The sequence below is a fragment of the Sphingobacterium anhuiense genome, from assembly GCF_042686355.1.
Classification (GTDB): domain Bacteria; phylum Bacteroidota; class Bacteroidia; order Sphingobacteriales; family Sphingobacteriaceae; genus Sphingobacterium; species Sphingobacterium anhuiense.
The window spans coordinates 173015-288357 of sequence record NZ_JBHUPE010000006.1; the positions used below are offsets into that span (position 1 = coordinate 173015).

The following is a 115343-nucleotide window of genomic DNA, read 5'->3' on the forward strand; positions in this document are numbered from 1 at the left end:
ACTTGCTGAGTAGATAGTTCAGTCCAAGCCCAAATATCATTCCTGCTAAGAAAAAATAAATTCCTCTCTTACGATCCTCTAAAACAGCAACCGCTTTTTTTTCATCTTGTTCGATTGTTTGCATTACACGACTTTCAAAATCAGAAAAAGGCATTTTAAGTTTACTGCTCTGCATTAATGTCTTCATTAATGCATCATTATTTTCCATGCTACACATTTGCTTTATTCATTAATTCCTTCAATATGGCGTACATTCGTTTACGGCCCCGGTGCAAGATGACTCTTGTATTTGCATCAGTCCATCCCGTTATTATCGAAACCTCTTTGATACTTTCTTCCTCCAGATAAAATAACCGTAAAGCCAAACTTTCATTTGCCGGTAATAGACAAAGTGCTTCATTGATCATCTGACTCCGTTCTTCATCCTCCAATAAAGTCAGGTCACTTTCATCGATCACCTCTTTATCATAATCTGACTGAAAATCTAACACTTCAATCTTAATCTTTCGCAATTGCATAAAGGCTGTATTGACGACAATTCGATATAACCAACTGCTAAATTTGGACTGCTGATTAAACGTGTCGAGTTTATGGTAACATTTGACAAAAGCATCCTGCGCGACTTCTTCTGCAAGCGATTCGTTTTTCACAATACTCATTGCAACAGAAAAGACCATATCCTGATATTTTTGTAAAAAATATCGAAAGGAATCGCGATCTCCCGCTAAAACTTTATCAATATACTGTTGATCCATCAATCCCTATCCTGCTTAGGTTTATCTACATAATTAGCAACAATCATGGCAATACCACCACAAAGTACAATAATCGAAACTTTAAGTACACCGACAATATTTTCGGTCTGATATTGCGAAATTAAACCAACTATCAACAGCCCTATGCCAATTCCTACTATAAATACACCTAAACGTAACCAGTGTGAAATTCGAACTTGTTTTTTATAAAATTGAGATAAGTCCAGCCCTGCTTCGATCAAGGCCATACGCTCTTTATTTCTTGCTTGAAAATAGTAATAAAGCGTGAAGAAAATTGTACTAAAAAATGATACGAACATAATCGCACCCATTGTTTCCTTTTCCATAATTTATATTTTTCTCATTAGATGCAGACCGATCATCAAATGTTACAACTTAGCACTATAAATTTTAAAAAATGCTTTTTTAGTCTTTTAACTAAAAATATTTCTGGAAACGAATTTACATCGTTGCGCTTATATTCATACTGATATAACAGTTTTAAAGACTCTGACCATAAATATTGAAGAATAAAATTGGTTTTATATGACGGAATTAAAATTGTAAATAAAACAAATTTATCTAAGTTTGAATAGCATGTATACAAAAGACGTTTTGCCACAGGGTTCAGATGATTTTCACCAGTTTCGATTCTCAGATATTCATTTTAACAATGAAAATCGATACAGCTTTTATTCTTGGATGTCAAACTTATCCGATAGCAACGCTCCAATCCGCATATTGACACTAAAGAAAAATGAAGGCCATTTCTCTATCCTCTCCCTAGGTATTTCCTACGATATCATTGTCGTTTATGACACTCCCGTACTTTCATTACTGTGCAATTGCTCTGAAAGCGAAGAATTCTGTAGCCATCAAAAGCTAGTTCTGAATGAAATCTTTAAAAATGATCAGGTATATTTATTTTTCTCCGATCATGCTTATCAGAATTATCTAACTAAAATAGCAGTTAAATATGGTATAGAAGATGAACAGCAACTCGAGGATTATTTCGAAATTCAATGCATAGACGGTGTTGTAAAAACCATCAAAAAACAGGATAATTTACTAGATTTATCTCAAGATATTCTTAACACCGCAACAAATCCTGATTTAAAAAGCAACAATAAAGAATTAGAACAGCTAAGCAACATTCTAGTACTTAAAGAGCATAAATACTATAAACACCCTCAGGTGTTACTCTATCGTGCAACCCGCGCTAAAAATGGTTTGCTAAAAAACCCATTACAGCAACTTTCATGTGAGGAAATGATCTGGAAAAGTAAAGATATTACAGAAAGTCAATTTTTTACCGCACTTCATTTTTTAGGGCAGAACACAATAGAAGAAAGCAAACAACAGATCACCGCCTTTAAAAAGCTGATTAAAAATCCACTAGGACTGGAAATCTATCAACATGATAAATCCTTATCGCAAACTATCGGGGCAAATAGTCTGAAGCAGATCACATTAAGAGAACTACCCAAAACAATCCGAATTGACATCGATCAGGTCGGAAGATTTTTCACTGTTAGAAGCTCAATTCAAATCGCTGGACAAGATCATGCTTTACAGCAGCTTCCTGTAGTCTTTGATTATTTCATTCAGTTACAGCAACATTTCTATTTTATAGAGCATGCACAAATCCTTGCCCTGTTCAAACTTTTCAACACGACAGCAGATCACCTTATCGTACATCAGTCCAAATTCGAAGGTTTTAACAAGGATTTCTTAGTAGCAATGGAGGAGATTGTAGAAGTCAACTATCTACATATACCCAAAGCAAACAGTAAACAAATCAAAGAACAACAGTTTTATAGCGACACCGAATCGATTATCTATCTGGAAGAATCTGGTGATTATATCAATCTCATTCCGACCATGCGCTATGCGGATGTAGAAGTTCCTGTTCGAAGCAGGAGATCTATTTTTGGATTTGATAAAAATGGACAAAAATTTTTAGTAAAACGGGATCTCGAAGCTGAACTCAAAATCGTCAGCTTGATCATTAAGCAACATCCCTATTTCCAAGAGCAACTTGATGAAGATTTTCAGCACTTCTATCTGCATCGTAAACATTTCCTTGAACTGGACTGGTTCTTAAATGTGTTTGAAGATTGGCGCAATCATCATATTTCCATCATCGGATTTAACGAAATAAAAGCTAATAAATTAAACTCCTTTAAAGGTAAAATAGCAATTCATGTGCTCAGTGGACAGAATTGGTTCAATGTAAATGTAGATCTGCAGTTTGGTAAAAGTAAAGGTTCGCTTAAAAACCTTCAAAAAGCTATTCGTAATAAATCAAAATTCATTACACTAGATGATGGTACGCAAGGTATATTGCCCGAAGAATGGTTGAATAAATTTGAACAGTTCTTTTTAGCAGGCGAAATCATTGATGACAGCCACTTACAGATTGCAGAAACAAATTATACAGCCATTGATCAATATTTTGAGGAACAATGGTTATCCCAAATAGCAAAAGAACGTTTGGAAGAAATCAAAAGTAAAATCAGGAATATCGATCAAGTCAAACCGGTCGTACTATCCAAAGATTTTATCGGTAGCCTCCGTAGTTACCAACATGATGGATTGAATTGGCTTAATTTTTTAGATGAATTCAATTTTGGTGGTTGCTTAGCGGACGATATGGGACTTGGAAAAACCATTCAGGTCATTGCTTTTATTTTAGATCAACGTAAAAAAGTAAAAAACAATTGCAATTTACTGGTACTTCCAACTACGCTAATTTTCAATTGGAAAAACGAATTGGAGAAATTTGCGCCATCGATTAAGACACTTGTCTTACAGGGTGCTGATCGTCAAAAAAGTACCCTAGGATTTGAACAATATGAACTGATATTGATTTCTTATCACAATTTATTATCAGACATCAATCACTTAAAAAAACACACTTTTAATTATATTTTTTTAGATGAGTCACAGCAGATTAAAAACCCCGAATCACAACGTTACCAAGCTGTTACCAAACTCAGTTCTCGTAATCGTATTGTAATTACAGGTACACCGATCGAGAACAGCACCATGGATTTGTTTGCCCAACTGTCGTTCGCCAATCCCGGATTATTAGGTTCGAAAAAATATTTTAAAGATGTCTATACTACGCCTATTGATGGATTCAGCAATAAAAAAAGATTGGAAGAATTGCAACACAAAGTAAAACCTTTTATTTTGCGACGTACAAAAACGGAGGTTGCCAAAGAGTTACCTGCAAAAAATGAAATCGTACTTTACTGCGAAATGAAACCGGCGCAAAGGCATATCTACGATACTTATGAAAAGGAGTTTAGAGAATTTATCTCGGTCAAAGATGGGGATGAAATCCGTAAAAGCCCTATGCATGTCTTAAAAGGATTGACCAAACTACGCCAGATCTGCAATTCAACAAAATTGCTAAAAACAGATGATCTAAGTGTAGAACAAGATGCCTGCAAGATTGAAATGCTTATCGAACAAGTACTCGACAAAAGTCCATATCAGAAAATCATCATCTTTTCCCAATTTGTGAGTATGCTAAATCTAATCGAAACAGCTTTAGCCAAACACGATATCAAAGTACTAAAATTAACAGGACAGACAAGAGATAGACAACATATTGTAAAGCAATTTCAAGAAAATGAAGCACAGCGAGTCATACTGATAAGTTTAAAAGCAGGTGGAACGGGCTTAAATCTTACAGCGGCGAGCTTAGTCTATTTGGTTGATCCCTGGTGGAATCCTGCAGTTGAAGCGCAAGCTATCGACCGCGCCTTTCGAATAGGTCAAGCAAAAGATGTCACCGCGATACGCTTAATCTGCCCGGATACTGTGGAGGATAAAATCATGAAACTGCAAGCCAATAAAACAGCAATAGCAGATAACATCATTTCCAGTACTTATAATCCGATTGCAGACTTTATGAATAAAGAACGCCTACTGAGTTTATTTCAATAAATCGAATTGCTAATGTTAAGAGCTCATCTATGCCCTTAAAACATACATTTTTAAATAATTATCCTGATGAAAAAACTAAAGCAAAGCATTGAATATCTGAAATCTTTAGAACATATTTCTATAACGGCTAATTTAGATGATATTTGGTCTTATATCTGCTATTCTCCTAAAATGCCATTGCGACATCATCAAGAGCTACTAATACAATTAGCTTCAAAAAATGAATTAGCAGTAAAGGATGAATTTTTCGGTGGTCACCTATTATCTTTTCCTGTCTACCGTTGGGGATCGGGCAAAGATTTAGTTTTGTTGACACATGGTTGGGGATCAAAAGCCGCAGATTTTTCCATGCTTATTGATAAACTATTGGAAAATCCAGATTTAACGATAATCGCATTTGACGCACCTGGAAATGGAGGAGCGGAAGGAGAATTATCCAATTTAATTTTATACATTGAAGCTGTTCAAACTATCATTAATACCTATGGTTTACCTGCAATAGTCATCGGCCATTCTCTCGGTGCCATGGCTAATATCGCAGCATTAGCAAAACTTAGACATACTCCTAACTGGATCATTAGCCTTACTCCACTAATAGATTTAAAAGCAAATTTCGCAGCTAGTATGGATTTCGTAGCTGTACCAAAAGATGTTCAAGAGCACTTTTTTCTGAATTTTGAAGAAAAATTCAATATGAAAACCGCTTACTTTCATTTAAACAGTTTATACGATTTTGATAATAGCCAGCAGCATCTTGTACTCTATGATCAACAGGACAAAATTGCGCCTTTTATTTATCTGCAATCATTTTTAAAAGATCATCCCCAAACAGAGACTGTTGATTTGAAAGGTGTAGGTCATGAACGCATATTAAAATCACCGGAAGCACTAGCTTACATTCTTGAAAAAATAAGTTCTTTAAAATAAGAAGAATCTTTATTCAAATCCTTCAATTTTTGACAGATGAAATGTAGCATAATACTGACGCTACTTCTTCATTATGACATCATAAGGGCAAAAAGCAATCTTCTAATGATTACCTTTGTATCACAAACATTTATAAAGTAGCATGATTAAAGCAGTTTTTTTTGACATCGACGGTACTCTTCTTAGTTTCGATACCCACAAAGTACCCGCTTCAACCGAAAAAGCCATTCAAGAATTAAAATCAAAAGGTATAAAAGTAATTGTTTCTACGGGAAGGTCTATCAATAGTTTAGATCATATCAAATACCTTGACTTTGACGGATTTATCACATTCAACGGTGGCTATTGCATCACGAAAGAGGGTGATGTACTTTTCAGAAAAGGTATTCACGCCACTGATATTCAATCTTTGATTGACCATGCTGCAAAAAATGAAGTAAGCTTCTCGTTGATGTCTGAAGAAGAAATCAGCATTTTTCAAGTAACACCGGAGATCGCTTCCATGTATGCACTCTTGAATTTACCTGTCCCGCGTCAAAGATCGTACGCAGACTTTGATATGGGATCTGTACTTCAAACCAATATCTTCATTCAACCGGAGGAACAGGAAGAATTTATGAACAATGTAATGCCTAATTCTGTGGCCAGCCGTTGGACCCCGCTATTTGCAGATGTGAATCCTTTAGGTCAAAGCAAACAAATTGGTATCGATATTTTCATCAAACACTTTAATATCAACATCAAGGAAACCATGTCTTTTGGTGACGGTGGAAACGATATCACCATGTTGAAACATACGGCCTACGGAATTGCTATGGGTAATGCCAATCCTGAGGTAAAAGCTATTGCAGACTATATTACCGATGATGTAGACAATGACGGTATATACAATGCTCTAGCACATTTTGAGGTTATCTAAAACCTCAAAGTTAGATTTGCGCGAAATGTATGTGCATTGCTATTCATAATAAGTGTATGTCGATCACCAAATTCATACTGTAGACGAGCCTGATAATTCTCCACAGAATCATTAACTTTTTGATCTACAATATGGTGATTAACATGATTTGTAATATCCAATGAAATGATTTTTTCAAATACTGAAATCTTGATTTTCATTGGATATTTTTCTGCTGCATGATATCCTTGCCACAAAGCATTCTGAACCAATGGCAATAAGATAAACCTCGGTACAGACAAAGTGGGATATTCGATCTTTTTAGTCCACACAACGGAAAGGTCTACAGCAGAAATCTGACTGAATAAAGAAACATATCTTTCCATAAAATCAATTTCTGCTTCAGCACTATTCTGAGTTTCCAATTGCGAAGCAATATCCTGATAAGTTAGAAAAGCTTGTAAAAATAAGGTATTCTTTGGATCATCCTTAATTTTATCTAAGCAACCTCGTATAAGTTCTATATCAAACTGACTGTTTACAAAAGAAAGCTGTGCCTTATCTTTGCATTGTTCCTGTAAGTTTTCAGGAACTTTACTGCTCCATAAACGATTCCATAATCGATCCATCACCACCTTTAATTTAAAATCCTAATAACCTATTTAAACTTATCTAATGTCTCTGAAACCCTAAATTCAACAATTCTTGCGATGAGGTCATATGGGATCGGCTCCCGTAACGGAAACTGCACCGAACCTTTACCTTGCTTATAAGAAGCAAGTTCTGTTTCGAATTTTGAGTGACCGGTCGGCGTTGCATAAAACCCGATATATTTCTGATAACCACCGAAATAAACAAGCGGTTTCCCTTTTAATTTATAAGCTGGCATGCCATAAGCTATTCCTTCAGTAGCTTGAGGAGCATGCTGCAGAATTGTATTACGGACCTGCAACAAGATCTCCTGCACTTCTTTTGGAAAAGAAGCAATATACTCTTCTACTGTTTTAAATTCAACATTCATCACTAATTATGATTTAAAGTTCAAGATAAATGTAAACAAAAGGGAACCATTTTACCAATGATTCCCTTTTGTTTTATATAAACGTATGTATTTGTATCTTATTCTAAACCACTGACACCACCTGAAACAACGAGCTTCATCGCGTCTGTAGCAGACATATCTAATTTGGTTACCAAGGATGATTTGACAACGACCACCTGACCTGCAAATGAATATGAATAGGGAAAATAAACCACCACTTCATCTGTAAGCTTAATTTTTGATAGATCTGATTGTGTCAGAAAACCAATTTTACTAACCCCTATTTCATTCACTTTAACTAGGACAGGAACATTAAATTTTTTGGCATCACCTACAAAAGCTTCAGTAAAATCTTTAATGGATGAATATAGCGTATTCAACAAAGGAATACGATTAATCTGATTATTCAACCAGTGTTTAATTGGATCTGTTACAAAATTGGTAAAAACAATCCCTGCTACAACCAAAAATAAAATGACTGTTAAAATACCGATTCCGGGAATATATAAAGGATGTCCTGTCTCATCCTCTAGGAATAACCCTGTAAGATTAAGCGCCGAATCTACTGAAGCAACAATCCAAACAATTAAAAAAACCGCACCAGCTAAAGGAACAACGACCAAAGTTCCTTTTATAAGATAATTTAAAAAAGCTCTAATTAATTTTGATAACATATCACTTGTACCTAAAGACCCTACAAAGATGCGAAATAAGCCTCGAATTACTCGTAAAAATAAACTCTTTTCACCCGTTGTGAGATATTGACCAACAATTCATACGGAATGGTTCCTATAGCCAATGCTGCTTCCTTGATATCAGGATAAACAATGACTTCATCTTCTTCATTAACATCAATATCTGTCACATCCAACATACACATATCCATACAGATATTTCCAATGGTAGAAACCAGTTGTCCGTTGATCGACATTTTACCTACTCCATTACCGAACCTTCGATCATAACCGTCTGCATAACCGATCTTGATGGTTGCGGTTCTGCTCGCACGTTGCAACATACCAGCGCGATTATATCCTACTGTTTCATTAGCCGTAAGCTCTTTTATCTGGGTAACATTGGTTTTTAGAACACTAACTTCTCTCACCGGCAAATCATCACGATCCATATCAATTCCATAAAGACCAATCCCTAAGCGTACCATATCGAAATAAGCACTTGGCCACAGATCAATACCCGATGTCGCAGCAATATGTCTGATAAAAGAATACCCTAATTCCTGCTTAAGTTTTGTCGTGAAAACATCTAAAAGATGAATCTGATTCTCAGTAAAAGCATTATCAACAGCATTTCCTGCCGAAGCTAAATGTGAAAAAACAGACTGCACTTTCATCGCATCCTGATTTTTCAATATCGCTAACAGTTCATCAACTTCCTCTGGCATAAAACCAAGACGATGCATCCCGGTATCAACTTTAATATGGACTGGAAAATCTTTTAGCCCTTGCTGTAACAGATAGCGGAGAAATGAATTTAAAACTCTAAAACTATAGATCTCTGGTTCCAACTTGTGATGTACAATAGCATCAAAGGCATTTTCATCAGGACTCATTACAACTATTGGAAGTGTGATGCCTCCATTTCTCAGATCAACACCTTCATCAGCAAAAGCAACCGTCAAATAATCCACATGATTAAACTGTAGTAAATTAGCAATTTCAAAACTTCCACTTCCATAAGAAAAAGCTTTTACCATAGCCATCAATTTAACACCTACAGGCAACAGACCCCGGTATATATTGAGGTTATGTTCCAATGCATTTAAATTAATCTCTAATATCGTATCATGTGATTTGGCAACCAATCGTTTACTGATCTGTTCAAAATGATAATCACGTGCCCCCTTTATTAAGATGGTCGAATTACTATAATCAATATGCTTAAAACCATCTATAAATGATTTAGTATCCGAGTAGCTGGCTGTGGGTAATGAAAACTGTGCTTCTAACTGACTCAAAATAGGTCCGATAAAAATCAAATCAGTTAATCCACTAGCTGCGACCAAACGTTTTAGTTTACTGATACTCTTCTCATCATGCAACTGTACACCAGGAATATCGGATAAGATTAGGACCTTACGAGAATTTTGCTTTTGTTGCTTTAAAAAATCCAATGCAATCTGTAACGCTACCAGATCATTACTATATGAATCATCAATAATGGAAGTATTATGTTTTCCTTTTTTCAATTCAAGACGCATCTCCATCGGTTGCAACGTGGCAATACGATCGGCTATCGTTTTAAAATCATAACCAAAAGTAATCATCACTGCAATACATGAAATCGCGTTCTCAATTGATGCTTGATCAACAAAAGGAATTTTAACCGTAAAAAACTGACGGGAAAAACATAAACTTACCAATGTAGCTTGATCACCTTCCTTCTTAAGTGAATAAACTTCTAATTGACACGATTCATCCTCTCCCCAGGCGAATTTGTAAATCTGAGAAGGCATATAGATCTGTTCAAGATACTTTTTAGGATAGACCAATACCTCAGCATCTGTAAAAAGTTTCAGCTTCTGTGCAATTTTTTCCTCTTTAGATTGAAACCCTTCTTTATGGGCTACCCCAATATTAGTTAATACACCATGCGTGGGTTTAATCATTTTTTGGAGTTTTTCCATTTCACCGACCTCACTTATTCCAGCTTCAATGATGGCGAAATTATATTGTTCATTCAGTTCCCAGAGTGATAAAGCAACACCTAGCTGTGAATTATAGCTTTTAGGACTGCGGTAGATTTTATATTCTGGAGATAGCAGTTGAAACAACCATTCTTTGACAATAGTCTTACCGTTACTCCCTGTAATACCCAATACAGGAGATTTAAATTTCATGCGCTGTGTTTCTGCTACTGCCTGTAATGCTAAAAAAGTATCTGCGACCCATAAAACATTAGCATCTGGCAATATCAGTTCTTGCTGAAAGTCATTTTGTAACACAAAATTTCTAATCCCTTTACTATAGGCATCCATGATAAACTCATGTCCATCACGACGATTGATCAAGGCAAAAAATAATCCTGTTTCAGCATTTACGATCTTACGTGTATCATAAATCAGATTTTGAATGATAGATTTATGATAAACAATAATTGATCTTTTAGGAACAACAATCTCTGAAATATCCGATATGGTATACATTTTTTAAAATATTTATTCAATCAAAGCTCCACAATTTTTCAATAAGTTCAATATATTTTTGAAATTTGTAAAGATGTTTGACGAAGAGAAAACGAGAAAAAAAATATACACACCTAAGCAGGCATTGCTTAAGGCTGCTAGCTATTGTGCTTATCAAGAACGGGCACAACAAGAAGTCAGGGATAAATTATACGAATGGGGCTTACATCATGAAGATGTAGAAGAAATCATTTCACAATTGATATCGGACAATTTTCTAAATGAAGAGCGCTTTGCTATAGCCTATACCCTAGGCAAGCTTAGAATAAAAAGTTGGGGAAAGATTAAAATTAAGCAGTCCTTAAAACTCAAAAGGGTATCCGATCCTTTAATTAAAATTGCGTTTTCAAAAATTGATTTAGATGAATATGAAGATAAACTCCATGATCTCTTAGATAAAAAGCAACTATCATTGAAAGATAAAGATGCCTATATTCTAAAAAATAAATTATTTCAATATGCTTTATCAAGAGGTTTTGAAAGTGATCTCATTTCTTCTCTCCTGAAAGAAAAGGGCTTATAAAAAAAAGACAATAAAGCTTATATTAAAATTTGTTTTTTTAATTATTAGCTCTATATTTGCATCACCAAAACAGAAAACAACTTGTTAACTGTTAGCAATGCGAAAATAGCTCAGCTGGTAGAGCACAACCTTGCCAAGGTTGGGGTCGCGAGTTCGAATCTCGTTTTTCGCTCCACATTAATATCACCTGCCTAGGTGGTGGAACTGGTAGACACGCAGGACTTAAAATCCTGTTTCCGTTAAGGAAGTGCGGGTTCGATTCCCGCCCTAGGTACAAGAAAGCTCATCCAAAAGATGAGCTTTTCTTGTTTATGGACCTTTGATTTTTTTATTGATATCAATAAATTTACCATTGTATATTATTGTTTCCATCTTGTATATTTCTAGATAGGTAATAGTGATATTATAGAGGTTTACTAAAGGGTTCATAGAGGTATATCTCTATAAACCCTCTATAAATACATAATAAAATGTATTTAAGATCTCAAGTACTTTTTAACCTGTCCTCTACATGATCTTCATCATTTTATATCAGCTCATAAAGGCAATCGCTACTGAATAAAATTTCCTTTAACACGATCGATTTTTCCCATATAAACAATTTTAGGAGTTTATAAATTTATATACCTTTAGCCATAGACAACTTACTTTTAAAAGTCCACCGAATTTTAGGAAAAAAAGTATAAAAGAACTGAAAAATATGCATATGATAATCGTTAATAATGCGAATTTGAAATACCTCAATCATGATAGATAACATCAAAATCACAGAAACCAAGATCTTATCAGACAATTGGTACGTCTTGCGAAAGATCACTTACGAATATTTAAAAAAGGACGGCACCATTATGAGTCAAAGCAGGGAAGCATACGACAGAGGAAACGGCGCCACTATTTTACTGTACAACAAAGAGCAGAAAACAGTTATTCTTACCCGCCAATTTCGTCTACCTACATTTGTCAATGGAAATGAGAGCGGTATGATGATTGAAGCTTGTGCAGGTTTGTTGGATAAAGATAATGCCGAGGATTGCATCAGAAGAGAAACGGAAGAAGAAACGGGTTATAAAATTACAGATGTACGTAAAATATTTGAAGCTTATATGTCCCCTGGATCTGTCACAGAAATTCTGTATTTCTTTATAGCCGAATATGCTAAAGAAATGAAAGTCAGTGAAGGTGGTGGACTAGAACAGGAAGAAGAAAATATTGAAGTTTTAGAATTGCCTATAAAAGAAGCGATGCAAATGGTTGATAATGGCGAAATCAAAGATGCCAAAACCATTATGCTGCTTCAATATATTAAACTCCATCATATTTTATAGTATTTGCCATTGATTCACCCTGTCCATAACTCCACCTCTGGCAGGGAGAATCATTGTTCGCTATACCAGCAGTCCTCATCAGTAAAACACTTCACTTCTTAAAGTATATGGTTCTGTCACAAAAAGATGGACAGACTAAAATAAATCTACCTCTTTTCGTTTATTGAGATTTTTTACCTAGTTTAGTGGAAACTTTAGGGGTGTCTGCAAAATTTGCAGGCTGAGATTTTACCCTTAGAACCTGATCCGGATCATACTGGCGTAGGGAAAAGTAGATGTCTTCATTGTGCATATACCGGCACAACTGTGGCCATTCCTAAAGTTTTTTATTTAAAAATTTTAAAAGGAATGGAACTCACAATTAATCACCAATTACGTTTTTTTGAACAGCCCCCCTCCTCTTTGGAAGGTTTGATGCTTTTGGAATTTCCAGAAAAAAGCAAGGGCATTGCTGTCGCTATTAATAACCAGGTTATACCCAAAACGGCTTGGGCAACAACCAAACTACAGCATCAGGACTCAATTCTAATTATCGCTGCAACACAGGGCGGATAAATCTCTTATACCTATTACTATACCATTATGTTAGAACAAAACATTACCCAGACCCCATTTCCAAATTCAAAAAAAGTCTATATTTCAGGTCAGCTTTATCCTATTCAGGTTGCCATGCGTGAAATTACATTAAGCCCGACCAAACTTAGCAAGGGTGGAATAGAAATCAATCCTCCAGTCACTATTTATGACACTTCTGGTCCGTATACGGATGAACAAGCAGAGATTGATATCCGCAAAGGTCTTCCTAGAACTCGTGAAAATTGGATATTGGACAGAAAAGATGTTCAAGTTTTATCACAAATCAGTTCAGATTATGGAAAAGAAAGATTAGCAGACTCGGAGCTGGATGAACTCCGTTTCGAATACAGCCATAGACCTAAAAAAGCATTAGCGGGTAAAAATGTAAGTCAACTGCACTATGCAAGAAAAGGTATCATAACTCCAGAGATGGAGTATGTAGCTATTCGCGAAAATCAGCGTATTGAGCAAATCGAAGCGGCAACTAAAGGTATGGATCATCAGCACACCGGTCATAGTTTTGGTGCCCGTACTCCAAAGAAATTAATTACCCCTGAATTTGTAAGAGAAGAAATTGCCGCCGGAAGAGCAATTATTCCAAACAACATTAATCATCCAGAAAGCGAACCGATGATTATCGGTCGCAACTTTTTGGTAAAGATCAACGCTAATATTGGTAATAGTGCCGTTACCTCAAGCATTGAAGAAGAAGTTGATAAAGCTGTCTGGGCATGCCGATGGGGTGCTGATACAATTATGGATCTTTCAACAGGTAAAAATATTCATGAAACACGCGAATGGATCATCCGTAATTCTCCGGTGCCAATTGGTACAGTTCCTATATATCAAGCTTTGGAAAAAGTAAAAGGCGTTGCAGAAGATCTGACATGGGAAATATTCAGAGATACACTAATTGAACAAGCCGAACAAGGGGTTTCTTATTTCACTATCCATGCAGGAGTACTTTTACGCTATATCCATTTAACAGCACAACGTGTAACAGGTATTGTTTCCCGAGGTGGCTCGATTATGGCAAAATGGTGTCTGTTCCATCATAAAGAAAACTTCCTTTACACGCATTTTGAAGAAATCTGTCAGATCATGAAGGAATATGATGTTGCTTTTTCCCTAGGGGATGGACTTCGACCAGGTTCTATAGCTGATGCTAACGATGCTGCACAATTTGCTGAATTAGAAACCTTGGGAGAGTTGACCAAAATAGCATGGAAACATGATGTACAGGTTATGATCGAAGGCCCAGGTCATGTACCTATGCACATGATCAAAGAAAACATGGACAAACAGCTTGAGGTTTGTGACGAAGCACCATTTTACACTTTAGGCCCATTGACAACAGATATTGCTCCTGGTTATGATCATATCACCTCAGCAATTGGCGCGGCAATGATTGGCTGGTTCGGCTGTGCCATGCTTTGTTATGTTACCCCAAAAGAACACCTCGGTTTACCTAACCGAAAAGATGTAAAGGATGGCGTGATCACCTACAAACTGGCTGCACATGCGGCAGATTTGGCTAAAGGACATCCTGGTGCACAATACCGCGACAATGCGCTGAGTAAAGCGAGGTTTGAGTTCCGTTGGGAAGATCAGTTTAACCTTTCCTTAGATCCTGACACAGCCCGAGAATTTCATGATGAAACTTTACCTGCAGACGGTGCCAAAGTTGCTCACTTCTGTTCGATGTGCGGCCCTAAATTCTGCTCGATGAAGATCACACAGGAAATCCGGGATTCTGCAGAACAAGGCATGATCGATATGTCAAAAGAGTTTATCGAACAAGGTAAAGAATTGTACTTATGATCATCGTCTTGACAGCTGAGCATGATATTGATAACGAACTCCAGATCATCAACAGTATACTGGATGCAGGATTGGAACTGTTACATATCAGAAAATATAACTTTTCAGATGATGATATGTGTCAATTTATTTATGGAATAGCTCCGCAATATCGAAACCGTCTTGTCCTGCATAGCCATCATCATCTAGCCGAAAAGCTAAACATAAACCGGTTACATTTTAATGAATATGATCGAAAATCAAAAAAACAAAATCAGTATAGTCCTACCGTAATCCGATCAACATCTGTGCACAGCATTGCAGATTTTAATCAACTGGATAACCGATGGTCATACGCACTGTTTAGTCCGATGTTTTCAAGTATTTCAAAACCTGGTCATGGTAAGGAGCATACCGTAAAAAACGAGTTAAAGCTACGGAATAACCAGCAAGTTCAATTAATTGGGCTTGCTGGTATCCATTCCGAAAACCTAGGCCTTGCATATGATGCCGGCGTCGATGGTGTAGCGCTATTAGGAGAAATCTGGAAGAATGAACAACCTTTAATAAGTTTTAAAAATTGTCTTATGAAAGATCATGCATATTGCCTGTAACAATAGTTGTTAAAGGTACTTCATTCCTTTACAAATGATTAGAAGGAAATACCCAAACCGGATTATACTGAGCAGAAAAATGCGATAGCAAAAAAATTGAAACAGTAATGACAGCATACCCCAAAAATATCACGTTCAGTAAGATACAGTATATCTCGCAGGGAGATACGGCTATTGAACAGGAGACTAACATTAATAATGCACTACAAGCGGGTGCAGATTGGATTCAGCTACGCTGGAAACAAGGCACTGAAGATGAAGTGCTCGCATTAGCACGTCGTATTAAACAGCATTGCTTGCAACATAGTGCTACGCTTATTATCAATGATTATCTGCACATAGCCAAAACCATTGATGCTGCCGGAGTTCATCTGGGATTAACAGATACTGACATACAAGAGGCCCGACATGTATTAGGACCGCACAAAATAATTGGTGGTACAGCAAATAATATTTCTGACATACAGCAGCGCATCACAGAAAACTGCGATTACATCGGTCTTGGCCCTTTACGGTTCACCGCAACTAAAAACAATTTAAGTCCAATATTAGGCTTAACAGGATATCAAGACATCGTTTATCATTTAAAAAACAACGGTCAAAACTATCCGCCGATTTACGCTATTGGCGGTATAACACTTGATGATATCGTTCCCCTACAAGATATTGGCATTTATGGGATAGCACTGTCAAGTTTGATCACCGTACACCCTCACTACATTCAAGAACTTAAAAATAAACTGCAATGGATACATTAAAAATAGCAGATCAGATATTTCAATCGAGACTATTCTTAGGAACAGGAAAGTTCGGAAGTCTGCAACAAATGAAGGAATCTATCGTCGCATCGGGTTCTGAATTGGTCACGATGGCTTTAAAGCGTTTGGACCATCAGTCTTCCTCAGACACATTTCTCGAGTCTTTACAAATCACTGGCGTAAATTTACTCCCCAATACCTCTGGAGCACGTAATGCAAAAGAAGCAGTCTTGGCCGCACAACTTGCTCGTGAAGCCCTGGAAACGAACTGGGTAAAACTCGAAATTCATCCAGATTCACGTTACCTGATGCCCGATCCGATCGAAACATTGTTGGCTACGGAGCAACTTGCAAAACTCGGTTTTATTGTGCTCCCTTATATGCATGCAGATCCAGTGCTCTGTAAAAGACTAGAAGAAGCTGGAACGTCGGCAGTAATGCCGTTAGCTGCACCCATAGGTAGTAATAAAGGACTTCGTACATTGGACTTTTTAGAAATGATCATCGCTCAGAGCCAAGTTCCTGTTATTATCGATGCTGGAATTGGTGCTCCTTCCGATGCCGCAAAGGCAATGGAAATCGGTGCTGATGCTGTTTTAGTCAATACAGCTATTGCATCCGCAAAATATCCGATACAGATGGCGGAGGCATTTAAAGAAGCTGTAATAGCAGGTCGCAAAGCTTATCAGGCAGGATTAGGTATATCAGAAAATCGTGCTATCGCTTCTAGTCCGCTAACTTCATTTTTAATCGATTAAGAACGTTTTATGCAAACTTTTCAGGAACTATTTACACTATACAGCTGGCAGGAAATCAAGGAAAAAATATATAACACCACAGTTGAGGATGTTAGAAGAAGTCTCCGTAAAGAAAAAAGAAATTTAACTGATTTTCTAACCTTCCTTTCTCCTGCGGCGATTACTGAAATAGAAGAAATGGCCCAATTAACGCAACAGATCACACAACGTCGATTTGGTAAGACAATCCAGTTATATGCTCCTTTATATCTAAGCAATGAATGTCAGAATATCTGCACCTATTGCGGTTTTAGTATGGACAATAAGATCAAGCGCAAAACACTTTCGAATACAGAATTACTGTTAGAAGCCATGGCGCTAAAATCTATGGGTATCAGTCATGTATTATTGGTAAGCGGAGAAGCCAATAAAACAGTTGAGATCAATTACTTTAAAAATGCGATTGCATTGCTGAAGCCCCACTTCGCGCAGATATCCATTGAAGTACAACCTCTGCTTTTAGAAGAATACCGTATTCTGCAGGAAGAAGGTGTTAATACTGTGCTTGTCTATCAGGAAACCTATCATCAAGAGGTTTATAAAACATATCATCCAAAAGGCAAAAAGTCAAATTTTGAGTATCGGCTGGATACACCAGACCGTATTGGTCAAGCCGGAATTCATAAAATTGGTCTTGGTGTTCTTTTAGGTCTAGAAGACTGGCGTGTCGATAGCTTTTTCAATGCGTTACATATTGATTATCTAGAGAAGCATTATTGGCGTACAAAATATTCAGTTTCATTTCCTCGATTACGTCCTGCTGAAGGTGTATCCACACCGAATTTTATTATGGAAGATCGTGATTTACTGCAATTGATCTGCGCTTATCGTTTATGGAATGAAAATTTAGAAATATCCATATCAACCCGTGAACGCGAGAAATTTAGAGACCATATCATTCCTATCGGTGTTACGACCATGAGTGCCGCTTCGAAGACAAATCCAGGTGGCTATGTGGTCGATCCACAGTCGCTTGAACAATTTGAGATCAGTGATGAGCGCAGTATGGAAACTATCCAAGGTATCATCAGAAAGGCTGGATACGATCCCATTATGAAAGACTGGGACAAAAGCTACTCTGGTAGCCAATAATAATTCTAATTTAAATTACTGTATTTATGCAACAGCACAGTGCTTTTGATCGATACTCCCGCCAAGTTTTCATTAATGAAATTGGTGTTGAAGGGCAACAGAAAATTATGGCAGCAAAAGTCCTCGTAATTGGAGCAGGTGGACTAGGTTCGCCTGTTCTTCAATATCTCGCTGCTGCTGGAGTAGGTCATTTAGGGATTGTTGATTTTGATCATGTAGAAATTCATAATCTCAACAGACAAATTATACACAATGAAAAAAGTGTACATCTACAAAAAGTAAAAAGTGCGGCAGTATATATCCGCGAACTCAATTCATCCATCCAAGTCGATAGCATTGCGACAAAAATCACTTCTGAGAATGTTGATGTTACCCTGGCAGGATATGACATTGTTGTAGATGGTTCTGATAACTTTACTACACGTTACCTGATCAACGATGCTTGCGTACGTTCCAACAAAGTTTTGGTGTATGGAAGTATTCTTGCTTTCGAAGGTCAAATGGCTGTTTTCAATTACATGGGCAGTAAACAATTGCGTGATTTATTTCCAGAGCCTCCTCATCCGGAAGATGTTCCTAACTGTGATCAATATGGGGTATTAGGCCCTCTGCCTGGAATCATCGGAAGTATGATGGCCATGCAGGTATTGAAAATTATAACGGATCTACCTGTTGATTTGGACAAACTGACGCTAGTTGATACTTACCACTGGAGATTCACTACCCTCTCATTTTAAGTTTTGACTGCTATGAAAGATTGAATTAATTACGCTACATACGTAGCAAGGTGGTGAATTCAAATTTAAACACATCGTATTTTGAAGCGGGATGAAAATTATCTCGCTTCATTTGAGGGAATTACGCTTTAGCTGTAAAAAAACATTTTGTAGTATCTATAATCTCCCTATATTTGCAGTATCAAAAGCGAAAATAGCTCAGCTGGTAGAGCACAACCTTGCCAAGGTTGGGGTCGCGAGTTCGAATCTCGTTTTTCGCTCCACATTAAATCACCTGCCTAGGTGGTGGAACTGGTAGACACGCAGGACTTAAAATCCTGTTTCCGTTAAGGAAGTGCGGGTTCGATTCCCGCCCTAGGTACAAGAAAGCTCATCCAAAAGATGAGCTTTTCTTGTTTATTTTAAATATTTCGAGTTTCCTCCCTTTACATGTAATTGACCAAGATATCCCTTAAAATTAAATTTCAGATTTTAAATCCTGATCATCATGTATTTCAAAATACAATAACCCCAGCGATAATACATCCGCTCACTTCAAAAAAGTTCTTGCATAATCAGGTAGGCCTGATCATGCGGAAAAATCCAACTACACCACTGATCTCAAATAAATATCAGCAACTCTTGCCTACCAACTGGTAGGTTTGTATATTTACAAAAAAATAATTGATGTCAACAAAAGAACAAATCATACAAGTTGCTGATAGCCTGATTCGGGATAAGGGTTACAATGCCTTTAGCTTTTTTGATATATCTAATGCCGTTGGAATAAAAAAAGCTTCTATTCATTATCATTTTCCACAAAAAATAGATTTGGGAATTGCAGTTATAGATTATCATATTGAAAACTTTCACAAAATGAAAAAGGATTTTGAAGATAAATCTCCACTACAAAAACTAGACAAGTTCCTCTCTATATACAGGAATATTAAAAATGACAATAAAATATGTATCGTTGGCTCTCTATCCACTGATTACAATACTTTAGATATAGGTATTATTGAACATCTAAAGATTTTTTCCGAACAGGTTTTAAACTGGGTAATTGAATGGCTTAAATATGGTCAAGAACAGGGTACTTTTCATTTTAAAGGTGAGCCTAGAACAAAAGCCGTCTTACTAATTTCCACGATGATTGCAAGTGTACAGATTACTAGACTGACCGGTGATGAAGATTTCACTCTCATACAAAAAATTATTAAAGAAGATTTAATTAAAAACGATTAAATGATGAAAAGAGTTGTTATAACAGGTATTGGAGCGATTACGCCTTTAGGAAATACCGTAGATAAATTTTGGAATGCACTGATTTTGGGTCAAAGTGGCGCAAAAATGATTACTAAATTTGATGCGACAAACTTTAAAACAAAATTCGCATGTGAAGTAAGAGATTTTGATCCTTTACAATTCATGGAAAAATCAGAATTACGAAAATTAGATCTTTTTACGCAATATGCATTAGCTAGCGTTCATGAGGCTATTCACCACGCTGAGATTGATTTCAATCTACTGGACAAAGATCGGATAGGTGTTATCTGGGCTTCTGGAGATGGTGGGGTTTCAACATTTGAGCAACAAATAGCGGAGTTTAAGCAAGGAAATGGAATACCACGCTTCAGTCCGTTCTTTATTTCTAAGCGTATTTTGAACATTGCTTCAGGTGTTATCTCCATTAAATATGGACTTAGAGGAGTAAATTATACGACCGCCTCTGCCTGTTCTGCAAGTAATACTGCGATTGTTGATGCCTTTAATTATATCCGCTGGGGGAAAGCGGATATGATTATTACCGGAGGTTCTGAAGCGTCTATAACCGAAAGTTCCATCGGTGGATTTAATGCATCTAAAGCTTTATCAACAAGTAATGAGGATTATTTGGGTGCCTCCCGCCCTTTTGATATTCATCGCAACGGTTTTGTATTAGGAGAAGGAGCTGGGGCTATTGTATTGGAAAGCTATGAAAGTGCGATTAAAAGAAATGCCCCGATTATTGCGGAAATAATTGGAGGAAGTTTAGCGGCGGATGCTTATCATATTACGGGCACACATCCTGAAGGAGACGGGGCATTTCTGGGAATGAAACTTGCTTTGGAGGATGCGAATATCGCTGCAAAAGATATAGACTATGTCAATGCGCACGCAACTTCTACTCCTATGGGCGATCAAAGTGAACTGAAAGCTATGGGAAGAATGTTTGGTTTTAACAACGAGGTATCTATTAGCGCTACAAAATCAATGACAGGGCACTTACTGGGAGCTGCTGGAGCTATCGAAGCTATTGCTTGTATTAAGGCGGTTCAAGAAGATATTGTTCCGCCTACGATAAACTCTAAAGAAATAGAACCTGAATTTGCTGATAAATTGGATTTAACTCTCGGAAAAGCAAAGCATAAAAAAGTAGACATAGCCATGAGTAATACTTTTGGTTTTGGTGGTCATATCGCTTGTTCCATTTTCAAAAAAATAGAGCACTAGATCTCGGCTACTTGTAGAAGATTTATAAATGAACATTTTAAAATGACGGCTTTGGAAGGCTGTCATTTTACTTGAAACATGTACAAATAGTGCATCGTATAATAGGTGCGAAATTTTGAAAAAACATCTATACTCCAGTTTCAGATCAATGTATTTTTCTATTATTCATTTCAATCTAAAAAATAAGAGCCAATATTTGAGGTCATTACATTAAATATTAAAAAAATGATGGTTTCAAATTTTGATTTTATAAAAATCGCCGTATATTTGCATCACCAAAACAGAAAACAACTTGTTAACTGTTAGCAATGCGAAAATAGCTCAGCTGGTAGAGCACAACCTTGCCAAGGTTGGGGTCGCGAGTTCGAATCTCGTTTTTCGCTCCACATTAATATCACCTGCCTAGGTGGTGGAACTGGTAGACACGCAGGACTTAAAATCCTGTTTCCGTTAAGGAAGTGCGGGTTCGATTCCCGCCCTAGGTACAAGAAAGCTCATCCAAAAGATGAGCTTTTCTTGTTTTCTATGCAACTGAACATATCAAATTGTCTCCTCTTCATAAAACAAAAAAAGCCATGTCTGTACAGAAAATTGCTATATTCGAAGTAAAACAAAGTCAGTATGTCTACTTTTTATTATAGTTTATTATTTCTTGTGTTCTTTATTCTTGTTTTATTAGCGGTCTTCCTCTTTTGGAAGGTTCGTATTTTAAAACGTCAAAATAAACTATTAATTCGACAGAATCGAGATTTAAATAGCATTTCTCTTCCTGATGAAACGAATTATTATAAGTTGGACCCACACTTACTAAAAAATGCATTAAACGCTATTCAGTCTCATGCCTATCAAAGTTATCATGCACTTGATAAATTATCCAATGTACTGGACTATATTCTTTATGAAACAGATGGCACGTTCGTAAAGCTAAAAGATGAGATCGCTTTTGCGCAAAATCTAATTGAGATCAATAAACTTAAAATAAGTCCCTTATTTGATCTACATATACGAAAAAAAATTAGTGCCGAAGCTGGAGAAATGCTTATTGCTCCATTTATGACCATCAACCCAATTGAAAATGCTTTCAAACATGCTGATGTTCAAAATGAAAACAGTTTTATCTCTGTGGTGTTTGAGGTTATCGACGATTATTTTCACCTCACCGTTTCTAATCGGGTCATGCAAAAACAAAAAATAGACTCAAGCTTAGGTGGATTGGGCAATAAAACTTTTTCGAAACGGTTGAAAAATATTTACGGTACTGAGTACAGCTTGAATACTGAGCAAAAAGAAAATATATACACGGTAACCGTAAAAATAAAACTTTATCAAAATGATTAAATGTATTTTATTGGATGATGAACTTCCTTCACTAAGTTACATTCAAGCTTTATGTGAAAATTTTAAGGACGTAGAAATTGTGAAAAGTTTCAATAATCCCCAAAAGTTTTTAGCACAGATTGACAGTCTTGATTTTAACACCTGTATTCTAGATATTCATATGCCAGGTATGAACGGACTAGAGGTTGCCCGGATACTTTCTGACAAAGCGATTATCTTTTCAACAGCTCATAAGGAATATGCTGCTGATGCATTTGATCTCAATGCTGTGGATTATATACGAAAACCTTATCAGGCTGATCGATTACAGACTGCTTTCGATAAAGCCTTGAAGTGGCTTAGCTCAACAAAGGAAACAGGTTTAGAGGTTATAGAGTTAAACAGTAATCAAGGAAAAACAAGGATAATAATAGATCAAATTGCCTATATTGAGGTGGCCGATCATGATAGGCGGGATAAATACATTTATATGAAAGACGGTCAAAATATTCTTGCGAAAAACATCAGTTTAGATGAAATTTTGGCGATCCTACCTTCTGGAAAATTCTGTAGGATTAATAGACGAAATGTTGTTGCATTAGCTGTGGTCTCGTCTTACACAGCACAGTATGTCACGTGTAAAATAAAAGATATGCCTGACCTGATACAACTTACCTTATCGGCACCCTACAAAGATCATTTTGTAAACAGCTTAAATGTTTAGTACATTTTTTTTCTGGTTTGGTACAAAAAACACGAATTCGTTTTGTAGAAAAAACTTTAGCTATTATACTTGCTCTTTACAATCCGACGAAATATGTTTAAAAGTAAGTACCGCTCCACCTTTTTTTATCTAGCCATTTTAATTATTGGGATAGCTTTAGGCTATTTTATTATCCATCAGGGCTCCCAATTTGAAAATCAACCACATACAACTGCAGATGTCCCTCTCCACTCAGCGTGGTCACATTTCTTAGATCATTTGCATGAAAATCTTTCCTACCCGCTAGCAATACTCATGTTGCAGATCATAACAATCATATTTGTAGCGCGAATCTTTGGTATATTATTCAGAAAAATTGGTCAACCCTCTGTTATTGGAGAAATCGTAGCGGGTATAGCACTAGGCCCCTCCTTACTAGGAAATTACTTTCCAGAAATATCCACATTTTTATTTCCAGTCAGTTCTTTGGGAAATCTGGGAGTATTGAGTCAAATAGGTTTAGTGCTATTTATGTTTGTCGTCGGCATGGAGCTAGATTTGAAAATATTAAAAAACAAAGCTCAGGATGCCATAGTTATCAGCCATGTAAGCATTATCTTTCCTTTTCTTCTAGGAATGGGGCTCGCCTATGTGATCTTCCAGACAACAGCACCTGAAGGTATTTCATTTTTATCATATGCGCTCTTTATTGGAATATCCATGAGTATTACTGCATTTCCTGTTTTAGCAAGGATCGTACAGGAAAGGGGTATGAGCAAAACACGACTAGGTTCGATTGCCATCACCTGCGCAGCGGCAGATGATATCACTGCTTGGTGTCTTTTGGCGGCTGTTATTGCGGTTGTAAAAGCAGGATCTGTAGTCAGTGCAGTTTACACGATCGCTTTCGCGGCCGGCTATGTCTTATTGATGGTCCGGTTCGTAAAACCATTTCTCCAACGTATAGGTGACCTTCACTCAACTAAAGAACGGTTAGGTAAATCGATCGTAGGCATCTTTTTTCTGACATTGTTGATTTCTTCATGGACCACTGAAGTTATCGGAATCCACGCCCTATTTGGAGCTTTTATGGCTGGTGTAATCATGCCAACCAACACAAGTTTTCGAAGTATCTTTATTGAAAAAGTGGAAGATGTAGCACAAGTACTTCTTTTACCGCTATTTTTTGTCTTTACAGGCCTTAGAACACAGATTGGATTACTCAATGAAGCCGAACATTGGCAAACCTGTTTCTGGGTGGTTACAATTGCTGTAGTGGGTAAATTTATTGGAAGTGCTTTATCAGCAAGATTTGTGGGGCAAAACTGGCACAGTAGCCTTACCATAGGAGCTTTGATGAATACTAGAGGTTTGATGGAACTAGTCGCTCTAAACATAGGATATGATTTAGGAGTCCTTACTGATGAAATGTTCGCAATACTGGTTCTTATGGCTTTGATCACAACATTTATGACGGGGCCTGCATTAGATTTAATTAATAAATTTTTTAAGCCTGAAATCGAAAATAATGGCGATCTCATTTCAAAGAAAAATAAATACAATATTCTGATTTCATTTGGCAACCCAAATTCTGGAAAAATTTTGCTCCGTATTGCCAATATGCTGATTAAAAAATCAAAAGAAAATAGTACGGTAACGGCATTACATCTTTCGATCGGGAATGAACTCAATACTTATAATTCGATCGAATACGAAAGAGATAATTTTTCAGTATTAAATGATGAAAGTGAAAAAATAGAGCAACCGTACACTGGTATTTTTAGAGGTACCGACAATATCAACGACGATATTGCAAAAATGGCCAATGAAGAAGATTTCGACTTACTGTTGACAGGTATTGGTCAATCTGTCTATGAAGGATCTGTTTTAGGAAGTATCATCGGGTTTACAAGTAAAGTCGTTAATCCGGAAAGATTGTTAGGTTCATTAACAGGTAAAGAAAGTCTATTTAATCATAGCGGATTTGAAGATAAAACGACAGCGCTTTTAAAAGCTGTTCATATTCCTTGTGGAATTTTAGTCGATAGGGGTCTTCCTGAAGAGGTGAAAAACATATTGGTTCCTATCAAAACACTTAGTGATAGTTTCTTATTAATATATGTGCACAAACTTGTACAGAACAACGATGTAAAAATAAGTTTCTTAGACGAAGATGAGGTCATTAAAACCTCTGTAGAGCTTAAAGAGGCGATTCGTTCGTTAGATTATGCGGCACCTAATCAAATCAATATTATAGAGGAACCCAAGACTAAAGATATTGATTATTCTTCATTCGATATTATACTGATAAGTTTCATTGCTTGGAAACAGATTTCTTTTGAGAAAGAGCAATGGACGAAAAAATTACCGAGTACATTGATTTTAAAACCTTAATATTTATTGTTATGGAAAAATACATTTTTGAAACCATGCTAATTAATGAAGACAAAATTCATCAATTAGAGGAAACTTTAAAGAAGATTCCCAACATCATCACCATTAATATTAACAGATTCAGCAACGGATTAATATTAAAATTGGAAGCTCTAAATATTCAAGCGTTTGAAATAGCACTACGTCTGAAACAAAATGGTTTTGCCGTTGAGCGCTTATACGAAGAATAATAGATGATCCATTGTTACACCATTATGTAAACTCCGGCAGAAAGTTTACATAATGGTGTATGCATTTTTAACGATTCCCCATACATGATGCCCTTATAGCCTGCTTCTACTATCTTCCAATTCTCATTTTATTGTGCCCGAATCATCTTTTCTTGATTATTTTTCTATTTTTATCGCACAAATAGATTACATATGCACACAGCTCTATATATTTTTTCTTCCATCCTAATCATTATAAGTTTTATTCCATTAATAAGGAATGATTATTGGACATTCCGAATTTTTGAGTATCCAAGACTACAAAAGCTTGTATTAACAGCCCTGTCACTGGCGCTCCTTTTAATATTCTCTAACAAAACGCTAACCTTCTATATCTATGTAACCTTACTTTCAGGGACTATATTATACCTATTAAAACAGATTATTCCCTTTACTCCTCTTGGGAAAAAGCAGATTTTAAGAGTAAAACAGGAAATACCCGATCAAACCATCAGTATTATGATATCAAATGTGTTTGAAGATAATACCAATTACAAAGGCTGCATTGCGGAAATTAAAAAGACTGATGCTGACCTGGTACTGCTACTGGAAACCAGCCATGAATGGATGGAACAGCTTAAGGAGGCCACAGATACCTACCCCTATCGTGTAGAGAAACCGATAGATAACACTTATGGTATGTTGCTGTACTCTAAATTGGAATTGAAGGAAAGTGAAGTCAAATTTCTTGTGGAGGATGATATCCCTTCCATTCATACAAAAGTAATTTTACGAAATGGGCAGGTCATTCAGTTATATGCGGTACATCCGACTCCTCCTGTACCAGGTGAAAACCCAAGGTCAACAGAACGTGATAAGGAACTCCTTCTGATTGCAGATAAAGCTTTAGCATCAAAAATACCTGTGATAGTTTGCGGTGATCTGAATGACGTCGCCTGGAGCTACACCACTGAATTATTTTTAAAGACAAGTCAATTACTTGATCCGAGAAGAGGCCGTTTCTTTCTGAATACTTTTCACGCCCATCATTTTTTTATGCGCTTTCCTTTAGATCATATTTTCTGTAGTACAGACTTTAAATTAAAGAAAATGAAAAGACTGAATAATTTTGATTCAGATCACTTCCCAATTCTGACCGTATTACAATACGAAAAATCCGCGGATGCAGAACAAGAAGACAACACATTAGATTTAGATCAGGAAGATCGGGAATTAGCTGAGGAAAAAAAAGAAAAGTGCTGATATAACAGCACTTTTCTTTTTTTTGAGTAATTATTTTTGTTTAATATTCTATTGCTAAAATTGATCTCAGAGGAATCAATACACCGCTTTTTATTTGGAGATACTTATCCGTTAACGACCAAACTGTTGTTTCTATTCTTTTAGGACCTACTTCTGTTTGAAAGGCTATTGTAGTCTTCGACTTAAATTCATTCCCCAATCGCAAAGCTCCTTTTAAAGTTTCTAAAAATGTTTGACTTTTATCTTCATTCGCCGCCACTATTTTGAATGAAGAGATTTGTTCTTTTTCTATCAATTCTCCGATCATACTACTAATAATTTATAATTGACACTTTGATTAAGTAAGACATTTCATTTATAACGCTCCTAATTGTTATAACATATACTTAACCTTATTTAAATGTAAGGAATCCTCGATAAAATACCAATACTATTTCGATTTTAACATTTATTTTACAAAATGACTTATGCTACAGCATAATAATGCCTAAATTTGTTGAAATTTATCAAAAATGGACAATTCAACATTTGAAAAAAACTGGGAAATCAATTTTACACAATGCTATTCAAATGCCAGAATCCGTTATTCTGATCTTTCCAATTTACTGCAGCTCACAGCTGGTGAACATGCGACTATTGCAGGTTTTGGTTTTAGGGAAATGGCCAAAAATAATCAGACCTGGGTGGTTAAGCCGTATCCGGTTTGAAATAAACCGCTTGCCAAAATGGATGGATATAGTGACCATAAAAACCTGGATTCAGCACTTAGAAGGGGCTAAATCAACCCGTAATTTTGAGGTGTATGTCAATAACCAACTTTATGTGACTGCTACAAGTTATTGGGCAGTTATCAATACTGTAAAAAGAGGACCTGAGGAACTGGCAATAGCACTTGGCGATTTTAAAACATTTCCAGAGCGTCACAGTACGCAAAAGCCTTTTTCAAAACTAAATCTAGCACAGACCGTAAAACCAATCGAAAACTATACGGTTAAAATATCGGATCTGGATATTGTCAATCATGCTAATAATGTCAAATATTTAGATTGGTGTATGGACAGATTACCGATGGAATTAGTGCTTACAAATCAAATTGTATCCATAGAAATGAATTACCTACGAGAACTCCGCTATAATGACCGTGTAGAAATTAGTGGTAACTCAACAGATAAGGGCTATTTCATGACGGTCACAAAGCAAGAACGTGTTTCTTTCGCCTTAGAAATCGAAACTAAATAATAAGGGAGTACTTCGCTTGAAGTACCCCCTTTTCTTCTTTATCTTTTTGAATTAACCTGCAAAAGCTTTATCACCTTTTTTATAAGGGTAATTTCCATCGAATTTTCCTGGAATCTTCACATAGCGCAATGCTTTAGTTAATCCCAGTTCCGAATTAAAGTATCCTGTTAAGGTCAACTGCTTAAACATGGTAAACCAATGAGGTGGTTTGTTTTCCACTTCTCTATATAATTCATTTTGTTTTACAGCATTTTTCTCACGTTCTTCTTTTGTCGCCTCATCTTGTTTTTTATTAAACTCACCAGCTTCTTTGTCTAGTAAGTTTACAAAACTTGTACGTTCTTCAGCAGAAAGATCTAAGAAATTTTTCTTCATTAACTCTTGTGCTTTTTTATCTAGGTTGTTAATTCCATCCATGAAAACAGTTTGTTGTTCATCGGTATAACAATCTCTTACCATCACTGGGATAAAGCTTCCCACGCCTGCTTCTTTAGCTCCAGGAGTAGAGGTTTTCGGTAATATTGCTTCGGCTAAGTCTCCCAATAAATCGGTTGTCTTAGGTTCGAATAAAACTTCTACCTGTTTAGTAGCAGAGCGTGAACAACCTTCAAGAAAAAGGCTTGAACCAATGACCACGCCTCCCATCAACATTGCGACACGTTGAATTGCTTCTCTTCTATTCATAATCAATCTCTTTTAATACTTAAATTGTATAATTAACTTCCCAGCCTGGACGGTAGTTACGCTTCACGAACTGGTTTACTTCATCAAAATTCGTCACACGCATATTATTATTATCCCATAATAAGCGTAAGTTTCTTCCTGGATATTTATTATCAACTTTCAAATCTGATCCACGGATAGCCAAGTTTGCCATCAGTAAAGCTTCTGTCAATGGTCCAGCAATTTCAAAAGGAGAAGACATCTGCATATTACCATAACCAGCAATACAACCTTCTACCCATTGTGCCCAGTGACCATCGGCACCACCTTTAACACGTGCATACTTTTGTTTTGGGGTCGTATAAGAAGCAGTTGTAGGCAATAATCTCGGATTTGCAGCGTAAGTATCGGCCAATATTTTACCTTTCGTACCGATAAATAAAATACCATTTCCACCGTCGCCAAAAGCCTCATTAGGACCTAGTTCATCTGGTCTTGGTGGTTGAATTCCACCATCCATCCAATGTAGCTTAACATCTCCTGCTGTTTTATCCGTTTTCGGGAATGTCATTACGGCATAGCTTGACGGCGGACAGCTTTCTGGGAAATATCCTCTTTTAAATTCGTCAACATATACAGATCCAACAGTTGCCTGTACATCTTTCACATATTGAAGACCATAGATACTAAAAGGCGCTTCCATGTTATGGCATCCCATATCACCTAATGCACCTGTTCCATAATCCCACCATCCTCTCCAGTTGAAAGGAATCAATTTTTCAACATAATCTTTTTTTGGAGCAGTACCTAACCAAAGATCCCAATCCAATTCTTGTGGAACTGGAGCTTGTTGTGTAGGCCATTGGATACCTTGAGGCCATACGGGGCGATCGGTCCAACAGAAGATCTCTTTCAGATCTCCAATCATCCCTGCGTCAACCCATTCGCGCATCTGTCTCACACCATCACCTGATGCTCCTTGATTACCCATTTGCGTCACAACTTTATATTTCTTGGCTGCTTGTGTCAAAACACGTGCTTCCCAAACATCATGAGCTAATGGTTTTTGCACATAAACGTGCTTACCCAATTGCATTGCTGCCAAAGCTACAATAGCATGCTGATGATCCGGTGTTGATACTGAAACTGCATCAATATGTTTATGCTCTTTATCGAGCATATCACGGAAATCCTTATAAAATTTTGCCTTCGGAAACTTTTTCACAGAATCTGCCGCACGACGCGTATCTACATCACATAGGTAAGCAATATTTGCTTTTCCACTTGCTGCAAATCGCGATACGTCTGATCCCCCCATACCACCGACACCTACAGATGCAACATTCAACATATCACTCGGTGCTGTAAAACCTACTCCACCCAATACATGGCGGGGCAGTATAGTCACTCCAGCGCCAAATAAGGCAGCTTTTTTCAGAAAGTCTCTTCTTGATGAATTATTCTTTTCCATAATTTAGATTTATAACTGATTAAAGATTACCTTTTTTCAACTCACTCACAGCAAAATCAACCGCTCTAGCTGTTAATGCCATATACGTTAATGAAGGATTGACACAGCCTGCAGAAGTCATCGCTGCACCATCAGTTACAAAAACGTTAAGCGCATCCCAAACCTGGTTGTTACCATTTAAAACAGATGTTTTAGGATCTCTACCCATACGAGCAGTTCCCATTTCATGGATACCTTGACCAAAACCATACACGTTATCATAAGTATATGTGTCCTTAACACCAATTTTCTCCAACATCTCTTTCATCTCATTTTGCATATCACCACGCATCTTTAACTCATTATCCTTGATTTCAACGTCCATTGATAATACAGGAAGACCCCATTTATCTTTTTTAGTTTTGTCTAAGCTAATTTTGTTTTCATGGTATGGTAAAATCTCACCGAAAGCAGTAAAACCTACGTTCCAATCACCAGCTTCGGTAAGAGCATCTTTCCATGCGCCACCTACACTCATCTCTGCGACCTCTCCAGACCAGCGACCACGGCCTGCAGCTCCTTGATAACCAAAACCACGGACATAATCACGTTTCTTGTCATCTCCAGCGACGTTAACAAAACGTGGCACATATAATCCTGTTGGTCTACGACCAAATACATAGCTATCTAAATATCCTTCTACATTACCTCCTGCTCCACAACGGAAATGGTGATCCATTACGTTATGTCCCAATTCTCCACTGCTACTTCCAAGTCCACCTTCCCAAACATCTGTAGCTGAGTTCATCAGTACCCAAGTTGAGTTAAATGCAGATGCATTAACGAAGATCACTTTAGCAAAAAACTCATACGTTTGATTTGTTTCCGCATCTACAATTTCAACACCTTTTGCTTTCTTGGTATTTTTATCATAAATGATTTTCGTAACAATTGAGAATGGACGTAATGTCAAATTGCCAGTTGCTACTGCTGCTGGTAATGTTGCCGATTGTGTACTAAAATAAGCACCAAAATTACAACCTAACCAACATTGGTTTTGATATTGACAGTTGATACGGTTATGATGAGGAACAGTAATGTTTGCTGTTCTTCCCATAATAAAATGGCGGTTACCACCGTATTCTTTTTTCAAACGTGCTGCAAGATCCTTTTCCACGATATTCATCGCCATAGCAGGCATAAAATCACCATCAGGCAATACATCCAAACCATCACGGTTACCGCTGATACCAGCAAATTTCTCTGCATAGCTGTACCAAGGAGCAATATCTTTATAACGGATCGGCCAATCTACACCGTGTCCATCTTTTAAATTTGCTTCAAAATCTAAATCGCCAAGTCGGTAAGATTGTCTTCCCCACATCAATGAACGACCACCTACGTGATAACCTCTATACCAGTCAAAACGTTTAGTTTCGGTATAGGGACTTTCTTGTTCATTTACCCAATAATCTAAGTTTTTTTCATTTAACGGATAATCCCTGCTCAAAACTGGACGTTCTTTGATCATCTCTTGCGTACGTCCTCCGGCATGTGGGAAATCCCAAGGATTCTTATTCGGCGACGGATAATCTTTTACGTGCTCGATATTACGACCACGTTCTAACATAAGAGTTTTTAAACCCTTTTCTGTTAATTCTTTTGCTGCCCATCCACCACTGATTCCTGAACCAATGACAATAGCATCATAAGTGTTATTTTCAGCCATTTTATTTTATTGTTTAGTTTTAGTTCTTTTATTAATTTATTCAGCAACCGCTTTATTCTCGACCTTCTCATCTTTAAAAGCAACTAAAAAGATAATAAAGACTACGAATGCTATTCCCGCAGGAATGATCCATGTTTGTTTCCAAAAATCAGCAACATTAGCTTGTTGCAAGTATGCATATTTCTCTCCGATAAAACCTGCAACCCAGAATCCAATAAGCTGACCTACCCCATAAGTCGCTAATGTAATCAAGCCCTGTGCAGCACTTTTATATTTGATTCCAGCTTTACTATCGGTATAAATTTGTCCAGAAACGAAAAAGAAATCGTAACAGATACCGTGTAAAGCAATACCTAATATCAACATGAAAGAAAGATCGCCCGCATTACCATAAGCAAATAAGATATATCTTAAAGCCCAAGCAAGCATACCAACCAAAATCGTTTTCTTGAAACCGAATTTAGAAAAGAAAACAGGTAATGCCAATAAGAATAATACTTCTGAAATCTGACCAATTGTCATTTTTCCAGTAGGATTTTCCATTCCTATTTGATCTAAAAATGGATTGGCATTTTGATAGTAAAATGCTAAAGGAATACAGATTAAAATCGATGAAACGAAGAAAATCAAGAAATTACGGTCTTTCAATAATTTGATAGCATCCAATCCGATGATCGATGAGAACGATGGTTTCTGATCTGACTCAATTTTAACAGGTGGCGTTTTAGGCAATGTAAATGAGAATAAACCTAACACCAAAGAAGCAATAGCTCCCATTAAAAAGGTATTTTTCAAAGCCCCAGCAGATGAAGCTTCTGCTGCATCCCATTTAAACAGATAACTGATTGAAAGACCAGCAATGATCCAACCGATAGTTCCCCAAATACGGATATTAGAAAACTGTTTCTCAGGATTGGTCAACTGTCTGAATGATACCGAATTTACCAATGATAGCGTCGGCATATATAAAACCATATAAGCCAATACATAAGGGTAAAAAGAAGAAATTTCAGTTGCATTATACATTTGATACATCAATACCGCACCGATGATATGCAACACGCCTAATATACGTTCCGCGTTAAAATAACGATCGGCAATCATACCGATAATAAAAGGAGCAATAATAGCACCTAATGATTGGGTTGAAAAAACATTCGCAATTTCAAGCGGCTGTGCTTGTAAATTTTTACTCAGGTATGTACCCAATGTAACGAACCATGCGCCCCAGATAAAGAATTCCAGGAACATCATGAAGGATAATTTAAATCTAATAGATGTGGACATTATATGTTTTAGTTTATTTTAAAATAAGAGATTTCTATCAAGAATTTGGTTTTTAAAATGACAATCTAGCATAAAAAAAACAATTGTACAAGTTACACTAAGAAATTATCTACTTCTCTGTAAGCGTTGACCAAAGTTTCTTCGCCGATCTTGCCACTTTTGGACATACCATGCTCCATACCGACCACGCCTTTAAATCCCTTCTCGTGAAGCCATTTAAACACATTTTTGTAGTTAACTTCGCCTGTAGTAGGTTCCCTTCTTCCTGGATTATCTCCTACTTGAATATAAGCGATCTCATTCCAGCACTCATTCATTTTATGAATGAGATTACCTTCATTCTTTTGCATATGATACGCATCATATAATAATTTACATGAAGGACTTCCCACACCTTTGCATATTTCATAGGTCTGATCTGAATATCTAAGAAATAAATCAGGACTGTCACTTAAAGGCTCCAGTACCATCGTTATGCCATGTGGTTCAAAAATTTCTGCACCTCTCTTCAATGCCTCAATCACATTACCAGTTTGTACCCCGATAGATAGATTACGTTCGTAATCGCCAGGAACAACCGTTACCCATTTTGCATTGACACGTTTTGCTACTTCCACAGACTCTTTACAGCCTTTTAGAAAGATATCAATGTATTCTTGTTTACCTGCAGCTAAAGTATTGGCACCGTTCCCGCCCTTTGGAACAACAAAAACGCCCATACGCATCCCAAGAGATGCCAACGTTTCACCTATTTTCTTTTGTTCATCGATACTGCGTCCTGTCATACCGTTATCTTCGATACTTCTGAATCCCAGTTCATGCATATATTTTATCTCATCAACAAAATTTTTACCAGCAGTTGCACTGAACATGCCCTGATGCGGTGCATAATCTAAGTTAAATACTGCTCCTGCCTTATTTTTTTTCTGTTGTTGTTCACCCGCTAAAGTATTCAAGCTCACAGCGGAACCTGCAACCAATAAGGTGTTTTTTAAAAATTCAGATCTTTTCATAATTTCATTTATATTGTTTTTTTTAGAAAAAAGTTGGAAAACCCTTTCGAGTACTTTTCTTCTATTTCTCCCTTTTCATTGTTAAATATAATATAAACTTCTAAATTCTTTCTCTTCTTCACAAAATCAAGTATCTCATCTGGTGTAAGGGCCATAAAATAATTATCCAAGGCGTCTGCTTCCATTGCAGTTTTTGCATATACTGTAACACTGACTACTGGACTAGAAAACATATATCCCGTCAAAGGATTGACATGATGACTAATCTTCTGTTTTCCATTCATCATGTACTTTTCAAAATTTCCAGCAGTCGTCAATGCTCCAGATTTGATATGCACAACTTCGGTTTTCAGTAATTGATTGTGGCTGGAGGATGGTCTTTCAACACCAATTTTAAAAAATTCACCTGCCTGATTTCTTCCCTTAACACGCATTTCTCCACCTAACTCCACAATATAATTTTTGATATGCTTACTTTCAAGAAATTTAGCCAAGACATCTACTGAATACCCCTGCGCAATACCATTGACATCAATACTAACGTTAGGTTTGCTTTTTTTAAGATAAGGAGCTTTCCAAATTAACTTATCCATTCCCACAGACGCTAGGGTTGCATTGATTTCATTTGAGTCTGGAAAATGTTTAATCTGTTTAGGTCCAAACCCCCACAATTGGACAAGCGGTGCTACCGTAATATCAAAAATACCTTTCGTGATGCGATTATAGCGGAATGATGCATCAACCACCTTTTGAAAATGACGATCTAGCTTTACAGCAGTTCTCTCCTCTTTATTAAATAGACTTATTGTAGAGGATGGGTTATAAATCGACATCGACAAATCAATGACTTTCAAAACACTATCGATATCATTTTTTGAAACTAACTCCTGTGTATCAAAATACGTAATATGATAAGAAGTACCCTGAGCAGGGCCAGATAAAACAGTTTTTCGGAGAGATTTTAAAGAATAAGAAGCTTGTTCAGCTCGTGCAGCTGTTATGCTGCACAAGCCAAAAAAACTAATTGTGAGCAGTATCCATGATTTAAAATACATGAATGCATCCTCTTATTAAATGTATAAATTTGTATTCTGACCTGGTATAGCTACCGGGTACGAACCATCTTCTTTTGGTAATATCTTAGGTAAAGCATCCCATGCATAATTTGTAGGCATAATATCGATTTCCGACTTTAAGGCGGCATCCCATTTAATTACTTTTCCTGTATAACATGCAATACGACCAATAATACCTGTTAAAGTACTATATGCACCATATTCTGCATTATCAAATTTATATTCACCTTTTGAAATTGCTTCAAACAATTCTTTATGTTCTTGTTGATAAGGATTTGGATTTCCTTTTGGTTCATGACGATAGATTTCATTTCCTTTAGCATCCCAAAGTACTGCTTGTCCATTTGCTGACAGGTAAGCTCTACCTTTTGTTGCTTGAAACTGTTCGTCGACACGGTTTGTAACCCCCTCGAAGTGCGCACACTGACTGTATACAACTGAGTTATCAGGATAAGTTAACTCTAATGCAAAGTTGTCATAGATCTCACCATATTCTTTACCTGTTCTATGTGCGCGGCTACCAGTACCTTGAATACGTACCGGGTATGCACCTTTGACCCAATTGGCAATATCAATATTGTGAACGTGCTGCTCTACGATATGATCACCACATAACCAGTTAAAATAATACCAGTTGCGCATCTGATAATCCATTTCTGTCTGTCCCGGCTTACGTGGTCTTACCCAAACACCACCACTATTCCAGTATACCTGTCCAGAAACAACATCACCGATTGCACCCTCGTGAATTCTTTTAATCGCTTCTCTATAGTTTGTTTGATACCTACGTTGAAGACCCACCACTACATTCAGTTTTTTCTTCTTAGCAATTTCAGCAGCTGCCAAAACTTTACGGATCCCTGGGATATCTGTGGCAACAGGTTTTTCCATAAATACATGTTTACCTTGGCGCACAGCTTCTTCAAAATGAATCGGACGAAATCCAGGAGGAGTTGTTAAGATCACCACATCGGCTAATTTAATAGCTTCTTTATAGGCATCAAATCCAACGAATTTATTTTTTTCAGGAACATCAATTTTATCCTGCCATTTATCTTTTAATGTTTTATATGTGCTGTCCAAATTATCTTTGAAAGCATCAGCTAATGCAACGACTTTAATATTAAATCCTGAGCTTAGGGCGTCAAAAGTTGCACCTGTACCGCGTCCACCACAACCGATCAATGCAACTTTAATTACATCGCTTCCTGCGGCAAATGCTCCTACCAATGGCACTGAACTTAAAACTGTCCCGCCTGCGATAGCTGCTGTCGTTTTTAAAAAATCACGACGTTCAAAATTTTCCATATTTTAGGTTTTTTGGTTATAATTAATAATCTTTAATTGGAGCCTTATCATAATAGGCCATTATTTCTTCATGCGAAGGAGGTGTCACAGGTCTTACTAATCGCATTCCTACAAATGGAGCTTCAGGGAACCACCAGTTACTTTTAGGAATTTGTGGATCTAGTTGTTTCCAGAATGGATCAGAAGCTACCCGAGATGCACTTCTTAAATCTACAGCTTCACTATCAAAGGCACCGCCTCTTACACTATTGGGATATAATTTAGTAGGTATTGCAACGGGGTTATCAGCTACTTTACCGTCAAACTGCTGGTAATAATCTTCGATATATTGATCAAAAGTCCATTCTGAAACATTTCCATGCATATCAAATAAACCCCAAGCATTTGGCTTCTTAGTTCCAACAAGATGTGTTGAGCCGTCACTATTGCCTTTATGCCAAGCATATTGATCCAATAGAGCGGCATCATCTCCAAAACTATACGCTTTATCACTTCCGGCGCGACAAGCATACTCCCATTCCGCTTCTGTTGGCAATCTATAAAAAACTCCTGTACGTACGTACAGCCACTTGCAGAACTGAATTGCATTATAATGGGTCATAGCCAAAGCTGGGTGACCTTCTTTCCCCATACCAAAGGTCATATCTAAATATGGTTTTGTAGGACGTGTTACTGCATCCACTTCGGGAGTGATCTTGCCATCTATACTTTGAGTCAACTCATAATCTTTATACAAGAAAGGTTCAAACAAGTTCCAGGTTACCTCGTATTTCCCTATCCAGAAGGGAGCTATTTTTACCTCATGAATAGGCTTTTCATCTGCTTTAACATTCCCACCTTGTTTATATACGCCAGCTGGAATCGCAACCATGTCAAACTTCAATTTTGTCCCTTTTATTTCTTGTACGTAGCTTTCCACCTTTTGCTGTGCAAACAACGAGCTGGACATTCCTGACAAGATAAGAGCAAGTAAACTTTTACGCATTTCTATTTTTTTCTATAAATAATTGGTCATCACCCACCACTAATCCAGATATATTATTTGTCTAAGATATTAATTTCATTGTGTAATTTAAACAATAAGTATCATAACTTTTTTATTACACAGATAAAAAATGACAATTGAATAAAAAAAATAGGGTCTGTAAAACAATGTTTTACAGACCCTATTTGAAAATTACAAGTATCCTTTATAATAAAATATTACGGCTAACTTCACGATCAATCGTTATATATCCGGGATAAAAAATTGATTTACCGGCGACATTTATCGAAGGTTTAATCTTTATTGTAAACAAACCTTTTTTAGTGTTTGAATTAGATCCGATAAACCCAGCGAGATCACCATTATTGATCAACTCATAAATATTTGTATTTAATCTTACCGAGGCCACCGTAGATTGTCCAGGGTCTAAAGAAATCGACTGATTAACAATCCCCTCTGCTAATTGCTTTTTTTCAAACAGAATAATATATTGAAACTGATTAATTGCAGCTTTCTTTAAAGTCGGATTTTCAATTTTCAAGCGAATTACGGCATCCAATGGAATATTTTTACGCAACATTCCCAAAGCTACACTCGGTAGTGCCGATAGATCAATACCATCTGCTTTCACTATTTTTTGAATGGAAGTTCCCGCTACACGAATGCTATCAACAGACTGTATATCAAACTTACACTTACCAAGATTTTCAATCTGGGCTTTTTGCCTACTGATCCCGCAGCTACTCAAAAATGCCACACTCATAAACATCAATAGCCAATTCTTTTTCAATGCTTTTATCATAATTTAATTTTTCCCTCCAAATTTATAAAGAATTCCCAAACTATTTATCGGATGCCCTGCTTTCAAATAATCATTGCTCATCAAACCGAAATTCATGCCAGTCATATATTGTATCTGCCAACCACGCCCTACTTCCATACGGGTATAGAATACAGGTTCTATCAAAACATTCTGTTCTTTATTTGCATTAAGCTGATTTATTTTAAAATCGGTCATATTTACATGTGACAATCGTAAAATTGTACCATAGTTCAGGGCGCGATCTCCACCAAATAAACGAATTTTCTCCCGTTTTGTGGAAGAGTAATTGACTTGGACAAATATTTTATTAAAATCCATATCGCGGCTTTCTACCACTGCTGGCCCCGCCGTTGATGTCCTTGTATCTAGTTCATTTACAACCCCCATCCCATAACCTGCATATACTTCGAGAATACGATTGCGCCGTTGACCAAAAGTCGTAAAATAGCCAATACCCAACTCACCCATTTTTTGAGCAAAATCTGTAGGGCTATCTTTTCGGTCCACATAAGAACCATTTGCAATCACTCCGATATGATCTGAAACTGCGACTCCTCCGCTAGCAGAAACATTTCCCTTTAAATTAATATTTCCGGAAACATATACTTCACCAGCATCTTTAAACATTGGTGCGGCTGGCACATTGGGCATATACATCGAACTACAAGATGACAACAACAATAACACAACTGCTGGAATACTGTAAGGTAGACTTTTATAAATCATGAACGTTTAATATTATCTATAAACTGCAATTCCTCTATAAAATTGTACCAAACTTTGATTCTTGAAGAAATAAATGTATACAATTTTATTAAGAAGCTCTTACTTAAGCTTTAAAAACATAAAAAAGGCGTTAAGTAAACTTAACGCCTTTTACAAATATTGTGTAGCAAAAAAACTTATGCCTTCTCTACAGGAACTACAGAAACTTCTGCAGGAATAATAGAAACATAAGATTTGTTGTTAGCTTTTTTGCGGAAAAGTACTTTTCCATCAACTAAAGCAAACAATGTATGATCTTTACCAATACCAACATTTAAGTCAGGATTGTGTTTAGTACCACGTTGGCGAACGATGATGTTACCAGCGATAGCAGCTTGACCACCGAAGATTTTGATACCTAAACGTTTCGAATGTGACTCACGGCCGTTCTTAGAACTACCCGCACCTTTTTTATGTGCCATTTCTTTATCTCAATTTAAGACTAATGTCTGATTAAAAATTCAATTATAATGTAATACCAGTGATCTGGATTTTAGTGAATTGTTGACGGTGACCGTTTTTCTTTTTGTAGCCTTTACGACGTTTTTTCTTGAAAACGATAACTTTATCACCTTTTAAATGAGACAAAATTTTAGCCGAAATTTTAGCACCTGCCACGTTCGGAGTACCGATTGTGAATTTACCACCATCTTCTGCTAACAATACATTGTCAAATTCAATACTAGCGCCTTCTTCTCCTTGTAAGCGGTGCACAAAAAGAAATTGGTCTTTTGCAACCTTGAATTGCTGTCCTGCTATATTTACTATTGCGTACATTGTTAATAAATTAATTAAATGTGTTTATTGTTAATGAACGGCAAAATTAGCAATTATTATTCAATTCTAAAAATATATTACACTTTTTATTTACCACTACCAAACAGCAACACGTTTCTCGGGTGCTACATACATCTTCGCAGTTTTTGGAATCTGGAATGCTTGATAAAAAGCTTCCATATTATAGACTGGACCATTGACACGAAATTCTTCAGGGCTATGCGGATCGACTTTCAAACGCATGTTCATTCGCTCATCACTATTTTTAATACGCCACACTTGAGCAAAACTTAAAAAGAAACGTTGATCTGGTGTAAATCCATCTATTTTGGTTGCATCTTGTCCTTGCTTTGTTTTTTTGAAAGCATCGAATGCAATATTAAGACCTCCAATATCCGCTAAATTTTCTCCTAATGTCAATTTTCCATTCACATGTTGTTTATCCAGTAAAGTAAAACCATCGTATAAGGCGGCTACCTGATTAGCTTTTGTCGTAAACTTAGTCGCATCTTCTGGAGTCCACCAATCTTTTAGATTTCCTTCTTTATCATATTGACGGCCTTGGTCATCAAAACCATGCGTCATTTCATGTCCGATTACAGCTCCTATAGCACCATAGTTGATTGCATCGTCCGCATTTGCATCAAAAAATGGAAACTGTAGTATTCCTGCAGGAAATACAATTTCATTATAAGGTGGGTTGTAGTATGCATTGACAGTAGGTGTTGTCATCAACCACTCAGTCTTGTCAACTGGTTTGCCCATTTTGTCGATCATTTCCTTATAAGCATGACGTGATGCAGCTTGTAAATTGGCATAATAAGTATCCTTATTGATTTCTACATCAGAATAATCTTTCCATTTATCTGGATATCCGATCTTTTTAGTAAAAGCTTGCAGTTTTTCGATCGCTTTTTTCTTGGTTTCAGGAGTCATCCAATCTAACTTTTCAATACGGTCACGATATGAGATTTCTAAATTATTAACTAACTCCAACATTCTTTTCTTAGCCTCAGGTTTAAAGTATTCTTCGGTAAACAATTTTCCAAGTACTTCTCCTAAGTTATCATCAACCGTACTGACCATAAGTTTCCAGCGTTCCTTTTGCTCTTTCTGCCCCTGCAAAGTTTTACCATACAGTTCAAACTGTGCATTACGGAAGTCTTTTGTCAATGCTGTTGCTGATGAATTCAACAGATCCGCCTTCAATTTAAGTTTCCATACTGGTAGCGGTTCAGATTTCAACAAATTATTTAGAGCAACATAAAACTTCGGTTGCTGTACCAATAAAGTATCTGTTTTAATTGCTAATCTGCCCAAGATATCATTCCAGTTCAGATTAGGTGTCTCCTTTTGAAAAGCTGCTACCGCAACTTTATTATAATTTTTAATCGGATCACGTAATTCAACTGGATTAAGATGAGATTTCGCAATTGCAGTTTCAATCTTAAGTACAGATTCTGCATCCGCTTTAGCTGTAGCCTGTTGACCGGCAAGCGTAAACAGCTTACTGAGATAATTCGTATAAGCTTCACGTATTTTCTTTGCCTTTTCATCCTGATCCAAATAATAACTTGCTTCAGGAAGATTAAGTCCACCCTGTACAAAAGTAGCGGCATTTTTATTACTCATACGTTCATCGGCAGCGATATAAAATGAGAAAAGATCTCCCTCCCCCTCTTTAAAACCGTCGGCACTATAAGCAATCAGTTCTTCGATGGATTTTAAATCATCAATTTTCTTCAGCTGAGCCTGAATAGGTGAAATTCCAAGCTTTTCTATCGTCAGGGTATCCATTCCACTGGAATAGAAATCGCCAACCTTTTGTTGATCCGTACCTCTTTTACTATTGGACTGAGCGGCCTTATCTAAAATACCATGAAGCTTTTGTAAGTTCTCATCATTCAAGGTATAAAATGATCCCCAGCCAGACTCTGATGGAGGAATAACTGTTTTCTTTAACCATTGTCCATTGGCATACATAAAGAAGTTATCTCCTGGATGAACTGTCGTATCCATACCGGATACATCTAAAAATACAGTTCGATCTGCTTGTTTCTGATCCGAACTTTTATTGGATTGGCAACCAAATGCTAGAGCAGCAATCGGTAATATTGCCCATAATTTTTTATTGACCATAATTTTCTTATTTCAAACACCTTGAGTAAAGGTAGTTTTTTTATTAATGCGGAAATAACACATTTTAATAAAATTTGTTTTGGAAAATAGAATTATACTTCTATTTTTGCCAACAGACTACGGAGAGGTGTCAGAGTGGTCGATCGAGCACGCTTGGAAAGCGTGTGTACTTAACGGTACCGCGGGTTCGAATCCCGCCCTCTCCGCATCCTAACAAGGAAAACGTATCAAACCCCTACAAATTGTACAATTTGTAGGGGTTTTCTTTTACACGCCATATCGTTTTTTTAAATACTTCTCATTTCCAGCGAGACCCTAAAAGATGGTTAGCTAGGGTCTCGCTAAAATGAACCGCTAGATAAACACCGCACAAAGGCACTACATAACCAGTCTTTGAACATCTTGACAGTTTATATCCAATAAAATAAATTGAATATTGAAATAAAACATCACACACTTACATGACAAAGTGAATAAGCATAACGAATGGTTTTATTTTTAGATAAAGTCTTCCTATAGCATAGGTATCATTCCTACTTTTTTTGTAGATTGATTATGCTGAACAATCAGGTACGAACATAATCATGTAAGATTAAAATGGACAAACTGACAATCATACTAAACGGAGACAATTTTTCTGATTTAGAAAGTTTCTATCATGAAGTCGACCAAGTCTTGACGAAAGATCTTGATTGGCAAACAGGGCATAATCTAGACGCGTTTAATGACCTACTTTGTGGCGGTTTTGGTGTTTACGATTATGCGACATCTGTAAAAATTGTTTGGACAAAATTTTCTAAAAGCAGAAGCGAATTAGGGGAGAAACTTACAGATACTTTATGTGCGATAATCGCATACCACGATCATATTGAATTTGAGACAAAAGACTAAGAAATAATTGTAGTATAAAGAATAAATGATGGACGTGGTTATCTATAGCTTAAAGCGCCTACATAGGTGACTAACGATAACACTCCCTCCCTAAACTACTAAAAAGCTCAGCTACAAAACTGGGCTTTCTCATTTTTTACATGTAGAATTTTTGAAATTTAATGATGTAAAACGTATCGTTGAAAATTATTAATCAACCGAATATTTACCCAAAGTATTCGAAAATACATAAATACCAGCCGAATATTTATTGCCTAAAAAGACCTCTTTCTAATTGAGTATTTTTAAAGAATACATAGATGGTGCATTGCCTTTGTTAATTATAAAATTTAAAAAAATGAAAAAATTAAATGGAATGAAGAGTTTCTCTTCTTTAGAAAACAAAAAACTAGACTTAGAAAATGTGGAAGGTGTTACTGGAGGTCGTCTATCTCAGGAACGTTTCACCCAAGTTTCTTCTAACTTTTTAAATGCAGACGGTGCTCAAGATTATGATATGTACATCGGTAGTAGATTTGTTGGAAGAGGATGGGATATGTCAGATTGTGACGTTTCTTGGTAATAACTGAATCGATTCATCACATCGTGTACATCTAACATTATTCAAAAGAACATTGATTACCTGGCGAATATGTATGTTCCCCGAGCCCCATTGACTTACTGATTGATTTTAAAGAACACAAGCAATTGTGCATTGAATTTGTTGATTATAAATTTTAAAAAAATGAAAAAATTAAATGGAATGAAGAGTTTCTCTTCTTTAGAAAACAAAAAACTAGACTTAGATAATTCTAAAGCTGTGTTAGGTAGTTTGGCTGGTGGGCCTCAGTATATCAGATCTAATTTCTTAGATGAAAATGGATGTCAGGATGTAGATTACTATCATGGAGGTAAATGGCGTGCTAGATTTTATGATTGTTCAGGTTGTTAATAGTTCTATTTTAAGGTTATGAAGAAATTAACTGGAATGAAGGATTTTTCTGCTTTGGAAAAGAAGAAAATCGATATAAATACTGTAGGCGGATTAGCCATGTCTGGTGGTGTTTATGAAATACGTTCAAACTTCGTCGATGCACATGGTTGCTCTGATGTAGATGTTTATGATGGAAATGGTGGTACATACCTGTCAAGAGTATGGATCAAAGATGGCCGATTTCCTCACCTAGATTAAACTAAATTTCAGTTTTAATCGAAATATATTTCTAAAACATAAGCTGCTTTTGTTTGCAAAAGCAGCTTATGTTTTTAAAAAGACTGTTATACTTAAAAATAGTACACTACTCAAATTTATGATTTTAATCATCTCTAAAAACAATGAAATCACGACCACAACGGTCATAAAGTGGCTTATTGCTATGAAGAAGGAATTTATCCGTATTCATGAAAACGAGGTATTTGAAATCAAAGCTGTAGAAAAAAGAATTCTTTTAAAAAGCACGCGAAATCAATTTTTTCTTGATGAAATAACTGCTGTATGGTATCGACGAGGAAATATCGCATTTGATACATTAAAGTACGAGAATCAAGCTATAAATCGCTATATGTTTGAAGTACAGCACTGGTTAACGGATTATGTAATCAAATCTTTGGAAGGAAAGAAACACATCAATAAGGAAAGTAATAGCCATGTTAACAAACTATTGGTTTTAGAAAAAGCAAAAGAAGTAGGATTGGATGTACCACCTTATTTTTTGGCTGAAGATATGAAGGATGTTATCATCAATCAAACCATTGTGAAACCCATTTCTGGTACGCCGATAATAGATATGGTTCATGAAAATCAGAATGGTATTATGTACACATCGGTCATCGAGCAAAAGAAAGAATCCAATTTCTTTATTTCTTTTTTTCAAGATAAGATCGAAAAAGATTTCGAGATACGAAGTTTCTACTTAAATGGAAAAATTTATTCTACCGCCATTATATCACAAAATGATGAAAGAACAAAGATTGATCATAGAAGATACAACAGCAAAATTCCCAATAGAAATGTCCGGTATAACCTACCTCTGGAAGTAGAGCAAAAAATTACGGTATTGATGCAGGCATTAGATCTAAATTCAGGGTCTTTAGATTTTATCAAATCTGGCAATAAGTTTTATTTTTTAGAAATTAATGCCATTGGTCAATTTTTAGGAATGTCCAATGCCTGTAACTATGGATTAGAAAGAGAAATAGCAACATACCTATAATATGGAAGAAAAAGTAATAGACCTGATTATAAAAGAAGAGAATAAGCTTCCTCTGACATTTGAATACATGGAATTGTATGATGGTAAAAGTTCGAATAATGTAGATTCAGGTTCATCGCTTTATCTAAAATGTTCAACGTATCAAACAGATTATTTGTTACGGACAAAACCATTTAAACGATTGACAAGACTGATATGAGATTTTTTAATTTGTACACTGACATCTTTATAACAAAGGGATATAATCGTATACTAATATCCGATTTAGGAAGAAATGTTTCCAAATTATATCCTTTAGAATTGTATGAGCTTATTGAAGAATTAAAATCGAGTTCCATTGAATCGGTACTTGACAATTATGATCCAGAATCCAAAAATATTGTCCAAGAATATCTCGATTATTTATTGGAAAAGGAATATGGCTTTATTACTGAAAACGATTGGGATAGAAATTTCCCCCCACTATCTTACGAGTACCATGATTATCAATTGGTTTCCAATTTATTTATAGAAATTGAAAAACTATCCGTACCACAAACATTAATAAAATCTGTAACCAATTTAAATATTAAACATGTGGTTGTTTTTTGCAGAAGTTCAGCATCTTCACAAGAAATCATCGATTTTGACCGTGCTTTTGAAAATACACCTTTAGAAGGTTTAGAAATATTTACAGCCTATTCTACTGCTCTTAACGAAGCTTTTCTTCAAGCTGTTCAAGATCGAAGTCAGCGCATTTATCATCTTGTATTTTATCAATGTAAAAAAAACCCTGTGCTATCGAATTCCAGTTTCAGATTTATGGTTGATTTTACTGAAGATGCACTATCCATTAATTCCTGCGGAAAAGTAAATACAGATTATTTCAATACAAATATGCCCAAAGTTCTAGAGGCTATAAATCATAATTCTTGCCTTCACAAAAAGATTGGAATCGATATAAATGGTAATATTAAGAACTGTCCAGCAATGCCACAATCTTTTGGTAACATAAAAGAGATGACTTTAGAAGAAGTGTTACAGCAAAATTCGGTTCAGGAATATTGGCATCTGACAAAAGAAGAAATAATGGTTTGTAAAGATTGTGAATTTAGAAATGTGTGCACCGATTGCAGGGCTTTTACAGAACGTTCCCAATACAATAAAAAAGGTTTGGATATTTCCAAACCCTTAAAATGTGGCTATGACCCATATAGCAATGAATGGTCGGAATGGTCTATGAATCCGCTAAAACAACAAGCGATAACGTACTATGGTTTTGAACAATTGTCTCCGAAAAATTAAATATGGCAAAATTTCCATTCTATAAACAACCGGATTCCAAAGACTGCGGACCTACCTGTCTCCGCATTATCAGTAAATATTACGGAAAAATATTACCCCTCCAGATGCTCCGTGATTTATCCGAGACAACACGCGAAGGATCAAGTCTTTTGGGATTAAGTAAAGCTGCCGAATCTATAGGGTTTAAAACACTTTCTGTAAAAATAGATTTCAAGACACTTGTTGAAGACGCGCCACTTCCCTGTGTAGTGTTTTGGATGAAACAACATTACGTCGTTGTCTATAAAATTGAAAAAAAACGTCAAGGCTACCGGATCTATATTTCAGATCCAAGTTACGGCTTAATTAGCTATTCAGAAGAAGAGTTTTTACAGAACTGGATAGGCAAGGGTGCTACCGATACAACAGAGGAAGGTATTGTACTCGTTCTGGAAACAACAGCACGTTTTGATCAACAAGAAGACATTTCAGACAGATCCTTTTCAATCAAAAACTATCTGAAACATTATTTTTTTAAATATAAATCCTTTATTATTCAATTGGCTTTAGGGTTGATAGGAGGAAGTTTACTGTCCTTGGTTTTTCCGTTTCTGACACAAAGTATCGTTGATATAGGGATTCAGAATCAAGATTTAAATTTTATCTATTTAGTGTTATTTGCCCAAATTATGCTTTATATTGGACAAATGGGCATAGAAGTGATCCGAGGATGGATTTTACTGCACCTATCATCACGCATCAATATATCTATTGTATCTGATTTCTTCATTAAATTGATGCGTTTGCCTATTAGCTTTTTTGATTCAAGGGTAACGGCCGATATCATGCAACGAATCGCTGATCATGGTCGAATTGAACAATTACTTACCAACAACTCTCTACAGACACTCTTTTCATTGATCAATTTTTTGGTTTTTGGTATTGTCCTTCTATTTTATAGCTATAAGCTTTTTCTTATTTATCTGGTAGGTGCTGTACTTTATTTCTTTTGGATTGCATTTTTTTTAAAGAAGAGAAGAGAATTAGATTACAAGCAGTTCTCCCAGCTAGCAGAAGAACAAGGCCAGGTCATGGAATTGATCAATGGTATGCAAGAAATCAAAATGAATAATGCCGAAACCAATAAACGTTGGCAATGGGAAGGTATTCAGATTAAAGTTTTCAGAATTAAAATTAGAGCACTTAAGCTTGAACAGATACAGACTATAGGTGGAAATATTATCAATCAACTTAAAGATGTATTCATCAGTTTTATCGCGGCCAGCCTAGTAGTAGAAGGTCAATTGACATTAGGAATGATGCTTTCTGTGCAATACATCATAGGACAGCTAAATAGTCCATTAATCCAATTTATGAACTTCATTAGACAAACGCAGGATGCTAAAATTGCACTGGAGCGATTGAATGAAATCCACGGGAAGGACGACGAGGAAAGTCTGGATAATAACTATGCTTCTGAAATTCCAGAACAAAATATTTCAGTAACGAACTTAACATTTCGCTATAAAGGATCAACGAATGCTGTATTTGAAAATTTGAATCTATTAATTCCCTATGAAAAAACAACAGCTATTGTAGGTGCCAGTGGATCTGGGAAAACGACTTTAATGAAACTTTTAACAAAGTTTTACGATGCCGATGAAGGCGAAATTAAGATTGGGAAGACCGACATACGTCATATCGCCCCCAGCATGTGGCGTGCATCCTGTGGAGTTGTTATGCAGGATGGTTATATTTTCAATGAAAGTATAGCAAATAATATTGCAATGGGGAATATTAGTGTAGATAAGCAAAAATTAAAGCACGCGGTAGAAATCGCACATATAAAGGATTTTATTGAATCATTGCCAGTAAGTTACAACACAAAAATTGGCTATGAAGGATTAGGTATCAGCGGCGGGCAACGCCAACGGATGTTAATAGCGCGTGCAGTCTATAAATCTCCACAATATGTATTTTTCGACGAAGCTACTTCTGCCCTTGACGCAAATACAGAAAAAGTTATAACAGATAATTTGAATCAGTTTCTAAAAGGACGAACGGCAGTGATAATCGCACATCGCTTATCTACTGTAAAAAATGCAAACAAAATAATCGTGCTGGATAAAGGTAAAGTGGTCGAAGAAGGCACCCATGAACAGCTTGTATCCTTAAAAGGAGAATATTATCGATTAGTAAAAAATCAATTAGAACTTGGCAACTAAAGACAACATATTGGACAATATCAATCTGCGTTCAGAGCAGGTACAGGAGGTTTTAGAAACACCGCCAAATTGGCTTATCCGTTGGGGAAGCCTAGTGATGTTAGGTATAATACTTTTATTTTTTCTACTGGCATGCATTATTAAATATCCAGAATTCATTTCATCTACTATTATTATATCATCTCAAAATCCACCAGAGAAAATTGAGGTTAGGATCGATTCACGGATTGAAAAGTTGATCGCAAAAGATCAAAAAACAGTAAAAAAAGGAGACTTACTGATGGTTTTGGAGTCGTCAGCCGATGATCAAGATATATATCAATTAAAGAAGATTCTCGATTCTCTATCGACGAAACAACTTAGTAAATTTCCATTACAACTTGTTTCCAGCTTTAGATTGGGTGAAGTACAGGAAGATTACAATGCCTTTGCCAAGGCGCTGGAGGAAGAGATATTATTTACCAATCTACAGCCTTATGCTGCAGAAGAGGTAACGGCCCTTAAAGGTATTACAGATTATAAAGAACGTGTTGCAAATCTTAGGCAACAACATATATTAGAATCAAGTAAGTTACAATTGACCGAAAAAAACTACAAGCGTTCCGAATCATTACATCGTGAAGGTGTGATAGCTGCTCTAGAACTTGAAAATGAAAAAGTAAAATTATTGGAAGCGCAAAGGAATTTCAAAAATACAGAAATATCAATTGCGCAATTGGAAGAAACTATTTTAAACTTTAAAAAAATAAAATCAGGTGCAGATGTAAATATTGTTAAAGAAAAAACTTCTTATTCATCTGCTTCTATCTTATTACTTGAAAAGCTCAAAAAAGCACTACGACAATGGGAAAAAACTTATCTCATATATGCTTCTATAGATGGAACATTAAGTTATCTCCAATTTTTAGGAGAGAAACAATTTGTGAAAGCGGGCAGTACCCTGCTCAGTATACTGCCAAACAACAGACAGATAACAATAGGACAAATGCATATAGGAGCGCAGAATCAAGGTAAAATAAAAATAAATCAAAAGGTATTGATCAAGCTTGATAATTATAAGTACCAGGAATATGGTATAGTACAAGGGAAAATCAAATCCATTGCTTTAGTTCAGGATAAAGACAGTAAATACTATATAGAAGTAGCACTACCCAATGGATTACAGACTTCTTATCATAAAAAAATTGTATTTGACAAGGAATTGAGCGGAACGGCTGATATTGTTACAGAAGAATTAACGCTTGCTGAAAGAATATTGAGTCAATTAAGGAGTTTACTTAGATATCAAGATAATTAATGATTGTGTTATTTCGATATATATTACTAACGCTTGGCATCACATGCATTACAGGCAAAGTTTTGTTCGCACAACAGACTTTTGACTTACACCAATGCATTGCCGTTGCACTTGAAAAGAATATCACTTTAGACAAAGCGAAATTAGTTCTTGAAGACAAAAATCTAGATATAAAAAATTACAAAAATGAACGTCTACCTAATCTAAATGGATTTACAAATTTATACAACAATTTTGGACAATCTCAAGATATTTTTGGTAACAATGCACGAAATGACAACTTCAACAGTACATTAGGTTTATCTTCCTCCTATTCGATCTTAAACAATGGCAAACTGAAAAATTTCATTAAGAAATCAGAGAGAGAAATGGAAGCAAGCGGACAAGACTTAGCTTTACTCAAAAGAGAAATAACACTAAAAACTATCCAGGCTTACCTAAACGTATTGTTGCAAAAAGAGATCTGCAAATCGGTAGATACAGCTCTATTTTTTGCAGAGAGCCAACTTGTAAAAGTACAAAAGTCAACTGACCTCGGAGCCACTTCGCTCACTATATTATACGAAGCAAAGGCTAATTATGAACGTGAGAACGAAAAGAATAGACAGGCGCACTACACTATAGATAAAGCTATATTGGAACTTAAACAAATAATGGCTATTGAACCAGATCAAAATTTTGAAATTAATACGGAAACTAAGGCTTTTTCACCGTTACAGCAATCAAGTTCTGAATCTTCGGATTTATACAGTTCCTATTTAAAACAGCACCCTGCATTAAAAAAATATGCATTGTTGAGTGAGGCACTTCAATTTGATCAAAAAGCTATAAAAGCCCAGCTTTACCCCACGATTGATGCGAGTCTAACATTGGGTAGTTTTTATTTCAATAATTTGACTACAGGTTTTGGAAGACTTCCTTTATTTAATCAGCTTCAAAATAATTTTTCTCAACAGATAGGTCTGACCATCAATGTACCAATATTCAACAAAAATACGGTTAAGACAGCTGTTCAAAAGAATAAGATTCAACAGGCTGAAAATGCAAAACAAATACAATTAGAACAGCTTACTATCAAGCAGGAGCTAACAAAACAATTACTTGATCTGGATAATTATCAAAAACAATATAAACTAGCAACTAATGTTCTGGAAGTCACTAAAAAGGCTTTTGATTTAAGTTTAAAAAGTTACGAGGCAGGTAGAATCAGTATATACGACTTAAATACATCGCGTTCGAACCTGCTCACGACAGAGAGTGAGCTGATTCAAACTAAATACAATATGCTATTTACACAAATTTTAATCCATTATCTGAGTACAGGTGACATTAAATTTTAAACCTGTTCAAAAAATAAAATTATCCCAATCCTTCGATAAACTGCATAATCATTTCTCGCTTTCGATTTGAAATAGGAATCATCCTGCCGTCCTTCATTTCCAGTTGCCCGTCTTTAAAATACTTATGGATATAATGGGAATTAATAAGATAAGATTGGTGGCAACGTATAAACTGTTCTTGAGGCAACATCGCTTCAAAATGCTTAATTACTTTAGAAACCATTAAATTGACCCCATCTTTTAAATGAAAAGTAGTATATCCTTTATCACTAAAACAGTATAAAATATCCTCTACATCAACAATCTGTGTAAATTCAAAGGTTCGAAGTGCTATTTTTTTTGGAGTAGCAGGATGTTTAAGATGGCTTTCTGCAATCTTCAGCTGTAATTGGTTTAGCGTAAATTCTGTCGTCTTTTTATAGCACTGTTCAATTTTCTCAATGAGTAAACTTGGATCGATCGGTTTTGTCAGATAGCCAATAGCGCCAAGATTAAGCGCTTCAATAGCATATTGGTTAAAAGCAGTTATAAATATAATATTAGTATCTAAATTAAGATTGGCTAATAATGCTAAGCTGAGACCATCTTTTAACTGTATATCTGATAAGATAAGGTCCGGTAATTCTCTCGGAATGTCGATCTCGGCCTTTTTGATATTAGACGAGCTTCCAACCATCCGCACATAGGGTATTTCATCCAAAATGGATTGGATATAACGAAGTATATTCGCCTCGTCTTCGAGTACATAAATCTTTAACATAATCTAATCAAAATTCAGAGTTAATGGGAAATATATTTCAACTTGATAACCTGTTCCGCCGTGTTTAAAATTCGGATGTTTGCGCATACCTGCAACATGCTTATCCTTTCCAAATAGCAGTTCAATACGCTCCTCGGTTATTACCTGAGATAAGGATTCTTTCTTCTTTTTTATCTGTGAGTTTTCCGCCACTCCCACTCCATTATCAGTAATCTCAATATGTAGCGTACCTTTAGTTTGGTAAAACCTAACTTGTAGACAACCTTTATCCTCCAGGCTCATAAGACCATGTTCTATCGCATTTTCTAAAAAGGGCTGGACTAACATCGGAGGAATAAGTGTATTATCTAAGTCTAAATCGCCTGTTTCCACATGATATTCAAAAGAGTGATTAAAACGCATTTGTTGAAGATTGACGTAGTTATTAAGACTATCTATTTCTTTTTCTAACGGTATAAAATCTTTTCTATTTAACTCTAACATATCGCGGATAACTTTTGTCAGAGTAACCAAATACTTATTTGCTTCCAATTTTTTATCGGTACTGATCAAGCCCTGCAAGTTGGCAATAGAATTATATATAAAATGAGGATTTAGCTGATTTTGCCTATTTTTTTGTTCTAAAACAAGTTGTTTATGTTGCAACAACAATTTATCATGTTCAGCTTTGAAGAGTTTTTGTTTGTAGGAGCTGAAAACAAAAAAGACAATAAAGATCGTCAATATGATGAAAATTATAAATGTCCATCGCTGTTGGGTAATAAATTTACTGTTTAAATCATTATTTTCCTGAAGAGATCGAATTGCTTCATCTTTCTTCTGAGCATCATAACGTGCAGTAATGTCAGCTATCGCTGTCTTTTGCATCACCTCAGTGGCCTGTAGATATGCTTCATATTGTTTTCTACCATATAGATAAGCCTGTTTATAATCGCCTTTTTTTTCATAAGATTTGCTTAAGATATCCAATACCGAAGTCATATCTTTGGTTTCCTTTTTGTTTTTACGAGCGATTTCCATCCCCCTCTTCACATATAGAATAGCTGAATCAGGTTGATTGTTAGCAAGGAATAGGTCGGCAAAATTATTGTACTGTTTTAATGCCGTATTCTCTTTCGTTTTGGTGAGATAGTTAAAATATATCCTATGTCGATCAACAGCTTCTTTTGTCTTTCCCTGTTTTTTCAGCCATTGTGATTCAAAGTCAATCGAACGCATTAAGGCCATTGTATCATCCAATTCTCTAGCCAAAGCTTGACAGCTATCCAGATATGTCTCAGCCCCAGGAGTTCCATCAAGATCTAAGGAGATCATAAAACGAATATCATAGTACATTTGAAGGAAGCGTGCAGATGTTGCATAAGGATGATTTTGTCTGAACAATTTAATATACCGTAAAGAATTCTCGGAGTCCTGATTAGTATAAAAAATCATGGCCAACATGTTGTCATATAAAAATAAGAATACAGACTTAGATTTCTCCACCTGACTTCTTGTATTCATAAGCTCCTTGGTCACTTCTGAGCTATTAATATCTGTATGGTCGGCTTTACTTTTTAAGAGCACATATTTCTTTAAAGCCCACTCATCCACCTGCTTAGGTAATATATATATGTTATTCACACTACTTATCAGTGAATCATCTTTAAAACCAAAGGGTAAATTAAGTGCTTTGAGTGCCCAATAATAAATATTCTTGTTAAAATTGGCTGATTTTTCATACTCGACAAACAGACTATCTCTGATCCGATTATTATCCTGTGTTGAATTTATAATCGAACTTAACAAATGATGCTTTGCAACACTGTCCAAAGTCAAACCTGCATGTTTAGAAATTGTTGGCTTCTGACTGGAGTCACAGCTTACAAATATGGTTAAAAAATAAATGCAGAAAATTATGCTCCAAATTCTATTCAATTTCAGCAAGCGACCAGTTTTTAGACAATATTCTTTCATCCCTATAAAAATCATTTTTTAAAACAACTAATATAAACCATTTTCAATATTCGCTATGGTTCAACCAATATTCGAAACGATCTTGTCGATATTTAAATAACAAGATTGTCCGAAACTTATTCTATATGTAAAAATAAATAAGGTTACAGAAGTATCTACTTCAATTAGTTTGTTTCAAATATATTTAAAAAATGGAACTAGTCTGGGTCTCTCAATTCAATTATATAGATAGTCAAATAAAAAATGCTAAAATTATTTTTAAAAAAAAATCTGCCAGTTTACCATATTACGTAAAATCTAAACCCTATAAATCAGATAATTTACAGGGTTTAGATTTTATTTTAAATTACGATTTTCTATCTAGTACCTATTTTGGTTGGTTAAACATGTACCAAGCGATCTTCCATTTGTTACTTTCTTTTTTCATTAAAAAAAACTCTCGATTTAACTCGTTAGATTTTTGTCCACTAGCACGGATCAATTGACTTCCGTTTGATTGAGTTCGAACAAATACTACACTATCTTCAAGTATAACTGCTTCCTCCATTTTAAAGGATACATTAAGCAGGATTGCTTTAAAAACATTTTGATAAGCTATTGTAAGTTCATGTGTTCCTGTTGCTGTGGGCAACCCTGTTGGCATAAATATACCGTCAGCCGTATATTGACCGACGGCCTGCTCGACATTTGATTTATTCAGGGCCTCAAAATAAATAGTCAAAGCATCTTCGATTTCCGCTTTTATTGTTTGTTTATTCATTACTGTTGAATTTTCAAGTTTAGAAATATGTGCATCATCATTCCGTTGATTTGTTTCATCTTGACAGGCTAATAACATAAAAAAAAACACTGCCGCCACCATGGCCTTTATCATACAATTTTAGATTTTATGTTGACCAATAATATCCTTTGCTTCATCAAGTACCACTGTTTTTCCCAGTGCTCCGAACTCATGAAGATCGCCAAATACTTCTATGCGAATAGATTGATTGATACCTCCAATATGAAGAGGTTCAAAACCACTGGCTTTGATTAATTCTTCAACAAATTGATTACTATTAGTATTATCCGATGCATAAAATAACACTTTATTTTGAGGGGTAACGAAAGCCTCTTCTGATAATGAATGTACACCTAGAGTTCCAAATGCTTTAACAAAACTTGTTTCTTTAGGTACCAAAGCTAATAGAGTCTGACCTGCAGAATCATGTTGATCAATAATTTTTCTAAAACCTCCATTGCCATCTGGAGCAATTGGATTTGAAACATCTACAATAATTTTTCCTTTTAGCTCCGTCGCATACTGCACCAAAAATTCTTTAATATTATCAAAGTAAATCGCTGGAATGATTACATCAGCTTTATGAATAGCATCGGATATCTCCTCTGCAGTGGCAAGATTTCCAAATTTGTCCGCCAGATTGCTTGCCTTCTCAAATGCTCTAGAGGAAAGGATAACCGGGTGATTTCCTTTTACAAGATTAGTGGCTATGGCTTTACCAATATTACCCAAACCAATAACGGCTACTTTTACTTGTTGATTTACTGTATTCATCGTTTTATATGTTAAAAATTTGTTTGTCATTATTGACAATACAAAATTGCGATGAATAGTCAACCTACACCTATAAGCTATAATAAGAAATACCCTTAATCTAGTTTAAGAGTATAGTTATTTTCTAAATCTATCGTTCTTTATTTTACTCAAAAATTCTGCAGTTATACCTAAATAAGAGGCGATTTGTGTATTAGGTAGCCTATTTGCTAAATTGGGATATTGATTAATAAAACTTTCGTACCTATCAATAGCGGTAGAACTAAACATTTGTAATAATCGATTTTGAAGTTCAATATATTTATTTTCAATAATCACACGGAAATTACGGTCAAACTTTGGATAATTAGTGTATAAATACCATAAATCACCTTTGGAAATCTGTAACACTACTGAAGGTTCTATTGCTTCTATATATAACTGCGAAGGAGTTTCACGATGTAAACTACCTATGTCCGAAATCCAATCGTCTTCAGCTGCGAAGACAAGATTATGTTCAGCCCCCTTATCATCTATACCGTACATTTTAAAACAACCACTCTGTATGTAGGTAAAAGACTTACACACATCCCCTTCTTGTAAAAGAAACTGTCTTCTTTTTATAGTTCTCTTCGTAATATGGTTTGTTAAAACCGCGATCTCCTCGCTATCAAGGGGCAGATACTGGTTAAAGTGGTTTATAATATGATCCATATCAATTCTTTTTTCTAAACAATCTTCTAAAGATACAAAATGAGAATGCCATGAATATAATGATGGATTTAATATTTCTAAATAAAGCCGCGTTTATAGTTTTGATAAATACGCTATATTTTCAAAATTAAAACACATATGCTATAACATTCATCCTAATTTTTAAATAAGGAATATACTAATAAAGTTAACAACTTTAAGATCTGAGTACATGGAGCGATAATGTGAAAAAGAGTCATAAACGAATGCTTTACCATATAAAACAATCCGAAATAATTATTTTTTTACTCTTAATAAAGCAATAACAGCAATTACTAACATTTTTCTTATATTAGGGAAAATATTACGTATCAAGGTATCTTTACTAACATTTAACTTTTCTTTATGAAAGCTTTAATTATAATCGATGTACAGTATGATTTTTTACCAGGAGGTGCTTTAGCTGTTAATCATGGTGATGAAATCGTGCACAAAATTAACGAGCTACAGACACATTATGATCTTGTGGTAGCCACACAAGATTGGCACCCAAAGGGGCATAAAAGTTTTTATACGTCGCATCCTGGCAAAGAACCATTTGAAGAAATAAAGTTAAATGGATTAGATCAGGTACTTTGGCCAGAACATTGCATACAAGGAACTAAAGGCGCTGAATTCGTCTCTGAACTTTCAACAAATGCAATTGAAGCTATTTTTAGAAAAGGAATGGATAAAGAAATTGATAGCTATAGTGGTTTTTTTGATAATGGTAGAAAAAAATCTACAGGAATGGGTGATTATCTTAAAGGTAGAGGTGTTACAGAAGTAGCTGTCTGTGGAGTGGCTGCTGATTACTGCGTATATTACACTGCAAACGATGCTTTAGATTTAGGTTTTAAATCGAGTATTATAACGGGTGCATCTAAACCAATAGATCTGGAAAGATACGATCGTGTGAAAAAAGACTTTATCTCGAAGGGCGGTACAATCCTATAACCAGCTGACAACTCTAAACATAATATTTACAGTAATTATAAATTAGGCCCAATAGCGAAGTTGGGCTTTTTTTATGATCACGAATGGAGAAGGCTTAATTTCAGGTTTATGTATTCGTTATCAAATTGATTGTTGGTATAAGATAAAGAACACAAATAGTAATGGCAGGCCATTTCCTTCTTTCCCCCCTTTTCATAAAGAAATGCTAAAGAACTATAAAATGGAAATTTAAGAAAGTCATTTAGCATAGGTTCCAGATCAAACATTTTCTCAATCAATGGAGTTATTGGCAAGTAATTACTCTCAGCAATAATCCTATTTATTTTTACTGCTATAGCATCAGGCTCTAAAAATTCTAATTGAGAATACAAGGTAGATATCAACCTCCAATCTGTTTTTTCATAATTAGGTGAAGAACAATGCACTGAAGCAATTAAAGCCTCTAAATGATATTTATTCAGCCTATTTTTACTTAAATCTATTTTATTAAGATAAGCATACCCCTCGCTTATTAAATTTTTATCCCAAAGCGTCCGATTTTGAAATTGAATAGATATCCATCCATTTTCTTGAATTCTTGCAGGAAATCGAGAAACATGAAAGAAAAATAAAGCTAGAAGAGCATTTAATTCACAATGATCCTCCTGATATTTTTTGACTAAAACACTTAGACGAATCGCTTCAAAGCATAAATCCTTTTTTATTGATTCTCGTTTTTGAGAAGATTTGAAGCCTTCATTAAACATCAAATACAATACATGAAGCAGATGGGGCATCTCATTATGCAAGCTTTCGAATTCACATTTCTCATATTGAATAGCATTTTTTTTTATTAAAACCTGACTTCGTAAGATGATCTTTTTAATAGTTTCAACGGGTAACATCATGGCTCTTGATATTTCAGAATAGCCAAATCCACATAAATAAAACAAAGATATAATCAACTTATTCCTGTCAGAAACATTGATTTTAGAAAAGAAGATCAACAATTGAAGTAAACTATCTTCGGCTTCATGTGAAGCAATTGCTTCTTCTTCCTCGTACGAAATTCGATTAAGAATCTTGCTTCCAACCGAATCTCGATTGATTTTATTGATTAATTTATTTTGAGAAACATGAATTAACCATCCGAAACAATTTTTGGGAGTTCCTTTATATCTCCATTCACTTAGGGCAATTTCAAATGCTTCCTGCACTGCATCAACAATATTATCGATCTGCTGGTATCCAAATTTTGCAGACAAAAACGAAATCATCTTTCCATGGTATTCCCTGAAAAGATGATCTGTTAATTTGTTAATGTCCTTATTGCTCATCGGTAATGATAATCTCCCGTATTTCTAAAGTTGCACCATTCTTTAAATCAGGACAACTTTTAGCAAGCTGTGTTGCTTCTTCCAAACTTTTCACACTTAATTTGTAGTAACCGCTAACACATTCTTTTGTCTCGATGTATGGACCATCTGAAATCATATCCTTCTTTAATGTAACTCCATTAGCTTCTAGTGGATTTCCTTCTAGAAAATGTCCATTTGCAACCAGCTCCTCTACCCAATTGATATGTTCCTGAATATCAGCCTGCATGTCTTCTACAGATAGGTTGCCATAAGTCGAAGACTCACGAATCAACAATAAAAACTCTTTCATCTTTTCTTAAATAAGGTTAATAAATATACTATTTATCCTAATGACAAATGAGGATCGTAATTCGGGACATTTTTTTTCAAATCGTATTCAAGAAATTTATAATCACATGAATAAATATAATTTAACGTAACATAAGGTACTAAAAATTAGTGATTAATGTATATGATCGCGATTAGAGATATACTTTTTCCTTGTCAACAAAATCAGAAGACAAAACTTAACGTCTGACTTTAAGATTTCAAGAACATTTTCTTAAATAAATTATGCAATTAAATATACTGCATTCAAAGGCAATTCATCAAGTTGATTTATCTCCGACTGTTTAACAAATCCCTTACTTTCAAAAAGTCGGATAAAGGGATTTTGAATATACTCGTTGATCCACACCGCTTCATATGGCCTGCAGACGGCTAAACTTTTTTCCAGTAATGCTTCTTCTACACCCAGATTAAAATATTTTTTTAAGATCCCAAAATTGGCAATACGGATAGCCCGTTTACGGTCTAAACTCGAAGGTCTAACGCCCTTTGACGTAATTTGAACGAATCCTGCCGGTATATTATCGACGTATGCGATGAGCCATTGATTTGACATGCTATTTAATTCTTCAACCAAATTGCTGTCACTAAAATTTTCATGTATATATTTCTCTACGAACGAAAGCTCTAGAAGTTTTGAAAACTTTTCTATCGCTATCGCATGCGTTAATGTTAAAAGAGCTGCCAATCCTTCTTCTGTAGCTATCGTAAATTTGATTATTATTTTCATACTGATATCGTAAATGTGTGTGTGTGTGTGCACAAATGTATCAGTCTTTCAAAAGAATAAAGAGAACAGCTTATGGAACATGAAGCAGTACAGTTGTTATCGCATTAGTTGACCAGCAAGCGTAATCGCTTCTATCTTCTTAACAGAAAATTTGTCTGCAAATACTACTCGAAAGTAATTTGCGAACGCCCCCGAAAATGAAAAAGTATAGCCAGGAGTAAATCTCACTCCTATTTGCTCACATTGTCTATAAAATTTAAGCATGTCTGTCCCGTCAGGCATCTTTACCCAAATATTATAGCCTCCTGCTGGCATTAAAATAGAAGTACTGTCCGGAAAATGATCAGAGAGCAAGTGTACTGTACTATAGGCATTCTTAGCCAATTGCATTCTAAAGGAACGTATATGACGATCGTAACTACTTCCAGTCATCAGTTTATTTAGCGTCTCCTGATATAAAGGAGAAACGGTACTTCCCAATGAAAATTTAATCTGCTCTGCCCGTTGCATAAATTTTCCAGCCGCCAACCAACCTAGTCTTATACCGGGAGCCAAAGTTTTCGAATAGGACGAATAAGTAAGAACAAGACCACTTACATCAAAACTTCTCAAAGTAGTCGGTCGCTGTCCATGAAAATTCAGATCACCATAAATATCATTTTCAATAAGAGCAACATTATAGTATTGTGCTACAGTAACTAAGGCAAGCTTTTGTTCATCTGACATTAATATTCCTGTCGGATTATGAAAATTTGAAGTTACAATCGCCGCTTTAACCGGATTGTGAAGGCATGCCTCTCTGAAAAAATTAATATCAAACCCCAAAACCGGATCTACAGAAATTTCGATAACTTTCAGGTTCAATACCCTTATTACTTCAAGTACCGAAAATACACAGGGACTTTCCACTGCTACAACATCGCCCGAAGAACAAACTGTAGCCAGAGCAATATATATAGCCTGCAATGCACCATCTGTAATAATTAGCTCATCCATATGAATAACAGTACGATAAGCTGCCGCACGTGTGATAATATGTTCTTTTAACTCAACAGAACCATTTGAAGGATAATACCGAAGCAGACCTGCCCCCTGCTCCCGGATCACCTGTTGCATTGTCCGCAACACTAACTTTTGTGGCACAAGCAAATCTCCAGGAGCAGCTACATTAAACTCAGAAAATGTCTTTCCTGCTCCCGCAGAAGTTGTAAGTCCAAGATGATCCTTAAATATAGCATCCCTAATGACTGGAATACGGTCACTTTTTAACTCTTCTACATTTTTTTTTGTTTGATAACTTACATAATAACCCGATTTAGGAATACTTTCCACTAAACCATGAATCATCAGATATTCGTACCCATTTTGTATTGTACTGACACTGATCTTAAACTGTTCTTTCAACTCGCGAACGGAAGGCAGTTTATGACCTGGCTTGAAAATACCATCTTTGATATTTTTTTCTATAGTACTGGTAAATAGTTCGAATTTATACGCCTTCATATCTGTACTGGTAAGTTTTACAAAATCTACACCTGTATCGCAAATCTAAGTAATTTACCTTTGAGAAAAAAAATACTATGTCACCTAATAATTTCATAAGTAGTCCAGTAGATCTACGCAATTTATCCTTTTCCTCTTTACAAGTTGTATGCGAAGACTTACGATCGTTTATTATCGATCATGTTGCCGTAAACGGAGGTCATTTCAGTTCTAGTTTAGGTGTTGTTGAACTTACTGTGGCCTTACATTATGTTTTTAATACGCCTATAGATAAACTGATCTGGGATGTAGGACATCAAGCTTATCCTCATAAATTACTCACAGGAAGAAGAAAATCTTTTTACTCTAACCGATTACTAGGAGGTATAAGCGGTTTCCCCTGTAGGGACGAAAGCGAATTTGATGCATTTGGAACCGGTCATTCTTCTACCTCCATTTCGGCCATCCTAGGTATGGCTATCGCAGCCAAATATCGCGGAGAACTCAACCGGCAGCATATTGCTGTTATTGGAGATGGGGCGATGACAGCAGGACAAGCCTTTGAAGCAATGAACAATGCGGGATATGAACAACCAAACATGCTTATTATACTCAATGATAATAATATGTCTATCGATAGCAATACCGGTGCACTGCAAAATTATTTGACAGATCTCACTACCGCTAAATATTACAATACCTTAAAGTTACATCTCAAAAACCTCCTTTCATCAGAAAATTCATCCACAAAATGGGCTTCAGATACGCTGCGAAAATTTGATAAAATCATTAAGGGAGGATTTATGCAGTATAGTAATCTTTTTGAAGCATTAAACATACGATATTTTGGTCCTGTCGATGGACATGACCTAAAAAAAATGATTAGTTTGTTCGAAAAACTAAAGCACATACCAGGACCAAAATTACTTCATTGTGTTACTATCAAAGGAAAGGGATTTGCTCCCGCTCTGGCCGATCCTAAAATATGGCATGCTCCAGGAACTTTTAACAAATCAACGGGAGCGAAGTTGAGTACAGTTAATCGCAGTCCCACTTTTCAAGAGGTTTTTGGAAATACGCTACTTGCTCTAGCAAAAACCAATGACCGCATCATAGCAGTCAGTCCAGCCATGTTATCGGGTAGCTCATTATCGAAGATGAAATCAGAAATGCCTGAACGAGTTTTTGATGTCGGCATTGCCGAACAACATTCCGTTACTTTTTGTGCTGGACTTGCCACTGACGGCCTGTTGCCATTTTGCGCAATATATTCAACATTCCTACAGCGCGCCTACGATCAACTCATACATGATGTCGCTTTGCAAAAGTTACCTGTTGTATTCTGCATAGACCGTGCAGGTGTTGTTGGCACAGATGGGCCAACACATCACGGCGCATTTGACATTTCCTTTCTTAGATGTATACCCAACATAACAGGCGCATCTCCCATGGATTTGGATGATTTTAAAAATCTGCTTTTCACAGCGCAATGCGATACGTTAAATGGTCCTTTCGCGATACGCTATCCAAAAAGCACGGGAGCTGGTGAGCTCAAAAGTAAGTTTTGCAAAATACCCCTAGGAAAGGGACGAAAAATCAAATCAGGAAAAAGAATAGCCATATTATCGCTCGGTCCTATAGGACAATTTGCAGTAGAAGCCTGTCAAGAACTTTTGGATGATCACATTGATGTGGCCCATTACGACCTCCGGTTCTTTAAACCTATTGATGAAACATTACTGCACGATGTCTTTAGTCAATTTTCAGTCGTGATTACTATAGAAGATGGTAGTCTTATAGGCGGGATAGGCAGTGCAGTAATGGAATTTATGGTAGATAATGGATATCATTCCATTTTAAAACGTCTTGGGTTACCTGATACATTTGCGACACAGGGAACCCAGGATCAACTTCATGCATTATACGGATATGATAAGAAAGCTATAATTTCTTTGATTAGATCACTACATCATGAACTAAATAAAGACAACACCTCAAAAAAAAACAATTAGTTATATAAATATGCTGCGCTTGTATCTTGATTTAAGCAAATAAAACAAGCTCTGAAATAGAGCTTGTTTTAAACATCAGAACTATCAAAAATAGCCAACCTATTCAAGTTTGTATTACCAAAGTCTGTATGCTACTCCAAGTGTTAGATACATATTATGTAAATTATACCCTACTCCACGGAAAGATGAAGGGAAAACCGGATTTAAGCCTAATTGTCCTGTCAGATCTGCCTCCCAACGTTGTCCAAAATGCTTTGAAACTCCTAAATGAGCTCCAATATCAAAGGATCTCACCTCTCTTGAAAAGTCAAAATCAGCACTTTCAATCAATACTTTTTCGCCTAATGAATTACCTTTTCTAATATAACCATCAGACACAGTTCCTTTGAATTCAGCCGATAATAAACAAGCGAAATACATCCCTAATTTAAAATCCCATTCTCCCTGACGATAACCTGCAAAAACAGGTAGCGTTAAATACACATTTCGAGATGTCGTGGCGTTTGTTCCTGTAAAATCTCCCTCAAAAGAGCCTTTTTCACCGTTACCATTATCCACAGAAATAATAGTATGAAAGTATTGGACACTGTCAGTTACTTTCATTCCTTTAACATCTACGCTTAATCCAGTACCTACAAACAACTTTGATGAAAGATCATATGTAGCCTGATAACCAAAAGAAGGTGAAAATATCGGTGCATAACTATTGATCTGACGAATGGTATTAGGAAAAGAAAAAGGAGCCGTAGCACCAATATTATAACCTAATGTCATTGAATGCTTAATCTGATCAAATGAAAACTTTCGCTTTATGTCTTGTGCGTATAAGATACTTGATCCCACCAATAGACAACAATAAAGGGATAACGTTATATATTTCTTCATAATAAAGGTACGATTCTTAAACTATCTACCACCAATCGCGATCCTATCGCTCCTCTATACTGATCCCCTTCAGCACTGGATGAGGAAACAATGGCCATCATCAAATTTTTACCAATAGTGGCACCCTGTTTATATACAAAAGGAATATCAAAACGTGTAAAATTGGTTTTATCAGAGCCATCCTGAAGATCCGCACGTGCAATTATCCGGTCCGAGTTCATAATATTAGTCGCATTAAGTCTATCCGGACCGTTAAACAAAACAGCATAAATACTACATTTGTCTTTCACTCCTGGCTGAACCTGACCTGCCTTATTTATAAAATCTGGTCCTGCACTATATTTATAATAACCTGTGAAAGATTTAGGAAGCCCCTTATAAGGTTCTCCAAATTCTGTCGCCGCCAACGGATTAAGCATAGCCTGAGAAGCATTAAAATTTCCTAAAAACAAAGAACCTGCATACAGTCGAATACCAATAAGTTCTGATAAAGGTGTACCTTTAATCGTAACCAGTTCTGCAGCCTTCGTTCCAAGGTAACCATCTGTAGTGGATCGTGTCGGGTATGCGTCACTGCGCGCAGGAACACCCGAAAGCGCAACTCCCGGATTGCCGGAGGACCAGAGCTGTAATCCATCATCCTCTACCGGATACTCATATTTATCTGTAGGATGACTAGCCCAATTTTGAAAAGCAAAATCCCAATGACCAATATTCACAACTTTAACCGTATACCGTTTGGTGTTTTCTCCTGATTCTGAAGTGACATCATATACAATTTCTTGATCACCGTCAAACTTGATCAGTGTTCCACTTGCTGGTTTTACAGAAGCACCCCTAGATAACGTCAGCACCGGAGAGATTCCTGAATCATAGGCTTCGTTTGTAAGGTTTAATGTTATTGTCCGATTTATCTGATCTATAAACACATTACCAGTTAGTAAATGTGGATCAACAGTAACGGATTCAATATCTGCCTCAGGGTTTTGCGGAGCATCCTTAATACAGCCTTGCATAAGCACTATGCATAGGAATAGCGTGGCAAAAAGCCGTTTTCTCATCGTTCCTTGATTAGTATTTATTAATTACGTAAACCATTCTCATTTGATTAGTCATTCGTATTATTTGAATCAGGTTCATTTTTCCACAGTAGCTCTTGTTTCGGTAAGGCCAGATTAACTCCATTCTCCTGAAATACAGATTGGATGGTTTTAATCACATCGCTTCTTACCTGACCCGTGTCTTTTAACGTTTTCACCCAGAAGTAAATTTCTATTATTATAGATTGTGCTGACAGACTTCCAAATTGCACGGATACAGCAGGAGTAGTAAATATCTGATCATTCTTATGTAAAACATCAACAATTAACATTTTTACTTTATCCAGATCTGACCCATATTTTACCTCTATCTGAATATGTATTCGTTTTTTAAAACCACCGACAGTCCAATTTAATACATTGGAATTCAAAAGATCACCATTAGGCATAATGAGATCAGCACCATCTAGTGTCGCAATTACACTGCTGCGAAAACCAATAGATTTCACCTTACCGGCATGTCCGTCAATTTCGATTAGATCATCTACGTTAACCGGTTTTTCAAAAGCTATAATCAATCCACTGACTAGATTATTGACTAGTGATTGTAAGCCAAAACCAATTCCTACACCCAAAGCACCAATCACTAACATGATTTGATCTACGGGAATTCCGGCAGCAGCAAAGGCTAGAAAAAAACCGATTGAGATAATACTGATACGAATGAGCAGAATCCAGCTTCCCAAACGGAACTTTTTCTCCTGCTTATCATCGTTGGAATTCCATTGGGAGTCCGACGCAAAAAAAGATACTATTTTGGAAAGTACGGTGGCTCCGATCATAATAAGCAGAAAAATAAGCAAGTTATATATCGAAAAGGTATAACTCCCTAATTGATGTTCTTCCTGAAAAAAACTTTTTAATGGTTCTGACAAAAGTCTAAACTCATAAAAATTTCGTCCAAATAATACGAACCAGCCAACAATTAAAATAGCGTAAAAAAAGAATGGGGCCCGCTTTCCAACTCGATTATAATTAATGTAAAAAAGTCTTCTTTCCTGCTTTTTATAAAGATTAGAGGCATAAGTCAATCCCTCATTAACCAGCCTAATCACCCAAAGAAAAACAATCGCAACAACGACATTCATCAAACCTGCAACCATCAAAATTTTAGCAATATTGAAGCGCCCCAATACATTAAACAAAATCGAAAAAAGTTCCATTAAGGTCATGAGAAAGATCGGTATAAGAATCCAACGCTCACGTAATTCTTGATGACGCTCTTTATTAAAAAGAATAAAGATACCAGTAACAAAACTTATCATGGCAAGAATAACCATTAACCATCTTTCTGGCCTAGAAGCCTGCAATACAAGATTATCTACGGCTACAAATGCAAACAAAACGACAAAAATAACCCAAATACCCAACCAATATTTAGAAATTTCTTTTCTAAATATAATAGCGATCATCAAGGCAGATACTAATACAATTCCCGCAGTAAAGACAAATGGTGGATTAGGAAATACAAACTGAGCTACACTGAGCGTAATCACTATTCCTGATAGAAATGGAGAGCTTAGTAGCATACTTTTCACTTCTTCTTTATTATTTATATTTCTAATTCCAGATCGTAAAGAATAAAGATAGGTCGTTACGAGAAGTAACAATAAAACAGAAAGAATAATCTTTCCCCACTGCCCCTTTAGGTAATAAAAGAATACCAGCTTTGCTTTTAGTGCGGAAAAGTAAAGCACTTCGTGGATCGGCCGATCAAAATTACTTTCTTCCCAAAGATTTAAAAATTCTTGTTGAAATGTTTTATCTGAAATTTGCTGTTGATCATATTCGATCTCCTCCATTCCAGTTTGAAGTTGAAGCAACTCAAAATTAACTTGATTCTGTATGTTCTGTATGGTATTTATATTATCTTTTAATAAAGTTGTGACAGGATTTATTTCCACAGCTACAACTTTCAATTTATGAATATATTGATTCAGTTCCGTTGAGTCTTTAGATAATATAAATAATGATTTATCATTACATAACGAATCAATCTGAAATCTATAACGAACCAGCTGGTCCAAATAACGATCAACCCGTTTCTTATAGGTAGAAACCTCTGCATGAAGAGCGTCAAGAATATGATAAGTTGTGGTCAGATTGCGCGAGGTTTGAGTTGTACCCTTATTTTCAAAGACACCATCTTTAGAAATATTATACCATTGCGAAACTTGATTCAGATCGCGAATAAGAGCTACAGTATCAAAACCTTTTTTCAAAAAAGAGCGGGCTTGCCTCGACAGCACTTCGATTTCTTCAATGACTTGATTTTGTCGTATGGCCGCTTTGTCTGTTTCGATATCTTGAAGACTTTTTTTCGCCGATTCTTTAAAGAAAATTTCGGTACGGGAAACGAAATCTTGCTTTGCACTATCTTGTGCCAACACTTTTGAATATGCGTCAGAAACAAAAAGAAATATGGTCAGCAGTATAGATATATTCAAAAAGCGCATTCTCTTCAATAATTAGGTTAATAAGTTTATCCTACACAAAAGATTGTATGTCAGAGCACTCATCAAATTTAATGATTAATATTGAAGTATTTTATGTTTTAAGCTAAATAATCGATAGGCAATATCAATTCTAAAAACATGAGTACTCATCGTACAATTGATATTAAAAATCATATTAATACGTAAAGGAAGATAATCGTACTCTCCAATATACCTTAGCATCACACCTTAATTTACACTGATCATGAAAATAAGGAGACGGGCGGTTTGGTTGTTATAATAATAATGAGAAAATGATCTTAAATCGATCACTTTCTCATGATAATAGCACGGTAAGACTCCTCAAATTAGTAGTAAGAAGAGTTTAAGTTATTGTTTTCTTTTTCCGCTTTTTCAATAATTTTGATATCTGTCAGAATTAGAGGAAAGTTTTTCTTAATACATACATCCTGTTCAAAATGGACTGAAGGTTTACCATCTGCAGTCCGAATAGTCCAACCGTCCTCCTCTGTATAATTATCATCCGTTCCTAAATTAATCATCGGTTCAATTGCTATCACTAAGTTTTCTTTCAAGACCTTACCTTTACCACGTTGTCCATAGTTAGGAATATCTGGTCCTTCGTGCAAATCATGTCCTAATCCATGACCGACCAAGTCGCGTACTAAACCATATCCATATGGTGAAATATGAGAGGCTATTGCATAACCTATATCGCCAATACGATTACCATGCACAGCTTGCTCGATACCTTTAATCAATGATTCCTTTGTGATTTTGACTAATTGCATTACTTCTTGAGCAACTTCACCAATGATAAATGTATATGCCTGATCTCCGTGAAATCCGTTTTTAAATGCTCCAACATCTATGGAAACTAAATCACCCTCTTTCAAAGGATTATGATTTGGAAATCCATGTACGATAGCATCATTTACTGAAGCACAGATATGGAATGGAAATCCACCAAAATTATGAAACGAAGGAATTGCACCATGATCACGAATAAATTCATTTGCAAAACGATCGATATCAAGTGTTGTGATACCTGGTCTAATAATCGATGCAATAGCAGCCAATGTCTGACTTGTCAATTTTGCACTTATTTGCATTAATGCTACTTCTTCTTCTGTCTTATAAATCATATCATTTATTATTAAATAATGAATCACTTTTCCATCTGTTACGATCAGGCTTTTAGCCAATAAATATCACTTCACCAGAATCAAGATTCTCAATGAGCACACATCCATCTAATCTACTGATTAAGTAATAGTTTGAAACAAATTTAATGACCATAATACAACTAGAAAAGTAAAAATTGGACAATAATTCGACATAGCACTGAATATATTTTAAGTACTTTTGTAAAACTATGCCCATTAATTTTTTTGGAGATATTAAACCATCTGATTCCATAGTAGGAGAATCAGCAAGATACTGGAGGGATTCTAATTTATTTTTTAAATCAGAGTGCATTTTAGGTGCTTATGTATTTTCATGCAAAGACTTAAAAGGCAACCAGGCACTATTCAATGACGGTCTTCCGACTTTAATTTTTATGCCTAATAAAACGGATATCGTTCATATTAAAAAGGCTGATCAAACAATCAAATTAAATGCGGCATGGGTATGTTGTGGGACGATACAGAATACTTACTGGCAACTACCTCAAGATCTTGAATATATTATTGTATTACGTTTTCATCCTTCATCCTTTTATCAAATTTTTGATGTAGCACCAGAATTCTTTCTTTCGCATCCCGTCTGTAGCCTAACTGACATCATAAGTGAAAAATCAAAATTGCTAATCGATAAACTGTATCAAAATAAAACGGTTGCAGATCGTATGCAATTACTGGAAAACACAATGAGCACATATACTCCAGCAGAAAACCTACCTTCTCTGCTTCAAGAAGCTTTAAATAAAATTGAACAGAAGAAAGGAAATATATCTGTAGCAGATGTAATCCATGGTTTGGGAGGAAAAATAAATCGTAAATGGCTACAGAGAAGTTTTGTAAAATACATGGGAATTTCTCCTAAAAAATACATTTCTTTGCAACGGTTCATTTATATATATGGCGAGTGGCAGAGCAACTATCAAAAGGATTTCATGTCGAATTCTTTCTTATCTGGTTATTATGATTACAACCATTTTTTAAAAGATTTCAAACTATATATAGGCGTCTCACCCACGAAATTTAAATAAGCAGAAACTATTTCCTGCTCATTTAAATACAATATTACTAATCTTCATGTGTAAGATTAAAAAATATAAGCATTTGCTCTAATGCATTATTGGCATGCATAATTTCACTATTCTTTAAAGTATCTGCTGTAGCCTCTGCACCTCTCTTGATCATATCTGCTTCAAAAAATGCTATAGCACTCTTTAAATCAGTAAATTTATCACAGGTAAGACATGATGCCAATTCAAATGCATCTTGCATCGCAACATTGGCACCTTCACCAGCAAAGGGTGGCATCCGATGAGCCGCATCTCCAATCATAGTCAGGTTATGATTTGCTTCCCAAGATTGATCAAGCGGAAAGTAGTATTGTGGACGTAAAATTAACTGAACATGCTCATTTCTAAAAAATTCAGACCATGCTGTACTCCAGTCCACAAACTCCTGTCTGAACCATTGATCCGCTTGCTGCTTGTCTTTCAAATCTATTCCATTTTCTTTGAACCAATATTCTGGACATTTAGAGCTCGCTACAAACATAATCGAACCATCACCTTTAGATCCGTATCCGACAAATTGCCCCTGCCCAAAAGCCATCACCTTTCCACCTTTCGCAAATTCAACAAGTTTTGGAGCATGAATAGCGGCATCATAGATATTACCTTCAATCAAGGTGATACCAGAATATATAGGCTTAATAGTACTAATGACTGGACGAATTTTTGAATTAGCTCCATCGGCAGCAATTACCAAATCTGCATATGCAGTTGTGCCATTTTTAAAATTTAAATACCATCCATCTTGATGTGATTCCATCGACACAAATTGGCTGTCCCAAATGACAGTATCGGGTTTTAATGAATTTAACAGAATATCACGCAATGGTCCGCGGTCTATTTCAGGCCGGTCTTCTCCTTTTCCAATTTCACGATCATGATCATCCATGTGAATGTTAAGATCCTGATCAACTAGCAACAATTTACTTGCAGTGGGTCGGTGATGTTTATAAAACTCTTGAAGAAGACCTGCGCGCTTCATCGCTTCTAATCCAGTACCTTCATGAAGATCCAACGTAGATCCTTGCACGCGCACTTCACGATTAATATCCCTTTCGTACACATTTACTTCCACATTTTGCATCTGTAAAAGACGAGCTAAAGTTAACCCGCCAACGCCACCTCCAACGATAGCAATTTTCTTATTTTCTACTAACATTCTTTTTCTTTTAACACGATGTGGTAAAATTATTCAGAGTGAAGAGAAGATAATAGTATAAATCGGTCATTTTTGTTCTTCAATAATTCTTTCGGTACTACGCCAGAATACTTTTTTATATCTTTTATAAAATGGGTCTGATCAAAAAAATTCTCTTCAGGAAACAATTTTCCCTGTGCAACATGATCTAGAGATGCTCGAAAGCGTAAGACATTGCAGTATGCCTTCAGGGATAGACCAAATTGCTGATTGAAATACCTATTGATCTGACGGCTGCTCCATATCACTTTTTCTGCTAATTCTTTTACAGTCACGGATCCTTTCGAGACATAAATTAAATCAAATAAGTGCTGTTTCCGTTTATCGATTTGATGGGGAATTAAGGACACCATTGTCAGTGTTGCTTTATTCATAAAACAATTAAAATCTTGCAGATCATCTTCAGAAAAATTCCAAAAATCACTTGGAAGCACTTTGCCTGAATCCACTAGATCGGAAATAGGTTCTTTCAAAATATAGTCGACAGCAAGTAATTTAAAACTTACCACAAACATCTTTATACGTGCGGGAATAGTCGCCGGTTTATGTTGTGTACCAAGTCCCAATAATATGATTTGAAAAGGATTTTCCGGTGATTTAGAAAATATCAGATCAATTCGTCCATCTGGTAAACCAACTGTTTCTTTTTCCTGATCAGATTGATTATGCAAAAACCAAAAGCTTTCTACATAATCGCAAAGGGATTTATTCGGTAAAAAAACGCCATAGTCTATGCTCTTATCCATCACCTTACAACCATATTTAACTGTTATCTGACAGCTGAAAATTCATAATTTATTGAAATATCAAAACTAATTTACAGATTATATTCTTACAGATAAATACTTCTCCTATTTAATAATTATAAATAGCATATACTTAGACCAGCTCCCCTAATCTTTAATTATCTAACTTAATCGTTGCTAGCCATTTCTTTATATCCGCTTTAACCTGCTCTTCTTTTGCACCTTTCATCACCCAAAAAAGTCCTTCTTTTTCCTTTCCGCCTGTAGTAGAATAGCCTGTTAAAACGGTACTATTAGCACATAATTGCCTTAACGTTTCAAAACTGCTACCAATACCATAACCGCCATTCGTGTTAAAAGGAACAATCGTTTTCCCACTTAAATCATTTTGGGACAAAAAGCTTTTAATAGGTGGGGGCAGTTGCATTCCCCATGTCGGAAATCCTACAAAAATGATATCATATTGTTTTATATTCTCAATTTCCGTTTTCAAAGGAGGCAAATAGCCTCCTTGATTTTCACGAGCAACCTGATCTACTGCACTTTGATAATCCACTGGATAAGCTGTCGTTAATTCAATCGGCACCAGATCACCTCCTATTTCTTTGTGGATGATCTGAGCAACTGCCTTTGTATTGTTTGTACGCGATAAGTACACGATTAATATCTTTTTATCATGAAGCGGTTTGTCTGTTATTGGAGCAGAGCTAGACTGCTCTTTTATCGGTTCTTGAGCCTGAGAACAGGATAAGAGCAATAATAAAGCAACACTTAATAGTAATCCGTATTTTGTTAATGTTTTCATTATTAATCAATTTATTAGACAAATATCAAACTGTCGGTTTTTATTTTAGTATACGGATTACGGAAAAAACTACCCTTATTACTTATTTCCCTACCCGATTTTGTAAAGCTTCTGGATATCGCGCTCCTTGGATCGTAATTTTTGAAGTAGCCTGTTCAATCTGTTCCATATCTGCAGCCGATAATCTGATATAAGATGCGCCGATATTCTCTTGTAATCGATGGATTTTTGTTGTCCCTGGAATAGGTACTATCCATGACTTTTGTCCCAATAGCCAAGCTAGGGCTATTTGGGCTGGCGTAGCCTCCTTATCTACAGCAATAACTTTCAACAAATCAACTAAAGCCTCGTTAGCTTTTCTATTTTCTTGAGAAAATCGTGGTACTATATTTCTAAAATCTGTAGGATCAAATTGTGTTGTTTCATTAATAGTACCTGTTAAAAATCCTTTGCCTAATGGGCTAAAAGGGACAAAACCTATACCCAATTCTTCGAGAGTGGGTATAATATCCTTTTCTGGCTCACGATAAAATAACGAATACTCACTTTGCAAAGCTGTTACAGGCTGTACTGCATGTGCTTTACGAATCGTCTCCACCCCTGCTTCTGAAAGTCCCCAATGTCTAATTTTTCCCTCATTTATCAGATCACGAATAGTTCCTGCAACGTCTTCAATCGGAACATTCGGATCCACTCTATGCTGATAAAATAAATCAATATAATCTGTTTTAAGCCTTTTCATGGATGCTTCCGCTACAGCTCTTATGCGTGATGGACTACTATCCAATCCTTTTTTTGAATCGCCTTCCTGAAATCCAAATTTGGTTGCAATTACTACTCGATCACGAAAGGGTGCCAAAGCCTCTCCCAATAATTCTTCATTAATAAATGGACCGTAACATTCTGCTGTATCAAAAAATGTTACTCCTTCTTCATACGCTTTACGAATTAAATGAATAGCGTCTTGCTTATCTGTAGCTGGTCCGTAACCAAAGCTTAAACCCATACAGCCCAAACCCAAAGCTGATACTTCAAGCTTATTATTTCCTAATTTTCTTTTTTCCATGATTCATTTTTTATTATACTGATAATAAGAAGATTTAACTATTGATATCTCTTTTTAAGATCTTGAACAGATCTTGCAATACAAAGTTCAGGTATAGTATTCGATAGTATTGTATACAGGTTACGGTTTCACTTACCATTATTACCGATTGTTAGATACCTGCTACTATAATTACATCATTATACATGATTTTGTTTATACAAACTATGTAAATACCAATTGATCATTATTAAAATAAACAAAAGTAAGCGATGTATGTACGTTAGGAAATCTTCCATTACAAGATTAATTTTCGTCTTTATCCTCCATTTTTCGTTTTAGTCAGGTCAAGTATTCATTTTAGATATAGAAGATCGTATATTTATAAATAGTACTAATTATTGTTGTACAAAATCAAACAAAATTGTTAGCGAAATACAATTCATGGCAGTTCTTACTAATCAGTATCGCTGCCGCAACATTTGTCATATACCCGGATATCACCTGGTTACCTTTTGAATTAAGAGGACTTGAAGAAACAAGAAAAATACAACATATCATCTTTTTCTTATTTCGCTACCTGTTCTTTGTTTCTTTGGTTTTTATTTTGATTAAAAGCAATCTGACTTATCTCCAGTCTTCTTCCTTCAAAAAACGATTTATTTACAATCTTTTGATTTCGGCAATTGGCTATATAGTTTATGGCGGTATTTCATTTTTATTATTTACCAAAGTAAGACATTTTGGTAGTTTTGTGCTCTTCCAGTTCTTTGTTGTCTCTATTCTAAGTTCACTCATGGGATATATTATACAGCTATACAGCGATAAGAGAAAAAAAGAACAACAAATTGAAGAGCTAACTATTAAAAATCTACAAAGTAGATATGATGCGCTTACCAATCAAATCAATCCCCATTTCTTTTTTAATTCCCTGAATGGTCTGACTTCTTTGATTCGAAAAAAGAATGATGAAATTACATTGACCTATGTAAACAAACTATCTGATGTGTTCCGATATATTTTGCAGAGTGACAAAAAAGGTCTGGTTACCTTGAGAGAAGAGCTTGCTTTCGTAGATGCTTTTAAATATATGATGGAAGTTCGCTTTGCCAATAAATTGACTTACCATGTTGATATAAGTGATGAAGTATTGGACTATAGATTACCGGTATTATCTATCCTCCCTTTATTGGATAACATTGTTGTACATAATATCATTGACAGCGATCATAAAATGATTGTTGATATTTATTTCAATGATCACAATGAACTTGTCGTTTCAAATCCTATTTACCCTAAATTGGTCGTACCCGTCAGTAACGGAACAGGTCTTAAAAATCTAGAAAGTAGATTCATATTATTACTGGAAAAACCGATACGTGTTGAAGATAATGGCAAAACATTTACAGTTTATTTACCCTTAAAGTAATTATTGATGCAGGTATTAATTGTTGAAGACGAAACTGCAGCTTATGAAAGCTTGATTGAGATATTAAAAGAAATTGATCCAACGATTCAGGTATTAGGTAACACCGAAAGTGTAAGCCAAACCATCAGCTGGTTAAATACACATCCTGCGCCGGATCTTATTTTAATGGATATCCATCTTTCAGATGGTGCCGCATTCCTGATCTTTGATCATATTGATATCGAAGTTCCGATCATCTTTACAACTGCTTATGATGAATATGCCATTGAAGCCTTCAAAGTCAACAGTATCGATTATTTACTAAAACCCATTAAGACAACTGATCTTGAACGCGCACTTCAAAAATTTAAAAGATTTACACAAAATGACCTGGCATCCTATATTTCGAAAATCACCAAATTAGCTCCGACCAAACAGTATAAAGACAAAATCTTAATTCCTATTCAAGACAGATTAATTCCTATTGACCTACAGACTGTTTCTTTTTTTTACACAACAGATAAAAGTACCTATATCTACCTCAAAGATGGTACTAAATATCCTTATTCAAGAACACTCGAGCAGATCTATGCTACTTTAAATCCTGACAACTTTTATCGCGCCAATAAACAGTTCATTATTGCCCGAAATGCAGTCCTGAGCATCACCATCTGGTTCGATAACCGCTTACTTATTACACTTGATACAGAAGCCCCTGAACGCATTTATGTCAGTAAAAATAAAGCATCAGATTTTAAAGAGTGGATGGTAAATCTGTAAATCATCGTCTATTATTTTAAGATTTTTCGTGTTCAGTAATCAATATTTCGCTTTGTTCCATCGATACATATAGGCATTCATAAATTTCTACATTTTTGCTACTATCTATTACAAGATAGTTTATGGAAACAACAGCAAAACAAGAAATTACAAACAATAGAATAACCGTCATCGATGCCATCAGAGGTATCACACTAATCGGTATCTGTATGACACATGCTCTACAGCATTTTGGTGCATTTACGAGTACCGCACCACCACCATTTCCCTGGATCGGTACGATGGATACTATTCTAAGCTGGATATTGCAGTATTTCATCATGGGAAAGTTCTTTATTATCTTTTCTTTTTTATTCGGCTTAAGTTTCTTTATACAAATGGATAGTGCCGCTAAAAAAGGAATCGATTTTCGTGGCCGATTTTTTTTGCGTCTTATTCTCTTATTTATCATTGGTCTTGTCCATAGCGCTATTTTTCGTAATGATATCTTAATCATTTATGCGGTATTAGGTATACCACTGATCTTTATGTATAAATTATCGAACAAATGGTTAATAGCAATCGCAATTTTCTTTTTATTGGGCGGTGCACAGTTATGTTACATCGCTTACAAATCAATTACAACTGAAACGGTATCAATTGTTGTTGAAACGATAGCAGAAAGAAGAGGCCGTTGGCAAGAAATCTTTTTCACCGGATCGTTTTTAACAAACATACAGCACAACCTTAGTGAACAGCTACACTTTAAATTTAACTTCCAATTTGGTGAATATGGGCGTGGCTATATGACAATGGGCTTTTTTATCCTCGGACTACTGGCTGGTCGTACGCGTTTATTTGAACAACTGGAAAAATACAAAAACCAACTTTATCGTTTAGCTTCTAAAGCCGTAGTCATCGTTATATTACTGTACATCATAAAATCGCTCTTACCAGCAGGACAAAATAATCCTATTGTTGGATGGTTAGTAATTCCAGTAGATAATCTAATTAACCTATTATCTGCATACCTATGGTTAACTGTCATCCTAGCTCTTTACAATAAAAAAAATACACAAAAGAAATTCGCAAAACTTGAGAGCTATGGCAGAATGGGGCTGACCAATTATATGGTGCAATCGATCATAGGTGTATTTATATTTTACGGTTATGGCCTTGGTCTTTATGATCTCGGTATATTTCTAAGCGTCATGATTTGTTTAGGCTATACAATAATCCAGATTCAATTAAGCCATATATGGCTACAAAAATTTCGTTATGGTCCGGTCGAATGGTTGTGGAGGTCAGGAACCTATCTTAAATGGCAAAAATTGATCAAATCATAAATGTAAGCAATATGAAAAAAATCACTCATCTAGACAGCGTTTATGCATTCAACGTTTTCAATCAGTTTGAAGTACGCCATCCATTGGTCAATATCGTTGACTGGTCAAAAGCAATCGTACGTCCAGATTGTAATGTCCATCTTGAACTATATTGTATTGCATTATCTATACTTGATAATCAAGAAGGTAAGCTTTCTTTTATTGCTCCTGGCCAGACTATCGGGGTCGAAGATACGGCGGGTAGGGTTCCTAGAAAGGGACATGCCCTAGTTTTTCATCCGGATCTGATTGCAGGAACAACACTTGCTGACCATTTAAATATTTATCATTTTTTCCAAAACAACAGCCATCAAGTATTGCAACTAAGTCAATATGAATGCAAGGTCGTATCTGACTGTTTTGCTAAAATCGAATATGAACTAAGTCAGGCTATAGACAAACACAGTAAAAAACTATTAGCCTCTAATGTTGAGTTGTTTTTAAATTATTGTGAAAGATTTTATGATCGTCAATTTACCACTCCAAATCATAATAATAGAGGTATGGTAAAAGATTTTAAACAACTATTAAATCATTATTTCAAGTGTGATAATTTAATCGAAAATGGTATTCCTTCGGTTGCGTACTTTGCCGATAAATTGAACATTTCTGCCAATTATTTTGGAGACTTAATCAAGAAAGAAGCTGGCAAATCAGCACAGGAATATATCAAGGATAAGATCATTGATGAAGCTAAAAATAAAATTTACAACCGAAGTAAATCAATCAATGAAATTGCATATGAATTAGGATTTAAATATCCTCAACATTTTTCAAGGTTTTTCAAGAAGAATGTAGGCCTTAGTCCAAACGAATATCGGCTCTCGGCTTTAACATAAAAAAGCTGTCTTCCTTATAAAAGAAGACAGCTTTCTAATAAAATAATCTTGATCCTGATTAGTGAAGATGTTTACTAAAGAATCCCATCATCGCTTTATAAAACTCGATCTGATTTTCTTCTTTACCAAAACCATGTCCTTCATCATATTTAACCATATAGGGTACATCAACACCCTTATCCCGCAAAGCTTTTACAATCTGATCAGCTTCAGCAATTTTAACGCGTGGGTCATTTGCTCCTTGTACGACAAATAAAGGTGATTTGATTGCATCAATATGAAAAATTGGTGATACTTCTTTCGCGATTGCAGCTTCATCTTCATTATCCAGATCATACCATATTTCATATAACATTTCTTTATAAGGTTTCCAATATTCAGGAATCGAACTCATAAGTGTAAAAATATTAGAAACACCAACATAATCTACTCCCGCTTTATACAGATCAGGTGTCTTTTCTAAACCTCTTAGTACAGCGTATCCACCATGACTAGCTCCATAGATCGCGACATTACTTTTATCAACCCAACCTTGCTCAATAGCATACTGTACACCATCTTCGACATCATCCATCGCTTTACGACCTATTTGTTTAAAACCGGCACGAAGGAATTCTTTTCCATATCCACCAGATATACGGAAATTCACTTGAAGGGTTGCATATCCTCGGCTTGCGAACAATTGTGTTTCGGGATTAAAGCCCCAGCTATCGCGTATTCCCTGAGGACCACCATGTGGGTTTACGATCAAAGGAACTTTTTTACCATCAAGAGCTACTTTAGGCAATGTGATATATCCATGAATAGTCATTCCATCACGGGATTTAAAAGTAATTGGACGCATCACTGCCATATCCTCTTCTTTCAATTGTGGCATCAAATCCACTAATAGAGTCGCTTTACCACTTTTGGTATCATAATGATAATAACGACCATAAAGTTTGTCGCTTTGAACAACAACTAACAATTGATCTTCATTGTCTGTTTTACCAGCAATCGAGAACTCATAACCTTTAAATTGGCTTTCCAGATTTTTATAAATTTTCTTAAAAGTCTCGCTGACCGGTTTTATAATTATCTTTTCTCCTTCATATCCCACAAAGTCAATTTCCCAATTGCGCTTTCTTGAAAGCGAAATTAGATTCGCATCATATTCTTCATTGGCGTAGATTTCTCTTAATATCTTTTTATTTTTAAGATCGTACAAAACAATTCTAGATTTGTCGGAATCCAAATTAGTTAAGACATAAGCTTCATCGGAATTCTTTGAAGCATAGTTAAACGATACAACACTAAATGTTTCATCCCACTTAGTTGTATGGAAAAGTTCAAAATTTGTGGCACCTTGAGGCTTATAAAAAAATTGACTATTTATACCATTCTGCATCTTTGCATATCCACGAAGGTTACCATCCTTATCAAATTCATAACCAACTATTGCATTTGCAGGATCTTCATTCGTAAATAGTTTTTCCATTACCCCAGTTTGAATATTAACTTTATAAGGTTCGAATACCTGTTTATTATCTTTATTCATCTGGATAATAATAAAATCCTTTTGTTCCTTCAACATATTCAAAATCGATGCTTGAATATTTTCAAAAGGTGTCAAGTCAATATTATTAGTTCCATCTATATTTATTGCATAAAGATGGTAATTCTCGTTACCACCCTGATCCATGACGTACACTAAACGATCATCATTAATCCAACCCATACCGCGGATAAGCTCATTTTTTTCTTCAATAGCCCGAATAACTTTACCAGTAGCGACTTCTTTTACCATTACATGGCGTTTATTCTTATCATCCTTCTCGCGATATGAGATATATTTACCATTTGGAGATAACTGAAAACCGGATAGCTTTGGTTTCGCAAAATAATCTTCAACCTGATATTTAAAATTACCTTTGTCCAATGCAATAAGTGTTGCTAACTGTTCTTTGGTAGATACCAATGTAGTATCGCCAGGCTTAGTGATTACTTTATTTTCCAAAATTAAAGGTAGCTTGGCATCACCTTGTGTATATGTACCTGTGATTTTTCCATTTTCCAATTTACCACTATACTTAATTCCTGCTTGCTCAATACTCAAAACAAGTTGCTTGTTTTCGAAAGTGACAACAGACAGGGGAATTCCAACAGCCCCCTGAAGTGGAACATCCATAGTACCCTGAACTTTACCGTCGGTCTCGGTTAAGTGAAAAATAATGGCAATTGCAGTACCTTGGTAATCCAATGTACCGGTCCAATCGCCTTTGATCTGTGCTTGCGTATTTGACATACCCAAAATTACAAATACAATTGCATAAAGAATCTGCTTCATAATTAATAAAGTTATTTTTGCATTAGTCGCATCTTTATCAATTTTGTTACACTTTTTTTATGGCAGAATCAATAATACTAAAACATCCTATCATCTAATGAAAAATACACAGCACGTATGAGCTCTGGCCAGTACCTCTCCAATCGCCCTTCTCGAATCTGCTGTTCCATCTTACATACTCTTTCCGACACAACATTGCTTAAAATTGTTGTGTTCTCTCCTAACTTTTCTGTGGCTATGCAAATACCATTTCGCTTTCTTCTCAAAAAGTAAATACAAATACCGGATTACTTAGCACAACTCTCTAAAGTACCATTTTAGCTTTTTGATATTTAATCAAACCAGCATACTATATAGCAACTTCGAATACAGTTTGGTAGGTTCCTCAGCTAAATGATCGCGATCTATCACTTTCTATAAAATTTTATCGATATTCGTGTAAGTCGGTGCAAACATTGCCTCTTACCACTTGTTTTAATAAAAATTCGACATGCAACAAGGAATCGTCACACTAAAAAACGTTAAAAAAATTTACAAGACAGGCGATTCTGTTATAACTGCATTAGATTCTACCAATGTTAGTTTTGAGACAAATAAATTGACTTTAATAATGGGGCCTTCGGGTAGTGGAAAGACAACACTATTATCAATTTTAGGCTTTGTGATCTATCCTACCGCTGGTGATGTTTTTTATAAAGAAACACATGTTAACAACTTAAAGGAATCCTATTTGGCACAATTACGGTTACATGAAATCGGCTTTGTATTTCAACAGTTTAATCTTATAGAACCATTAAATGCTTTAGAAAATGTAATGCAACCACTCATTTTGCAAGGCATTACAAAAAAGGAAGCTATCGTCCTTGCAAGCAGAGCTTTGGAAGAAGTAGGATTATCAACTAAAATGAAGACACTTCCAAAAAGACTAAGTGGGGGACAAAAACAACGGGTAGCAATTGCGCGTGCTTTGGTGACTAATCCTGCAATGATCCTATGTGACGAACCAACCGCATCGCTTGATGCTAAAAGTGCCACAAGCATTATGCAAGAACTAAAAACACTAGCTTCCAAAAACAAGGCAGTCATTATTGTTACCCATGATTTACGTCTGCGCAAATATGCAGACAAAGTAATATATGTAGAAGAAGGAAAAGTTTCAGATGTGATTAATAATGAACAAGATTACAAATAGAATCGCGATAACTATAGCTATTGTAATGATGACAATGGCCTGCACTTCGGATAAGAAGCCGAAAACATCACATACTAATAAACAAATCTTACAAGATATAACCGAAATAAAAGCGATTGGTAAGATAATTCCTTCAGAAGATTGGGCCATTATTGCTAGCACAACCGCTGCAATTATTAAACAGGTACTGATTAAAGAGGGAGATACAGTTCAGGCAGGAGAGCTTCTTGTTCTACTTGATAAAGGCAATATTACATTAGATATCGAGCAAGAGCAAACAAAGTTAAATGCGGCAGTCACCGAAAACAGAACTACAGTTGAGGATATTGAAAAAGCAAACTTAAATCTAAAAGAATTGCAAGCTAAATATGAAACTTCTAAACGTCTGTTTGCCCAAAATGCAGAGTCAAAAGAGGTAATGGAAACGGATCTTACCAGTTGGCGACAACAAGAATTAACGTTAAAAGGTCTTCAAGAAAAACGCAGAGCGCAGCAGATAAAAGAACATGAACAATATTTACAGATTCAAAAAATACAAAATCAGGAGAATGATTTCAACATAAAGGCACGTAAATCAGGAATTATTATGGATCTAACTGCCAAAGTTGGGCAAAGTGTCGGCAATGCAAATGAGCTTGGAAAAATAGTGAATGTTTCAAACCCAATTATTGAAGCCGAAGTCGATGAATTATTTGCACAGGATGTTAAAATTGGTCAATCGGTATCTATCCTGCCGGTAGGCAGAAAAGATAATCCTACTACGGGACAGATCTTCTACATAAGCCCCATCTTATCGAACAAATCGATTCTATATGAAACCGCAAATGAAGGGGAAGACCGCCGTGTTCGAAAAATAAAAATACAGGTAAATAACAATAATCAACTACCTATCAATGCTAAGGTAGACTGTACAATAAAGATGAAATAGCATGTTAGCATTAGCTTTTAAATTCATCAAATATGATCGCGCAAAAAGTGTAGGAATCATTACGGCAATTGTCATCAGTATCTTTCTAATCGGACAACAGCTCGGGCTCCTTTTTTTTCTGATGGGGCTAATGGGAAATCTAGTGGGCAATTCTCCTGTTCAAGAAAATGATCTATGGATTATTGAAGCACAGAGTAACAATATAAATGCTGTAAATAGTATCGATAAGCGACTGGTCCAGCAAATAGGGAGCTTAAACGATATTGAGCATACCTATCCTGTAATATTAGCTCCAGCAAGAGCAACTTTTTTAGATGGAAAAACGGCTTCAGTAACGCTAATTGGTGCCGATGCTCCAGACTTTATTATGGGCCCTACGACCGAAAGGATAAAGGAAGGGAATTTATCTTCATTAACAACTCCAAGTACAGTATCGGCCGAGTTTTTCAGTTCAAAAACATGGAATACAAATTTATTTGTCGAAAAAGCCATAGAAATCAATGGTCAAAGTGCCAAAATTAGTGTAATAACAAAGCAAGCACAAGCATTCGGAGCAAGTTTAATGTATACCTCTATGGAAAATGCCATATTTCTGGGAAATGTATCTCCTTTTAAAGTCAACATAATTATTGCAAGATTAAAGCCCGGAACAGATAAGGAAAAGGTACGCAACGATATTCAGCAATTATTTCCACAGCTCCGTGCTTGGGATGCCAAGAAATTGCAACAGTCTACAATCAAAGAAATCTTGATTACCTCCAATATGGGAATGAGCTTTGGAACTCTTGTCCTTTTCGCTATGATTAGTGGCTTTTTCATTATCGGACTTACCTTATATTCATCTGCTTTAGATAGAATTAAAGATTATGGGACGCTAAAAGCGATCGGAGCAAAAAAAAGCTATGTGAATAAACTTATTATTGCTCAAGCATTTTTATATGCTGTCATTGGCTATCTTATTGCCATGTTTTTATTGGCAGGATTTAAATTCGGTGTTGCCGGTGCTGGATTAGTAATTGATATTTCCCCACTTTTTGCCTTGTTTCTACTATTCATTACATTGCTTATTTCAATTGGCGGTTCATTATTTGCAGTTAGAAAAATATCCAAACTAGAACCGGCATCTGTTTTTTAACATGAAGAAGATCCTATTTACTATACTAACAATTTTTCCAATATTCGTTCAAGCACAAAAATTGAGCATTGCACAACTATGGAAAGATATTGATAAAAACCTCATATACCAACAAGATCTTTTAAAAAGAGGAATTAAAATACAGGAATTAAAAGAATTAAGAAATACTCGTATTCCGGTATTTTACATAGATGCTAACCTGCAACGGAATCTTATTATCCCGACCACGCCAGTCCCGGCAATTGCATTTGATCCGAATGCATTGGAAGGTGCTATACTTCCTTTAAAATTTGCCACAAAATGGTCTTCCAAAGCGGGAATACAGATGGAATGGAATTTATTTGATCCAAAACGACAGCTCGATGAGAAACAAAAATCATTTGAAATACAAAAAGAAGATATCAACAAAGAGCAACATATACAAGAGTGGAAAAAAGATGCTACACTAGCTTATGCTTCTGTTGTACTTGCAACACAACAGTATGAGCTCGCATTACAGGATTCTGCTTCTTATAATGAAATTTTGAAAATTAGCAAAGCTCGTTATGAAGCTGGACGTCTCCCATCTAGTCAGTATTTAAATGCGCAACAAGAATATGAACAGCATCTGATCGGACTATACGATGCTTGGTCGGTTCTAGAAGATGCTGACTTAGAGTTAAGAAAGTATACCGATCTCGGTCAAACACAATCCTTAAATTCAAATATCGAGGAAATCCATTCTTTCATCAAAAATTTGCAACAGGAAAATTATACCATTAAATCATTAGAATTAGATCAACAGATCAACAAATTACAGATGCAAGGTATCAAAAAACAGCTGTTGCCGACCCTATCAACAAACGCCTACCTAGGGAAACAGTATTTTAGTAATGAATTCCGCTTGGATAGAGGCCATTCGTGGTATGGAAATAGTTACATCAATCTAGTGCTTCGCATACCATTATCCGCTTATTTTACCGCACAGCCAAACTTGAAAAAAGAAATATTAAATTCTGGTGTATTGGAATTACAATTACAACAGGAACAGCAAATCGACCAGATCAATACGCAACAGCAGATTGTTAAAATTAAGACTGCACAACAAAAACTCTTCCGCTTTCATAATATTGAACAATTGGCAGTACAAGAAAAAAAAGAACAAGAATCACGATATCGAGAAGGACGCTCCATGTTATCAGATTACAATCAATCAATTCTCTCCTATCATAAAGCCAAAAAGAATGTATGGCAAGCGGAATTTGATCTGATCAAATTACTCTTAGATAAAATAGGAGTTAATCAATCAAATTGATTGAAAAGCATATTGATTATAACCTTGAGAATTGTTGTTTACTTATGCTAAGATAGGAAAACGTTCATTAAATCACAGAAAACTCATATTAAAGAAAACTAAATTAAATCCTATTCAATTCTCTTTACACAGCTCCCTCTAGGCGCATCATTTTCAAAAAGTACCATTTCTGAATGCAGAAATTTCGCAGCATCTGCAGAATCCTTCACTTTGACAGCACTCCGTGTTATCATTTCTGACTCATACTCCTTCAACACGGATTCCCTTATTCCAGTTTTTTTCCAATGAGATGATCCACATCCTTTTGAAATACCCCGCGCTAATGCCAATGCGTCCAGTAAGGCTTGATTTGCACCTTGTCCTTTAAAGGGACTCATAGGATGGGCCGCATCTCCGATTAATGTTACCTGCTTCCCATTATCCATAAGCCCCGCTTCAAGTAACGCTCGATCATACACAGGATAACCTGAAATAAGATCAACCTCGGTAGCAGCTAGAATCTGAGGAATAGGATCGTGCCATGGCGTCCTGCGGCATGCCTCCTCTTTAAGGACCTGCGGTCCCTGTAAACTTAAAGCTTTTGCTTCATTTTCAGAGATAGGAAAACTAAGTTGCCACATAACAGAATCTGAAGTATAGGGCATGATATAAATACGATCATTTCCATTAGCAGTTTGAAAAACCGTCGCACCGTCCAATAAAGTGCTTGTGATATTATTGAGCGCACTCAAAGAACAAATACCCAATATCACCATACAATCAAGATAACGTAAAGGATTCACATCATCACCAAGCAATAACTTGCGAACAGAACTTCGAATACCATCTGCACCAACTACTAAATCGGCTTTCGAAGTTATGATTTCACCGTTCACTTGGAAATCTAAGACAGCCCTCCCGTTCTCATCTTGCTTAAAATTCACCAATTGATGTGCCCACTTAATTCTATCATTTCCACCAAGCTGCTGTAAAAGTGCCTGTCGTAGTGATTGACGGGCTATATGTACATTCGAACGTTTCGCAACCATCTCTACATCCGAAGACAACCATTTCCTCATCCCCCACTCACCTATCACTTCACCTGCAGTTGTATGAACCACATGCTTTGTGGACACCACACCTTCGTCCAAAGTTAAAATACCTAATGAAGAAATAGCTTTACTTGCCTGTTGCAAAGTAAGTCCATAACCCTGAGACCTAGTGCTAAAGTCACGATCGCGTTCATAAAGCGTAAAAGGAATACCACGGTGCATACACGCCACCGCTAGCGCAATACCACCAATACCCGCACCAATAATAGCAACATGCGGATAATGCTCTTCGTCAGGTATAACTGGTTCGTTAGACAGAATCAAGCCCGAACCATTACAGTGCAAACAAGTATATTGATGACCTTTAGGGCGAACAGGTACATTGCCCTCACCTTTCATTGTTTCGAATTGATCGCATGCAAGCTGGTAATTTAACCGTACTTTCTTACTAAGCTTACGGCTTTTTTTTCCGCGCCCCAAGCATTCCCGGCACATCACCCAATAAGTTCCTTTATTTTCTACTTCCTTCACTTCAACTTTACTTTAACATATTCAGATAAATTAGCAATTTACGAGTACAGTAAAGCTAAGTGACCTACGTCTATGATACTAATAAATAGCATAAAAACATTACTTTATCAATAGATTGCAACAAAGTAATGATACAAATTTACGACAAATAATAGGTTTTGCCATTGCAAAAAATAACCCGAATAATATTTTATTTATAAGACGACATTGGGCCACTCAGACGCAAAAACATTGAATTCACATCAAGAATGAAGAGGAGCTCAATAAAGATATGTATATTAGATTTACTAAACCTTTTTCAACATGCCATACCAGCAATCACTTTTAAATATAAAATCGATTTTCATAATCTTATTTTTAAGTTTAATAGCCATACCTTCTTCAGCACAAAACATACATCGCTTTACAGAAGGGCTTAGCATAGAAGCCTCCTTTACCTATGGAAGGGAAGCCATATATACAGACGAACTACTCTGGTATTTTTACCAGCATAAATTATCCACCCCTGCGGCAGGAACAACTTTAGATGACAAAGATGATAAAGCTGTATGGACTACTGTAAAAGCCGATACTAGTGGCTTCTTTAGACGTCAACAAAATACAGCGACCAACCTACAGCAACCCAATAATCCACCAGGACCAGGACGTATTGCACAGCAAAGTCAAAACACAACATCTGCCGCATCAACATATAGAGGGCCGCGCCCGAGCTATCTTTATCTTACTTACCATTCAAATAAAGAACAGGCCGCTCTACTCAATATCAGAGGGAATAGCGCAGTTCTTATTAATGGTGAAATGCATACTGGCGACCCCTATCGTATGGGTTGGCTATATATTCCCGTCCAGTTGAAGAAAGGCTTAAACGAATTTTATGTAAGAGGTTCTTTCATAGCTGCGACACTCAGTTTTCCAAAAAACAAAATACAGATAGCAACCGAAGACCTGACACTTCCAGATATCGTACAGGGTAAACAAAATCAGAATCTCCTTATCGGCCTAGTTCTGATTAATACAAGTAATAAAAATATTCATAATATAAAAATTCAGAGCAATACTGGAGGGAGAAAAGTAATTTCAACAGCACCTGTTCTTATGGCCAATAGTACACGGAAAATTATCGTTCCTGTTGATGCATCTGAAATAAATAGTTTAGGTGAAGTACAAACTGATATCGCTATCTGGGATAAAGAGAAGTTGATCGAGACGAAAAAAATACCGCTGAGAAGTGTATCGGGAAATACTCCCTATCGAATCACATTCATCAGCAAAATAGATAATAGTTTACAATATTATGCCGTAAATCAAGCCTTAGGAGGAGAAAAAGCAGGAGATGCACTTTTCTTTTCAGTACATGGTGCCGGTGTAGAAGCCTTAGGGCAAGCACAGGCTTATCAAGCAAAGGATTGGGGAACACTTGTCGCACCGACCAATCGTCGCCCCCGCGGGTTCAACTGGGAGGATTGGGGCAGAATGGACGCTTTAGAAGTACTCGACCTTGCCCAGGAAACGTTAAAGCCAGACAGCCAAAAAATTTACTTAACTGGTCATTCCATGGGCGGGCACGGCACCTGGTTCCTGGGTGCTACTTATCCAGAAAAATGGGCAGCAATAGCACCTTGTGCAGGATATCCAACTTTAAAAGGCTACGGATCTGCTGATGGGCTGATACCAGAAAAAGGTCGAAATATGTATGAAGACATATTATTAAAGTCAGGAAATCAAAGTGATGTAATTGCATATGCAAGCAACTACAAACCTTTAGGAATATATGTGCTCCATGGTGATGCTGATCGAACAGTATCTGTTGAATATGCACGTCAAATGCGTAAATTACTCGGAACTTTTCATCCGGATTTTAGCTATTACGAATATCCAGGTGGATCACATTGGTACAGTAATGAAAGTGTCGACTGGAAACCTTTATTTGATTACTTTAAAATACATCAAAGAAAAACAACAAACGAAGTCGATCATATTGATTTCAAAACAGCCAATCCTGGTATCTCAGCGACATACTACTGGAGTACGATCTATCAACAGATTAAGCCACTTGATTATTCACAAATTGTACTTACAAGAAATCTGGAGAAAAGAACCCTAATCGGTAAAACAGATAATGTACAGATATTGAAATTAAATTTGGAAGGTTTTCAGAAAAATGAACCCATCACGATTGATATCGACAGCTCCAATACAATTACCTATCAATGGAATACAATTGAACAATCTGTAGTGTACCTCAAAAGAGAAACCCAAGGTTGGTTAGTTGTTGAAAGACCAAAGCTAGATCAAAAAGGCCCTCATCGGAACGGTTCTTTTAAAGAGGCCTTTAATCACAGTATGGTATATGTTTATGGTACAACCGGAACTAAAGAAGAAAATAAATGGGCTTTAGAAAAAGTACTCCATGATGCTGAAGCATGGTATTACAGAGGTAATGGAACATTTGATGTGATAGCTGACCGCGACTTTGATGCAGAAAAATACATTGATCGCAATATTATATTAATTGGTAATGCAAAAACAAATAGTGCTTGGAACAAACTGCTTAGTGACTGCCCAATTACGGTAACGTCTGAACAAATTAAAATAGATAAACAAACTTATAAAGGCAATGATTTAGGCGGTTACTTTTACTGGAAAAAACCAGGAACCGAAACCAGAGGTGTTGGCGTGATTACAGGAACTGGACTTAAAGGAATGCAGGCCACAGGAGCAAATCAATATTTTGCAGGAGCTAGTGGTTTTCCAGATTATATGTTCTTCAATTTAGATATGTTAAAAAATGGTCCAGAGAATATAATAGATGCAGGATTTTACTCGAATGAATGGAAGATAGAAGCAAAATAAAAAAAATAAGGCAAATAGAATCAGAAAATTAAATTGTAAAGTGATCTAACTTTAAAAAATATTAAACAACAAAATAACTACCTCATTAGCAAAATGATGACTTTTTCAACATTTAAATTAGAGAAGATTGGCAAACTATTTGTTATAACAGCGAAAGTTTTCCTTTTGAAAACTTAAACTAATATTTTTTATAATTATCATGAAAAAAGTAATTCTACCTTTTCTTACTCTTTTTACTTTATTATTTGCCGCTCATCAGAAGGCAAATGCACAAACACCTTATCGTACGGCCATTGGTTTAGGGATAGATTTAGGTGATGGCGAAACTTTATTTGGTCCACAAATAAAACATAACTTTGGCGGAAATGACGCTGTAAATGCACAGGTATTATTTGGGGATAATATCACAGTGCTAGGCGTTGACTATTCCTATAACAAAAGAATTCCAGGAGCTCGTGGTCTTTCCTGGTATATTGGTGTTGGTCCGCAAGTATCGTTTATCGATTATGATAAAGGGTACAAAAAGTATCATTGGAAAGATGGTGATGATACGCATGTAGATTTTGCAATAAGACCAGCGCTCGGTTTAGAATTTAGAATTCCTTCCGCTCCATTGGCGATGCATTTTGATTGGAAACCTTGGTGGAATATTTCTCATGATGTTAACTTTGATCCATCAAGTTTCTCATTGGGATTCAAATTCGTTTTAAAATAAACGAAATTATAGCTAACAAAAAAGGAACTCCTGCACAACATAAAGTTTGCAGGAGTTTTTTTTATCATAAAACCTCAGTTACCCTAACCGATAAAAATTCATCTTCCAATCTGAAATAATAAACGGGAGCTACTGCTATTTTGATCTTCTCCTCTGTCATCTAACCTAAACAAACGTTAATATTTACAACCATGAAATAACCTTAAACATACATATAGTTAAGTTTCCGGATAAGAAGAATTGATTGTTTTTAGTAAACGATAAATATTACTATCTTTATTAATAACTGAGTACCAATAGTTTTTAAATTTTTGTGTTTTATAAAAGGATAAAACTTTATAGAAATGCTGATCTATTCAAAACCATACTCAATTTAAACCACAATCAAAATTTTAATAATGACTATTCATAGAAACATAAAATTGACAGTAGCTATATTGACTATAATATTTTCATCACCTGTATTCGGACAAACTCCTTCAACATTCTATGATCAAGCTAAAATAGAGGTATTTCACCCCGATTTTAAAAAAATAATTGACCCTCTTATAAAAATTGAGTTACTAGCAGAAGGTTTCCAGTGGACAGAGGGACCGGTATGGGTTCAAAAAGGTAACTATCTCTTGTTTAGCGACACAAGGCTAAACACCATATATAAGTGGTCTTCAAAAAATGGAGTAGAGAAATTTATACAACCTGCAGGATACCAAGGAACTGAGATCTACAGTGAAGAACCAGGTACTAATGGGCTCGTGATCAACAAAGAAGGATATCTCGTTGCATGTGATCATGGGAATAGACAAATTGTTCAGATCGATCTCAATAAACGAAAATTTACACCATTAAGTACACACTGGAAACAGCTCAGATTTAATTCCCCTAATGATATCTGTCAACATGATCATGGAGATTACTTTTTCACTGACCCTCCTTACGGACTCCCTAACCGGGAAGTGGATACTATAAATAGAGAGATCATGAGTAATGGTGTATATCGACTAGATTCCTTTGGAAACGCGATCCAAATAATCTCTAATTTAACAAGACCTAATGGTATAGCACTTTCAACAAAACAAGATAAACTGTATGTCTCCATTAGTGATCACAAGCACCCATTTATTATGGAATATTCTTTAAATAATAAATTGGAAGTGGGAAAACCAGAGGTTTTTGTTGATTTCAAATTAAAGTTTCCATCAGAACCAATGGCTGCCGATGGTATTAAAGTACATCCTGACGGATATGTTTTTGCCGCTGCTGGAAGCGGAATTATCATACTGAACGATAAAGGAGATGTAATAGGTAGAATTAAACTCGGAATTGCAACGGCAAACTGTAATTTCGGTGGAGATGGATATCTATATATAACTGCCTCTGATAAACTCTTACGCGTTCCCCTTCTGAAATTATAATATCCAAATTTCAGAACATTCGATTTACGTATCACATAAATCTTGATTTCCAGCACTTGCTATCCCCTTTAGCAATGATGTTTTTGTTTCAGCTGACAACCAAAAGAATACAAAAAAATGTTGTTATAGCAGAATCGCTCGTAAAAATTAAATTTTTACCTGCTTATAATAAAAATGCTACAACGCAAATTCCATAAAAATAGAATCACATCCTAATTATGTAAAGTTATTTTAATTTTCCTATTGCAGGGTTAATTAATTATGATTAAAATTGATAAATAATAAATAAGAAATAAAATAAAAAATGAATTTAATTCCCTAATAAAATAAAATTAGTTTTAAAAAATACCATTCAAATCTAAACTCATTAATTTTTATTAAATATATTTTTATCAAAAACCTAAACACCGTAAGATTCTTATGACTAGATTTACACAAAAAATGATGTTAATTCTGTTGATTTTCACAAGTCAACTTGTTATTAACTGTTCTTCAGACAATGATCCAATTAATGAAGAAATTGAAAACCCAACCGGATGGATGGATGATCTGGAAAGATCACTTGGTACAGGTACTAAGGCCAAATTAAATAATTGGGTAGAAAAAGGATTAGATAATACGAATCTAAAAGAAGCTTTCTCTAAAACGAGTGATAAAGCTGGTTTAATGACTAAACTTGAAACTGCAATCAGCATTTATCACCAAAGAGTTCATATAGAAGATTGGAACAATATTCCAGGAATCGCAAAATCTGATTATAAATCAAATGGTTTATTGGCAGGTATTAAACATCCGGATTGGAATGATCCTGCTTTAGATCTACCAGCTATTGAGGCCGCCAACTTTGTTGACGCAACAGCAACGATTCTACCTTCTGGAACAAAAATTTACCGGGTAACTGGAGGTAATCCTGCTGGAGGATACTGGACAAAGGAAAAACCAAAATCTGTTGGAGCTGTTATTGGTGGTACTGCCGTTCAGCCCGCTTGGAACGATTTTAGTAAATGCTACGAATATGAAGTTCCACAAAAGCAGACTTTAAAAGTTTGGCAGGGAATTACCGCAAAACAACCTATTGCAACAGGTGTAATTAATCCACACCTACCTGGAGGAGAACTGCAGTTATTCATCCCTCCAGCAGTTAGAGACGATACTTTTAAAAAATTAGTAATACAAATTCCATTATCATGGTAAGTTCAGAGAAAATAAAAAATGATTATCTAAAGTTATTGCAACTAATAGAAAAAGAAGCCGCAAATGAAACCACTATTCAAGCATATCTAAACTATCTCAATAACTACAAAGACAGATTCATAAACGAAGATAACATTAAGCACGGTCAGGAATTGAGAGAATTCTTGAAAGGGGCAAATAGATTCTCAGATGAATTTTCATTTTCTAATCAAAATATTTCTCAAATACGGACATTAATCAATAGTATTTATGAGTCACTAAACAACTCATAATAGATCAGACCATAAAAGACTGCTATCTTTTTATGCAGATAGCAGTCTTTTATGTAGAAATAGACATTTTATTCACAATAGCTTCTTGCTTAAAAGGGATAAAAATTACACTTCGATTCATTGGTTCTTATTCAAATTTTGCATAATTTTTTCTACAATTGCTTTTGCATCATCACTTACTCCAAAAACAAGTCCTGATTTTTTCTTCCGTAACCAGGGAAAGCCTATGCAATAAAAACCCTCCGTCATCATTTCACCATCTTCATGCTCAGGTTTCCCCATACCATCAACTAAAGATGCATTTAGATAACTAAAGTCATATCCAAACCCTGTAGCCCAAATTATTGCAACTATATCAAAGTCTCTTAAACATAGTATACGTAAATCGGAAGCTGAAACATAGTTATTATCAGGACAATCTGCAAGATCCTCCTCTTCTTCCGAAATAAATGCAGAATGCTTTTCAAGGTAAGCATCTACTTGACTCTTAATAAAAACCGAGGTTTCATCTGCATAATGAATATTACTTTTAGCATTATCGTCAAAATATAGATTTTCATCATCTACGCCTTTTAAACCACCAAGAATTGTGACCCCTATACTATACAATGATTGATAACTTACCGTATGTCCTAACAAACCTAGACCTGAAACTTGAGGTTGCACAGCAAGTAAATGAGATTTTTCTTTTAACAACTTACTGGACATATCCATCATCCCCATCCGATCCATCCATTCCATGATATCTTTACCTTTATAGCGGCGTGGTGCTCTTGCGACTTTACTTCCAGCTAAATATACTTTTCTCTTTGCCAAAGCCAGTTCTTCAGCAATCTGACAACCTGATTGCCCACCTCCCACAACCAATATACTTCCACTAGGCATTTGTTTCACATTCTTATATTCGGAAGCGTGAAATTGTTTTACATGAGCAGGTACGTTTTTCCATAGCTTGGGCAATGAAATCTTATTCATAATGCCCGAAGCGATTACAACTGCTTTTGATAAAAATGTATAAAATACACCCGCCTGCTCTATATTTACAGCAAAACCTATGTCAGTTTTTTCAATTCCGATTACTTTATGGTTTTCTAATATAGGTAGGTTAAATGTTCGAACATACTTTTTCAAATACATTACAAATTCTTCTTTAGTCATAAAGTATTCCCTTTTATTAATCGGAATATCCATACCAGGAAGAGTGGTCATCCAGTTCGGTGTATTCATTTTGAATGAATCCCAGCGATGCTCTTTCCACGAATAACCAATAAAATGCTGCTCCAATACGATATGTTTTATTCTATGGTTTTTAAGATAATAGCTTATGGCCAGTCCAGCTTGCCCAGCTCCGACAACAATAACATCCTGTATTTTTTCTACTTTCATTTTTAAACTGTCTTAAAAAAAAATTCAACTTATGAAGGAATAAAGCAAATTGTATATCGAGTTCATTCCAAAACAATACATAAAAACTTATTTGCTTACCTTTGTACAAATATTATCATTACATATCGAGAGAAGATAACGCAATAGAGATTAAAACCTACGCAATGATGCAAAATCAGGAATTAACTATTATCCAACGCAATAGTCTAAAAAGCGAAAAGTTTTCTGCTTATTCGGAAAAGAAACATAATATAAAAACAAAATCAGGTGGTGCGTTTTTTTTTCACGAAACGACCTTTGATTCGTTACAATTTATCCAGTGCAATTATAAATTACTTAAAGAAGAGCAACTCCAGATTAATATTGAAAAAGAAGCTCTTGAAATGCACTTCAGATTAGATGGATCTAGTGGAGCTTATCGTTCCGGACAACCATTGAATCTTATAAAAGGAAGCAATACTATATCATATTTAGAAGATTATAGACAAGATATTGTGATGTCTCAAACTCAAACAGGGAGTTTTTTGGAAATTAGGATAGGCCAATCTCATTTTGAAAAATTATTAAGTGATTTTGCTTCTGACACATCAAATCTATTCTCAGGAACTGTGATGACCACTACTCCAGCAATGCGCAATACAATAGCACAGATTCAAATTAACCCTTACAATCAAAAGATGCGCGGGCTATATATGGAAGCAAAAATGACAGAACTTTTCCTCCTGCAATTACAAAAATCCAATAATCATCCCCACCAAAAATCTCTCTCTTTTGGAAAAATGGATAGAGATAAACTCTTTCATGCGAAACAACTAATCGAGCAGCACATGGACCAATTCCTAACCATCACACAACTGGCTCAACTTATTGGCATGAACAAACGGAAACTTATGCTAGGCTTTAAAGAGCTTTTTGGAATGACAGTATACAGCTACATCAAAGATCTGAAAATGGAAGAAGCAAAAAGGCTGTTGTTAGAAGAGGATAAATATGTAAATGAAGTGGCAGACCACATCGGTTATCAGAATCCCCAACATTTTATAACAGCATTTAAAAAGAAATTTGGCATTTCTCCAGGTACACTAAAACAGTAAAACTTCTAGCACTTAAGAAATTTATACCTTAGTAAAGTGAATAGAATAGTTCACTCATCTTGCTCAAAAATAATAAGAAAGCATTCTGTAATAAAAAATGGAAATTACAACTTTAGAAAATATTAGAATTGATTACATTACAGAAATTTTAAACCAATCATTTTCTGATTATATCGTTCCATTTCAACTTACTTCTCAGCAGTTGGAATATAAAATTTTCACCGAAAACATCCGGCTTGATTTATCTTTAGGAGTTTTTTATTCAGGTAAATTAGTTGGTTTTATGCTTCATGCCTTAAATCATACTGGTGAAAAATTGGTCGCTTATAATGCTGCTACTGGAGTCATTCCTGATTTTCGAGGACAAGGTTTGGTAGGTAAAATGTATAATTACTTAATCCCAAAACTAAAAGATCTTGATGTAGATCATATGGTACTGGAAGTTATTGTCGGTAACCAACGGGCAATACGCGCCTATGAGAAAATGAATTATCGGGTTAACAGAACGCTAGATTGTTTTAAAGGATCTTTTGAATCAGATAAGAAATCCAGTTTTTTATCTATTAAACAAGTAGAAAATTTTAAATGGGATGATTTTATATCTTTTTGGTCAATTAAACCATCTTGGCAAAATTCCATAACAACTTTAGAAAAAAGCAAAGATAAGATTACTATCCTCTGCGCGTATTTAGAAGACAAATTGGTCGGATATATAATCTATAATGCTCAGACAAAAAGAATACAACAAATTGCAGTTCCTACAATCCATAGACGGAAAGGCATAGCAACACAATTGATAAATGCGATGACACAATCAACCGGATCAAAAGAACTATATGCCTTTAATATCGACAATAGTTCTTCAGAAAGCACTGGATTTTTTAAAAGTTTAAGTCTTGAAAATAATGTGTCTCAACTTGAAATGATAAAAAATATATAAAAAGCTAGGAAACTAATGATTGGCGGTGTCGCTGCACATATTGTTTTTTGATAATATATAGTTTATAGTAATCATAAGAACCTATGATCAATAGCACAAAACATACTACATAAAATGTCTTATTGGTCAAAAAAGCAAATGATAAACCACTTAACAGCCCACCCGCAACATAAGCCATTACTATACTCAACAATAAATTAAATTTATCAACAAGTGCTTTATTGTGTCTGTTAGATTCCTTTGTAAACATAGAGATCAGAATAGCCAGATCTGTTGTAAGCCCCGTCAAATGAGTCGTTTTTACTACTGAGTTTGAAATACTGGCAGTCAATCCATTTTGTAGGCCCATAGCGAATAACAACGCCCCCACCAAGATTTCTGTTTCCTGTAAAGAATCTTTATAAAAAAAATCCAGATAAATGCCGACAAATAATATGCTTAATATTTCAAGAACTAAAGGTATAGAATGAGTAAGAAAAGCACTAAAACGCCCCTTTCCATGAATAATAATCATATTCGAAAGCATACTGCCAATTAAAAATAATAATATCCAGAATAAAACTACAGCCCCCTGATACCAGTTACCCTTAGCAATCTCTTGAGCAAAAATGGCATAATACCCCGTTACATTTGAGGTAAATGAAAAAAAAACGATGACCGATGCGACATTGACCATACCTGCTGAAAAAGCAGTCAAGGATCCCAATTTAATATTGTCTTGTATCGTGCGATGATTACTATATTTTCTTAGCATAATTTATTTTTTCTCCTTTCTCCAACACAATTCGTGCAATTCCCTTAGCCTGTAGATCTAAATTAAGATGTAGTATTAATCTGGTATCACTAAGTTCATGTATCACAAAACTTTCCACAAGTTTATCGTCTTTCCGTAACTCCAAAATATGACCTCTTCCCTTTAAAAACCAATTATATCTATTATCATGATGATGTGCAATATAACTGCGGCTTCCTTTTCTTTCAAAGTGCCACAAGCCGTCTTGAAGAGGCGGTAAATGTGCAATCAGAGTATTTTTAATTTCTTCATGAATCGTCGATTGCTTTTGAAAAGATGGCATATTATCCACTTTTTCAAAATACCATCCTTTTTCGACCCATTCTCCTTCCAACATACGCTCTGGACTTTCATAAAACATCACCATAGTTGTCGCTAAAAAAAGAAGCAAAGCAAGTAAGATAAAGTTGAATTTAACCAGCAGATTTATTTTAATAATTGACATCCCATTTTTTTTTAAAGAATAAATCAGATAAAACATTACACTCAAATTTCTCAGTACCAGGTTTCTGTATAATTCCGACTTGCCCCAGTTTACGCGCGTTCAACCGCAGTAAAACCTTTCCTACATCAAAAAAATGCTTAGTTCTTTTTTCAAATGCATAATTTGATGGCACTCTGATTTCATCAATCTTTGCGCCTAATAAATAATTATGTAAGTAATTTGAATTGTCGGTACCGATGATATCCGTATATATGACCAACTTCCGATCTTCATAGCGATTACAGATCATCTGGCAAGCTTTAATAAAATCTTCCGAATGAAGATCTGACAGTTGATCCTCCAATTTAATACCTAGCAATTCACTGATAGACGTACTACTGCGGTTGCCATATACCAATACGACCTCCACTTCTTTCGCCTTCGAATGTTCGAGACTTTGGATCACAAATAAAAGCGAATCTATTGTAAAATCACTAGGAATCAATATACGTTTCTTCATATCAAATTACTTTTGATACAAAGTTAAAACCGAGAGATTGCAATGGAATGAAGCTGAAATTAGCTTTCTATTAGAATTTCAAAGCTGAAATTAAAATGAGATTAAAACAAATGAAAAGATTAGAATAGGATTAAAATTTAAGATAAGTAGGGAGCTCTATTTCAACTGTTGTTCCTTTTCCTACAGAAGATTTAACTTTTAACGTCCCCTCGTGTAATTTAATGATATTGCGAGCCAAAGGCAAGCCAATACCATAACCGTCAATACCATCGGTATTTGAAGCCCTAAAATAAGGATCATAAATATGTTCCAAATCTTCTGAAGGGATACCTATGCCCTCATCTTTGATCAAAATAAACACCTTATTAGCCAAAGCACCTAAAGCAATATAGGCAGTCCTATTAGATGAGTACTTACAGGCATTACTAATAATATTGGACAAAGCCAATTGAAGTAAAATAGCATTTCCATTAATTTTAAGACGCATACTGTCATCTGGCAATAAGTCAAAATCAGTAACAATACGAAACTTATCATTAATAGCTTTGATTGTCAACTCCGCATCCATTATAATTTGATCAATACGAACAGGACTAAAAGAAGATGAATTACTGACAAAACCAGTACGTGCCAACAATAAAAGTGCCTTTGTTTTTTTTTCTAAATGCTCAGCAGATGAAATAATTTTCAAAAGAGTTTTTTGATAATCTTCTTTACTTCGCTCTTTTGATAGCGCCAGATCTGCCTGCCCTATTATGGAAGTCAAAGGAGTATTCAATTCATGTGAAGCATTACTGATAAAATTTTTCTGAGTTTCAAATGATGTCTCTAATCTTGTTAACATATTATTAAAAGTGCTGGCAAGATCCTTAAGCTCCCCTTTATATTTAACTTCATCCAATCTTTTATGTAAATTTTCAGAACCTATTTGTTGCACCTCCTTCATCATTGTTAAGATAGGCTTCAAGAAAGAACTTTTCATAAAAACGGAAACTACCAAAATAAAAAGTATACCCAAGATTAAACTAATTATCAGCAGATTTCGAAGATATGCAAGATGATGCGTATAAAAGTAGTTCTCAGCAGAAGCTCCAATTATATACCTCCGCCCATCCTTTTCAAAAAATTTGGTCGAATAAAACTGACTATCGGATTTAAAATTAGAAACACCTTTTTTATCGATCTTACTCCATAGCTTTCGATTAAAACCACGACTCTTCACAATATTCCCAGCGACATCAAACTCGACAAGAAATTCGTGCTGATTATCAAGATTCTCAATAAATTCTAAGCTCCATTGGTTATTTTGATCTGCGCTACCATTATTTAAAAATTTCTCAGCTGCTATATTCCGTCTCAGATCTAACCGTTTATAAAAATCGCGAAACGCAAAATTGGAAATAGAATAAAAAATAAAACCAACAAAACAACAGACATAGATAACCAGAATGGTAATGAGGTAAATAAGCTTTTTATTATAATTATGCATAAAATCTTAATCTTCGACTTTTAAAACATATCCCATACCGATCACTGTATGTATAGCTTTTTTGGATGATACTTTTTCTATTTTCTTGCGGAGATAGTTAACATAAACATCCACTACATTAGAACCAATATCAAAGTTTATTCCCCATACCCGATCAAGCAGTTCGCTACGCTCAAATACTTTTTTGGGATTTTGGATAAACAATAAAAGCAATCGATATTCTGTACTCGTAAGCGTTAATTCTTGTTTTTCACAATAAGCTATTTTTTTATAATCATCGATTTCAAAAAAACCGTATTTATATATCTCATGGACTGGTTCCTGATCCCGCTGTGTAGCCTGAAGTATGGAATGCTTGCGTCGAATCAAAGAACGAATTCTTGCTTTAAGTTCAATCAGTTTAAAAGGTTTAGAAAGATAGTCATCAGCCCCGTTGTCCAAACCCAGAACAACATTTTCGGGAGTTCCCAGGGCAGTTAGCATCATCACAGGTAAATCAGTATAACCCCAAAACCGGATTTGTCTACAAATCTCCAGCCCATTGGTACCTGGTAACAATATATCCAACAGTACGAGAGATATATCATGATTGCTAAGCAGCTCCTGCAATAAATTTGCTTTATTTAAATGAATTACCTGATAACCGTCCTCTTCCAAGCCCTGAACAATCAGATCAGCTACATCTTGTTCGTCTTCTACCAAGATAATTTTTTGTTGCTCTATATTCATGACATAATATCTGATTACCTTTTAATTCCTTCAAAAGATAAAAATAAGCTTTTGGTAACTCACACACAAATTTGAAGACATATCGGAGCAAAGAATATGAAACTAGAGACCATGCTAGAATATAAAAAGTGAAATACCTTGTTATACTTTGGTGTTTTCAGCACGAAATAAATAAAATAGAAGAAGGTCAGAAACGGATCAATTAAATTATAAGAATTGCAAACCAATTCCATCAACTCTCGTATCTAACCATATTTTTTCTCTTGATTTAAGTACTTGATTTGGACAAGAATGACGCAAGATGAAATCATCATTGTCCTCATTCAGATAAGGGTTAATATCATCTTGATCGGATAAATAAACAATATTAAACACAGCATCTTGATCATCTGCATTAATATCAGATTGTAAAACTTTAACATCTTGAGTCATTAGCCACTTTGATGCTTCGCCTTTATTAAAGTATTTTAAATGTAAGATATCTACACCAAACTGCTCCAATTCTTTAGTGGCCCTATCTGGAAAAAAGTTAAGCAGGTAACCTTTATATACCTCTATGTGATTATTCCTAAGCGCATAATTTCTTACAATAAGTCTGTGAGGATTATATTCAAAATTGAACATCATAGGATTTTCCATAAAACCATAATGCAGATTATACTGTAAAATACGCGCATCCATATTGATCTTTTCGTTTTTCATAATTGGCATAGTTTAGTATAATCAATAACATTAAATTACCTAAATAGTTCGTACAATTGCTAATTTCTTAACACTTTAAGCAACATTCTCATTCATTTACTATAAACCACAAAAAATAATATGACGATGAATTCAATTCAAAATCTGAAAGAAGATTATAAACCGTAAAAATCAGAATAGATTAAAAATCAACAAGATCAAGGTATCTTAATCTATTCCTAAATTTTCATTATTAATTTCGGTCTAGCTTCTCCATCCATCTTAATAACAACAAACAACCTGGGGCATAGACAGCACCGTGATCAAAACCCTGTAATTGGAATAACTCCGTTTTAGAATGTTTTAAGTTTTCGAGCACTTTGGCCAGATGTGCATTCTCCTCATATCTGGCAGGTAATTCTAATCTAGCATCACCTGTAATCAACAAAGTCGGAGGAGCATCCTTTCTAGCAAAATGAATAGGTGCATACTGATCAATAATGGGTATTTCCATTGACTGTTTACGTTCCTTCTTGATAGTGTAATGGGTATTTGTTTGCCCGCTGATAGGTGCTATACCTTTGATCTGGTTAGCATCTATATGGTATTTCTTCAGATAGCTCACATCCAATCCGACCATCAATGCCAGATAACCTCCAGCCGAATGCCCAGATACATATATTTTAGTAGGATCACCACCATACTTTGCGATGTTATTGAACGCCCAGGCAATAGCAGCAGCAGCATCATTAATATAATCTGGCCCCTTTACTTTGGGACTCAATCTATAATTAACAGCAATTACAGCAATCCCCTTTTCCTTAAGCTCCAATGGTACATATTTTTCTCCTTCCTCTAATCCTCCGCCATGAAACCATACGACTGTAGCAAAACTCGATTTGTCCTCCGGAAAATACAAATCTAACTTACAGCGCTCTTGTTTATACATATCTTTTTCAGACTTTTCTACATAAGAAATATCTTGCAACAATTTATAACCCTGCGCTGAAGAAGTGAAATTGGTTAAGATTAAACAAAAGAATACAAAAATTTTATACAACATCATGATCTAATTTAAAAACGCATACATAAAACTGGCAAATAAAAATATAGTAGTCATATCTATTCCGACAGTGCAGTCTCTTTATTAATCGCTAATTCTTGATTATAAGCGTTTACAAAAGTTCCTTTCACACGCTCTGAATTATAAAGATACATCCCCCATAGCACACTGTAGATGATATTCTTCACATTTGTAGAAATTACATCGGGAGCTAAAATATTACTCATATAAAAATAATTAAAAAAAGTAAAAACAACATTTGAAAGAAACATCACAGCGAGCACAACAATCATAGTTTGTGGGAAAAGATCTCTTTTTTTACTAAATAAATAGATGCAGTATATAAAACCCATTAAGAGAATGATATTTAATAAAATTTCACTCGCAACAAATATTTTATGAACATAGCCCGGAAAATAATTAGTATACCTATAACTCTCCCAGATCTCCTGAGTTAGATACCCAGACTCAAAAAAATTATAAGCAACTCTTAGAGTAGTAATTACCATCGAAATAATTAATAAAATCAACCATCCCCCAACTGAATGGTATTCGGGCTCCTCGTATAATTGAATCATTGAAGATGATGCTGTTTTATTATAGCGAAGTATAAAAATAACACAGATTAAAATAATGCAAACACATCCAAAAATTGTAAGCATACTGATTTTACCTGAAATGTTAGAGCCGACGATTATTCCATTATCCTCAATGTAATATGCATTGTACAATAAAACATCTCTGTTTTTAAAATCATCAACATATTGTTTTTTATCACTCGATGCTACGAAAGGATTGTGGAATCCAAAATTGTAGCTGATAATAAGCGTGTCTTTTGACGTTTTAACAGTTTTACCAAAATAATAAGAATCACGATCAATAAAAGAGCTCTCTCTTTCTGGATTAAATTCAACCCCGCCATGATTTACGATGCGAATATCATATTCTAAGCAATACGGAAAATACAAACCAAGAGGCGCTAAACCTTCTGATGAATTAAGTTCAGGTAAATTATTATTAATTTGACTCGCATATATGCCAAAGATATTTTTATTTGACGCCTCATCTTTTTCACCAATTTTCTCAATATAATACCTCTCTGTTACATGAATAATATTTTTATCAAACTCATCTTCAAATTTTAGTGACTCTTTAATGGAAATTTTGGGATACATTTTTTTGTAGTAATCCAAATAACTCTTTTGTATCTGATTTTTTGCACTTTCTTTAAATGAAGTTCTTATAAAGTCTGCACTAGAGGCGCTATAGCTCGTTTTAACCTCTAAAATTGCTCCACCCTTACTATCTAGCAAATAAGTTTCTGAAATTTTTGTTAATCCATTGACATTTTTATCAACAGATGTCAAATGCTTCGAATCATCGATTTTTAAAACTCTACCGTAGTAAGGGAAATATAAATCTGTAATCCCGCCACCTTGATTAGTGATGGTAGGGTCAATATACTGTTGTCTGTCTCCAATCTCAATAGCAGCCACAACATGATTAAAAGCACCTGGCGATGGTAGATAATCTTCCATACCATATGTAAGGTAAGAATTCGCTAAAACCAAAGATCCTTTTATTCCTTTCCGTTTTAACATGGAAATCATCAGCAATGATTTATCTTTACAATCACCGTATCGCTGATTAAAAATTTTTTCCGGTGTGTTAGCACGATGAGAAAATTCACCCAGCTCAACTCCCATATAACGAATATCATTCTGCACAAAATGCGTTACCTTTTTCAGAAATTTCATCGAATCTCCCTGAGAATCATCCCAATATCTATCAACTAGAAGTGCTAGCGGAGAACCGTCTTTAAAATCTACAGTTGGATTAGTCCGCGCCATCCAGCCCCCTACTTCTGACCAAGAATTAAATTCTGTACACTCTATCCATTGTAGACTTGTATACCATGCAGGCGCATATTCATCAAATTCAACGGCAGGAAACGACTGCTCTTCCCAGCTATAAGAAACGTGATTACTACCTTCTTCTATAAGCGGTTTACTAGCATTATTATGCGATTTAAAATTTAACTTCCTATTTTTCGGAACAATATAATTAACTACTGCCAAACCGATAGGTTCATAAGATTGCAGATAATATTTGTCAAAAAACTTATTTTCAAAAACAGGATTAAATCCCTTCAAACTATATGAAACAATGATCTTATCGTCTTTTCTTAAATCATCCAATATATAATAAGCAGAATAAGTTCCATTATAGATAAATCGAGATAAATCGGTCTCAGTAGCAACTAAGGTAAATTTACCGACATCAAGCTTATCAATAGTTTTCCCATCCCTAATTACTTTCAATTCATGAAGAGTAACCTGCTGATACTTTGGATCAAAGTTTATTGAAATTTGACCTGCATTTTCAGCACCGTTACTATCAAATAAAACTTTAACATCTCTAAAAAACTTAATTTGCTCCCCTATATTAACCTGATATTCAATCAAATCATAATAATACCCTTGTCCTATATCTTTAATATCAATTTTTGAAGGTGAAAGTTTATTCGCTCTAACCCAAGTTGGAACAGGAGCTTTATTAAGTTTGTTATTAGCCAGAACCTGGCTATTAAACAAAACCGCTATAAAGAATAAAAAAAATAAATATGAATTAAATTTCATTGGTTAATAATCTTATGTTAAAGATATAAAAATTAAATTATTATCGATATGACAAGCAAAATTTTGCTTAGTTATAGACATAAAGATCAAAATAATAAGATATAATATAGATAAATAATATATAGTATATACACAGTTCTAATCTGAAAATAAACAGGGTGATCAATAGAAACAACATCACAAAAATCACCGAATAACGCAATTGTAACTATTTATAATAAAAAGATTGGCTCATTTTACTCATCCCTAAAAAAGAATATCTGCAAACATTTTCGTCTCCTGGCTGTTGATTCTAATAAAGTACACATTAACATATGTGACACAGGTATACAATTTTTAACAGACACCCGAATAAACTTATACGAATTCGTGGTGCATAAATCGCAAAAAAATGGCAATAACAACCAATAGATTATCACAGACTCTTAGTAAAGCTTTGAATGATCAAATTACATTAGAAGCATATTCTGCTCAAGTATATTTAATGTTAGCTTGTTGGGCTGATCAGAATATGTTAGATGGTGTCAATTCATTTCTTATGAAGCATTCCCAAGAAGAGCGCGTACATATGGCCAAAATAATAGAATATATTCAAGAAAGAGGTGGATCTGTAAAAATTGATGCAATAAAGAAACCAGAACCAGAGCCTAAAAACATTCTAGAATGCTTTGAAATGGTACTACAACAAGAAATAGAAAACACAGAATCTATCTATAAAATAGTAAATTTAAGTATGCAAGAAGGTGATTGGGCAACATGGAATTTCCTTCAATGGCTAGTTAATGAACAACGTGAAGAAGAGAAACTTGCCTTAGACTTATTAGACAAAGCTAAATTGGCTGGAGGTGAAGATATGACAGATAATGCCCGATTTGAACTCAACAAACTAATCGGAAATACTGGGCAAGAGTTTCCAGTTGCAGATCAAGTAAACCCGCTGGCATAAAATACATATTAAAAAAAAGGTAGCTTAAATCAAAAGCTACCTTTTTTATTTTTCTGAAATTACTTATAGCGACCGCTTAGCCAGTAAGAAAATATCTAAAGAATTATGATACAATTTATCCACAAGACCATCCATTAATTCTAATTGCTCTCTAATTAATAGCTCGTCACTCTGATCACTTATATGCACTTTTGAAACAGCTGTTTTCAAGGCAAGAATTTCTAATGAATCAATGGCTAACAAAGTATAGGTCTTTTTTAATTTCGAAAGAATCTTGTTCATCAGCCGTTCATGCTCCTCATGAAAGGCTAAACCGGAACTATGGTCCAGCATATTTGTAAAGGCCATAGCATAGGAAATCAATTGATGCGTAAAAATAGAAAAGTCATTTAATTCCTTTGTGAACGGGCGTTGAAATATAGGTTCATTCAATATACGTTCATTTAGTGCATTCAATTCCGCTAAACTGAGATAAATTTCTTTCCTAGCCAATTTATAATCCGCAATATCAACTTTATCACCCGATAACTTACGAAAACTAACAGATAAGAAATGTACATTCGCCTGTATCACATTTTTCAAATACGTCTTTACTGAATCACTTTCCCAAGTAGGAAATATGAAATGAAAAGATAAAAATGAAAGCACACAGCCAATTACAGTATCCAATAGACGTTCCTTCAATAAAAGAACGCCAAAATCATCTACTCCTGTAAAGAAATAATAAGCAATTAGAAAAAAGGCTGTTAGAAAAAATGAACCATAAACATATTTACTTCTTAAAAAAGTAAAAGTCAATAGCATATAAACTAACATGAGACCTAGGAGTACATAAATATTTGTGATCAAGAAAATACTTGATAATCCCAACATGCCCCCCAGAAATGATCCTTTCAATCGATCAATACTTCGTTGTTTGCTTAAACTGAAACCAGGACGCAGAATAACAATTATGGTAATGTAAATCCAAAAACTATGTTTTGTCAAAGCAATGTATTCTGGAAAAAAAACAGGAAGTGTTTTAGTAATAACAAAAGCAACCAACATAACAATAGCGACACGAAGTGAATGTCTAAAAATTGGTGACTTTAAATTTAAATGTGCCTGTAATGCAGGCCACGAAAAGGTTCTTTGTTTAAAGAAACGTTCTTTGTGTGCGAGTAACTCCGAGTGATCATGAACTTCCTCAGATTTAGATAAAATACGATGAACCTCTCTTATTTTCTGCATGACATAACGGATATTAACAAGGATTTTCTTCAATACAATTGTTGTTCCTTGCTCTTGGCTCTCTAAAGCGATAACTTCAGCATAGGCTCTATCCCACTGTCCTGTAAATTGAATAGCTGTCTTCGGTGGCTTCAATAAACTGATTGGAGTCGTCAGTCGCTCCAATTCTTGAGCACAGCTAATTAACAATTCAGGTATGACCTGATAAACCTTTGTGTGTCCATATGTTTCACGAATCTGATAATAATCATGATGAGAAGCATTTATTCTTTCAAACAGTTCCATCAAGGTCGCGAAAATAAAAGTAAGCTGTTTATATTGGTAACTTGCAAATTGCTTCTCAGTAGCCGCAGAAAATAAAACTTCACGTACATTTTCCTGTCTTTGATTCAATATTACATTGATCTGAATAACACGTTTATGAGTCTTTGCAATCGCAGTATGAACATCAAAGAAGCAAGCTTTGATACGCAATAAAGTACCGATCTTATAAGCACACTCTGCCAGAACCTGTTGACTGACCCGATAAGGTCTCATGTAGCGTACTGCTAACACAAAAATCATATACCAGACTGCACCTCCAGTCATCAATAAAGCCTCTGTTATAGGATGACTGCTTTCATGTGTCAATGTCAAACTAAAAAATAGAGCCAATAAACAAGAAGCTCCGATTCCCATAGCTCTGATACCAAAAACAGTGAGCATGCAAGCTGCAAAAGAGAAAAAAGCAATAAACAAACCAAGGAATACATCTGAAAAAGGAAGTATACGCGTAAGCATACTCATTGCGAAAATAACAGCAACATTGATAAACAAGGACTGACGGCGTTCCCGGTAAGGACCAACCAGATCTGGAGTACTTGCAATAATGCTACCTATTCCTAAGGTTACACCATTGTGCAAATGGCCGAAACAAGCAAATATTACAACCGGAATTAGCACTGCCACCGTAATTTTTAATCCTTCATGAAACGGTTGACTATTGATAAAGAACCGTGCCTTTTGCCATACTATTTCTAAATGATCACGCAATGTAGGTTATATTATTAATGTGGAAATATATCGATAAAAGACTATGCATATGCTAATCATTTAACTTTTGCAAAAGTACCAAATTAAATACTACAAAAAGAAATTTTCATCTCCTATAAAGTTCACATATAACCATAAAACATTCATAAAATATTGTTTTACATCAAAAATCAATATTTTATTTTAAAAAAAAGACCTTCTTTAGCAACACAAATGAGAAATAGTCAAAAGAAAACAATAATTTTAGGCACTAAAAATCTTTAAATGCATGAAAAAACTCACGCTACTTTTGTTATTAGCAAGTTCAATGGCTTATGGTCAGCGCAACTTGAATATAGAAGAAACAGTCTTTGGACCTCGTACATATGCCCCGACTGCCCTTATTAGCAGCAATTGGATACCCAACAGCAATAACATTAGTTATTTGGATAAGGGATATCAAAATTTAGTTCAGAAAAGTGCTACGAACACAGGGTCTGAGGAAATAATACTGAGCAAAAATGACTTACAAAATGCTTTAAAAACAAGGATTCCAAATGAGCAGATTAATTTACAGATCTTTCCTAGTGATTATAAATGGGAGGATGCAAATACGATCAGCTTTATACTCTATACGAAACAAGCTCATTATCATATCGCTGTTAACGTAAAGAATAAAGAAATAGTTCATCTGTTGGAAACAAAGTTGGAGGCAACAAATCAAGAATATACAACAGATTACAGTAAAGTAGCTTTTTTAATTGGTAATAATATACAAATTAAAGACAATACTGGGCAATTAACTGTTGTTACTGCAGATACAGTAGACGGTATTCTTAGTGGAAGTGACTATACGCATAGACAAGAATTTGGTATCAAAAAAGGTATGTGGTGGAACCCGCAAAATGACAAATTATTGTACTACCGCAAAGACGAAACGATGGTTACTAAGTACCCGCTTATCCAATGGGACACGCGTGTAGCTTCAGTCAAAGATATTCGCTACCCGATGGCGGGTATGAAAAGTGAAGAAGTTACCTTGGTCATTTATGATACAAAAACAAAACAAAAAATTACCCTTGCGACGGGAGAACCAAAAGAACAGTTTTTAACAGCGGTAACATGGGATCCTTCTGGACAATCAATTTATGTTGGGGTATTAAATCGTGAACAAAATCATCTAAAACTTAACCAATATAATGCACAAGATGGTCGTCTAATCAAAACATTATTTGAAGAAACAGCTTCGACATGGGTAGAACCTCAAAATGATTTATTGTTTTTACCAAATAACCCAAAACAATTTCTATATCAATCAGACAGAGGAGGTTTCAATCAACTTTACCTGTATAATACTGATGGTAAATTGATCAAAAAATTAGGATATCAAAATCTTATTGTACAGCAGCTAGGCGACTTTTCGCCAAAAGGAGATTTAATTTATTATACAGGTGTCACTAATGATGGATTAGATCGTCAGCTTTTTTCAGTAGACCTTAAAACCGGTAAAACAATACAATTAACACAGGGTACAGGAACACACAATGCCAAATTAAACAGTGATGGCTCTTATATTTTAGACCAATTCAGTAATCTGACAACTCCAAATATTGTTCAGATAAAAGCTACAAAATCCGGTAAAATAGAAAAGATAGTGGAGTCAACAAATCCGTTTTTAGGAAAGATCAATCCTCCTAAAATAGAATTTATCACGTTGACATCTGCAGATGGAGCAACACCTTTAACTGGCCGTATCATTTATCCAAGTGATTTTGACGCAAATAAAAAATATCCAGTGATGTATTACCTTTATGGAGGATCTCATTCACAATTAGTAACCAATAAATGGTTAGGCGGTGCGGGTTATTTTGATATGTACATGGCGCAACAAGGTTACATTGTATTCACAATGGACAATAGAGGAACAGACGCTCGTGGAAGAGCATTTGCAACAGCAACACACCGTCAATTAGGACAAGCAGAGATGGCTGATCAAATGAAAGGTATCGAGTTTTTGAAATCCAAATCGTTTGTTGATCAAAACAAGATGGGAATATTCGGATGGAGTTTCGGTGGATTTATGACAACATCATTTATGATACACCATAACGACATCTTTAAAGCAGCAGTAGCAGGTGGTCCAGTAATGGATTGGAAATACTATGAAGTCATGTACGGAGAACGTTATATGGATATGCCTCAAGAAAATCCAGAAGGCTATAAATTGACTTCACTAATTGATAAAGCAGATCAGCTTAAGGGCGACTTATTAATCATTCACGGAGCTCAAGACCCAGTAGTGGTACAACAGCACAGTATGGAGTTTGTAGAAGCATGTATCAAAGCAGGAAAACAGGTTGATTATTTCCTATACCCTACTCATGAACATAATGTTTCTGGGAAAGATCGTATTCATATGTATGAAAAAATTGCCAGATACTTTGACATGCATTTGAAGAAATAAATGATTTGAATAATTGAAAACAATAAAAAATCCCCTTGAGTGATCAAGGGGATTTTTTATTATATAATATCAAATACTAGCGGGCAAGAAGTGCTTCAACACCTAATCGATAGCTATCTAAACCAAAGCCACAAATGACTCCCACACAATTCTTTGACAAATACGAATGATGCCTAAATTCCTCCCGTGTATGAACATTTGAAATATGTACCTCTACAACCGGAGTATTAATAGCTGCAATAGCATCAGCAATTGCAACAGAAGTATGCGTATAAGCCCCTGCATTGAGCACAATACCGTCGTATTCAAAACCTACCTCATGCAATTTATCTATAATAAATCCTTCAGTATTACTTTGAAAATAACTCAATTCAACAGATTCATAGTTATTTTTTAAAGTTGAAAAATAACTATCAAAATCTTGTGCCCCATAAATTGATTTTTCTCTGACTCCTAATAAATTAAGATTAGGTCCATTGAGAATTAATATGTTTTTCATTAAAATAAATAGCTTCTTGAGCAATCAAGCTCGGTTTCTTTTAAACAATTTACGGACTAAAAATCACTATATAATGATCTAAAACTTGAACGAAGGCCAATACTAAATACACCCGATTTATGCGTTAGCGGGGTCTCATATTGTATCTTTTGATAACGTTGCGAATAACCTAATTCGAATCTAAGATTATACTTAGGATTCAGAACGTAAGCAGCTTTAGCATCTGCATATACAACTTGACTTTTTATACCTTGCCCAATATGATTACCATACATGTTAGCATAAGTACGGTAAGACTGAAAAATATCACCTCCCATATTTGAACCATCCTCAAGATCTAACCCCTTTTCATTATAATTCAGCTGCGCAGAAAAATCAAATCTTTTCCATGCATAGTTAGCAATACCAACTACCTCTCTAAAATTAGCGCCCAAAGGATGCGCCAATGGCTCAGCATTATTACTGTAGTTTGAACCAGAATCAAAGTGGGCATAAGTATAAGGTCTGGCTGTATTGTACTCAACTAAAAAGTTTAAGTTTTTTACATCAAATATGTCATATCCCCTTACACCAAACTGAGCTCCCCATTTATTATGCACATAACCCTTTCCTGCAAAAAATTCTTTAGCCGTAAATTCCCCCAACAGGAACTGGCCATAAGCTGTTATGTTCTTAAGAACCTTATACTTTGTATTCAAACCTAAAAACATCTTATCCGGAGATGTTGAATTATTAGATTCGACCGGACGTAAAAACATCACAGGGTTAATATAAGTAAAGTCAAAACCTCGAGTACCTGCGGCATCACGATTTGCCCAGGTGATGGCCTGAAAAAATCCAATCGAAAATCTATTCGTAGCATTGTAATCCACATACTGAAAAACACCCCACTTCTTACCGTCACCATATCGCTCAGTCTCACCTAATGCATTAGAACGTTTATTGGTTGGATCATTCATATACGCCCAGACTGAAGTATACTGAACATTACCAATGGTACCTGTAAATTTTAAATGTGTATAATTCGAAGAAAAATCCGACAATAAAAGCGAACGATATCCATCACCGATAAAATTCTTATCATAAGCTACAGTAGCCTGAAAATGCTTACTAAAATCATAAGTCAAACTAGCAGTTGCATTCATCCAGTCTTTCTTATTATTAGACTGATGTTTTGTATTCCCTTCTCCTGGTATAACTTTTCGATCATCAATATAATCCGATAGGTACTCTGGAAAAACCGCTTGATTTTCAGTTGCACTGGTATAAAACGTAAATTTATCACCCACTGTGACTCCCGCTTGAAAACCTCTAGAGTTCATCCAAGTACGGCGTTTATCGCCCATCATATCCTTCCCAATGATCATATCAGGCAATAAATCAGCATAAAAAGTATAATCATCTTTCTCTACCTCAATAAGATGTTCATTAAATATCTTACGCATAAACCAATTATCCGAAGCTACCGGCTGATTCGTTTTTATAGAATCAAACTTTGCCAATAATTCATCGGTAAATAGAAATGGTTTAGATGATGTATGTAAACGCGTATGTGGCGAATACAGTACATCGTTCATTTTTTGAGAAAGTTGATAGGAATAGGGTTGATTTTTAATTTGTGCGCTTAATTCGTTCTGATTTAGCATACCAAGTGCAAGCACTCCAGCAAATGCTAAAAATTTTAATGACACTTTTTCTTTCATGAGATTTTTTTATACAATAAAATAGGACAGCAAAATCTATTCCTAAAAAACAAAATAACGCTTTTTTAAACTTATAAAGATTACTATTTACAAAAAAAACATGCTAAAACGTATTTGCTTTCCATTTTAACGATTTTTTATTACCTTGCAATACAGAGAAAACCAGTATGATAATAAATAACCTTTTTGAAATTTAATAATGAAACGCAGAACATTCATTCAAAATTCAGCCGTATTGGGTGCTGGATTATTTGCAAGCAAAGTATCTTTTGCTTCGAATCAGACTTCATTCCCAACAGTGCGTATTCCTGCAGATAAACGTCTATTTTCAAGTAAAGCTATTGAAAATGCAATTGTAACATTTGGTAAAGCAACAAGTAATAAAGAATTGGCTTGGTTATTTGGCAACTGCCTTCCAAATACCTTAGACACAACAGTATTCCCATATGTTGAAAATAATCGCAATTATACCTATGTAATTACGGGTGATATTGATGCGATGTGGTTAAGAGATAGCAGCGCTCAGGTATGGCCATACCTCGCATTTATGAAAGATGATAAAAGTTTGAAAAATCTGATTTCTGGATTAATACATAAACAGAGTAAATGCATCAACATAGATCCTTATGCTAATGCATTCTACAATGATCCTACAAAAAAAGGTGAATGGTTCAGTGATCATACAGACATGAAACCAGGGATTCACGAACGTAAATGGGAAATCGATTCGCTATGTTACCCAATCAGACTCGCCTATCACTACTGGAAAGAAACAAATGATGCAGGCCCTTTTAATGAAGAATGGGAAGCTGCACAGGAAAAAATCTATCAGACATTTGTTGAGCAACAACGTAAAGAAAATCTAGGTCCATATAAATTTATGCGTACCACGCCAAGAGGATCAGACACCCTGCAGGTTGATGGTTATGGATATCCCGTTAAACCTGTTGGTTTGATTTGCTCCAGCTTTAGACCTTCAGATGATTCAACTGTTTTTTCTTTCTTGATTCCTTCTAATCTTTTTGCAGTAGTCAGCCTTAGACAATCTGCAGAAATCTTAAGAAAAGTCAAAAATAACAATACTTTAGCCACTAAAATGGAAGCACTAGCCAATGAAGTGGAAGCTGCTGTTCAAAAACATGGAATAATAAATCACCCACAATTTGGAAAAGTATATGCTTTTGAAGTTGATGGCTTCGGCTCATTCTTAATGATGGATGATGCAAACGTTCCAAGTTTACTGTCATTACCATATTTGGATGCTGTAAAAGTAGAAGACCCCGTATATCAACGTACACGTCAATATATCCTATCAGAAAACAATCCGTTTTTCTTTAAAGGTACTGCTGGAGAAGGTATCGGTGGACCACATATTGGTCGCGATTTCATTTGGCCGATGTCTATCATGATGCGTGCCTTTACAGCAAATAATGATAAAGAGGTAATCGAATGTGTTAAAATGTTGATTGCTACACATGGAGATACAGGTTTTATGCACGAATCCTTTCATAAAGACGATCCAAAAAACTTTACCAGAAAATGGTTTGCATGGCAAAATACATTATTTGGAGAATTAATATGGAAAATTTATAAAGAAAAACCATCTTTGCTTAAACAAATATAGTTTACCCTATAGTAATAAAAGTGCTATAAGGTAATACTTATAGCACTTTTTTATGGAGCAAGAAAAAAAACAGATTGGTCCAATAGGGATATTTGATTCTGGGTACGGTGGTTTATCCGTATTTAAAGAGATCAAAAAACAATTGCCTCAATACGATTACATCTACTTGGGCGATAATGCTCGCATTCCTTATGGAACCCGTTCATTCGAAACCGTCTATGAATTTACAAAACAATGTGTATTTAAGTTATTTGATTTAGGATGTAATCTTGTTATTCTAGCTTGTAACACAGCCTCTGCCAAAGCATTACGTTCAATCCAACAAAATGACCTTCCACCTGGAAAAAAAGTACTGGGTGTCATTCGTCCAACAACTGAAATTGTAAAAGAATTCACAAAAACAAATCAGGTGGGCATACTAGCAACAACAGGGACAGTGAAATCGGAATCCTACAAAATTGAAATCAACAAATTTTATCCCGAAATAAAAGTATTTCAACACGATTGTCCTTTTTGGGTACCCTTAGTTGAAAATAATGAAATCAATACAGAAGGAGCAAAATATTTCGTTGAAAAAGATATTGAAAAACTTTTAAAACAATCGCCTGATATTGATACCATCATATTGGCCTGTACACATTACCCCTTACTACTACCCGTGATTAAGCAATTTGTACCCA

The 115343-nt window shown here is 35.4% G+C and carries 105 protein-coding genes, 7 tRNA genes and 1 riboswitch (2 of these 113 running past the window's edge); of the genes, 60 read left to right on the top strand and 52 right to left on the bottom strand.

What is annotated here, in order from left to right:
- The 3 genes in view from ACFS6I_RS15855 to ACFS6I_RS15865 are tightly spaced (at most 1 nt apart) and all read right to left on the bottom strand, a layout consistent with a single transcriptional unit that may run on beyond the window.
- Positions 1 to 208: the 5' portion of a hypothetical protein gene (locus tag ACFS6I_RS15855; protein WP_380922051.1), read on the bottom strand. It extends 143 nt beyond the left edge of the window; only the first 208 of its 351 coding nucleotides appear in the window; it begins with the start codon at positions 206 to 208; the stop codon falls past the left edge of the window.
- 1 nt (position 209) lies between these two features.
- Entirely contained in the window at positions 210 to 755 is a 546-nt protein-coding gene (locus ACFS6I_RS15860) for an RNA polymerase sigma factor (protein ID WP_021190904.1), read from the bottom strand.
- Positions 755 to 1102 (bottom strand): DUF6249 domain-containing protein, encoded by a 348-nt coding sequence (locus tag ACFS6I_RS15865; RefSeq protein ID WP_132771887.1) that lies wholly within the window; start codon positions 1100 to 1102, stop codon positions 755 to 757. Before ACFS6I_RS15865 ends, ACFS6I_RS15860 begins: the two co-directional genes overlap by 1 nt.
- 250 nt (positions 1103 to 1352) lie before the next feature.
- On the opposite strand from ACFS6I_RS15865, the gene ACFS6I_RS15870 reads away from it, so the two are divergent.
- From ACFS6I_RS15870 to ACFS6I_RS15880, 3 genes are all read left to right on the top strand, one after another.
- Entirely contained in the window at positions 1353 to 4712 is a 3360-nt protein-coding gene (locus ACFS6I_RS15870; protein ID WP_380922054.1) for a DEAD/DEAH box helicase, read from the top strand.
- A 66-nt stretch (positions 4713 to 4778) separates the two neighbouring features.
- A complete protein-coding gene (locus ACFS6I_RS15875) occupies positions 4779 to 5639 on the top strand; it encodes an alpha/beta fold hydrolase (protein WP_380922056.1) in 861 nt (286 codons plus the stop codon).
- Between the two features lie 142 nt (positions 5640 to 5781).
- A complete protein-coding gene (locus ACFS6I_RS15880; RefSeq protein WP_380922058.1) occupies positions 5782 to 6558 on the top strand; it encodes a Cof-type HAD-IIB family hydrolase in 777 nt (258 codons plus the stop codon).
- Here the strand turns inward: ACFS6I_RS15880 and ACFS6I_RS15885 are convergent.
- From ACFS6I_RS15885 to ACFS6I_RS15900, 4 genes are all read right to left on the bottom strand, one after another.
- On the bottom strand, positions 6555 to 7169 hold the full coding sequence (locus tag ACFS6I_RS15885; RefSeq protein ID WP_380922060.1) for a hypothetical protein: 615 nt from the start codon (positions 7167 to 7169) through the stop codon (positions 6555 to 6557). The genes ACFS6I_RS15880 and ACFS6I_RS15885 overlap by 4 nt on opposite strands.
- 26 nt (positions 7170 to 7195) lie before the next feature.
- Positions 7196 to 7558 carry an iron chaperone gene (locus ACFS6I_RS15890; RefSeq protein WP_380922062.1) on the bottom strand — a complete coding sequence of 121 codons (363 nt, stop codon included), beginning with the start codon at positions 7556 to 7558 and terminating at the stop codon, positions 7196 to 7198.
- A 98-nt stretch (positions 7559 to 7656) separates the two neighbouring features.
- Complete coding sequence (locus ACFS6I_RS15895; protein WP_132771894.1) at positions 7657 to 8253, bottom strand: DUF502 domain-containing protein; 597 nt, start codon at positions 8251 to 8253, stop codon at positions 7657 to 7659.
- 47 nt (positions 8254 to 8300) lie between these two features.
- Entirely contained in the window at positions 8301 to 10742 is a 2442-nt protein-coding gene (locus ACFS6I_RS15900; RefSeq protein ID WP_380922064.1) for a bifunctional UDP-N-acetylmuramoyl-tripeptide:D-alanyl-D-alanine ligase/alanine racemase, read from the bottom strand.
- A gap of 73 nt (positions 10743 to 10815) precedes the next feature.
- Here ACFS6I_RS15900 and ACFS6I_RS15905 point away from each other — a divergent pair, with 73 nt between their 5' ends.
- The 22 genes from ACFS6I_RS15905 (at position 10816) to ACFS6I_RS16010 (ending at position 27361) form a co-directional block, all read left to right on the top strand.
- Positions 10816 to 11304: a regulatory protein RecX gene (locus tag ACFS6I_RS15905; protein ID WP_132843938.1), complete on the top strand. Its 489-nt coding sequence runs from the start codon at positions 10816 to 10818 to the stop codon at positions 11302 to 11304.
- Between the two features lie 99 nt (positions 11305 to 11403).
- A tRNA-Gly gene (locus tag ACFS6I_RS15910) sits at positions 11404 to 11479 on the top strand.
- 14 nt (positions 11480 to 11493) lie between these two features.
- Positions 11494 to 11578, top strand: a tRNA-Leu gene (locus tag ACFS6I_RS15915).
- Between the two features lie 472 nt (positions 11579 to 12050).
- On the top strand, positions 12051 to 12629 hold the full coding sequence (gene nudK / locus ACFS6I_RS15920; RefSeq protein WP_168128094.1) for a GDP-mannose pyrophosphatase NudK: 579 nt from the start codon (positions 12051 to 12053) through the stop codon (positions 12627 to 12629).
- Positions 12630 to 12815: 186 nt separating this feature from the next.
- Positions 12816 to 12914, top strand: a riboswitch (TPP riboswitch).
- 21 nt (positions 12915 to 12935) lie between these two features.
- A complete protein-coding gene (gene thiS / locus ACFS6I_RS15925; RefSeq protein ID WP_346580341.1) occupies positions 12936 to 13184 on the top strand; it encodes a sulfur carrier protein ThiS in 249 nt (82 codons plus the stop codon).
- A gap of 27 nt (positions 13185 to 13211) precedes the next feature.
- Positions 13212 to 15026: a phosphomethylpyrimidine synthase ThiC gene (gene thiC / locus ACFS6I_RS15930; protein WP_380922067.1), complete on the top strand. Its 1815-nt coding sequence runs from the start codon at positions 13212 to 13214 to the stop codon at positions 15024 to 15026.
- The gene (locus tag ACFS6I_RS15935; protein ID WP_380922068.1) at positions 15023 to 15619 is read left to right on the top strand and encodes a thiamine phosphate synthase; all 597 of its coding nucleotides are present in this window, start codon (positions 15023 to 15025) and stop codon (positions 15617 to 15619) included. The genes thiC and ACFS6I_RS15935 overlap by 4 nt, the downstream gene beginning before the upstream one ends.
- Before the next feature lie 107 nt (positions 15620 to 15726).
- Complete coding sequence (thiE, locus tag ACFS6I_RS15940; protein ID WP_380922070.1) at positions 15727 to 16377, top strand: thiamine phosphate synthase; 651 nt, start codon at positions 15727 to 15729, stop codon at positions 16375 to 16377.
- Positions 16365 to 17135: a thiazole synthase gene (locus ACFS6I_RS15945; RefSeq protein WP_168128090.1), complete on the top strand. Its 771-nt coding sequence runs from the start codon at positions 16365 to 16367 to the stop codon at positions 17133 to 17135. The genes thiE and ACFS6I_RS15945 overlap by 13 nt, the downstream gene beginning before the upstream one ends.
- A gap of 9 nt (positions 17136 to 17144) precedes the next feature.
- Positions 17145 to 18266, top strand: coding sequence for a 2-iminoacetate synthase ThiH (gene thiH, locus ACFS6I_RS15950; protein ID WP_380922072.1), 1122 nt, complete (start codon positions 17145 to 17147; stop codon positions 18264 to 18266).
- Positions 18267 to 18292: 26 nt separating this feature from the next.
- On the top strand, positions 18293 to 19003 hold the full coding sequence (locus ACFS6I_RS15955) for a HesA/MoeB/ThiF family protein (RefSeq protein ID WP_380922074.1): 711 nt from the start codon (positions 18293 to 18295) through the stop codon (positions 19001 to 19003).
- Between the two features lie 187 nt (positions 19004 to 19190).
- Positions 19191 to 19266, top strand: a tRNA-Gly gene (locus ACFS6I_RS15960).
- Between the two features lie 13 nt (positions 19267 to 19279).
- Positions 19280 to 19364, top strand: a tRNA-Leu gene (locus ACFS6I_RS15965).
- A 305-nt stretch (positions 19365 to 19669) separates the two neighbouring features.
- Positions 19670 to 20227 (top strand): TetR/AcrR family transcriptional regulator, encoded by a 558-nt coding sequence (locus ACFS6I_RS15970; RefSeq protein ID WP_168128087.1) that lies wholly within the window; start codon positions 19670 to 19672, stop codon positions 20225 to 20227.
- Between the two features lie 3 nt (positions 20228 to 20230).
- Positions 20231 to 21475, top strand: coding sequence for a beta-ketoacyl-ACP synthase II (gene fabF / locus ACFS6I_RS15975; protein ID WP_168128197.1), 1245 nt, complete (start codon positions 20231 to 20233; stop codon positions 21473 to 21475).
- A gap of 310 nt (positions 21476 to 21785) precedes the next feature.
- Positions 21786 to 21861, top strand: a tRNA-Gly gene (locus ACFS6I_RS15980).
- A gap of 14 nt (positions 21862 to 21875) precedes the next feature.
- Positions 21876 to 21960 (top strand) — tRNA-Leu (locus ACFS6I_RS15985).
- Positions 21961 to 22096: 136 nt separating this feature from the next.
- A complete protein-coding gene (locus ACFS6I_RS15990; protein ID WP_168128086.1) occupies positions 22097 to 22813 on the top strand; it encodes a sensor histidine kinase in 717 nt (238 codons plus the stop codon).
- Positions 22806 to 23516, top strand: a complete 711-nt coding sequence (locus ACFS6I_RS15995; RefSeq protein ID WP_168128085.1) for a LytR/AlgR family response regulator transcription factor — start codon at positions 22806 to 22808, stop codon at positions 23514 to 23516. The genes ACFS6I_RS15990 and ACFS6I_RS15995 overlap by 8 nt, the downstream gene beginning before the upstream one ends.
- 93 nt (positions 23517 to 23609) lie before the next feature.
- Positions 23610 to 25889 (top strand): cation:proton antiporter, encoded by a 2280-nt coding sequence (locus tag ACFS6I_RS16000; protein ID WP_168128084.1) that lies wholly within the window; start codon positions 23610 to 23612, stop codon positions 25887 to 25889.
- Positions 25890 to 25900: 11 nt separating this feature from the next.
- On the top strand, positions 25901 to 26119 hold the full coding sequence (locus ACFS6I_RS16005) for a hypothetical protein (RefSeq protein WP_132771913.1): 219 nt from the start codon (positions 25901 to 25903) through the stop codon (positions 26117 to 26119).
- Positions 26120 to 26311: 192 nt separating this feature from the next.
- Positions 26312 to 27361 carry an endonuclease/exonuclease/phosphatase family protein gene (locus ACFS6I_RS16010; protein ID WP_168128083.1) on the top strand — a complete coding sequence of 350 codons (1050 nt, stop codon included), beginning with the start codon at positions 26312 to 26314 and terminating at the stop codon, positions 27359 to 27361.
- Between the two features lie 40 nt (positions 27362 to 27401).
- On the opposite strand, the gene ACFS6I_RS16015 is transcribed toward ACFS6I_RS16010, so the two are convergent.
- Positions 27402 to 27668 carry a hypothetical protein gene (locus tag ACFS6I_RS16015; RefSeq protein WP_021189844.1) on the bottom strand — a complete coding sequence of 89 codons (267 nt, stop codon included), beginning with the start codon at positions 27666 to 27668 and terminating at the stop codon, positions 27402 to 27404.
- Positions 27669 to 27873: 205 nt separating this feature from the next.
- On the opposite strand from ACFS6I_RS16015, the gene ACFS6I_RS16020 reads away from it, so the two are divergent.
- Positions 27874 to 28068, top strand: a complete 195-nt coding sequence (locus tag ACFS6I_RS16020) for an acyl-ACP thioesterase domain-containing protein (protein WP_380922079.1) — start codon at positions 27874 to 27876, stop codon at positions 28066 to 28068.
- A 22-nt stretch (positions 28069 to 28090) separates the two neighbouring features.
- A complete protein-coding gene (locus tag ACFS6I_RS16025) occupies positions 28091 to 28600 on the top strand; it encodes a hypothetical protein (RefSeq protein WP_380922081.1) in 510 nt (169 codons plus the stop codon).
- Between the two features lie 51 nt (positions 28601 to 28651).
- On the opposite strand, the gene ACFS6I_RS16030 is transcribed toward ACFS6I_RS16025, so the two are convergent.
- The 13 genes from ACFS6I_RS16030 to ACFS6I_RS16090 all read right to left on the bottom strand — a co-directional run bounded on the left by ACFS6I_RS16030 (position 28652) and on the right by ACFS6I_RS16090 (position 42615).
- The gene (locus ACFS6I_RS16030) at positions 28652 to 29284 is read right to left on the bottom strand and encodes a gluconate 2-dehydrogenase subunit 3 family protein (RefSeq protein WP_021189842.1); all 633 of its coding nucleotides are present in this window, start codon (positions 29282 to 29284) and stop codon (positions 28652 to 28654) included.
- Between the two features lie 19 nt (positions 29285 to 29303).
- A complete protein-coding gene (locus ACFS6I_RS16035; protein WP_168128081.1) occupies positions 29304 to 30734 on the bottom strand; it encodes a Gfo/Idh/MocA family protein in 1431 nt (476 codons plus the stop codon).
- A gap of 19 nt (positions 30735 to 30753) precedes the next feature.
- Complete coding sequence (locus ACFS6I_RS16040) at positions 30754 to 32442, bottom strand: GMC oxidoreductase (RefSeq protein WP_132771916.1); 1689 nt, start codon at positions 32440 to 32442, stop codon at positions 30754 to 30756.
- A gap of 36 nt (positions 32443 to 32478) precedes the next feature.
- Positions 32479 to 33729 carry a nucleoside permease gene (locus ACFS6I_RS16045; RefSeq protein ID WP_031288192.1) on the bottom strand — a complete coding sequence of 417 codons (1251 nt, stop codon included), beginning with the start codon at positions 33727 to 33729 and terminating at the stop codon, positions 32479 to 32481.
- 92 nt (positions 33730 to 33821) lie between these two features.
- Positions 33822 to 34742, bottom strand: coding sequence for a hydroxypyruvate isomerase family protein (locus ACFS6I_RS16050; protein WP_132771918.1), 921 nt, complete (start codon positions 34740 to 34742; stop codon positions 33822 to 33824).
- Positions 34743 to 34750: 8 nt separating this feature from the next.
- Positions 34751 to 35797, bottom strand: coding sequence for an FAD:protein FMN transferase (locus tag ACFS6I_RS16055; protein ID WP_183915504.1), 1047 nt, complete (start codon positions 35795 to 35797; stop codon positions 34751 to 34753).
- A 15-nt stretch (positions 35798 to 35812) separates the two neighbouring features.
- Positions 35813 to 37126 (bottom strand): Gfo/Idh/MocA family protein, encoded by a 1314-nt coding sequence (locus ACFS6I_RS16060; protein WP_132771920.1) that lies wholly within the window; start codon positions 37124 to 37126, stop codon positions 35813 to 35815.
- Positions 37127 to 37148: 22 nt separating this feature from the next.
- Positions 37149 to 38111 carry a formylglycine-generating enzyme family protein gene (locus ACFS6I_RS16065; RefSeq protein ID WP_021189838.1) on the bottom strand — a complete coding sequence of 321 codons (963 nt, stop codon included), beginning with the start codon at positions 38109 to 38111 and terminating at the stop codon, positions 37149 to 37151.
- Between the two features lie 205 nt (positions 38112 to 38316).
- The gene (locus ACFS6I_RS16070; RefSeq protein ID WP_380922086.1) at positions 38317 to 38913 is read right to left on the bottom strand and encodes a hypothetical protein; all 597 of its coding nucleotides are present in this window, start codon (positions 38911 to 38913) and stop codon (positions 38317 to 38319) included.
- A 3-nt stretch (positions 38914 to 38916) separates the two neighbouring features.
- Positions 38917 to 39660, bottom strand: coding sequence for a hypothetical protein (locus ACFS6I_RS16075; protein WP_380922088.1), 744 nt, complete (start codon positions 39658 to 39660; stop codon positions 38917 to 38919).
- A gap of 176 nt (positions 39661 to 39836) precedes the next feature.
- Entirely contained in the window at positions 39837 to 40121 is a 285-nt protein-coding gene (gene rpmA / locus ACFS6I_RS16080) for a 50S ribosomal protein L27 (protein ID WP_021189836.1), read from the bottom strand.
- 43 nt (positions 40122 to 40164) lie between these two features.
- Complete coding sequence (rplU, locus tag ACFS6I_RS16085; protein WP_021189835.1) at positions 40165 to 40476, bottom strand: 50S ribosomal protein L21; 312 nt, start codon at positions 40474 to 40476, stop codon at positions 40165 to 40167.
- 96 nt (positions 40477 to 40572) lie between these two features.
- A complete protein-coding gene (locus ACFS6I_RS16090; RefSeq protein ID WP_380922091.1) occupies positions 40573 to 42615 on the bottom strand; it encodes a M13 family metallopeptidase in 2043 nt (680 codons plus the stop codon).
- 121 nt (positions 42616 to 42736) lie between these two features.
- Here ACFS6I_RS16090 and ACFS6I_RS16095 point away from each other — a divergent pair.
- From ACFS6I_RS16095 to ACFS6I_RS16145, 11 genes are all read left to right on the top strand, one after another.
- Positions 42737 to 42821, top strand: a tRNA-Ser gene (locus ACFS6I_RS16095).
- A 391-nt stretch (positions 42822 to 43212) separates the two neighbouring features.
- On the top strand, positions 43213 to 43506 hold the full coding sequence (locus tag ACFS6I_RS16100) for a barstar family protein (protein WP_380922093.1): 294 nt from the start codon (positions 43213 to 43215) through the stop codon (positions 43504 to 43506).
- A gap of 337 nt (positions 43507 to 43843) precedes the next feature.
- The gene (locus ACFS6I_RS16105; protein WP_132843965.1) at positions 43844 to 44068 is read left to right on the top strand and encodes a TIGR04139 family peptide modification target; all 225 of its coding nucleotides are present in this window, start codon (positions 43844 to 43846) and stop codon (positions 44066 to 44068) included.
- A 162-nt stretch (positions 44069 to 44230) separates the two neighbouring features.
- On the top strand, positions 44231 to 44437 hold the full coding sequence (locus ACFS6I_RS16110) for a TIGR04139 family peptide modification target (RefSeq protein ID WP_132771936.1): 207 nt from the start codon (positions 44231 to 44233) through the stop codon (positions 44435 to 44437).
- An 18-nt stretch (positions 44438 to 44455) separates the two neighbouring features.
- Positions 44456 to 44677: a TIGR04139 family peptide modification target gene (locus ACFS6I_RS16115; protein ID WP_132771937.1), complete on the top strand. Its 222-nt coding sequence runs from the start codon at positions 44456 to 44458 to the stop codon at positions 44675 to 44677.
- A gap of 118 nt (positions 44678 to 44795) precedes the next feature.
- Positions 44796 to 45698: a grasp-with-spasm system ATP-grasp peptide maturase gene (gene gwsG / locus ACFS6I_RS16120; protein WP_380922096.1), complete on the top strand. Its 903-nt coding sequence runs from the start codon at positions 44796 to 44798 to the stop codon at positions 45696 to 45698.
- A 1-nt stretch (position 45699) separates the two neighbouring features.
- The gene (locus ACFS6I_RS16125) at positions 45700 to 45897 is read left to right on the top strand and encodes a hypothetical protein (RefSeq protein ID WP_380922098.1); all 198 of its coding nucleotides are present in this window, start codon (positions 45700 to 45702) and stop codon (positions 45895 to 45897) included.
- Entirely contained in the window at positions 45894 to 46982 is a 1089-nt protein-coding gene (gene gwsS, locus ACFS6I_RS16130) for a grasp-with-spasm system SPASM domain peptide maturase (protein WP_380922100.1), read from the top strand. Before ACFS6I_RS16125 ends, gwsS begins: the two co-directional genes overlap by 4 nt.
- A gap of 2 nt (positions 46983 to 46984) precedes the next feature.
- Positions 46985 to 49186: a peptidase domain-containing ABC transporter gene (locus ACFS6I_RS16135; protein ID WP_380922102.1), complete on the top strand. Its 2202-nt coding sequence runs from the start codon at positions 46985 to 46987 to the stop codon at positions 49184 to 49186.
- Positions 49176 to 50483 carry an HlyD family secretion protein gene (locus tag ACFS6I_RS16140; RefSeq protein ID WP_380922104.1) on the top strand — a complete coding sequence of 436 codons (1308 nt, stop codon included), beginning with the start codon at positions 49176 to 49178 and terminating at the stop codon, positions 50481 to 50483. Before ACFS6I_RS16135 ends, ACFS6I_RS16140 begins: the two co-directional genes overlap by 11 nt.
- The gene (locus ACFS6I_RS16145; RefSeq protein WP_380922106.1) at positions 50483 to 51823 is read left to right on the top strand and encodes a TolC family protein; all 1341 of its coding nucleotides are present in this window, start codon (positions 50483 to 50485) and stop codon (positions 51821 to 51823) included. Before ACFS6I_RS16140 ends, ACFS6I_RS16145 begins: the two co-directional genes overlap by 1 nt.
- A gap of 19 nt (positions 51824 to 51842) precedes the next feature.
- Here ACFS6I_RS16145 and ACFS6I_RS16150 read toward each other — a convergent pair whose 3' ends face one another.
- From ACFS6I_RS16150 to ACFS6I_RS16170, 5 genes are all read right to left on the bottom strand, one after another.
- Positions 51843 to 52583, bottom strand: a complete 741-nt coding sequence (locus tag ACFS6I_RS16150; protein WP_380922108.1) for a LytR/AlgR family response regulator transcription factor — start codon at positions 52581 to 52583, stop codon at positions 51843 to 51845.
- A 3-nt stretch (positions 52584 to 52586) separates the two neighbouring features.
- Complete coding sequence (locus tag ACFS6I_RS16155) at positions 52587 to 54539, bottom strand: sensor histidine kinase (RefSeq protein ID WP_380922110.1); 1953 nt, start codon at positions 54537 to 54539, stop codon at positions 52587 to 52589.
- A 367-nt stretch (positions 54540 to 54906) separates the two neighbouring features.
- Positions 54907 to 55413, bottom strand: a complete 507-nt coding sequence (locus tag ACFS6I_RS16160; RefSeq protein ID WP_380922112.1) for a YybH family protein — start codon at positions 55411 to 55413, stop codon at positions 54907 to 54909.
- A 6-nt stretch (positions 55414 to 55419) separates the two neighbouring features.
- Positions 55420 to 56094 carry an NADPH-dependent F420 reductase gene (locus ACFS6I_RS16165; RefSeq protein ID WP_168128071.1) on the bottom strand — a complete coding sequence of 225 codons (675 nt, stop codon included), beginning with the start codon at positions 56092 to 56094 and terminating at the stop codon, positions 55420 to 55422.
- 117 nt (positions 56095 to 56211) lie between these two features.
- A complete protein-coding gene (locus ACFS6I_RS16170; protein WP_380922115.1) occupies positions 56212 to 56787 on the bottom strand; it encodes a Crp/Fnr family transcriptional regulator in 576 nt (191 codons plus the stop codon).
- A gap of 384 nt (positions 56788 to 57171) precedes the next feature.
- Between ACFS6I_RS16170 and pncA the strand changes: the two genes are divergently transcribed.
- Entirely contained in the window at positions 57172 to 57762 is a 591-nt protein-coding gene (gene pncA / locus ACFS6I_RS16175) for a bifunctional nicotinamidase/pyrazinamidase (RefSeq protein WP_380922117.1), read from the top strand.
- Positions 57763 to 57839: 77 nt separating this feature from the next.
- Here the strand turns inward: pncA and ACFS6I_RS16180 are convergent, their stop codons facing one another.
- From ACFS6I_RS16180 to ACFS6I_RS16195, 4 genes are all read right to left on the bottom strand, one after another.
- A complete protein-coding gene (locus tag ACFS6I_RS16180; RefSeq protein WP_380922119.1) occupies positions 57840 to 58958 on the bottom strand; it encodes a DUF6596 domain-containing protein in 1119 nt (372 codons plus the stop codon).
- A 109-nt stretch (positions 58959 to 59067) separates the two neighbouring features.
- Positions 59068 to 59409 (bottom strand): YciI family protein, encoded by a 342-nt coding sequence (locus tag ACFS6I_RS16185; protein WP_132771948.1) that lies wholly within the window; start codon positions 59407 to 59409, stop codon positions 59068 to 59070.
- Positions 59410 to 59670: 261 nt separating this feature from the next.
- Positions 59671 to 60177: an N-acetyltransferase gene (locus ACFS6I_RS16190; RefSeq protein ID WP_380922122.1), complete on the bottom strand. Its 507-nt coding sequence runs from the start codon at positions 60175 to 60177 to the stop codon at positions 59671 to 59673.
- A 96-nt stretch (positions 60178 to 60273) separates the two neighbouring features.
- Positions 60274 to 61680, bottom strand: a complete 1407-nt coding sequence (locus ACFS6I_RS16195) for an aminotransferase-like domain-containing protein (protein ID WP_380922124.1) — start codon at positions 61678 to 61680, stop codon at positions 60274 to 60276.
- 77 nt (positions 61681 to 61757) lie between these two features.
- Between ACFS6I_RS16195 and dxs the strand changes: the two genes are divergently transcribed.
- Positions 61758 to 63671, top strand: a complete 1914-nt coding sequence (gene dxs / locus ACFS6I_RS16200) for a 1-deoxy-D-xylulose-5-phosphate synthase (protein WP_380922126.1) — start codon at positions 61758 to 61760, stop codon at positions 63669 to 63671.
- A 114-nt stretch (positions 63672 to 63785) separates the two neighbouring features.
- Here the strand turns inward: dxs and ACFS6I_RS16205 are convergent, their stop codons facing one another.
- The 4 genes from ACFS6I_RS16205 to map form a co-directional block, all read right to left on the bottom strand.
- On the bottom strand, positions 63786 to 64556 hold the full coding sequence (locus tag ACFS6I_RS16205) for a porin family protein (RefSeq protein WP_380922128.1): 771 nt from the start codon (positions 64554 to 64556) through the stop codon (positions 63786 to 63788).
- Positions 64553 to 65572 carry a PCMD domain-containing protein gene (locus ACFS6I_RS16210; protein WP_380922130.1) on the bottom strand — a complete coding sequence of 340 codons (1020 nt, stop codon included), beginning with the start codon at positions 65570 to 65572 and terminating at the stop codon, positions 64553 to 64555. Before ACFS6I_RS16210 ends, ACFS6I_RS16205 begins: the two co-directional genes overlap by 4 nt.
- Positions 65573 to 65664: 92 nt before the next feature.
- Positions 65665 to 68112, bottom strand: a complete 2448-nt coding sequence (locus tag ACFS6I_RS16215; protein ID WP_380922132.1) for a mechanosensitive ion channel family protein — start codon at positions 68110 to 68112, stop codon at positions 65665 to 65667.
- Between the two features lie 347 nt (positions 68113 to 68459).
- Positions 68460 to 69257: a type I methionyl aminopeptidase gene (gene map, locus ACFS6I_RS16220; RefSeq protein WP_380922134.1), complete on the bottom strand. Its 798-nt coding sequence runs from the start codon at positions 69255 to 69257 to the stop codon at positions 68460 to 68462.
- Between the two features lie 230 nt (positions 69258 to 69487).
- Here map and ACFS6I_RS16225 point away from each other — a divergent pair, with 230 nt between their 5' ends.
- Entirely contained in the window at positions 69488 to 70324 is an 837-nt protein-coding gene (locus ACFS6I_RS16225) for a helix-turn-helix domain-containing protein (RefSeq protein ID WP_380922136.1), read from the top strand.
- 37 nt (positions 70325 to 70361) lie between these two features.
- On the opposite strand, the gene ACFS6I_RS16230 is transcribed toward ACFS6I_RS16225, so the two are convergent.
- The 4 genes from ACFS6I_RS16230 to ACFS6I_RS16245 form a co-directional block, all read right to left on the bottom strand.
- Entirely contained in the window at positions 70362 to 71519 is a 1158-nt protein-coding gene (locus ACFS6I_RS16230) for an FAD-dependent oxidoreductase (protein ID WP_380922138.1), read from the bottom strand.
- Positions 71520 to 71548: 29 nt separating this feature from the next.
- On the bottom strand, positions 71549 to 72304 hold the full coding sequence (locus ACFS6I_RS16235) for a DUF6597 domain-containing transcriptional factor (protein ID WP_380922140.1): 756 nt from the start codon (positions 72302 to 72304) through the stop codon (positions 71549 to 71551).
- A gap of 154 nt (positions 72305 to 72458) precedes the next feature.
- On the bottom strand, positions 72459 to 73109 hold the full coding sequence (locus tag ACFS6I_RS16240) for a flavodoxin family protein (protein WP_380922142.1): 651 nt from the start codon (positions 73107 to 73109) through the stop codon (positions 72459 to 72461).
- 82 nt (positions 73110 to 73191) lie between these two features.
- Positions 73192 to 74175 (bottom strand): aldo/keto reductase, encoded by a 984-nt coding sequence (locus ACFS6I_RS16245; protein WP_380922144.1) that lies wholly within the window; start codon positions 74173 to 74175, stop codon positions 73192 to 73194.
- 403 nt (positions 74176 to 74578) lie between these two features.
- Between ACFS6I_RS16245 and ACFS6I_RS16250 the strand changes: the two genes are divergently transcribed.
- The 4 genes from ACFS6I_RS16250 (at position 74579) to ACFS6I_RS16265 (ending at position 78545) form a co-directional block, all read left to right on the top strand.
- On the top strand, positions 74579 to 75583 hold the full coding sequence (locus ACFS6I_RS16250) for a sensor histidine kinase (protein WP_380922146.1): 1005 nt from the start codon (positions 74579 to 74581) through the stop codon (positions 75581 to 75583).
- A gap of 6 nt (positions 75584 to 75589) precedes the next feature.
- Positions 75590 to 76342: a LytR/AlgR family response regulator transcription factor gene (locus ACFS6I_RS16255; RefSeq protein ID WP_380922148.1), complete on the top strand. Its 753-nt coding sequence runs from the start codon at positions 75590 to 75592 to the stop codon at positions 76340 to 76342.
- Between the two features lie 122 nt (positions 76343 to 76464).
- The gene (locus ACFS6I_RS16260; RefSeq protein ID WP_380922150.1) at positions 76465 to 77667 is read left to right on the top strand and encodes a DUF418 domain-containing protein; all 1203 of its coding nucleotides are present in this window, start codon (positions 76465 to 76467) and stop codon (positions 77665 to 77667) included.
- Positions 77668 to 77678: 11 nt separating this feature from the next.
- Complete coding sequence (locus ACFS6I_RS16265; RefSeq protein ID WP_380922152.1) at positions 77679 to 78545, top strand: helix-turn-helix domain-containing protein; 867 nt, start codon at positions 77679 to 77681, stop codon at positions 78543 to 78545.
- Between the two features lie 58 nt (positions 78546 to 78603).
- Here ACFS6I_RS16265 and ACFS6I_RS16270 read toward each other — a convergent pair whose 3' ends face one another.
- The gene (locus ACFS6I_RS16270) at positions 78604 to 80871 is read right to left on the bottom strand and encodes an alpha/beta hydrolase family protein (protein WP_380922154.1); all 2268 of its coding nucleotides are present in this window, start codon (positions 80869 to 80871) and stop codon (positions 78604 to 78606) included.
- Positions 80872 to 81361: 490 nt separating this feature from the next.
- Between ACFS6I_RS16270 and ACFS6I_RS16275 the strand changes: the two genes are divergently transcribed.
- The 4 genes from ACFS6I_RS16275 to ACFS6I_RS16290 are packed head-to-tail and all read left to right on the top strand — an operon-like array spanning position 81362 to position 85420.
- Positions 81362 to 82063: an ABC transporter ATP-binding protein gene (locus ACFS6I_RS16275; RefSeq protein WP_380922156.1), complete on the top strand. Its 702-nt coding sequence runs from the start codon at positions 81362 to 81364 to the stop codon at positions 82061 to 82063.
- A complete protein-coding gene (locus tag ACFS6I_RS16280) occupies positions 82044 to 82991 on the top strand; it encodes an efflux RND transporter periplasmic adaptor subunit (protein ID WP_380922158.1) in 948 nt (315 codons plus the stop codon). Before ACFS6I_RS16275 ends, ACFS6I_RS16280 begins: the two co-directional genes overlap by 20 nt.
- Position 82992: 1 nt before the next feature.
- The gene (locus ACFS6I_RS16285) at positions 82993 to 84126 is read left to right on the top strand and encodes an ABC transporter permease (protein ID WP_380922160.1); all 1134 of its coding nucleotides are present in this window, start codon (positions 82993 to 82995) and stop codon (positions 84124 to 84126) included.
- Between the two features lies 1 nt (position 84127).
- The gene (locus ACFS6I_RS16290) at positions 84128 to 85420 is read left to right on the top strand and encodes a TolC family protein (RefSeq protein ID WP_380922162.1); all 1293 of its coding nucleotides are present in this window, start codon (positions 84128 to 84130) and stop codon (positions 85418 to 85420) included.
- A 110-nt stretch (positions 85421 to 85530) separates the two neighbouring features.
- Here ACFS6I_RS16290 and ACFS6I_RS16295 read toward each other — a convergent pair whose 3' ends face one another.
- Complete coding sequence (locus ACFS6I_RS16295; protein WP_380922164.1) at positions 85531 to 86982, bottom strand: FAD-dependent oxidoreductase; 1452 nt, start codon at positions 86980 to 86982, stop codon at positions 85531 to 85533.
- 303 nt (positions 86983 to 87285) lie between these two features.
- Between ACFS6I_RS16295 and ACFS6I_RS16300 the strand changes: the two genes are divergently transcribed.
- The 5 genes from ACFS6I_RS16300 (at position 87286) to ACFS6I_RS16320 (ending at position 93428) form a co-directional block, all read left to right on the top strand.
- Positions 87286 to 89835, top strand: coding sequence for a carboxylesterase family protein (locus ACFS6I_RS16300; protein WP_380922166.1), 2550 nt, complete (start codon positions 87286 to 87288; stop codon positions 89833 to 89835).
- A 199-nt stretch (positions 89836 to 90034) separates the two neighbouring features.
- The gene (locus tag ACFS6I_RS16305; RefSeq protein WP_021189788.1) at positions 90035 to 90550 is read left to right on the top strand and encodes a hypothetical protein; all 516 of its coding nucleotides are present in this window, start codon (positions 90035 to 90037) and stop codon (positions 90548 to 90550) included.
- Between the two features lie 398 nt (positions 90551 to 90948).
- Positions 90949 to 91962, top strand: a complete 1014-nt coding sequence (locus ACFS6I_RS16310) for an SMP-30/gluconolactonase/LRE family protein (RefSeq protein WP_380922168.1) — start codon at positions 90949 to 90951, stop codon at positions 91960 to 91962.
- 420 nt (positions 91963 to 92382) lie between these two features.
- Positions 92383 to 93156, top strand: a complete 774-nt coding sequence (locus ACFS6I_RS16315; protein ID WP_380922170.1) for a hypothetical protein — start codon at positions 92383 to 92385, stop codon at positions 93154 to 93156.
- Positions 93150 to 93428 (top strand): hypothetical protein, encoded by a 279-nt coding sequence (locus ACFS6I_RS16320; RefSeq protein WP_380922172.1) that lies wholly within the window; start codon positions 93150 to 93152, stop codon positions 93426 to 93428. The genes ACFS6I_RS16315 and ACFS6I_RS16320 overlap by 7 nt, the downstream gene beginning before the upstream one ends.
- Before the next feature lie 117 nt (positions 93429 to 93545).
- On the opposite strand, the gene ACFS6I_RS16325 is transcribed toward ACFS6I_RS16320, so the two are convergent.
- The gene (locus ACFS6I_RS16325) at positions 93546 to 94814 is read right to left on the bottom strand and encodes an NAD(P)-binding domain-containing protein (protein ID WP_380922173.1); all 1269 of its coding nucleotides are present in this window, start codon (positions 94812 to 94814) and stop codon (positions 93546 to 93548) included.
- 164 nt (positions 94815 to 94978) lie between these two features.
- Between ACFS6I_RS16325 and ACFS6I_RS16330 the strand changes: the two genes are divergently transcribed.
- The gene (locus tag ACFS6I_RS16330) at positions 94979 to 95908 is read left to right on the top strand and encodes a helix-turn-helix transcriptional regulator (protein ID WP_380922175.1); all 930 of its coding nucleotides are present in this window, start codon (positions 94979 to 94981) and stop codon (positions 95906 to 95908) included.
- A 97-nt stretch (positions 95909 to 96005) separates the two neighbouring features.
- Positions 96006 to 96848 carry a GNAT family N-acetyltransferase gene (locus tag ACFS6I_RS16335; protein ID WP_380922177.1) on the top strand — a complete coding sequence of 281 codons (843 nt, stop codon included), beginning with the start codon at positions 96006 to 96008 and terminating at the stop codon, positions 96846 to 96848.
- 4 nt (positions 96849 to 96852) lie between these two features.
- Here ACFS6I_RS16335 and ACFS6I_RS16340 read toward each other — a convergent pair whose 3' ends face one another.
- The 8 genes from ACFS6I_RS16340 to ACFS6I_RS16375 all read right to left on the bottom strand — a co-directional run bounded on the left by ACFS6I_RS16340 (position 96853) and on the right by ACFS6I_RS16375 (position 105186).
- Entirely contained in the window at positions 96853 to 97602 is a 750-nt protein-coding gene (locus ACFS6I_RS16340; RefSeq protein ID WP_132771972.1) for a YoaK family protein, read from the bottom strand.
- Positions 97586 to 98086, bottom strand: coding sequence for a hypothetical protein (locus ACFS6I_RS16345; RefSeq protein ID WP_380922180.1), 501 nt, complete (start codon positions 98084 to 98086; stop codon positions 97586 to 97588). The genes ACFS6I_RS16340 and ACFS6I_RS16345 overlap by 17 nt, the downstream gene beginning before the upstream one ends.
- Entirely contained in the window at positions 98073 to 98585 is a 513-nt protein-coding gene (locus ACFS6I_RS16350; RefSeq protein ID WP_021189777.1) for a hypothetical protein, read from the bottom strand. Before ACFS6I_RS16350 ends, ACFS6I_RS16345 begins: the two co-directional genes overlap by 14 nt.
- A gap of 130 nt (positions 98586 to 98715) precedes the next feature.
- Positions 98716 to 100074, bottom strand: a complete 1359-nt coding sequence (locus tag ACFS6I_RS16355; RefSeq protein ID WP_380922182.1) for a HAMP domain-containing sensor histidine kinase — start codon at positions 100072 to 100074, stop codon at positions 98716 to 98718.
- 6 nt (positions 100075 to 100080) lie between these two features.
- Positions 100081 to 100803 (bottom strand): response regulator transcription factor, encoded by a 723-nt coding sequence (locus ACFS6I_RS16360; protein ID WP_132771974.1) that lies wholly within the window; start codon positions 100801 to 100803, stop codon positions 100081 to 100083.
- A 207-nt stretch (positions 100804 to 101010) separates the two neighbouring features.
- Entirely contained in the window at positions 101011 to 101505 is a 495-nt protein-coding gene (locus ACFS6I_RS16365; protein WP_380922185.1) for a hypothetical protein, read from the bottom strand.
- A gap of 232 nt (positions 101506 to 101737) precedes the next feature.
- Complete coding sequence (locus ACFS6I_RS16370) at positions 101738 to 102550, bottom strand: alpha/beta hydrolase (protein WP_380922187.1); 813 nt, start codon at positions 102548 to 102550, stop codon at positions 101738 to 101740.
- 56 nt (positions 102551 to 102606) lie between these two features.
- Complete coding sequence (locus ACFS6I_RS16375; RefSeq protein ID WP_380922189.1) at positions 102607 to 105186, bottom strand: DUF3857 domain-containing protein; 2580 nt, start codon at positions 105184 to 105186, stop codon at positions 102607 to 102609.
- Between the two features lie 391 nt (positions 105187 to 105577).
- On the opposite strand from ACFS6I_RS16375, the gene ACFS6I_RS16380 reads away from it, so the two are divergent.
- Positions 105578 to 106132, top strand: coding sequence for a ferritin (locus ACFS6I_RS16380; protein ID WP_021189770.1), 555 nt, complete (start codon positions 105578 to 105580; stop codon positions 106130 to 106132).
- Between the two features lie 63 nt (positions 106133 to 106195).
- Here the strand turns inward: ACFS6I_RS16380 and ACFS6I_RS16385 are convergent, their stop codons facing one another.
- Positions 106196 to 108394, bottom strand: coding sequence for an FUSC family membrane protein (locus ACFS6I_RS16385; protein ID WP_380922191.1), 2199 nt, complete (start codon positions 108392 to 108394; stop codon positions 106196 to 106198).
- A gap of 268 nt (positions 108395 to 108662) precedes the next feature.
- Here ACFS6I_RS16385 and ACFS6I_RS16390 point away from each other — a divergent pair, with 268 nt between their 5' ends.
- The gene (locus ACFS6I_RS16390) at positions 108663 to 110837 is read left to right on the top strand and encodes a S9 family peptidase (RefSeq protein ID WP_380922193.1); all 2175 of its coding nucleotides are present in this window, start codon (positions 108663 to 108665) and stop codon (positions 110835 to 110837) included.
- 76 nt (positions 110838 to 110913) lie between these two features.
- Here ACFS6I_RS16390 and aroQ read toward each other — a convergent pair whose 3' ends face one another.
- On the bottom strand, positions 110914 to 111336 hold the full coding sequence (gene aroQ / locus ACFS6I_RS16395) for a type II 3-dehydroquinate dehydratase (RefSeq protein ID WP_021189767.1): 423 nt from the start codon (positions 111334 to 111336) through the stop codon (positions 110914 to 110916).
- A 56-nt stretch (positions 111337 to 111392) separates the two neighbouring features.
- Positions 111393 to 113039: a gliding motility protein RemB gene (locus tag ACFS6I_RS16400; protein WP_380922195.1), complete on the bottom strand. Its 1647-nt coding sequence runs from the start codon at positions 113037 to 113039 to the stop codon at positions 111393 to 111395.
- 199 nt (positions 113040 to 113238) lie between these two features.
- Here ACFS6I_RS16400 and ACFS6I_RS16405 point away from each other — a divergent pair, with 199 nt between their 5' ends.
- Both ACFS6I_RS16405 and murI read left to right on the top strand, forming a co-directional pair.
- Positions 113239 to 114663 carry a glycoside hydrolase family 125 protein gene (locus tag ACFS6I_RS16405; protein ID WP_380922197.1) on the top strand — a complete coding sequence of 475 codons (1425 nt, stop codon included), beginning with the start codon at positions 113239 to 113241 and terminating at the stop codon, positions 114661 to 114663.
- A 52-nt stretch (positions 114664 to 114715) separates the two neighbouring features.
- Positions 114716 to 115343, top strand: the 5' portion of a protein-coding gene (murI, locus tag ACFS6I_RS16410; RefSeq protein ID WP_380922199.1) for a glutamate racemase. It continues 203 nt past the right edge of the window; 628 of the gene's 831 nt are visible here — the first part of the coding sequence; the start codon lies at positions 114716 to 114718; the stop codon falls past the right edge of the window.

Bases quoted from the DNA above. Each gene is read 5' to 3' on its own strand.
- ACFS6I_RS15860 (WP_021190904.1), bottom strand. From the start codon at position 755: ATGGATCAACAGTATATTGATAAAGTTTTAGCGGGAGATCGCGATTCC.
- ACFS6I_RS15865 (WP_132771887.1), bottom strand. From the start codon at position 1,102: ATGGAAAAGGAAACAATGGGTGCGATTATGTTCGTATCATTTTTTAGT.
- ACFS6I_RS15870 (WP_380922054.1), top strand. From the start codon at position 1,353: ATGTATACAAAAGACGTTTTGCCACAGGGTTCAGATGATTTTCACCAG.
- ACFS6I_RS15875 (WP_380922056.1), top strand. From the start codon at position 4,779: ATGAAAAAACTAAAGCAAAGCATTGAATATCTGAAATCTTTAGAACAT.
- ACFS6I_RS15880 (WP_380922058.1), top strand. From the start codon at position 5,782: ATGATTAAAGCAGTTTTTTTTGACATCGACGGTACTCTTCTTAGTTTC.
- ACFS6I_RS15890 (WP_380922062.1), bottom strand. From the start codon at position 7,558: ATGAATGTTGAATTTAAAACAGTAGAAGAGTATATTGCTTCTTTTCCA.
- ACFS6I_RS15895 (WP_132771894.1), bottom strand. From the start codon at position 8,253: ATGTTATCAAAATTAATTAGAGCTTTTTTAAATTATCTTATAAAAGGA.
- ACFS6I_RS15900 (WP_380922064.1), bottom strand. From the start codon at position 10,742: ATGTATACCATATCGGATATTTCAGAGATTGTTGTTCCTAAAAGATCA.
- ACFS6I_RS15905 (WP_132843938.1), top strand. From the start codon at position 10,816: ATGTTTGACGAAGAGAAAACGAGAAAAAAAATATACACACCTAAGCAG.
- nudK (WP_168128094.1), top strand. From the start codon at position 12,051: ATGATAGATAACATCAAAATCACAGAAACCAAGATCTTATCAGACAAT.
- thiC (WP_380922067.1), top strand. From the start codon at position 13,212: ATGTTAGAACAAAACATTACCCAGACCCCATTTCCAAATTCAAAAAAA.
- ACFS6I_RS15935 (WP_380922068.1), top strand. From the start codon at position 15,023: ATGATCATCGTCTTGACAGCTGAGCATGATATTGATAACGAACTCCAG.
- thiE (WP_380922070.1), top strand. From the start codon at position 15,727: ATGACAGCATACCCCAAAAATATCACGTTCAGTAAGATACAGTATATC.
- ACFS6I_RS15945 (WP_168128090.1), top strand. From the start codon at position 16,365: ATGGATACATTAAAAATAGCAGATCAGATATTTCAATCGAGACTATTC.
- thiH (WP_380922072.1), top strand. From the start codon at position 17,145: ATGCAAACTTTTCAGGAACTATTTACACTATACAGCTGGCAGGAAATC.
- ACFS6I_RS15955 (WP_380922074.1), top strand. From the start codon at position 18,293: ATGCAACAGCACAGTGCTTTTGATCGATACTCCCGCCAAGTTTTCATT.
- ACFS6I_RS15970 (WP_168128087.1), top strand. From the start codon at position 19,670: ATGTCAACAAAAGAACAAATCATACAAGTTGCTGATAGCCTGATTCGG.
- fabF (WP_168128197.1), top strand. From the start codon at position 20,231: ATGAAAAGAGTTGTTATAACAGGTATTGGAGCGATTACGCCTTTAGGA.
- ACFS6I_RS15990 (WP_168128086.1), top strand. From the start codon at position 22,097: ATGTCTACTTTTTATTATAGTTTATTATTTCTTGTGTTCTTTATTCTT.
- ACFS6I_RS15995 (WP_168128085.1), top strand. From the start codon at position 22,806: ATGATTAAATGTATTTTATTGGATGATGAACTTCCTTCACTAAGTTAC.
- ACFS6I_RS16000 (WP_168128084.1), top strand. From the start codon at position 23,610: ATGTTTAAAAGTAAGTACCGCTCCACCTTTTTTTATCTAGCCATTTTA.
- ACFS6I_RS16005 (WP_132771913.1), top strand. From the start codon at position 25,901: ATGGAAAAATACATTTTTGAAACCATGCTAATTAATGAAGACAAAATT.
- ACFS6I_RS16010 (WP_168128083.1), top strand. From the start codon at position 26,312: ATGCACACAGCTCTATATATTTTTTCTTCCATCCTAATCATTATAAGT.
- ACFS6I_RS16015 (WP_021189844.1), bottom strand. From the start codon at position 27,668: ATGATCGGAGAATTGATAGAAAAAGAACAAATCTCTTCATTCAAAATA.
- ACFS6I_RS16020 (WP_380922079.1), top strand. From the start codon at position 27,874: ATGGACAATTCAACATTTGAAAAAAACTGGGAAATCAATTTTACACAA.
- ACFS6I_RS16025 (WP_380922081.1), top strand. From the start codon at position 28,091: ATGGATATAGTGACCATAAAAACCTGGATTCAGCACTTAGAAGGGGCT.
- ACFS6I_RS16030 (WP_021189842.1), bottom strand. From the start codon at position 29,284: ATGAATAGAAGAGAAGCAATTCAACGTGTCGCAATGTTGATGGGAGGC.
- ACFS6I_RS16035 (WP_168128081.1), bottom strand. From the start codon at position 30,734: ATGGAAAAGAATAATTCATCAAGAAGAGACTTTCTGAAAAAAGCTGCC.
- ACFS6I_RS16040 (WP_132771916.1), bottom strand. From the start codon at position 32,442: ATGGCTGAAAATAACACTTATGATGCTATTGTCATTGGTTCAGGAATC.
- ACFS6I_RS16045 (WP_031288192.1), bottom strand. From the start codon at position 33,729: ATGTCCACATCTATTAGATTTAAATTATCCTTCATGATGTTCCTGGAA.
- ACFS6I_RS16050 (WP_132771918.1), bottom strand. From the start codon at position 34,742: ATGAAAAGATCTGAATTTTTAAAAAACACCTTATTGGTTGCAGGTTCC.
- ACFS6I_RS16055 (WP_183915504.1), bottom strand. From the start codon at position 35,797: ATGTATTTTAAATCATGGATACTGCTCACAATTAGTTTTTTTGGCTTG.
- ACFS6I_RS16060 (WP_132771920.1), bottom strand. From the start codon at position 37,126: ATGGAAAATTTTGAACGTCGTGATTTTTTAAAAACGACAGCAGCTATC.
- ACFS6I_RS16065 (WP_021189838.1), bottom strand. From the start codon at position 38,111: ATGCGTAAAAGTTTACTTGCTCTTATCTTGTCAGGAATGTCCAGCTCG.
- ACFS6I_RS16070 (WP_380922086.1), bottom strand. From the start codon at position 38,913: ATGATAAAAGCATTGAAAAAGAATTGGCTATTGATGTTTATGAGTGTG.
- ACFS6I_RS16075 (WP_380922088.1), bottom strand. From the start codon at position 39,660: ATGATTTATAAAAGTCTACCTTACAGTATTCCAGCAGTTGTGTTATTG.
- rpmA (WP_021189836.1), bottom strand. From the start codon at position 40,121: ATGGCACATAAAAAAGGTGCGGGTAGTTCTAAGAACGGCCGTGAGTCA.
- rplU (WP_021189835.1), bottom strand. From the start codon at position 40,476: ATGTACGCAATAGTAAATATAGCAGGACAGCAATTCAAGGTTGCAAAA.
- ACFS6I_RS16090 (WP_380922091.1), bottom strand. From the start codon at position 42,615: ATGGTCAATAAAAAATTATGGGCAATATTACCGATTGCTGCTCTAGCA.
- ACFS6I_RS16100 (WP_380922093.1), top strand. From the start codon at position 43,213: ATGGACAAACTGACAATCATACTAAACGGAGACAATTTTTCTGATTTA.
- ACFS6I_RS16105 (WP_132843965.1), top strand. From the start codon at position 43,844: ATGAAAAAATTAAATGGAATGAAGAGTTTCTCTTCTTTAGAAAACAAA.
- ACFS6I_RS16110 (WP_132771936.1), top strand. From the start codon at position 44,231: ATGAAAAAATTAAATGGAATGAAGAGTTTCTCTTCTTTAGAAAACAAA.
- ACFS6I_RS16115 (WP_132771937.1), top strand. From the start codon at position 44,456: ATGAAGAAATTAACTGGAATGAAGGATTTTTCTGCTTTGGAAAAGAAG.
- gwsG (WP_380922096.1), top strand. From the start codon at position 44,796: ATGATTTTAATCATCTCTAAAAACAATGAAATCACGACCACAACGGTC.
- ACFS6I_RS16125 (WP_380922098.1), top strand. From the start codon at position 45,700: ATGGAAGAAAAAGTAATAGACCTGATTATAAAAGAAGAGAATAAGCTT.
- gwsS (WP_380922100.1), top strand. From the start codon at position 45,894: ATGAGATTTTTTAATTTGTACACTGACATCTTTATAACAAAGGGATAT.
- ACFS6I_RS16135 (WP_380922102.1), top strand. From the start codon at position 46,985: ATGGCAAAATTTCCATTCTATAAACAACCGGATTCCAAAGACTGCGGA.
- ACFS6I_RS16145 (WP_380922106.1), top strand. From the start codon at position 50,483: ATGATTGTGTTATTTCGATATATATTACTAACGCTTGGCATCACATGC.
- ACFS6I_RS16150 (WP_380922108.1), bottom strand. From the start codon at position 52,583: ATGTTAAAGATTTATGTACTCGAAGACGAGGCGAATATACTTCGTTAT.
- ACFS6I_RS16155 (WP_380922110.1), bottom strand. From the start codon at position 54,539: ATGAAAGAATATTGTCTAAAAACTGGTCGCTTGCTGAAATTGAATAGA.
- ACFS6I_RS16160 (WP_380922112.1), bottom strand. From the start codon at position 55,413: ATGATAAAGGCCATGGTGGCGGCAGTGTTTTTTTTTATGTTATTAGCC.
- ACFS6I_RS16165 (WP_168128071.1), bottom strand. From the start codon at position 56,094: ATGAATACAGTAAATCAACAAGTAAAAGTAGCCGTTATTGGTTTGGGT.
- ACFS6I_RS16170 (WP_380922115.1), bottom strand. From the start codon at position 56,787: ATGGATCATATTATAAACCACTTTAACCAGTATCTGCCCCTTGATAGC.
- pncA (WP_380922117.1), top strand. From the start codon at position 57,172: ATGAAAGCTTTAATTATAATCGATGTACAGTATGATTTTTTACCAGGA.
- ACFS6I_RS16185 (WP_132771948.1), bottom strand. From the start codon at position 59,409: ATGAAAGAGTTTTTATTGTTGATTCGTGAGTCTTCGACTTATGGCAAC.
- ACFS6I_RS16190 (WP_380922122.1), bottom strand. From the start codon at position 60,177: ATGAAAATAATAATCAAATTTACGATAGCTACAGAAGAAGGATTGGCA.
- ACFS6I_RS16195 (WP_380922124.1), bottom strand. From the start codon at position 61,680: ATGAAGGCGTATAAATTCGAACTATTTACCAGTACTATAGAAAAAAAT.
- dxs (WP_380922126.1), top strand. From the start codon at position 61,758: ATGTCACCTAATAATTTCATAAGTAGTCCAGTAGATCTACGCAATTTA.
- ACFS6I_RS16205 (WP_380922128.1), bottom strand. From the start codon at position 64,556: ATGAAGAAATATATAACGTTATCCCTTTATTGTTGTCTATTGGTGGGA.
- ACFS6I_RS16210 (WP_380922130.1), bottom strand. From the start codon at position 65,572: ATGCAAGGCTGTATTAAGGATGCTCCGCAAAACCCTGAGGCAGATATT.
- ACFS6I_RS16215 (WP_380922132.1), bottom strand. From the start codon at position 68,112: ATGCGCTTTTTGAATATATCTATACTGCTGACCATATTTCTTTTTGTT.
- map (WP_380922134.1), bottom strand. From the start codon at position 69,257: ATGATTTATAAGACAGAAGAAGAAGTAGCATTAATGCAAATAAGTGCA.
- ACFS6I_RS16225 (WP_380922136.1), top strand. From the start codon at position 69,488: ATGCCCATTAATTTTTTTGGAGATATTAAACCATCTGATTCCATAGTA.
- ACFS6I_RS16230 (WP_380922138.1), bottom strand. From the start codon at position 71,519: ATGTTAGTAGAAAATAAGAAAATTGCTATCGTTGGAGGTGGCGTTGGC.
- ACFS6I_RS16235 (WP_380922140.1), bottom strand. From the start codon at position 72,304: ATGGATAAGAGCATAGACTATGGCGTTTTTTTACCGAATAAATCCCTT.
- ACFS6I_RS16240 (WP_380922142.1), bottom strand. From the start codon at position 73,109: ATGAAAACATTAACAAAATACGGATTACTATTAAGTGTTGCTTTATTA.
- ACFS6I_RS16245 (WP_380922144.1), bottom strand. From the start codon at position 74,175: ATGGAAAAAAGAAAATTAGGAAATAATAAGCTTGAAGTATCAGCTTTG.
- ACFS6I_RS16255 (WP_380922148.1), top strand. From the start codon at position 75,590: ATGCAGGTATTAATTGTTGAAGACGAAACTGCAGCTTATGAAAGCTTG.
- ACFS6I_RS16260 (WP_380922150.1), top strand. From the start codon at position 76,465: ATGGAAACAACAGCAAAACAAGAAATTACAAACAATAGAATAACCGTC.
- ACFS6I_RS16265 (WP_380922152.1), top strand. From the start codon at position 77,679: ATGAAAAAAATCACTCATCTAGACAGCGTTTATGCATTCAACGTTTTC.
- ACFS6I_RS16270 (WP_380922154.1), bottom strand. From the start codon at position 80,871: ATGAAGCAGATTCTTTATGCAATTGTATTTGTAATTTTGGGTATGTCA.
- ACFS6I_RS16275 (WP_380922156.1), top strand. From the start codon at position 81,362: ATGCAACAAGGAATCGTCACACTAAAAAACGTTAAAAAAATTTACAAG.
- ACFS6I_RS16280 (WP_380922158.1), top strand. From the start codon at position 82,044: ATGAACAAGATTACAAATAGAATCGCGATAACTATAGCTATTGTAATG.
- ACFS6I_RS16285 (WP_380922160.1), top strand. From the start codon at position 82,993: ATGTTAGCATTAGCTTTTAAATTCATCAAATATGATCGCGCAAAAAGT.
- ACFS6I_RS16290 (WP_380922162.1), top strand. From the start codon at position 84,128: ATGAAGAAGATCCTATTTACTATACTAACAATTTTTCCAATATTCGTT.
- ACFS6I_RS16300 (WP_380922166.1), top strand. From the start codon at position 87,286: ATGCCATACCAGCAATCACTTTTAAATATAAAATCGATTTTCATAATC.
- ACFS6I_RS16305 (WP_021189788.1), top strand. From the start codon at position 90,035: ATGAAAAAAGTAATTCTACCTTTTCTTACTCTTTTTACTTTATTATTT.
- ACFS6I_RS16310 (WP_380922168.1), top strand. From the start codon at position 90,949: ATGACTATTCATAGAAACATAAAATTGACAGTAGCTATATTGACTATA.
- ACFS6I_RS16315 (WP_380922170.1), top strand. From the start codon at position 92,383: ATGACTAGATTTACACAAAAAATGATGTTAATTCTGTTGATTTTCACA.
- ACFS6I_RS16320 (WP_380922172.1), top strand. From the start codon at position 93,150: ATGGTAAGTTCAGAGAAAATAAAAAATGATTATCTAAAGTTATTGCAA.
- ACFS6I_RS16325 (WP_380922173.1), bottom strand. From the start codon at position 94,814: ATGAAAGTAGAAAAAATACAGGATGTTATTGTTGTCGGAGCTGGGCAA.
- ACFS6I_RS16330 (WP_380922175.1), top strand. From the start codon at position 94,979: ATGATGCAAAATCAGGAATTAACTATTATCCAACGCAATAGTCTAAAA.
- ACFS6I_RS16335 (WP_380922177.1), top strand. From the start codon at position 96,006: ATGGAAATTACAACTTTAGAAAATATTAGAATTGATTACATTACAGAA.
- ACFS6I_RS16340 (WP_132771972.1), bottom strand. From the start codon at position 97,602: ATGCTAAGAAAATATAGTAATCATCGCACGATACAAGACAATATTAAA.
- ACFS6I_RS16345 (WP_380922180.1), bottom strand. From the start codon at position 98,086: ATGTCAATTATTAAAATAAATCTGCTGGTTAAATTCAACTTTATCTTA.
- ACFS6I_RS16350 (WP_021189777.1), bottom strand. From the start codon at position 98,585: ATGAAGAAACGTATATTGATTCCTAGTGATTTTACAATAGATTCGCTT.
- ACFS6I_RS16355 (WP_380922182.1), bottom strand. From the start codon at position 100,074: ATGCATAATTATAATAAAAAGCTTATTTACCTCATTACCATTCTGGTT.
- ACFS6I_RS16360 (WP_132771974.1), bottom strand. From the start codon at position 100,803: ATGAATATAGAGCAACAAAAAATTATCTTGGTAGAAGACGAACAAGAT.
- ACFS6I_RS16365 (WP_380922185.1), bottom strand. From the start codon at position 101,505: ATGAAAAACGAAAAGATCAATATGGATGCGCGTATTTTACAGTATAAT.
- ACFS6I_RS16370 (WP_380922187.1), bottom strand. From the start codon at position 102,550: ATGATGTTGTATAAAATTTTTGTATTCTTTTGTTTAATCTTAACCAAT.
- ACFS6I_RS16375 (WP_380922189.1), bottom strand. From the start codon at position 105,186: ATGAAATTTAATTCATATTTATTTTTTTTATTCTTTATAGCGGTTTTG.
- ACFS6I_RS16380 (WP_021189770.1), top strand. From the start codon at position 105,578: ATGGCAATAACAACCAATAGATTATCACAGACTCTTAGTAAAGCTTTG.
- ACFS6I_RS16390 (WP_380922193.1), top strand. From the start codon at position 108,663: ATGAAAAAACTCACGCTACTTTTGTTATTAGCAAGTTCAATGGCTTAT.
- aroQ (WP_021189767.1), bottom strand. From the start codon at position 111,336: ATGAAAAACATATTAATTCTCAATGGACCTAATCTTAATTTATTAGGA.
- ACFS6I_RS16400 (WP_380922195.1), bottom strand. From the start codon at position 113,039: ATGAAAGAAAAAGTGTCATTAAAATTTTTAGCATTTGCTGGAGTGCTT.
- ACFS6I_RS16405 (WP_380922197.1), top strand. From the start codon at position 113,239: ATGAAACGCAGAACATTCATTCAAAATTCAGCCGTATTGGGTGCTGGA.